The organism is Pseudomonas sp. 1912-s, from assembly GCF_029269205.1.
In the GTDB taxonomy this organism is placed as follows: domain Bacteria; phylum Pseudomonadota; class Gammaproteobacteria; order Pseudomonadales; family Pseudomonadaceae; genus Aquipseudomonas.
Map to the genome: position 1 here is coordinate 56,284 of NZ_JARIXR010000026.1, position 113,472 is coordinate 169,755.

The 113,472-nt window shown below is 59.4% G+C and carries 115 protein-coding genes (1 of these 115 only partly in view); 43 read left to right on the forward strand and 72 right to left on the reverse strand.

The genetic code is table 11. From position 1 onward, the window contains the following. The 3 genes from ubiX to P3C29_RS25615 all read right to left on the reverse strand — a co-directional run. Positions 1–354, reverse strand: the 5' portion of a protein-coding gene (gene ubiX, locus P3C29_RS25605) for a flavin prenyltransferase UbiX (RefSeq protein WP_003219402.1). The gene continues 276 nt to the left of window position 1, outside the view; only the first 354 of its 630 coding nucleotides appear in the window; the start codon lies at positions 352–354; its stop codon lies beyond the left edge, outside the window. Next, positions 351–1,700, reverse strand: a complete 1,350-nt coding sequence (mpl, locus tag P3C29_RS25610; RefSeq protein ID WP_275965795.1) for a UDP-N-acetylmuramate:L-alanyl-gamma-D-glutamyl-meso-diaminopimelate ligase — start codon at positions 1,698–1,700, stop codon at positions 351–353. The genes ubiX and mpl overlap by 4 nt, the downstream gene beginning before the upstream one ends. A gap of 61 nt (positions 1,701–1,761) precedes the next feature. Next, the gene (locus P3C29_RS25615) at positions 1,762–3,666 is read right to left on the reverse strand and encodes a sigma-54-dependent Fis family transcriptional regulator (RefSeq protein ID WP_275965796.1); all 1,905 of its coding nucleotides are present in this window, start codon (positions 3,664–3,666) and stop codon (positions 1,762–1,764) included. A 288-nt stretch (positions 3,667–3,954) separates the two neighbouring features. Between P3C29_RS25615 and P3C29_RS25620 the strand changes: the two genes are divergently transcribed. The 10 genes from P3C29_RS25620 to P3C29_RS25665 all read left to right on the forward strand — a co-directional run bounded on the left by P3C29_RS25620 (position 3,955) and on the right by P3C29_RS25665 (position 14,977). Continuing rightward, complete coding sequence (locus tag P3C29_RS25620; protein WP_010174748.1) at positions 3,955–5,475, forward strand: aldehyde dehydrogenase family protein; 1,521 nt, start codon at positions 3,955–3,957, stop codon at positions 5,473–5,475. A gap of 234 nt (positions 5,476–5,709) precedes the next feature. Continuing rightward, positions 5,710–7,158 carry an ethanolamine permease gene (gene eat / locus P3C29_RS25625; RefSeq protein ID WP_088426931.1) on the forward strand — a complete coding sequence of 483 codons (1,449 nt, stop codon included), beginning with the start codon at positions 5,710–5,712 and terminating at the stop codon, positions 7,156–7,158. Between the two features lie 52 nt (positions 7,159–7,210). Next, complete coding sequence (locus tag P3C29_RS25630; RefSeq protein WP_010174743.1) at positions 7,211–8,605, forward strand: ethanolamine ammonia-lyase subunit EutB; 1,395 nt, start codon at positions 7,211–7,213, stop codon at positions 8,603–8,605. Next, positions 8,602–9,450, forward strand: coding sequence for an ethanolamine ammonia-lyase subunit EutC (eutC, locus tag P3C29_RS25635; RefSeq protein WP_201125458.1), 849 nt, complete (start codon positions 8,602–8,604; stop codon positions 9,448–9,450). Before P3C29_RS25630 ends, eutC begins: the two co-directional genes overlap by 4 nt. 92 nt (positions 9,451–9,542) lie before the next feature. After that, complete coding sequence (locus tag P3C29_RS25640; RefSeq protein ID WP_010174739.1) at positions 9,543–10,001, forward strand: GNAT family N-acetyltransferase; 459 nt, start codon at positions 9,543–9,545, stop codon at positions 9,999–10,001. Between the two features lie 240 nt (positions 10,002–10,241). Further along, positions 10,242–10,898: a DedA family protein gene (locus tag P3C29_RS25645; RefSeq protein WP_010174737.1), complete on the forward strand. Its 657-nt coding sequence runs from the start codon at positions 10,242–10,244 to the stop codon at positions 10,896–10,898. A 6-nt stretch (positions 10,899–10,904) separates the two neighbouring features. Next, the gene (locus tag P3C29_RS25650) at positions 10,905–11,735 is read left to right on the forward strand and encodes a M90 family metallopeptidase (protein ID WP_201125459.1); all 831 of its coding nucleotides are present in this window, start codon (positions 10,905–10,907) and stop codon (positions 11,733–11,735) included. Between the two features lie 93 nt (positions 11,736–11,828). Further along, a complete protein-coding gene (gene ppa / locus P3C29_RS25655; RefSeq protein ID WP_003219382.1) occupies positions 11,829–12,356 on the forward strand; it encodes an inorganic diphosphatase in 528 nt (175 codons plus the stop codon). 214 nt (positions 12,357–12,570) lie between these two features. Then, the gene (locus tag P3C29_RS25660; RefSeq protein WP_081480122.1) at positions 12,571–13,347 is read left to right on the forward strand and encodes an XRE family transcriptional regulator; all 777 of its coding nucleotides are present in this window, start codon (positions 12,571–12,573) and stop codon (positions 13,345–13,347) included. A gap of 508 nt (positions 13,348–13,855) precedes the next feature. After that, positions 13,856–14,977: a Fic family protein gene (locus P3C29_RS25665; protein ID WP_201125460.1), complete on the forward strand. Its 1,122-nt coding sequence runs from the start codon at positions 13,856–13,858 to the stop codon at positions 14,975–14,977. Positions 14,978–15,100: 123 nt separating this feature from the next. Here the strand turns inward: P3C29_RS25665 and P3C29_RS25670 are convergent, their stop codons facing one another. After that, positions 15,101–15,412, reverse strand: coding sequence for a DUF3077 domain-containing protein (locus tag P3C29_RS25670; protein ID WP_275965797.1), 312 nt, complete (start codon positions 15,410–15,412; stop codon positions 15,101–15,103). A gap of 402 nt (positions 15,413–15,814) precedes the next feature. Between P3C29_RS25670 and P3C29_RS25675 the strand changes: the two genes are divergently transcribed. The 16 genes from P3C29_RS25675 (at position 15,815) to P3C29_RS25750 (ending at position 32,937) form a co-directional block, all read left to right on the forward strand. Then, a complete protein-coding gene (locus tag P3C29_RS25675) occupies positions 15,815–16,459 on the forward strand; it encodes an NAD(P)H-dependent oxidoreductase (protein ID WP_275965798.1) in 645 nt (214 codons plus the stop codon). After that, entirely contained in the window at positions 16,398–16,790 is a 393-nt protein-coding gene (locus P3C29_RS25680) for a MerR family transcriptional regulator (RefSeq protein WP_275965799.1), read from the forward strand. Before P3C29_RS25675 ends, P3C29_RS25680 begins: the two co-directional genes overlap by 62 nt. Positions 16,791–16,937: 147 nt before the next feature. Then, positions 16,938–20,237, forward strand: a complete 3,300-nt coding sequence (locus P3C29_RS25685; protein ID WP_275965800.1) for a DUF6531 domain-containing protein — start codon at positions 16,938–16,940, stop codon at positions 20,235–20,237. A gap of 185 nt (positions 20,238–20,422) precedes the next feature. Continuing rightward, on the forward strand, positions 20,423–21,661 hold the full coding sequence (locus tag P3C29_RS25690; RefSeq protein WP_275965824.1) for an RHS repeat-associated core domain-containing protein: 1,239 nt from the start codon (positions 20,423–20,425) through the stop codon (positions 21,659–21,661). A gap of 1 nt (position 21,662) precedes the next feature. Further along, positions 21,663–21,959 carry a hypothetical protein gene (locus P3C29_RS25695; RefSeq protein ID WP_275965801.1) on the forward strand — a complete coding sequence of 99 codons (297 nt, stop codon included), beginning with the start codon at positions 21,663–21,665 and terminating at the stop codon, positions 21,957–21,959. A 900-nt stretch (positions 21,960–22,859) separates the two neighbouring features. Continuing rightward, positions 22,860–23,495 (forward strand): hypothetical protein, encoded by a 636-nt coding sequence (locus P3C29_RS25700; protein WP_275965802.1) that lies wholly within the window; start codon positions 22,860–22,862, stop codon positions 23,493–23,495. Positions 23,496–23,673: 178 nt separating this feature from the next. After that, on the forward strand, positions 23,674–23,802 hold the full coding sequence (locus tag P3C29_RS25705; protein ID WP_275965803.1) for an HNH/endonuclease VII fold putative polymorphic toxin: 129 nt from the start codon (positions 23,674–23,676) through the stop codon (positions 23,800–23,802). Continuing rightward, entirely contained in the window at positions 23,799–24,209 is a 411-nt protein-coding gene (locus tag P3C29_RS25710; protein ID WP_275965804.1) for an Imm50 family immunity protein, read from the forward strand. The genes P3C29_RS25705 and P3C29_RS25710 overlap by 4 nt, the downstream gene beginning before the upstream one ends. A 100-nt stretch (positions 24,210–24,309) precedes the next feature. Continuing rightward, positions 24,310–24,693: a hypothetical protein gene (locus tag P3C29_RS25715; RefSeq protein WP_275965805.1), complete on the forward strand. Its 384-nt coding sequence runs from the start codon at positions 24,310–24,312 to the stop codon at positions 24,691–24,693. Between the two features lie 152 nt (positions 24,694–24,845). Next, on the forward strand, positions 24,846–25,178 hold the full coding sequence (locus P3C29_RS25720) for a hypothetical protein (protein WP_275965806.1): 333 nt from the start codon (positions 24,846–24,848) through the stop codon (positions 25,176–25,178). Positions 25,179–25,521: 343 nt separating this feature from the next. Then, positions 25,522–26,454: a FecR domain-containing protein gene (locus P3C29_RS25725; protein WP_275965807.1), complete on the forward strand. Its 933-nt coding sequence runs from the start codon at positions 25,522–25,524 to the stop codon at positions 26,452–26,454. 89 nt (positions 26,455–26,543) lie between these two features. Next, positions 26,544–27,683, forward strand: a complete 1,140-nt coding sequence (locus tag P3C29_RS25730) for a Fic family protein (protein ID WP_275965825.1) — start codon at positions 26,544–26,546, stop codon at positions 27,681–27,683. 88 nt (positions 27,684–27,771) lie between these two features. Continuing rightward, positions 27,772–28,014, forward strand: coding sequence for an exodeoxyribonuclease VII small subunit (locus P3C29_RS25735; protein WP_010174693.1), 243 nt, complete (start codon positions 27,772–27,774; stop codon positions 28,012–28,014). Beyond that, complete coding sequence (gene ispA, locus P3C29_RS25740; protein ID WP_010174691.1) at positions 28,011–28,898, forward strand: (2E,6E)-farnesyl diphosphate synthase; 888 nt, start codon at positions 28,011–28,013, stop codon at positions 28,896–28,898. The genes P3C29_RS25735 and ispA overlap by 4 nt, the downstream gene beginning before the upstream one ends. Before the next feature lie 110 nt (positions 28,899–29,008). Continuing rightward, the gene (dxs, locus tag P3C29_RS25745; RefSeq protein ID WP_010174689.1) at positions 29,009–30,907 is read left to right on the forward strand and encodes a 1-deoxy-D-xylulose-5-phosphate synthase; all 1,899 of its coding nucleotides are present in this window, start codon (positions 29,009–29,011) and stop codon (positions 30,905–30,907) included. A 134-nt stretch (positions 30,908–31,041) separates the two neighbouring features. Beyond that, complete coding sequence (locus tag P3C29_RS25750; RefSeq protein WP_201125468.1) at positions 31,042–32,937, forward strand: TonB-dependent receptor; 1,896 nt, start codon at positions 31,042–31,044, stop codon at positions 32,935–32,937. Between the two features lie 107 nt (positions 32,938–33,044). Here P3C29_RS25750 and P3C29_RS25755 read toward each other — a convergent pair whose 3' ends face one another. The 10 genes from P3C29_RS25755 to nrdR form a co-directional block, all read right to left on the reverse strand. After that, a complete protein-coding gene (locus P3C29_RS25755) occupies positions 33,045–33,842 on the reverse strand; it encodes a cobalamin-binding protein (protein WP_201125469.1) in 798 nt (265 codons plus the stop codon). Beyond that, positions 33,842–34,261 (reverse strand): nuclear FMR1 interacting 1 family protein, encoded by a 420-nt coding sequence (locus P3C29_RS25760; protein ID WP_201125470.1) that lies wholly within the window; start codon positions 34,259–34,261, stop codon positions 33,842–33,844. Before P3C29_RS25760 ends, P3C29_RS25755 begins: the two co-directional genes overlap by 1 nt. Further along, positions 34,258–34,875, reverse strand: coding sequence for a GTP cyclohydrolase II (gene ribA, locus P3C29_RS25765; RefSeq protein WP_010174681.1), 618 nt, complete (start codon positions 34,873–34,875; stop codon positions 34,258–34,260). Before ribA ends, P3C29_RS25760 begins: the two co-directional genes overlap by 4 nt. Positions 34,876–35,003: 128 nt before the next feature. Next, positions 35,004–35,957, reverse strand: a complete 954-nt coding sequence (gene thiL, locus P3C29_RS25770; RefSeq protein ID WP_275965808.1) for a thiamine-phosphate kinase — start codon at positions 35,955–35,957, stop codon at positions 35,004–35,006. A gap of 18 nt (positions 35,958–35,975) precedes the next feature. Further along, positions 35,976–36,476, reverse strand: coding sequence for a transcription antitermination factor NusB (nusB, locus tag P3C29_RS25775; RefSeq protein ID WP_010174665.1), 501 nt, complete (start codon positions 36,474–36,476; stop codon positions 35,976–35,978). Beyond that, on the reverse strand, positions 36,473–36,949 hold the full coding sequence (ribE, locus tag P3C29_RS25780) for a 6,7-dimethyl-8-ribityllumazine synthase (RefSeq protein ID WP_003209986.1): 477 nt from the start codon (positions 36,947–36,949) through the stop codon (positions 36,473–36,475). Before ribE ends, nusB begins: the two co-directional genes overlap by 4 nt. Before the next feature lie 90 nt (positions 36,950–37,039). Then, on the reverse strand, positions 37,040–38,131 hold the full coding sequence (gene ribBA, locus P3C29_RS25785; RefSeq protein WP_003209987.1) for a bifunctional 3,4-dihydroxy-2-butanone-4-phosphate synthase/GTP cyclohydrolase II: 1,092 nt from the start codon (positions 38,129–38,131) through the stop codon (positions 37,040–37,042). Between the two features lie 16 nt (positions 38,132–38,147). After that, the gene (locus P3C29_RS25790; protein WP_275965809.1) at positions 38,148–38,810 is read right to left on the reverse strand and encodes a riboflavin synthase; all 663 of its coding nucleotides are present in this window, start codon (positions 38,808–38,810) and stop codon (positions 38,148–38,150) included. 34 nt (positions 38,811–38,844) lie between these two features. Continuing rightward, positions 38,845–39,981 carry a bifunctional diaminohydroxyphosphoribosylaminopyrimidine deaminase/5-amino-6-(5-phosphoribosylamino)uracil reductase RibD gene (ribD, locus tag P3C29_RS25795; protein ID WP_275965810.1) on the reverse strand — a complete coding sequence of 379 codons (1,137 nt, stop codon included), beginning with the start codon at positions 39,979–39,981 and terminating at the stop codon, positions 38,845–38,847. Then, positions 39,978–40,448, reverse strand: coding sequence for a transcriptional regulator NrdR (gene nrdR, locus P3C29_RS25800; protein WP_010174661.1), 471 nt, complete (start codon positions 40,446–40,448; stop codon positions 39,978–39,980). The genes ribD and nrdR overlap by 4 nt, the downstream gene beginning before the upstream one ends. A gap of 139 nt (positions 40,449–40,587) precedes the next feature. On the opposite strand from nrdR, the gene P3C29_RS25805 reads away from it, so the two are divergent. The 3 genes from P3C29_RS25805 (at position 40,588) to trxA (ending at position 42,724) form a co-directional block, all read left to right on the forward strand. Continuing rightward, positions 40,588–41,046, forward strand: a complete 459-nt coding sequence (locus P3C29_RS25805; protein ID WP_169386420.1) for a YbaY family lipoprotein — start codon at positions 40,588–40,590, stop codon at positions 41,044–41,046. Further along, on the forward strand, positions 41,043–41,699 hold the full coding sequence (locus P3C29_RS25810; protein ID WP_275965811.1) for a 50S ribosomal protein L11 methyltransferase: 657 nt from the start codon (positions 41,043–41,045) through the stop codon (positions 41,697–41,699). Before P3C29_RS25805 ends, P3C29_RS25810 begins: the two co-directional genes overlap by 4 nt. A gap of 152 nt (positions 41,700–41,851) precedes the next feature. Continuing rightward, entirely contained in the window at positions 41,852–42,724 is an 873-nt protein-coding gene (gene trxA, locus P3C29_RS25815; protein ID WP_010174655.1) for a thioredoxin, read from the forward strand. A 3-nt stretch (positions 42,725–42,727) separates the two neighbouring features. On the opposite strand, the gene P3C29_RS25820 is transcribed toward trxA, so the two are convergent. Continuing rightward, the gene (locus P3C29_RS25820; RefSeq protein WP_275965812.1) at positions 42,728–43,075 is read right to left on the reverse strand and encodes a hypothetical protein; all 348 of its coding nucleotides are present in this window, start codon (positions 43,073–43,075) and stop codon (positions 42,728–42,730) included. Positions 43,076–43,210: 135 nt separating this feature from the next. Here P3C29_RS25820 and P3C29_RS25825 point away from each other — a divergent pair, with 135 nt between their 5' ends. The 5 genes from P3C29_RS25825 (at position 43,211) to P3C29_RS25845 (ending at position 47,278) form a co-directional block, all read left to right on the forward strand. Continuing rightward, positions 43,211–43,822, forward strand: a complete 612-nt coding sequence (locus P3C29_RS25825; protein ID WP_275965813.1) for a DUF2796 domain-containing protein — start codon at positions 43,211–43,213, stop codon at positions 43,820–43,822. 150 nt (positions 43,823–43,972) lie between these two features. Further along, on the forward strand, positions 43,973–44,683 hold the full coding sequence (locus P3C29_RS25830; protein WP_201125476.1) for an ABC transporter ATP-binding protein: 711 nt from the start codon (positions 43,973–43,975) through the stop codon (positions 44,681–44,683). Position 44,684: 1 nt separating this feature from the next. Continuing rightward, positions 44,685–45,950: an ABC transporter permease gene (locus P3C29_RS25835; protein WP_003210004.1), complete on the forward strand. Its 1,266-nt coding sequence runs from the start codon at positions 44,685–44,687 to the stop codon at positions 45,948–45,950. Between the two features lie 11 nt (positions 45,951–45,961). Next, on the forward strand, positions 45,962–46,483 hold the full coding sequence (locus tag P3C29_RS25840) for a DUF3299 domain-containing protein (protein WP_010174646.1): 522 nt from the start codon (positions 45,962–45,964) through the stop codon (positions 46,481–46,483). Between the two features lie 96 nt (positions 46,484–46,579). After that, positions 46,580–47,278, forward strand: coding sequence for an OmpW family outer membrane protein (locus tag P3C29_RS25845; protein ID WP_010174644.1), 699 nt, complete (start codon positions 46,580–46,582; stop codon positions 47,276–47,278). Positions 47,279–47,444: 166 nt separating this feature from the next. Here the strand turns inward: P3C29_RS25845 and P3C29_RS25850 are convergent, their stop codons facing one another. Continuing rightward, a complete protein-coding gene (locus P3C29_RS25850) occupies positions 47,445–48,329 on the reverse strand; it encodes a sugar nucleotide-binding protein (protein WP_010174642.1) in 885 nt (294 codons plus the stop codon). Positions 48,330–48,529: 200 nt separating this feature from the next. On the opposite strand from P3C29_RS25850, the gene P3C29_RS25855 reads away from it, so the two are divergent. Further along, complete coding sequence (locus tag P3C29_RS25855; RefSeq protein WP_275965814.1) at positions 48,530–52,810, forward strand: DEAD/DEAH box helicase; 4,281 nt, start codon at positions 48,530–48,532, stop codon at positions 52,808–52,810. 116 nt (positions 52,811–52,926) lie between these two features. Here the strand turns inward: P3C29_RS25855 and P3C29_RS25860 are convergent, their stop codons facing one another. Continuing rightward, positions 52,927–55,044, reverse strand: a complete 2,118-nt coding sequence (locus tag P3C29_RS25860) for a mechanosensitive ion channel domain-containing protein (RefSeq protein WP_275965815.1) — start codon at positions 55,042–55,044, stop codon at positions 52,927–52,929. Positions 55,045–55,221: 177 nt separating this feature from the next. Here P3C29_RS25860 and P3C29_RS25865 point away from each other — a divergent pair, with 177 nt between their 5' ends. The 4 genes from P3C29_RS25865 (at position 55,222) to P3C29_RS25880 (ending at position 59,667) form a co-directional block, all read left to right on the forward strand. After that, positions 55,222–56,424, forward strand: coding sequence for an MFS transporter (locus tag P3C29_RS25865; protein WP_275965816.1), 1,203 nt, complete (start codon positions 55,222–55,224; stop codon positions 56,422–56,424). A gap of 213 nt (positions 56,425–56,637) precedes the next feature. Next, entirely contained in the window at positions 56,638–57,414 is a 777-nt protein-coding gene (locus P3C29_RS25870) for an endonuclease/exonuclease/phosphatase family protein (protein ID WP_169386428.1), read from the forward strand. Further along, on the forward strand, positions 57,411–58,709 hold the full coding sequence (clsB, locus tag P3C29_RS25875; RefSeq protein ID WP_275965817.1) for a cardiolipin synthase ClsB: 1,299 nt from the start codon (positions 57,411–57,413) through the stop codon (positions 58,707–58,709). The genes P3C29_RS25870 and clsB overlap by 4 nt, the downstream gene beginning before the upstream one ends. Further along, positions 58,687–59,667, forward strand: coding sequence for a lysylphosphatidylglycerol synthase domain-containing protein (locus P3C29_RS25880; protein ID WP_010174630.1), 981 nt, complete (start codon positions 58,687–58,689; stop codon positions 59,665–59,667). The genes clsB and P3C29_RS25880 overlap by 23 nt, the downstream gene beginning before the upstream one ends. On the opposite strand, the gene P3C29_RS25885 is transcribed toward P3C29_RS25880, so the two are convergent. The 3 genes from P3C29_RS25885 to P3C29_RS25895 all read right to left on the reverse strand — a co-directional run bounded on the left by P3C29_RS25885 (position 59,654) and on the right by P3C29_RS25895 (position 62,657). Continuing rightward, on the reverse strand, positions 59,654–60,406 hold the full coding sequence (locus tag P3C29_RS25885; RefSeq protein WP_169386431.1) for an alpha/beta fold hydrolase: 753 nt from the start codon (positions 60,404–60,406) through the stop codon (positions 59,654–59,656). The genes P3C29_RS25880 and P3C29_RS25885 overlap by 14 nt on opposite strands. After that, the gene (locus P3C29_RS25890; RefSeq protein ID WP_275965818.1) at positions 60,396–61,505 is read right to left on the reverse strand and encodes a DUF3182 family protein; all 1,110 of its coding nucleotides are present in this window, start codon (positions 61,503–61,505) and stop codon (positions 60,396–60,398) included. The genes P3C29_RS25885 and P3C29_RS25890 overlap by 11 nt, the downstream gene beginning before the upstream one ends. A gap of 171 nt (positions 61,506–61,676) precedes the next feature. Beyond that, complete coding sequence (locus P3C29_RS25895) at positions 61,677–62,657, reverse strand: helix-turn-helix domain-containing protein (protein WP_275965819.1); 981 nt, start codon at positions 62,655–62,657, stop codon at positions 61,677–61,679. Positions 62,658–62,753: 96 nt separating this feature from the next. Between P3C29_RS25895 and P3C29_RS25900 the strand changes: the two genes are divergently transcribed. Then, the gene (locus P3C29_RS25900) at positions 62,754–63,308 is read left to right on the forward strand and encodes a cysteine hydrolase family protein (protein WP_275965820.1); all 555 of its coding nucleotides are present in this window, start codon (positions 62,754–62,756) and stop codon (positions 63,306–63,308) included. Between the two features lie 36 nt (positions 63,309–63,344). On the opposite strand, the gene P3C29_RS25905 is transcribed toward P3C29_RS25900, so the two are convergent. Genes P3C29_RS25905 through P3C29_RS25935 form a run of 7 tightly spaced genes read right to left on the reverse strand, consistent with a single transcriptional unit; the run spans position 63,345 to position 72,917 of the window. Further along, complete coding sequence (locus P3C29_RS25905) at positions 63,345–64,136, reverse strand: cyclase family protein (RefSeq protein WP_177132414.1); 792 nt, start codon at positions 64,134–64,136, stop codon at positions 63,345–63,347. Beyond that, positions 64,133–65,131 carry a fumarylacetoacetate hydrolase family protein gene (locus P3C29_RS25910; RefSeq protein WP_275965821.1) on the reverse strand — a complete coding sequence of 333 codons (999 nt, stop codon included), beginning with the start codon at positions 65,129–65,131 and terminating at the stop codon, positions 64,133–64,135. Before P3C29_RS25910 ends, P3C29_RS25905 begins: the two co-directional genes overlap by 4 nt. 26 nt (positions 65,132–65,157) lie before the next feature. Continuing rightward, the gene (locus P3C29_RS25915; protein ID WP_010174616.1) at positions 65,158–66,387 is read right to left on the reverse strand and encodes an MFS transporter; all 1,230 of its coding nucleotides are present in this window, start codon (positions 66,385–66,387) and stop codon (positions 65,158–65,160) included. Further along, a complete protein-coding gene (locus P3C29_RS25920) occupies positions 66,384–68,804 on the reverse strand; it encodes an MMPL family transporter (protein WP_275965822.1) in 2,421 nt (806 codons plus the stop codon). Before P3C29_RS25920 ends, P3C29_RS25915 begins: the two co-directional genes overlap by 4 nt. Next, positions 68,801–69,856, reverse strand: coding sequence for a YCF48-related protein (locus P3C29_RS25925; protein WP_275965823.1), 1,056 nt, complete (start codon positions 69,854–69,856; stop codon positions 68,801–68,803). Before P3C29_RS25925 ends, P3C29_RS25920 begins: the two co-directional genes overlap by 4 nt. After that, positions 69,856–71,205 carry a DUF1329 domain-containing protein gene (locus P3C29_RS25930; protein ID WP_169386438.1) on the reverse strand — a complete coding sequence of 450 codons (1,350 nt, stop codon included), beginning with the start codon at positions 71,203–71,205 and terminating at the stop codon, positions 69,856–69,858. Before P3C29_RS25930 ends, P3C29_RS25925 begins: the two co-directional genes overlap by 1 nt. Positions 71,206–71,243: 38 nt before the next feature. Beyond that, positions 71,244–72,917 (reverse strand): DUF1302 domain-containing protein, encoded by a 1,674-nt coding sequence (locus P3C29_RS25935; RefSeq protein WP_242487117.1) that lies wholly within the window; start codon positions 72,915–72,917, stop codon positions 71,244–71,246. A gap of 176 nt (positions 72,918–73,093) precedes the next feature. Here P3C29_RS25935 and P3C29_RS25940 point away from each other — a divergent pair, with 176 nt between their 5' ends. Continuing rightward, positions 73,094–74,035 (forward strand): LysR family transcriptional regulator, encoded by a 942-nt coding sequence (locus P3C29_RS25940; protein ID WP_010174609.1) that lies wholly within the window; start codon positions 73,094–73,096, stop codon positions 74,033–74,035. Here the strand turns inward: P3C29_RS25940 and tam are convergent. Further along, complete coding sequence (tam, locus tag P3C29_RS25945) at positions 74,019–74,780, reverse strand: trans-aconitate 2-methyltransferase (RefSeq protein ID WP_010174608.1); 762 nt, start codon at positions 74,778–74,780, stop codon at positions 74,019–74,021. The two genes, P3C29_RS25940 and tam, sit on opposite strands and share 17 nt — an antisense overlap. A gap of 103 nt (positions 74,781–74,883) precedes the next feature. Between tam and P3C29_RS25950 the strand changes: the two genes are divergently transcribed. Continuing rightward, a complete protein-coding gene (locus P3C29_RS25950; RefSeq protein WP_178120971.1) occupies positions 74,884–75,792 on the forward strand; it encodes a LysR family transcriptional regulator in 909 nt (302 codons plus the stop codon). Positions 75,793–75,882: 90 nt separating this feature from the next. On the opposite strand, the gene P3C29_RS25955 is transcribed toward P3C29_RS25950, so the two are convergent. Together P3C29_RS25955 and P3C29_RS25960 are read right to left on the reverse strand one after the other, a co-directional pair. Then, positions 75,883–76,401, reverse strand: a complete 519-nt coding sequence (locus P3C29_RS25955; RefSeq protein ID WP_003210042.1) for a single-stranded DNA-binding protein — start codon at positions 76,399–76,401, stop codon at positions 75,883–75,885. A gap of 9 nt (positions 76,402–76,410) precedes the next feature. After that, a complete protein-coding gene (locus tag P3C29_RS25960) occupies positions 76,411–77,805 on the reverse strand; it encodes an MFS transporter (RefSeq protein ID WP_010174606.1) in 1,395 nt (464 codons plus the stop codon). 178 nt (positions 77,806–77,983) lie between these two features. Between P3C29_RS25960 and uvrA the strand changes: the two genes are divergently transcribed. Continuing rightward, a complete protein-coding gene (gene uvrA, locus P3C29_RS25965) occupies positions 77,984–80,818 on the forward strand; it encodes an excinuclease ABC subunit UvrA (protein WP_010174605.1) in 2,835 nt (944 codons plus the stop codon). Positions 80,819–80,886: 68 nt separating this feature from the next. On the opposite strand, the gene bfr is transcribed toward uvrA, so the two are convergent. The 42 genes from bfr to secE form a co-directional block, all read right to left on the reverse strand. Then, positions 80,887–81,351, reverse strand: a complete 465-nt coding sequence (gene bfr / locus P3C29_RS25970) for a bacterioferritin (RefSeq protein ID WP_003210048.1) — start codon at positions 81,349–81,351, stop codon at positions 80,887–80,889. A 155-nt stretch (positions 81,352–81,506) separates the two neighbouring features. Further along, positions 81,507–82,955, reverse strand: a complete 1,449-nt coding sequence (locus P3C29_RS25975) for a catalase (protein WP_201125490.1) — start codon at positions 82,953–82,955, stop codon at positions 81,507–81,509. Positions 82,956–83,203: 248 nt separating this feature from the next. Beyond that, positions 83,204–83,590, reverse strand: coding sequence for a 50S ribosomal protein L17 (gene rplQ, locus P3C29_RS25980; RefSeq protein WP_003210053.1), 387 nt, complete (start codon positions 83,588–83,590; stop codon positions 83,204–83,206). Positions 83,591–83,631: 41 nt separating this feature from the next. Continuing rightward, entirely contained in the window at positions 83,632–84,633 is a 1,002-nt protein-coding gene (gene rpoA, locus P3C29_RS25985; protein WP_003176403.1) for a DNA-directed RNA polymerase subunit alpha, read from the reverse strand. Between the two features lie 22 nt (positions 84,634–84,655). Then, positions 84,656–85,276: a 30S ribosomal protein S4 gene (gene rpsD / locus P3C29_RS25990; protein WP_003210056.1), complete on the reverse strand. Its 621-nt coding sequence runs from the start codon at positions 85,274–85,276 to the stop codon at positions 84,656–84,658. A gap of 18 nt (positions 85,277–85,294) precedes the next feature. Further along, positions 85,295–85,684, reverse strand: coding sequence for a 30S ribosomal protein S11 (gene rpsK / locus P3C29_RS25995; RefSeq protein WP_002555466.1), 390 nt, complete (start codon positions 85,682–85,684; stop codon positions 85,295–85,297). 30 nt (positions 85,685–85,714) lie between these two features. Further along, positions 85,715–86,071: a 30S ribosomal protein S13 gene (gene rpsM, locus P3C29_RS26000; protein ID WP_003210063.1), complete on the reverse strand. Its 357-nt coding sequence runs from the start codon at positions 86,069–86,071 to the stop codon at positions 85,715–85,717. Positions 86,072–86,200: 129 nt separating this feature from the next. Next, positions 86,201–86,317, reverse strand: a complete 117-nt coding sequence (rpmJ, locus tag P3C29_RS26005) for a 50S ribosomal protein L36 (RefSeq protein ID WP_002555468.1) — start codon at positions 86,315–86,317, stop codon at positions 86,201–86,203. A 27-nt stretch (positions 86,318–86,344) separates the two neighbouring features. Beyond that, entirely contained in the window at positions 86,345–87,673 is a 1,329-nt protein-coding gene (gene secY / locus P3C29_RS26010; RefSeq protein WP_003210064.1) for a preprotein translocase subunit SecY, read from the reverse strand. After that, the gene (gene rplO, locus P3C29_RS26015) at positions 87,674–88,111 is read right to left on the reverse strand and encodes a 50S ribosomal protein L15 (protein ID WP_003210066.1); all 438 of its coding nucleotides are present in this window, start codon (positions 88,109–88,111) and stop codon (positions 87,674–87,676) included. It lies immediately after the preceding gene. 3 nt (positions 88,112–88,114) lie between these two features. After that, entirely contained in the window at positions 88,115–88,291 is a 177-nt protein-coding gene (rpmD, locus tag P3C29_RS26020) for a 50S ribosomal protein L30 (protein WP_003186033.1), read from the reverse strand. 2 nt (positions 88,292–88,293) lie between these two features. After that, on the reverse strand, positions 88,294–88,794 hold the full coding sequence (gene rpsE, locus P3C29_RS26025; protein ID WP_003186035.1) for a 30S ribosomal protein S5: 501 nt from the start codon (positions 88,792–88,794) through the stop codon (positions 88,294–88,296). A 3-nt stretch (positions 88,795–88,797) separates the two neighbouring features. After that, on the reverse strand, positions 88,798–89,148 hold the full coding sequence (rplR, locus tag P3C29_RS26030) for a 50S ribosomal protein L18 (RefSeq protein ID WP_003186037.1): 351 nt from the start codon (positions 89,146–89,148) through the stop codon (positions 88,798–88,800). 10 nt (positions 89,149–89,158) lie between these two features. Beyond that, positions 89,159–89,692, reverse strand: a complete 534-nt coding sequence (gene rplF / locus P3C29_RS26035) for a 50S ribosomal protein L6 (RefSeq protein ID WP_010174584.1) — start codon at positions 89,690–89,692, stop codon at positions 89,159–89,161. A 12-nt stretch (positions 89,693–89,704) separates the two neighbouring features. Beyond that, positions 89,705–90,097: a 30S ribosomal protein S8 gene (gene rpsH, locus P3C29_RS26040; protein WP_003186040.1), complete on the reverse strand. Its 393-nt coding sequence runs from the start codon at positions 90,095–90,097 to the stop codon at positions 89,705–89,707. A gap of 208 nt (positions 90,098–90,305) precedes the next feature. Then, positions 90,306–90,611: a 30S ribosomal protein S14 gene (gene rpsN / locus P3C29_RS26045; protein WP_003176414.1), complete on the reverse strand. Its 306-nt coding sequence runs from the start codon at positions 90,609–90,611 to the stop codon at positions 90,306–90,308. Positions 90,612–90,624: 13 nt separating this feature from the next. Beyond that, positions 90,625–91,164, reverse strand: a complete 540-nt coding sequence (gene rplE / locus P3C29_RS26050) for a 50S ribosomal protein L5 (RefSeq protein ID WP_003210069.1) — start codon at positions 91,162–91,164, stop codon at positions 90,625–90,627. Between the two features lie 20 nt (positions 91,165–91,184). Beyond that, positions 91,185–91,499, reverse strand: coding sequence for a 50S ribosomal protein L24 (gene rplX / locus P3C29_RS26055; RefSeq protein WP_007896770.1), 315 nt, complete (start codon positions 91,497–91,499; stop codon positions 91,185–91,187). Between the two features lie 11 nt (positions 91,500–91,510). Continuing rightward, positions 91,511–91,879 (reverse strand): 50S ribosomal protein L14, encoded by a 369-nt coding sequence (rplN, locus tag P3C29_RS26060; protein ID WP_002555479.1) that lies wholly within the window; start codon positions 91,877–91,879, stop codon positions 91,511–91,513. Between the two features lie 23 nt (positions 91,880–91,902). Then, positions 91,903–92,169, reverse strand: a complete 267-nt coding sequence (gene rpsQ, locus P3C29_RS26065; RefSeq protein ID WP_003176419.1) for a 30S ribosomal protein S17 — start codon at positions 92,167–92,169, stop codon at positions 91,903–91,905. Between the two features lie 2 nt (positions 92,170–92,171). After that, positions 92,172–92,363, reverse strand: a complete 192-nt coding sequence (gene rpmC, locus P3C29_RS26070; protein ID WP_002555481.1) for a 50S ribosomal protein L29 — start codon at positions 92,361–92,363, stop codon at positions 92,172–92,174. Next, positions 92,363–92,776: a 50S ribosomal protein L16 gene (gene rplP, locus P3C29_RS26075; RefSeq protein ID WP_003210075.1), complete on the reverse strand. Its 414-nt coding sequence runs from the start codon at positions 92,774–92,776 to the stop codon at positions 92,363–92,365. The genes rpmC and rplP overlap by 1 nt, the downstream gene beginning before the upstream one ends. A gap of 12 nt (positions 92,777–92,788) precedes the next feature. Beyond that, positions 92,789–93,475: a 30S ribosomal protein S3 gene (rpsC, locus tag P3C29_RS26080; protein ID WP_003176422.1), complete on the reverse strand. Its 687-nt coding sequence runs from the start codon at positions 93,473–93,475 to the stop codon at positions 92,789–92,791. 13 nt (positions 93,476–93,488) lie between these two features. After that, positions 93,489–93,821 carry a 50S ribosomal protein L22 gene (gene rplV, locus P3C29_RS26085; RefSeq protein ID WP_003210077.1) on the reverse strand — a complete coding sequence of 111 codons (333 nt, stop codon included), beginning with the start codon at positions 93,819–93,821 and terminating at the stop codon, positions 93,489–93,491. A 13-nt stretch (positions 93,822–93,834) separates the two neighbouring features. Next, on the reverse strand, positions 93,835–94,110 hold the full coding sequence (rpsS, locus tag P3C29_RS26090; RefSeq protein ID WP_002555486.1) for a 30S ribosomal protein S19: 276 nt from the start codon (positions 94,108–94,110) through the stop codon (positions 93,835–93,837). Positions 94,111–94,126: 16 nt separating this feature from the next. Continuing rightward, positions 94,127–94,951: a 50S ribosomal protein L2 gene (gene rplB, locus P3C29_RS26095; RefSeq protein WP_003210080.1), complete on the reverse strand. Its 825-nt coding sequence runs from the start codon at positions 94,949–94,951 to the stop codon at positions 94,127–94,129. 14 nt (positions 94,952–94,965) lie between these two features. Further along, positions 94,966–95,265: a 50S ribosomal protein L23 gene (gene rplW / locus P3C29_RS26100; RefSeq protein ID WP_002555488.1), complete on the reverse strand. Its 300-nt coding sequence runs from the start codon at positions 95,263–95,265 to the stop codon at positions 94,966–94,968. Next, a complete protein-coding gene (gene rplD, locus P3C29_RS26105) occupies positions 95,262–95,864 on the reverse strand; it encodes a 50S ribosomal protein L4 (protein WP_003210082.1) in 603 nt (200 codons plus the stop codon). Before rplD ends, rplW begins: the two co-directional genes overlap by 4 nt. A gap of 12 nt (positions 95,865–95,876) precedes the next feature. Next, a complete protein-coding gene (gene rplC, locus P3C29_RS26110) occupies positions 95,877–96,512 on the reverse strand; it encodes a 50S ribosomal protein L3 (protein WP_003194649.1) in 636 nt (211 codons plus the stop codon). Between the two features lie 81 nt (positions 96,513–96,593). Next, positions 96,594–96,905, reverse strand: a complete 312-nt coding sequence (gene rpsJ / locus P3C29_RS26115) for a 30S ribosomal protein S10 (protein WP_003210084.1) — start codon at positions 96,903–96,905, stop codon at positions 96,594–96,596. A 141-nt stretch (positions 96,906–97,046) separates the two neighbouring features. After that, a complete protein-coding gene (gene tuf / locus P3C29_RS26120; protein WP_003210085.1) occupies positions 97,047–98,240 on the reverse strand; it encodes an elongation factor Tu in 1,194 nt (397 codons plus the stop codon). 30 nt (positions 98,241–98,270) lie between these two features. Continuing rightward, the gene (gene fusA / locus P3C29_RS26125; RefSeq protein ID WP_010174505.1) at positions 98,271–100,376 is read right to left on the reverse strand and encodes an elongation factor G; all 2,106 of its coding nucleotides are present in this window, start codon (positions 100,374–100,376) and stop codon (positions 98,271–98,273) included. A gap of 30 nt (positions 100,377–100,406) precedes the next feature. Further along, on the reverse strand, positions 100,407–100,877 hold the full coding sequence (rpsG, locus tag P3C29_RS26130; RefSeq protein ID WP_002555493.1) for a 30S ribosomal protein S7: 471 nt from the start codon (positions 100,875–100,877) through the stop codon (positions 100,407–100,409). Positions 100,878–100,995: 118 nt separating this feature from the next. After that, the gene (gene rpsL, locus P3C29_RS26135) at positions 100,996–101,367 is read right to left on the reverse strand and encodes a 30S ribosomal protein S12 (RefSeq protein ID WP_002555494.1); all 372 of its coding nucleotides are present in this window, start codon (positions 101,365–101,367) and stop codon (positions 100,996–100,998) included. A 216-nt stretch (positions 101,368–101,583) separates the two neighbouring features. Continuing rightward, positions 101,584–105,783 carry a DNA-directed RNA polymerase subunit beta' gene (gene rpoC, locus P3C29_RS26140; protein WP_003210090.1) on the reverse strand — a complete coding sequence of 1,400 codons (4,200 nt, stop codon included), beginning with the start codon at positions 105,781–105,783 and terminating at the stop codon, positions 101,584–101,586. Positions 105,784–105,847: 64 nt separating this feature from the next. Then, the gene (gene rpoB / locus P3C29_RS26145) at positions 105,848–109,921 is read right to left on the reverse strand and encodes a DNA-directed RNA polymerase subunit beta (RefSeq protein ID WP_008436421.1); all 4,074 of its coding nucleotides are present in this window, start codon (positions 109,919–109,921) and stop codon (positions 105,848–105,850) included. Positions 109,922–110,141: 220 nt separating this feature from the next. Next, a complete protein-coding gene (gene rplL / locus P3C29_RS26150; RefSeq protein WP_003210093.1) occupies positions 110,142–110,507 on the reverse strand; it encodes a 50S ribosomal protein L7/L12 in 366 nt (121 codons plus the stop codon). Between the two features lie 78 nt (positions 110,508–110,585). Next, the gene (rplJ, locus tag P3C29_RS26155; protein WP_010174464.1) at positions 110,586–111,086 is read right to left on the reverse strand and encodes a 50S ribosomal protein L10; all 501 of its coding nucleotides are present in this window, start codon (positions 111,084–111,086) and stop codon (positions 110,586–110,588) included. A 198-nt stretch (positions 111,087–111,284) separates the two neighbouring features. Then, a complete protein-coding gene (gene rplA / locus P3C29_RS26160) occupies positions 111,285–111,980 on the reverse strand; it encodes a 50S ribosomal protein L1 (RefSeq protein ID WP_003176434.1) in 696 nt (231 codons plus the stop codon). Then, entirely contained in the window at positions 111,980–112,411 is a 432-nt protein-coding gene (rplK, locus tag P3C29_RS26165) for a 50S ribosomal protein L11 (RefSeq protein ID WP_003210097.1), read from the reverse strand. The genes rplA and rplK overlap by 1 nt, the downstream gene beginning before the upstream one ends. 117 nt (positions 112,412–112,528) lie before the next feature. Next, positions 112,529–113,062 carry a transcription termination/antitermination protein NusG gene (gene nusG / locus P3C29_RS26170; protein ID WP_003176436.1) on the reverse strand — a complete coding sequence of 178 codons (534 nt, stop codon included), beginning with the start codon at positions 113,060–113,062 and terminating at the stop codon, positions 112,529–112,531. 9 nt (positions 113,063–113,071) lie between these two features. Next, on the reverse strand, positions 113,072–113,440 hold the full coding sequence (gene secE / locus P3C29_RS26175; protein WP_010174463.1) for a preprotein translocase subunit SecE: 369 nt from the start codon (positions 113,438–113,440) through the stop codon (positions 113,072–113,074). Positions 113,441–113,472: the final 32 nt, after the last annotated feature.

The window sequence follows — 113,472 nt, forward strand, 5'->3', positions numbered from 1 at the left end:
GTTATTACAGGCGCCCGTGGCAATCGCCGACAGGGTGCCGGTGGAACACGGCACCACCACCATCGCGGCCGGTGCACCGGAGCCCGAAGCCACCGGCGACATCCAGTCTTCCTTGCCATAGACCTTGATCTGCCCCGCCGCCGCACCGGTGTACTCGGTGAGGAAGGCCTGCATCATCTGCACCTTGGGCGGCAACGCGACATCGGTCTCGGTGGCCAGCACCAGTTGCGCGGCCTTGGAGATCAGGAAGTGCACCTCGCGGTCTTCGCGCACCAGGCAGTCCAGCAGGCGCAAGCCATAGGGCGCGCCGGACGCGCCGGTCATCGCCAGGGTGACGCGTTCCGGTCCGCTCATTTCAGCGCCTCGGCGAGTTTGCCGTGCAGGCCGCCGAAGCCGCCGTTGCTCATGATCACCACGTGGGTGCCGGGCTTGGCCTGGTGTTTCACGTGCTCGATGATGCCTTCCAGCGAGTCGCAGCAAATCGACGGTACGGTGCACAGCGCCGCGATAGCGGGCAGGTCCCAGCCCAGGTTGGCCGGTGCATACCAGACCACTTGGTCGGCATCGTTGACGCTTTCCGGCAAACCGTCACGGTGGGCGCCGAGCTTCATGGAGTTGGAGCGTGGCTCGATGATCGCGATCACCTGGGCGTCACCCACGCGCTTGCGCAGGCCATCCAGGGTGGTGGCGATGGCCGTCGGGTGGTGAGCAAAGTCGTCGTAGATGGTAATCCCGTTCACGTCGGCGACCTTTTCCATGCGGCGCTTGACGCTCTTGAACGCGCTCAAGGCGGCAATGCCCATGGACGGCACCACGCCGACATGCCGTGCGGCCGCCAGGGTGACCAAGGCATTGGCGACGTTGTGCTGGCCGGTCATGTCCCACTCGACGACGCCTTGGGCGACACCATCGAACAGGACTTCAAATTTGGAGCCGTCTTCGCTCAGCAGTTTGACCTGCCATTGCCCGCCCGCGCCGGTGGTTTGCACCGGGGTCCAGCAGCCCATCTCGATGACTCGCTGCAAGGCCGGCTCGGTCGTGGGGTGAATCACCAGGCCTTCGCTCGGAATCGTGCGCACCAAGTGGTGGAACTGCCGCTCGATGGCCGGCAGATCGGGGAAGATGTCCGCGTGATCGAACTCCAGGTTGTTCAGGATCGCTGTGCGCGGGCGGTAGTGGACGAACTTGGAGCGTTTGTCGAAGAAGGCGCTGTCGTATTCATCCGCTTCGATGACAAAAAACGGCGTGTCACCGAGGCGAGCCGACACCGAGAAGTTCTGCGGCACACCACCGATCAGGAAGCCAGGGCTCATGCCCGCGTGCTCCAGCACCCAGGCCAGCATGCTGCTGGTGGTGGTCTTGCCGTGGGTACCGGCAACGGCGAGCACCCAACGGCCTTGCAGCACATGGTCGGCCAGCCATTGCGGGCCAGACACGTACGGCAAACCTTTATTCAGTACATATTCGACCGCCGGGTTGCCACGCACCATGGCATTGCCGATCACCACCAGGTCCGGAACCGGGTCGAATTGTGCCGGGTCGTAACCTTGGGTCAGCTCAATGCCCTGGGCCTGCAGTTGCGTGCTCATGGGCGGGTAAACGTTGGCATCGGAGCCAGTAACATGATGGCCCAGCTCTTTGGCCAACACTGCCATTGAACCCATGAAGGTGCCGCAAATACCGAGAATATGAATGTGCATAGTCGACCTCGTAAAACATCGAGGCAGGTTAGCGTAGGGAGGAACAAATCGCACCCTTTAGCTAACGGGCAATCCCGTGTTTGCGCAGCTTTCTATACAGGGTGTTACGGCTGACACCCAGTTGCTCGGCCGTGTGGCTCATATGCCAGCGCTGTTGCTCCAGGGCATTGAGCAGCGCCAGGCGCTCTGCGTCGTCCAGGGGCGAGTCCGAAAGCTCGTCCGCCCTTACGGGCTGCGGGCGCGCCTGGCGAATCACTGCCGGCAAGTCTTCAAGCCCGATACGTCCGTCGTCACACAACGCCGCCAACGTGCGCAATACGGTGCGCAACTGCCGCACATTGCCCGGCCAGGCAAATGCCAACAGTGCCTGGCGCGCGGGACTGTCCAGCAAGACCGACTGATCGCCCGCCTCCTCCGCCAGCAGAAAATCCAGTAACTGCGACTTGTCGCTACGCTCACGCAGCGGTGGCAGGGCGATTTCCAGACCGTTCAGCCGGTAGTACAGGTCCTCGCGAAAGCTGCCGTCCTGTACCCGCTCCAGCAAATTACGGTGGGTGGCGCTGATGATTCTGACGTTCACCGCCTGTGGCTCGCCGCCGATAGGCACTACCAGCCGGTCTTCCAGTACCCTTAACAGCCGGGTTTGCAACGCCAAGGGCATATCGCCGATTTCATCCAGGAACAACGTGCCGCCGTCCGCCTGCTGCAGCTTGCCGCGCATGCCCTCCTTGCGGGCGCCGGTGAAGCTGCCGCCGCGGTAGCCGAACAGCTCGCTCTCGATCAGGCTTTCGGGGATGGCCGCACAGTTCAGCGCAATAAACGCTTTGTCGGCCCTGAGGCTGGCATGGTGCACCGCCTTGGCAAACGCCTCCTTGCCCGAGCCGGTTTCGCCATTGACCAACAACGGCACGTCGCGCTCAAACACACGCAACGCCTTGCGGAAATCGTTTTGCAGCGCCGCGTCCCCCAGGCAAATGCCCGGCAGCCGCGCCCGCTCGGGCATCGGCTGAGGAACCGGCGCCGGCACACTGCGTGGCTGGCCGCGCAACACCGCGAACAACCCACGGCCGTCGCGGGTACGCAGGGGCCAACTGGCGCTGGCATTCGCGCTGGCGCGCCCGAACAACTCATCCAGCGAACAATCGAAAAACGCCTCCACCGGCTGCCCCAACAGCCCGCCACGAATTTGCCCGAGCAAGTTCAATGCACTCTGGTTCACCGCACAGATGCGCCCTTCACCGTCGAATGCCAGTAGCCCTTCGCTGAACAGGCCCACGGATTCGGCCTGCAAATGAAAGCGCAGTAACCAGTGGTTCTCGAAATGCCGCAGGAAGTAACAGCTCTCGATCATCTTCGCCGAGAGATTGACCAGCGCCATGGTGTGGAACTGGCTCTGGCGCGACACGGCTTCCCGGGCCGAGGACACATCCAGCACCGCAAGCAGTTCGCCATGGGGGTCGAACACCGGGCTGGCCGAACAGGTCAGGCCGGTGTGCCGGCCACGGAAGTGCTCATCGCGATGAATCGTCAGGGACTGGCGCTCCACCAGGCAGGTGCCGATGCCGTTGGTGCCTTCGCAGGCCTCGCTCCAGTCGGCACCCAGCCACAGCCCGGCGCGCTCGAAAATCTTGCGCTCGCTGGGCGCGGTAACACAGTTGAGGATCACCCCACGGGCGTCGGTGAGCAGCACCGCATGGCCGGCACCGGAGAGTTGTTGATGCAGGCTGTTCATTTCGCTGCCAGCGATGGTCAGCACTTGTTGCAGGCGTTCGCGGCTTTCCAGCAGGCGGCCATGTTCGAGCACCGTGGGGGCGATGGTCAGCGCGGGGTCGAGGTGATAGTCCTCCAGGCAACGCAGCCAGGAGCGGGCGATGGACGGATCGCTGCCGGGGCCGTGCAACGGATCCTGGCCACGGGTAACGGTCAGGACTTGCTGGGCATGGCGACTGAAATGATCGTTTTGCATGTTCTTATTATTCTCCCTGCGTGAACTACAAACCGCGCGCGAGTGCCCAGCATCCTCCAGCCTCCCGACCATTGCAATCCCGGGCAGACCCACCGGTCACAGGCTGTACCGTTTGTGGCACAAACTGTCACTCGGGCTGTATCAGTCGTGCCACAGCAACGGCTTGCAACAAACCCCAAGTCCTTGATTTACGGGCACTGCAAGGCACTGGCCCAACCTTTGCTCTACGCTTTAACAAGCACAACCGTGCGTCCTCCAATAAACACAAAAAGCCAGGAGATACCCACCATGCGTTACGCACACCCCGGTACTGAAGGCGCTATCGTTTCGTTCAAGGCCAAGTACGGCAACTACATCGGCGGCGAGTTTGTCGCGCCGGTCGATGGCAACTATTTCACCAACACCTCGCCGGTCAACGGCAAGGCCATCGCCGAATTCCCGCGTTCCACTGCCAAGGATATCGACAAGGCCCTGGACGCCGCCCACGCCGCCGCTGACGCCTGGGGCAAGACCTCGGCCCAGGACCGCTCGCTGGTGCTGCTGAAAATCGCCGACCGCATCGAACAGAACCTCGAACTGCTGGCCATCACCGAAACCTGGGACAACGGCAAGGCGGTGCGCGAAACCCTGAACGCCGACATCCCGCTGGCCGCTGACCACTTCCGCTACTTCGCCGGCTGCATTCGCGCCCAGGAAGGCAGCAGCGCGGAAATCAACGAACACACCGCCGCTTACCACTTCCACGAACCACTGGGTGTGGTCGGCCAGATCATCCCGTGGAACTTCCCGCTGCTGATGGCCGCCTGGAAACTCGCGCCCGCCCTGGCCGCCGGTAACTGCGTGGTGCTCAAGCCCGCCGAGCAAACCCCGTTGGGTATCAACGTGCTGATGGAACTGATCGGCGACCTGCTGCCGCCGGGCGTGCTGAACGTGGTACACGGCTACGGCAAAGAAGCCGGCGAAGCCCTGGCCACCAGCAAGCGCATCGCCAAGATCGCCTTCACCGGCTCCACGCCAGTGGGCTCGCACATCATGCATGCGGCCGCCGAGAACATCATTCCGTCCACCGTTGAGTTGGGCGGCAAATCGCCGAACATCTTCTTCGCCGACATCATGAAAGCCGAGCCGCAATTCATCGAGAAGGCCGCCGAAGGCCTGGTGCTGGCGTTCTTCAACCAGGGCGAAGTGTGCACCTGCCCGTCCCGCGCGCTGGTGGAAGAGTCGATCTACGACGACTTCATGAAAGTCGTCATGAAGAAAGTCGAGTCGATCAAACGCGGCGACCCACTGGACACCGACACCATGGTTGGCGCCCAGGCGTCCGAGCAGCAATTCGACAAGATCCTGTCCTACCTCGAAATCGCCAAAGGCGAAGGCGCCGAGCTGCTGACCGGCGGCAAGGTCGAGAAACTGACGGGTGACCTGTCCACCGGCTATTACATCCAGCCGACCCTGCTCAAGGGCACCAACAAAATGCGGGTGTTCCAGGAAGAAATCTTTGGCCCGGTAGTGAGCATCACCACCTTCAAGGACGAAGCCGAAGCCCTGGCGATCGCCAACGACACCGAGTTCGGCCTGGGTGCCGGCCTGTGGACCCGCGACATCAACCGCGCGTACCGCATGGGCCGGGCAATCAAGGCCGGGCGCGTGTGGACCAACTGCTATCACCTGTACCCGGCGCACGCCGCGTTCGGCGGTTACAAGAAATCCGGTGTGGGCCGTGAGACTCACAAGATGATGCTCGATCACTACCAGCAGACCAAAAACCTGCTGGTGAGCTACGACATCAATCCGCTGGGCTTCTTCTAACTGACAACCCGCTCCCACATTTGAAATGCAATAAAAATGTGGGAGCGGGCTTGATGTGGTGAGCGGGCTTGCCCCGCGCCGGGCTGCGAAGCAGCCCCGTCAATCGGTGGTGAACCCGACGGGGGACAGGCCCCCTCATCACAGCAAGCCAGCTCCCACACTTGATCTTCACAAGACCTTGCGACTCATCCGGCTTAAGTAAGCCGGGAAAAACAATAAGAAAGGGATTCCAATATGCCTAGCGAACCGAATGGCGCTCCGGCGTCCGGGTCTTCTGTCGACTTCGAAAAAGTCGGCACCGAATACTTCCAACAACGGGAACTGAAAAAAGGCGCTGCCGGTTGGGTGCTATTAGTTGGTCTCGGGGTTGCCTACGTGATCTCCGGCGACTACGCCGGCTGGAACTTCGGCCTGGCCCAGGGTGGCTGGGGCGGCATGTTCCTCGCCACACTGCTGATGGCCACCATGTACCTGTGCATGTGTTTCTCCCTGGCCGAGCTCTCTTCCATGATTCCTACCGCCGGCGGCGGCTACGGGTTCGCCCGCAGCGCATTCGGCCCCTGGGGCGGGTTCCTCACCGGCACCGCAATCCTGATCGAATATGCGATCGCCCCCGCCGCCATTGCGGTGTTTATCGGCGCCTATTGCGAGTCGCTGTTCGGCATTGGCGGCTGGATGATCTACCTGGCGTTCTACATTATCTTTATCGGCATCCACATTTTCGGCGTGGGTGAAGCGTTGAAGCTGATGTTTGTGATTACTGCCGTCGCCGCGATTGCCTTGGGCGTATTCCTGGTGGCGATGGTGCCGCACTTCAGTGTCGCCAACCTGCTGGATATTCCAGTGACCGAGGCCAAGGGCGCCAGCACTTTCCTGCCCTTCGGTTATGTCGGTGTGTGGGCGGCGATTCCCTATGCGATCTGGTTCTTCCTCGCCGTCGAGGGCGTGCCGCTGGCCGCCGAAGAAACCAAAAACCCCAAGCGTGACCTGCCTCGCGGCCTGATCGGCGCCATTGTGGTGCTGACCAGCTTTGCCCTGCTGATTTTGGTGATCGCCCCGGGCGGTGCCGGTGCCTACGCGCTGATGGCGTCGGGCAATCCGCTGGTGGAAGCCTTGTCCAAGGCCTACGGCGGCTCCACGTGGATGGGCCACTTCGTCAACCTGGTGGGCCTGGCCGGGCTGATCGCGAGTTTCTTCTCGATCATCTACGCCTACTCCCGGCAGATCTTCGCCCTGTCCCGCGCTGGCTACCTGCCGCGCAAGCTGTCGCAGACCAACAAAAGCAAGGCGCCAGTCCTGGCACTGGTCATCCCCGGCATCATCGGCTTTGGCCTGTCGCTGACCGGCCAGGGTGATTTGCTGATCCTGGTGGCCGTGTTCGGCGCGACCATTTCCTACGTGCTGATGATGGCCGCGCACATCACCTTGCGCATCCGCCGCCCCAAAATGGATCGCCCGTACCGCACACCGGGCGGCATCTTCACCTCGGGCGTCGCACTGGTACTGGCCTGCATCGCTGTTGTGGCGGGCTTCCTGGTGGATCCGCGCGTGGTGATTGGCGCCGCGATCATCTATGGAGTATTAATTGCTTACTTTGCTTTCTACAGTCGGCATCACTTGGTAGCAGGCACGCCGGAAGAAGAGTTTGCGGCGATCCAGGCCGCAGAGGCCGCCTTGCACTAAACGCCGTAAACCTCGGTGCGGGCCTCCGCCCGCGCCGACAAGGAGACTCTGTATGGCAAGCTTTTCCCACGCGGTCGGCGCATTGACCTACCGCTTTGACAGCCTCAAGGACGTAATGGCCAAGGCCAGCCCGGCGCGCTCCGGGGATTTCCTGGCGGGCGTTGCGGCACAGAACGACGGTGAGCGGGTCGCCGCGCAAATGGCACTGGCGAATATTCCGTTGAAACACTTTCTTGAAGAAGTGTTGATCCCGTACGAAAGCGACGAAGTCACCCGGCTGATTATCGATACCCACGATAAACCGGCGTTTTCCGTGGTCAGCCACCTGACCGTCGGTGGTTTGCGCGATTGGCTGCTCAGCGACGCTGCCGATGAACACAGCCTGCGCGCCCTGGCGCCCGGGCTGACACCGGAAATGGTGGCTGCCGTGTCGAAGATCATGCGCGTGCAGGACTTGATCCTGGTCTCGCAAAAGATCCGTGTCGTCACACAGTTTCGCGGCACCCTGGGCCTGCGCGGGCGCCTGTCCACCCGCCTGCAACCCAACCACCCCACCGATGAACCGGCGGGCATCGCCGCGAGCATTCTCGACGGCCTGCTCTACGGCAACGGCGACGCGATGATCGGCATCAACCCAGCCACCGACAGCATCGCGTCGATCTGCGCCATGCTGGAAATGCTCGACGCAATCATCCAGCGCTACGAAATCCCGACCCAGGCCTGCGTGCTGACCCACGTCACCACCTCCATCGAGGCCATCAACCGTGGCGTGCCGCTGGACCTGGTGTTCCAGTCGATCGCCGGCACCGAGGCGGCCAACGCCAGTTTCGGTATCAGCCTGAGCGTGCTGCAGGAAGGCTACGACGCGGGCCTGAGCCTGAACCGCGGCACCCTCGGGCAAAACCTGATGTATTTCGAAACCGGCCAGGGCAGCGCCTTGTCGGCCAACGCGCACTTTGGCGTCGACCAGCAAACCTGCGAAACCCGCGCCTATGCGGTGGCCCGGCATTTCAAACCGTTTCTGGTGAACACCGTGGTCGGTTTTATCGGCCCCGAGTACCTGTACAACGGCAAGCAGATCATCCGCGCCGGCCTCGAAGACCACTTCTGCGGCAAGTTGCTGGGCGTGCCGATGGGCTGCGACATCTGCTACACCAACCACGCCGAAGCCGACCAGGACGACATGGACACCCTGCTCACCCTGCTGGGCGTGGCCGGGATCAACTTCATCATGGGCATCCCGGGCTCCGACGACATCATGCTCAACTACCAGACCACTTCATTTCACGACGCACTGTACGCTCGGCAAACATTGGGTTTAAAGCCGGCGCCGGAGTTTGAACAGTGGTTGGCGAAAATGGGCATCTTCACGCAAGCCGACGGCAAGGTGCACTTCGGCAACAGCCTGCCGCCAGCATTTCGCCACGCCTTGGCGCAACTGGGATGAAGAAGGAACCGCCTGTGCACATCGACACCCCGGAAAACAATGTAGACAACCCGTGGCTGGAACTGCGGCGCCTGACTCCGGCGCGGATTGCCTTGGGCCGCACCGGCACCAGTATTCCTACCGGCGCGCAGTTGGACTTCCAGTTCGCCCACGCCCAGGCGCGGGACGCGGTGCACCTGCCGTTTGACCATGCAGGACTGAGCAGCCAACTGGCCGAACGCGGCCGCGACAGCCTGTTGCTGCACAGCGCTGCCATCGACCGTCACAGCTACCTGCAACGCCCGGACCTTGGGCGGCGCCTGAGCGATGAGTCGGCCCAGGCATTGCGGGACTACGCCGAAGCCAACCCGGGCGGCGTCGACCTGGCGGTGGTGGTGGCCGACGGCTTGTCAGCCCTGGCGGTGCATAAACATACGTTGCCGTTTCTTACACGCATGGAGGAACAAACCCACGCTGAAGGCTGGTCGCTGTCACCGGTAATTCTGGTGGAACAGGGCCGCGTCGCCGTCGCGGACGAGGTCGGCCAGTTGCTGGGGGCGAAAATGGTGGTGATCCTGATCGGCGAGCGACCGGGACTCAGTTCGCCGGACAGCCTGGGGCTGTATTTCACCTACAACCCCAAGGTGGGCCTCACCGATGCGTACCGCAACTGCATCTCCAACGTGCGCCTGGAAGGTTTGAGCTACGGCATGGCGGCTCATCGCTTGCTTTACTTGATGCGTGAGGCCTGTCGCCGGCAGTTGTCGGGGGTCAATCTCAAGGATGAAGCGCAGTTGCAGACGCTCGAATCGGATGATCCTGACCTGATGAAAGGCAACTTCCTGCTCAGCGCACCTAAGGACTGATCCCTGCACGATTGCGCTTTTTCTCCGCTTTAGGCAGCATCGAGACACGGCCGCTTGTGTGGTCATACCCCATTTGGAAGTTGAGGCCTGGCATGCGGATAACTCAAGCGACCCTGGAACACCTGGACCTGTTGACCCCGCTTTTCGTCAAATACCGCGAGTTCTACGGCGCGCTGCCCTTCCCCGATTCAAGCCGCGCCTTCCTGGAAAAACGCCTGCGCCGCAAGGAGTCGGTGATCTACCTGGCGCTGGCCGACGATGACGACAAAAAACTGCTCGGTTTTTGCCAGTTGTATCCCAGTTTTTCGTCGCTCTCCCTCAAGCGCGTGTGGATCCTCAACGACATCTATGTGGCCGAAGACGCACGCCGGCAGTTGGTGGCCGACAACCTGATGCGCACTGCGAAGAAGATGGCCAAGGAAACGCACGCCGTGCGCCTGCGTGTTTCCACCAGCAGCGACAACGAGGTGGCGCAGAAAACCTACGAATCCATTGGTTTCAGGGAAGACACCGAGTTCAAAAACTACGTGCTGCCCATCAGCGATGACTGACATCTATTAACCAAACCTCATGCATCTGTTGTGGGAGCCCCCTCCCACACGGACGCTGTGTCTACAATACGATCGATGTCGCGACATTCCCCGCTACAAAACCAACACGCTTTTCACGACTCTATCCGTATAATGCGGACCTTTCAGGGTCGTAAGAAACAAGCCACAACCTTGTAGCCCTTATTACCCGAAGCCTCCGCACAGGCCCGCTGAGCCAGGCCATTCACACAGGTGCCCTCCATGGATTTCAACCCGCTCGACCTTATCCTGCATCTCGACGTGTACCTCGACATGCTGGTGAGAAACTACGGAGTGTGGATCTACGCCATTCTGTTCCTGGTTATCTTTTGCGAAACCGGCCTGGTGGTCATGCCCTTCCTGCCGGGTGACTCCTTGCTGTTTATCGCCGGCGCCATCGCAGCAGGCGGCGGCATGGACCCGATATTGTTGGGCGGCTTGCTGATGCTCGCGGCCATCCTGGGTGACAGCACCAACTACGTGATCGGACGAACGGCCGGGGAACGCTTGTTCAGCAACCCCAACTCGAAAATCTTCCGCCGCGACTACCTGCAGAAAACCCACGACTTCTACGACAAGCACGGCGGCAAAACCGTGACCCTGGCGCGCTTCCTGCCGATCCTGCGGACCTTCGCACCGTTCGTCGCCGGCATCGCCAAGATGCCGTACCCGCGCTTCTTCGGGTTCAGCGTATTCGGCACCATCCTGTGGGTCGGCGGCCTCGTAACCCTGGGCTACTTCTTCGGCAACGTACCGTTCATCAAGAAAAACCTGTCGCTGCTGGTGGTGTTCATCATCCTGCTGTCGCTGGTACCGATGATCATCGGTGTGTTCCGCAGCCGCTTCGGCCGCAGCTCCACCGAAGCCAAGCCGCAGTAACCGGCGATGTGGTCCCTCAGCGCCTGGCGTCGCCGGCGCCTGCTGGCCAAGCACCCGATTGCCGATGAAACCTGGCAGCGGGTGCGCCACCACCTGACCTTTCTCGACGGCATCACCGCAGAAGAAGACCAGTGGCTGCGGGAAGCGTGCGTGCTGTTCCTCGCCGAAAAACACCTCACGGCCCTGCCCGGCGTCGAACTGCACCAGGAACAACGCCTGCTGCTCGCCGCCCAGGCGCAGCTGCCATTGATGAACCTTGGCGACCTCGACTGGTACCAGGGTTTTCACGAGATCGTGCTCTACCCCGACGACTTCCTCAGCCCCCAGCGCCATCGCGACGCCAGCGGCGTGGAACACGAATGGGACGGTGAACACAGCGGCGAAGCCTGGCAACAGGGCCCGGTGATCCTTGCGTGGCCCGGCGTGCTGGCCAGCGGCAACTGGGAAGGCTACAACCTGGTGATCCACGAACTGGCCCACAAGCTGGACATGCTCAACGGCGACGCCAACGGCCTGCCGCCGCTGCACCACGACATGCGCGTGCAGGAATGGGCCAGCGTCATGCAAAGCGCCTTCGACGACCTCAACCGCCAACTTGACCACAACCCCGACGCCGAAACGGCCATCGACCCGTACGCCGCGGAAAACCCGGCCGAGTTCTTTGCCGTCACCAGCGAATATTTCTTCAGCGCCCCGGATTTACTGGCCAGCACTTATCCACAGGTGTACGAGCAACTGAGCCACTTCTACCGCCAGGACCCACTGGCGCGCCTGCACCAGCTGCAGGCCGGCGACGTGCGGTATCAGACGGAACGCCAAGCGCCCTACGACGTCTGACGCATGGCATCGGCGTCAGAATATGCCTATAATCGCCGCCACTTTTAGGCCAATCCGGCCATGTTTCATGGCCAACTACGGGGGCAACGCCCAATGAGCTACAGCAAGATTCCGGCTGGCAAAGACCTGCCGAACGACATCTACGTCGCCATCGAGATTCCGGCCAACCACGCGCCGATCAAATACGAAATCGACAAAGACAGCGACTGCCTGTTCGTTGACCGTTTCATGGCCACCCCGATGTTCTACCCGGCCAACTACGGTTTCATCCCCAACACCCTGGCTGACGACGGTGACCCCCTCGACGTGCTGGTCGTGACCCCTTACCCGGTCACCCCAGGCTCGGTTATCCGCGCACGCCCGGTCGGCATCCTGAACATGACTGACGACGGCGGCGGCGATGCCAAAGTTATCGCAGTACCCCACGACAAGCTGTCCCAGCTGTACGTCGACGTGAAGGAATACACCGACCTGCCGCCACTGCTGCTGGAACAGATCAAACACTTCTTCGAGAACTACAAAGACCTCGAAAAAGGCAAATGGGTGAAGATCGATGGTTGGGGCAACGCAGACGCCGCCCGTGCCGAGATCCTGAAGTCGGTCGCTGCCTACAAAGGCTGATACCGCTACTCGCTCTAAAAAAGCCCCGATTATTCGGGGCTTTTTTTGTGGGAAAAATATAAACACCCGGCTATTTTAATAAACACTTTTACAGCCCATGTTTAACTAGATTAGTTAACTAACAGAATAAGCCTTCAATAAGGAAACACCTACATACGGCAACTCAACGCATGGTTTATTTGATCTGGTTTTACGGCCAGTAAACTCTGCGTTTATGAATACATCAGGTGATCGCTTAAGAGCGCTATTAAGGGAAGTTCATCTTTCCGCTTCCGACTTCGCCAAGAACCGCGATGTTACGCCTCAACACGTAAACAACTGGTTCAAGCGCGGCGTCCCCATGGGCCGTCTCAACGAGTTCGCAGAACTGCTGTGCGTCACCAGCCGCTGGCTGCGCACAGGCGAAGGCCCCAAACATCCACCCGCCAACTTCTTGCTGGAAGGATCCGATGCAGACCACACACACCGTATCGCCCGTGAACAGACCGGCAACTACATAGCCCAGCCGGTCTCAACGCCGGCAAAAATCGACGTGGAGATCCCCCTCCACCCCACCTTCACCTCAACCGAAAACATCCGCCTCTCCCTGCACACCCTTGAAACCATCGGCGTAAACCCGGAGCGGGCACTCGGTGCCTACATGGTCGGCAACAGCATGATCGACATCATCCAGGACGGAAGTACCCTCGCCATCGACTGCGGCCGCAAACAGATTATCGACGGCGAGATTTATGCGGTAGAACACGACGGAATGTTGCGCATCAAATACCTCTACAACCGCCCCGGTGGCGGCCTGCGGATGCGCAGCCACAACAGCGCCGAACATCCGGACGAGTTTTTGACCTACGAACAGCGGCATGAGCAGAACTTTGAAATTCTGGGCTGGGTGTTCTGGTGGGCGACACTGAACAACCGCCGCCCGCCGGTGCCGCTGGATGAGCATTTATTGGGCTACGAAGGCTCTAAATCGGATCCGAAGCTGGGAAATTGAAGGGAATGTGGGTATCATGCGCCGCACATTTGGCAGGGGGTTGGCGTGAAGCCGGTCCGCCCTGCCTGGCGATGCGGAGGAGTTCCCGCTGATGCCCCTATCACCTGGGCGCAAGCCTGGGTGAACGATTTGAAGGCTGGTGAGGTTTACCAAAAATAAGCTGAACCAGTCCCCGAGAAGCCGGCCACAAGCCGGCTTTTTAATGCCTGGAGAAAAGTACTGCACTTATCAAGCATCAGACTCTTTGGGGAACTTGCCAACCGCCCCAACGAGTACTCAAGCACTCTCTTCCATTCGCAGAACCTCCGCCCTATACGTCGCTAAAACCTCTTTTCAAGAACACGTTGGGTGAACGTGTCGCCACCAACGACACAAAAACATATCGTGTCGCAGAAATCAAAATCCAGCGACACGTAAGGCACGCATGTTTACACTGACGCTACGAAAGGGTGCTCTGATGAGCCCTCCTTGCCTTTAGATGGAAACTTCAAAGACCAGGCCCCCATCCATGACCACATCCCACCTTCCCTGGCAGGCTGACAAGCCCTATAACCAGCTTCCCCCCTTGCCTCCGACCACTGAGCTGGAAACCCGTGCAGTGCTCAAACGTTGCATTGAGGCCCGCACAGCCTTGGCCGAGCTGAAGCAGGCGGCGGAGTTGATCCCAAACCAGACAATGCTGATCAACACCATCCCATTGCTGGAAGCCAAGGACAGTTCGGAGATCGAAAGTATTGTCACCACCACGGACTTGCTTTTTCAGCATGCTCAAAATGGAGATAGCCATGCCGATCCAGCGACCAAGGAAGCACTGCGCTACCGCAGAGCTCTGCAAAAAGGTTATCAATCGTTGGCCGAACGCCCGCTCTCCACAGGTACTGCAGTCGAAATCTGCCGCACGCTGAAGGGCGTGAACATGGATATACGTCGGGTGCCAGGTGTCCAGTTAGCCAATGACCGAACCGGAGAGATTATCTATACACCACCGGAAGGCGAAGATCGCTTGCGTGACATGCTCGCCGACTGGGAGCGTTTCCTGCACAACGAGACCGACCTGGATCCACTGGTACGTATGGCAGTAGGTCACTATCAATTCGAAGCCATTCACCCCTTCACCGACGGCAATGGCCGTACCGGGCGAGTGCTCAACACTCTGTACCTGATCCAGGAAGGCCTGCTGAATCTACCGATTCTCTACCTTAGCCGTTACATCATTGCCCATAGGGCCGATTACTACCGCTTGTTGCTAGACGTCACTCGCGAACAAGCCTGGGAGCCCTGGCTGCTGTACATGCTCAGCGCCGTGGAGGAAACAGCACGCTGGACCTGTGCAAAAATTGCCGCTATCCGCAGCCTGTCCGAGCACACCTCTCAGTTTGTTCGTGAGCAGTTGCCGAAAACCTATTCCCGCGAGCTGGTAGACGTCATTTTCGAACAGCCCTACTGCCGTATCAGCAACGTAGTCGACAAACAGATTGCACAGCGTCAAGCGGCCTCCCGCTACCTCAAAGAGCTAGTCGCCATTGACGTTCTACAAGAGGTGCAGGTTGGAAAGGAAAAGCTCTTCATTCATCCCAAACTGATGCAGCTACTCACTCGCGACAGCAATGACTTCAAGCCATACGCCTGAGGGGACCGCTTTAATCCATGGCGATCGTCTGCCGGGATTTCCGCCCCTGAGCCATGATGATGAGCATTTGGTCAGTAGATCGCTGACCAAATGCATCGCAACCTCAGCGTGGGCTTAGGATCCTCACCTCGGCTGCAAACAATCCAGCGCTCGATCCACCACCACCTTCGACATTTCCACCAAATGCATCACCGCCCGCTGCGAACCATTCAACGGCTCGGTCGACGCCTGGGCGGTCGCCACGGCGCAATGCAACAGCTCGGCAGCATGAGCCAGAGCATCTTCGAAACTCAGTTCGTCATCAACGGTAAACGGGTTGAGTGAAGGCTGCGCATCCGGCGCTTTGAGGTAGCGATCAATCACTCGGCGCGAGGCATCAGTATCGCGGAGTAAGGCTTTGTGGAAGGCGGGTGGATCGGGGGTAACTTTGACCATGGTAGAACTCCTAGCAGTGAGTTGAACCACTAACTTCTCGCGACTAAACGATCAGAAGGTGGCAGCTGTACGCAGGTTAGTCGACCGGCCGCTAGGCACCGGCGCACCCGAAGGTGCCCTGCGCACAGCCACCATAAAGTGCAGGCGATAAATACCTGGCTTTGAGATGGCGCTGTGCGCCTAGCGTTGTCCGGGCGACTAAACCCGATCACCGAATATGCAGTGACGGAACGCAGACTAGTCGCGGGATTTTGCTGGCGCAAGCGCTTGGAATTCTCTAGGAAACGTCCTGCAAATGAAAGGGATGAGTCTTCCTGGCCATTCCCAATCACTGCCACTTCTTGACTCTCCCCTTAAGGTCACACCTCACCCTGAAGCACTTACTTTCAGGACTCCACCGCCATGAGCCAACGCTTCCTGGTCATCCTCGGCCATCCTTCGAGCACCAGCTTCTGCTCTGCCCTCACCGACACCTACATCACCCGTGCCAAAACTGCCGGCCACGAAGTACGCGTTCTGCGCCTGGGCGACCTGACGTTCGACCCCATCCTGCACAACGGCTACAGCCAGGTCCAACCTCTGGAGCCCGACCTGCTCAACGCCCAATCCGACATCCTGTGGGCCAATCACCTGACGTTTGTTTTCCCCATCTGGTGGGGCGGTATCCCGGCGTTGATGAAGGGTTTTATCGACCGGGTTTTCCTGTCCGGTTTCGCCTTCAAATACCGCAAGGGCAAGGCCTTCCCCGAGAAACTCCTGAAGGGCCGAACCGCGCATTTGCTGGTGACCCTGGACACGCCGCCGTGGTATTACAGGTGGTTCTACCGCATGCCTGCGCTGCATCAGATGCGCAAGACGACGCTGGCGTTTTGTGGCGTCCAGCCGATCAAGACGTTGCAGTTCGGACCGGTGCTGGGCTCCACGCCAGCGCAGCGCGAACAATGGCTGAAACAGGCCGGTGCACTCTTTGGGAAAAGGACTTTTCATGTACATCGGCAAAGCCGCGCAGTTGTCGGGCACCACGATCAAGGCGATTCGTCACTATGAGGCGATCGGCCTGTTGCCGCTGCCGCAACGGGAAGGCCGTTATCGGATTTACTCCACGCAAAGTGTCGAGCTGCTGACGTTCATCAAGTGCGCCCAGCAGTTGGGTTTCAAGCTCAAGGAGTTGCAGGCGATTCTGGGTGGGCATCACGATGATGGGCTGCCCTGGGAGCTGGCGGACAAGGCGATCGCCAACAAGAAGCAGGAGTTGGTGCGGCAGATCGAGGCGTTGCAGAGGATGCACGGAGGACTGGTCGAGTTTGAGGCCAGTCTCAAGGATGCTCAGGGCCAATGCACCGCACCACTGAAAACGCCACTGGCGTCAATGAGCTGAATCGCAGTTCTACGTAGTGCCGGGCACCAGCTCGGGACGGAAAAAATCTCCCTCCTCGTAAGCCCAATCTGATTTTCCGGACCACTCGTCCAGCCCCTATTTTGCTGTTGCAGACTCCGACGCCTCCCCTTTGCAGAGACGTCACGGATGACTGCTTCTTCGTCCCACATTGCCCATATCGAACACGAACTGGATGGCTTTCATCACAGCCTGGCGGTGTATCGCCAGCAGGTGGGCGCCTGGTATTCGCAGGCACTGGACAAGGTCAGCCATGGGGCAGATTTGCCGTCGTTGCTGGGGATGGATCGAATCATTCGGGTGGGAGATTCGAGCAAATCGGTGAGCATGACCGATGACAATTTCTCGACGGTGGTGCGCTGTGAGGTCGGCGGCGTACTGGAGATCGAGAGCAAGTTCGAGTCGGTGTATGACGTGCCGCTGGGAGGTATTCCGGTTGAGGTGATTGGGCTGGATGACGGCAGCTCTACCGTCGTCATGCTCGATGAACAGGGGAAAGGCTCTCACCCCTGTGTGGCCGGCAAACGCTATCGGGTGCGGGTGCAGGGTGGGGTTTCACAGGAGCAGGTCGAGGCGCTGTTTTCGTCTTACGACGGCTTGACCGCTGACCTGGAAAGCTGGCTTCGCAAGCAATGGGACGGTTTCAGACCGCATTGGGAAAGGTCCACTTCAAGCGCGATTGGCACTGGCGTGCTGGCAGGAAGTTGGGCAGCAATTACTGGCGTGTGGGACGCCATCAAGCAGGTGCAGGAGATCTTCAAGGATCCGGGCAAGCTGTTTGAAAGCCTGGGAGCCAAAGCCAGCGAGCTGATGGAGCTGGCCCGCACTGCGCCAAAGGTGATGGAACAGGCGATGTTGCTGGCCAGTGATGAGGCGGCGCTGTACCTGATGCTGCGCACGGCGATGATTTGGCTGTCGGCGTTGCCACCAAGTGAGATCGCCGGCAGTACCGCCGAGGCGGTGGCCGGGTTTGTGGTGTCGTTGCTGATCGATTTGTTGGTGGCGGCTTTGCTGACGGTTGTTTTGCCGGCGGCGGGTATCGCCTATTTGAGTTCGCGTGCGCTCAGGTATGGCGCTCGGATTGTTGAGGCGGCCATTCGGTTTGTGAAGGGCGTATTCAGCGTCCTTCAGAGCTTTATGGGGGCAGTGGGACGGTACAAGACAGTAGCGGTTCGGGGCGCCGTTGAGGGGATGAAAAAGGGTGGTGTGCAGATGCGCTGGGGGCCGCGTCAGAACACCGTGGTTCGGGAGAAAGCGCATGTCGACGATGCGCCCTCCTCTGCCAAGAACCCCGGCGGCGATGCGGCCGCTCCCGCAGACAAGACCGCAACCAATGGCTGCCCGGTATCGATGGTTACCGGTGAGGAACTGCTGACGCTTACGGATGGATCATTGGAGGGCGTGCTGCCCTTTGCCTGGACGCGGTTGTATCGCAGCAGTGCGGTGGAAGTGGATTGCGGGTTGGGGTTTGGCTGGAGTCATTCGCTGGCTCAGCGGTTGGTGGTTAGCGGTGAAACGGTGGTCTGGACCGATCACGAAAACCGCAGCACCACCTTTCCCCTGCCCTCTGCTACGCGGCCAGCCATCACCAACAGCCTGGCGGAAGCGGCGATTTATCTGGGCGCTTTGCCTGATGAATTGGTACTGGCTCAGGCGTCCCTTTTCTATCACTTCCGCGACGGTGTGCTGACGTCGATCAGCGACGCGTATGACAACCGGCTGCGCATTTCCCGCGATTATTCCGGACGGATTCAGCGGATTGATAACCACGTCGGCCAAGGATTGCTGCTGCGGTATGACCGCCGACATATCGTTGCCGTCGACTATCAGGTGCAGCGGGAGCTGGACTGGGTTACCGAGCAGAACGTTGTTTCCTACAAGTATGACGACGCTTGGMGGTTGGTTGAGGCGACCAAYGCTGTCGGCGAAAGCGAGCGTTATCGGTACGACGAYCAGCAGGTGATTCTGGAGCGGGAACTGGCCGGTGGGGCGAGTTTTTTCTGGGAGTGGGAACGGTCCGGCAAGGCGGCGCGATGCGTCCGGCATTGGGCCAGCTTTTCCCAGATGGACACGCGGTATGTGTGGGATGACAACGGCACGGTCACTGTGCACAACGCCGATGGCAGCCAGGAAGTCTACGTCCACGACCAGCGCGCACGGCTGGTGCAACGGATTGATCCGGACGGTGCCGAGCACTTCAAATCCTACGATGAAAAAGGCCGGCTGACGGTCGAGCAGGATCCGCTGGGGTCGGTGACGGCGTATCAGTACGACGAAGCCGGTCGGTTGATTGCGCTGTTTCCCGGGGACGATGCACCCACATCCTACGAGCATGACAACGGTTTCGTCCGAGTCGTACGCCGTGGTGACGCGGTCTGGAAATACCAGCGTAACGATCAAGGCGATATCACCCGCAAGACCGATCCGGACGGTAACTACACCGAATACACCTACACCAAACACGGCAAGCTCAGCGGCGTCTGGCACCCGGACAACAGCAGCCAACGCTTTATCTGGAACGAGCGTGGCCAGCTCACCGAAGAGAAATTGCCGAATGGCGGTGTGCGGCGCTATCGCTATGACGACCTTGGGCGGCAGGTAGCCTGCGAGGATGAGCACGGTGCGCTGACCCAGTATCAGTGGGACGCCGTAGGTCGTTTGCTGAAGGTGATTCAGCCGGGCGGTGCCACTCGCGAATTCAGCTACAACCCGTACGGAAAAATCACCGCCGAGCGCGACGAACTGGGCCGCGTCACCCGCTACGAATATGCGGACGGCCTACACCTGATCAGCCGCCGCATCAACCCCGACGGCACACAGCTCAAATACCGTTACGACAATGCCCGGTTGTTACTGACCGAGATTGAAAACGAAGTCGGCGAAACCTATCGGCTCGACTACCACGCCAATGGATTGATCCAGCAGGAAACCGGCTTTGATGGGCGCCGCACGGCTTACGTTTACGACCTCGCCGGCCATCTGCTGGAAAAGACCGAATACGGTGACGATGGCAGCCAGCTGGTTACCGGTTATCAGCGAGACAGCGCCGGTCGCCTGGTAAGAAAAACCCTGCCCGACCGCAGCATGGTCGATTACACCTACGATCGCCTCGGCAATCTCCTCAGCGTCGACGACGGTAATTGGCCGCTCCACTACGAATACGACGTGCAAAACCGCCTCACCGCCGAACATCAAGAGTCGATTACACCTACGATCGCCTCGGCAATCTCCTCAGCGTCGACGACGGTAATTGGCCGCTCCACTACGAATACGACGTGCAAAACCGCCTCACCGCCGAACATCAAGGCTGGGGCACCTTGCGCTACCGCTACGATGAATGCGGGCAACTCAACTACCTGCGACTGCCCGACAACAACCGCCTCGCCTTCTACCACGACAAAGGCGGCGACCTCGCCACCGTCGAACTGAATGGCAACCCGCTCACCTCACACCTGTTCAAATCCGGCCGCGAACAACAGCGCCAGCAAGGCCAGCTCCTCAGTCACTACCACTACGACGACCAGGGCCGCCTACACGCCCATGCCATCACCCAGCAGGAACAACGTCACCAGCGCCGCCAATACGACTACGACCAGCGCGGCAACCTGACCCGCATCCTCGACACCCGCAAAGGCCAGCACGACTACCACTACGACCCACTCGACCGCCTGACCCGCGCCAACCACTCGCACGACCTGCAGGAACGCTTCGCCCACGACCCGGCGGGCAACCTGCTAATGCAGGACCGCGTCGGGCCGAGCGTGATCAAAGGCAACCGCCTGCTGATGCAAGGCGATCGTCATTACGACTACGACGCCTTCGGCAACCTCCTGCGCGAACGCCGGGGCCGTGCCCAGCAGTTGGTCACCGAATACCGCTACGACTGTCAGCACCGCCTGATCAGCGTCACCCAACCCGACGGCAGCCAGGCCAGCTATCGCTATGACCCGTTTGGACGGCGCATCGCCAAAACGATAAACGGCCAAACCACTGAGTTTTTCTGGCAAGGCGACATCCTGATTGCCGAGCACAGCGCTGATCATCACCAAAGCTATATCTACGAACCCAACAGCTTTCGCCCGTTAGCACTGCTGAAAGGCTACGGCCCGGAAGCAGCAGAACCCTTCCACTACCAACTCGACCACCTCGGCACGCCACAAGAACTCACCGCCCCCGACGGCGAAATCGTCTGGTCCGCCCACTACCGCGCCTACGGCCAAATCGCGAAGCTGGACGTCAACACCGTCACCAACCCGCTGCGCTTCCAGGGCCAATACTTCGACCCGGAAAGCGGACTGCACTACAACCGCCATCGCTACTACAATCCGGACGTTGGTCGGTATCTGACGCCTGATCCGGTGAAACTGGCGGGTGGGTTAAACGGATACCAGTACGTTCCCAACCCGACGGGGTGGGTGGATCCGCTGGGGCTAAGTACCTGCCCAGGTGGGGATGGGTGCAAACCGGACGCAGGGTTCGGCAATCCAGCAAGCAGTGCAAGCGTCAATCACGGTGCCCCACCTTCGCCAACCGCAGCCGTAAAAAAAGAACAAACTGTCAGGGTTAGGCACTACACGAACAGATACGGATTAACCGGGATAGAACAAGCAGGAGAGATTATCGCCCGCGATAGAAATCGCGTGTACTTGGAACCAGCACGAAATAAGGTCCTAAGTGCTGCCGATGTCCATGACCGCTATCAGGTTGACTTGAGTCGAGGACGAGACTATGTAGAAACAGATGTTCCGAAGCACATGCTGGAGTGGCTGAAAAATCCGCGCTACGGTTCCTTGGAGCTAACTGTCGAAGGCAACCTAAAATTAATCAACCCTAAATTTGTGAAGAGAAAGTAACATGCTGAAACAGAACGAAGAAATAACCTTATCTGGAGAAAATGCTTTAGAAGCGCTAAGAGAGATTGAGTTCATGCTAGTTTCATTACGCAAAATGGGGACACATTATATCGGAAAACCACAAGCCGAATATCAACATGCCACTACCGAATTTATAGACAACTTCAGAATCACTGGTCGACTGGCAAAGGTTCGAAGACTAATCTGCGAAGGCTTTGATACTACTTTGGGAGAAGACGACATGGACGACTTGGAGCGTCATATGCAGGGCCTGGAATTCTGGAAGCCGACCGATTGAAACCAAAGACACAAGTTACAGAGCTATTTACTCGTGAAGCAGGCTTCACTTAGCGAAAAATACTCAGGAGCTTAAATATGGCGAACTTTCCAGTTTCAGATGGCGGGATTGAAAAAATTACTTGCAATAGAAGTAACCTAATGATGGAGTTTGTTGGCTGACAGGAACAACTATGACTTATAAACCTTCATGATTTAATCGCATTTCAGAGTATCGGAGCGGTGGGCTCCGACGTATCGGAAATGTATGAAGCTACTAGTAGTGACCTTGCCAGCGAGGCAAAATCAAGAGATGAACACGAGATAGGAAATAGCTATTGCTTCTCCTCAAGCAGAGGAAATGAGATTGTGCTAACAGTTATAGCTGGAAGTTACAGCACAGAAAGACAACAGACGACAGTGACAAAATAAAAAATAGCTCAAAGCGACAAACCTATTTACGACAAACCTCATACCGCAGCCACTGGAGCCAATAGTCGAGACTTAGACAATTTAGCCACCCAAACATTGAGATGGGCCTGGATGAAATTTTCTGCTGGGGCGAAAACATTAAACCTTCAGCCAAAAACATTGATATTTTTTATACAGTGAACTGCAAAACACATTTAACAGCAGAATTGATAGCAATTGATGAAGACAATGCGCAGCTATAAGTTTCAACGAATACATCGTCCTTATCGAGTTAGACAGTGTACCCAAAGAAAAACCAAGCAATGCCGATTTGATAATAACTCAAATTCACTTCTATTCAACGAGGCTTTAAGTGAAGTCCGACGATAGCCTACACCCTCAAAAACAACTAGCGATCGTGGTCCGCACGTCAATACCGAAGTTATTACAAAAACTTAAAGCAACTCTAACCACTAATCACAACTCACACACATATTTCAAGAGATAATGAATGAACACAGTATTTACATGTGAGGACGGTATCTTTCCTTGGGATCAGGTTGTCCACAGCGACGACAAGGACTTCCTAACAGTCACCTTACTCAATCACGATCTCATAGACGCATGGCCATCTTGGTGTTCGCTTGAGCTGTCACTAAAGGAGATTTGGCCAGCAGTAGTTAAATGGGGTACTCATGGAATAAAGCCGTACAGCAAGACTCAGGAATATCTAGCATTAAAAGAATTCGCAAAAAATGCCGGACCTGAAGACGTTTTTAAAAAAAATGAAATAACGGAAGTATATTCCTACATAAGGCACCTCAACACACCCGCTACGGAAATAGACCCATCAACTCTGGGCGGCACTATGAGCGCAGTACAGCTTATGACACAAAATAATAAAACAGCTGCTCTCTGGAAAAGATTAAGCGCTCTTGATTACATATCAAACACAAATGACTTCAGGTTAATACTAGCCGACCGCTCAATTTTATCCATCCGATTCTTTGACGGAGAGACTTACGGGGCCATTCAGTTAATATGTCATTCAGAACATAAAAAACTCATCCTATCCAAAATAAACGAAATAGAAATAAAAGAAATAACAACAAACGACATTTATGATTATCTGCAGAGCCCTTCATAACTGGAAACTTTATTAAACAAAAACCATACACCTGCGTCTAAGAATCACGGAGCAAACAATGTTAGAGTAAAACAAAAACATAGCACTAACTGAAAATGGAAGCATTGAAGGTACTGTCATAAATTGAGTTCATACTTATTTCTTTGCGCAACATGGGTAGTTTCTATGCGGATAAGCCTTGGGCTCTAGAAGAATACCGAAAAGAAACGACCAAGGCGCACACTTCAACCTACGACCCATAGAAAAACCAAGGAACGGCAAAGTACCCGGCGCGAAGGAACACTACTCTTTCAAGGAGGAAAAATGAAATATTGGAATGAACTAGATGAAAGCATATTTTTCGGTAAGCTTTTTAGCCACCCGATCGAAATTGGCCGAATTTCTCTTTTTTCATTACAAATAGAGAATGATCAGTCCTCGCTAGGCCTGGGATTTGACATACCGGAATTCCCAGACAACTTACCAGGAAAATGGCAAAACAAAGGATTCAACACTTGCAGACTCGGGCTTACCTGCTCTAACGTCAGCGATTTAAAAATCACGAACATTCCAACCAAAGAAATTTTCTCCGTAACTATAGCGAAAGAAAATGGACTTCTTATATTCCAGGCTGCCTCAAAAAAACCCATAATTGAATTCAAAGCACAATTCATATCTCTCTGCGGCCCTTCAGTTTACATAAATGGCCAAGAGGGTGATGGGGTTTTTATTTAACCCCCAGACACACCTAAGGAGGAGGACTAAACTTATATAAAATCAAGCACAGCTACCGAGATTCCTAGCCAGTTTGTACCACTCCTCACTGAAGAAAAATGTGATCATAAAAATAACTAATATTTATTCGGAAGACCAAATTTTGCAGGTGAGCTTCCACTCTGTTTTCGGTAACGGAATAGCTGAATGGTTCGGAAGTCCGCCAGAGATTGGTCAAAAATATAACGTTGAGGTAACTTTTGATGAACTTTTCTTCTGGGGAGAAAATATCGAACCTTCATCCAACAACATTGAACTCTTTTATACAGAAAGCGGCAAAACACACTTAACAGCAAAGTTAATCTCAATCGATGACGACAGATGCGCAGCAATATGCATTAATGGATCCATGATTTTTTTAGAGCTGGACAGGACGCCCGAAAAAAAACCAAGTCACATCAACTTAACAACAACCCAAATTTGCTTCTTTCCAGCAAGCCTTTAACAAGCAAAAAAAAAAACACATAAAGAAAAAACCTATTTACTCAGGCTTTAACTGATCAATACCAACTAACAATCCTCATCATCAGGCAAGCAAATGGGCAGAACGCAAAGCGAATATAATGAAGCCACTCACTTCAAAAAGGAATCGCATAAGTGAAGCTAATATCCGTACCCTTGAGCCAAGAAGCATTGGAGCTTTTGGACGTGGATGCATGCCCTAAAAACAAGCTAGAACAGCTCTACATGAGCGAAACCGAATACCGACAATTAACAAGCTCAGGAATCATCGACAATATAAACTTAAAGCTTGGAAAAATTATTGACGACTATGAGGACGAGAAAATACAAGGAACTAACGAAATAGAAAACACCCTCTCCATCCTAAAGAGCTCAACAATCCCGGAAAATCCTGAGTTATTAATAAAGTTAATAAAGCTCACAAATACGGCTTTGAAAAATAATACCGGGATATTCTTCTTCTTCTGACTCCCTCCGCCCTGATGAACAGCAAGCTTTTCAGGAGCAGCAACGTACGCGCTTCTCCCACCACATCGCCATTAGCCGAGCATCCACCACACCCAACGCAATCGTATCCGTCCCATCAACGACGAATACGACCTTTACCCCATCACTGGCGGCGCTTTCCCTCCATCGCAGGGGCAACCCAACAATCTCTCCGCGCATCTCCACAAAGTGTTTCCACTGGCCCAGCTCCCGCAATTGAGCTACAAGGAGATTACCGCCCGTCTGAATATTGCTCTCCAAGCAAATGGAACAACATTCAAACAACGCCCCACCGCTCCACAACCCCGCAAGCCACCGAGTCCCGATGAACGATCAGCCAACCCCTTCGCCGTCCGAACGTGACCAGCAAGCCCTGGACTGGTTTACCCGCCTGCGTGGGGAAAACGTGACGTTTCAGGAGCTCAATACGTTTGCGCAGTGGCGCGAAGACCCGCTGAATGCCCACGCCTACCAAAACGCGGAAACGCTTTGGCAGTTGCTGGATCGCCCCTCCCGAGCAGCACACAAACCAGATCGCCGTCAGCCGATTTCCCGACGCCAGACCTACGCCACCGCTGCCTGCCTGATACTCGCCGCCAGCGCGATATGGCTGGGCACCCCGCCGATCAGCAGTTGGGGCAGTGACTACACCACCCGCATCGGGCAACAACAGGACATCACCCTGGCCGACGGTTCACACCTGCATCTGGACAGCGACAGCGCGTTCGATATCGACCTCACCTCCGATGAACGCCGGGTAAATCTGCGAAGAGGCCGTGTGTATCTGCAAGTCAGCCACGACAGTCGACCCTTTATTGTGCAAGCCGGCGGCACTCGGATTCGGGCGTTGGGCACCGAGTTTTCCGTCGCGCATAACGACAAGTCGGACGAGGTCATTCTGCTGCTTGGCAGGGTTGAAGTGGCCGCCGCCGGACAACATCAAGTGCTGCAGCCGGGCGAACAGTTGCGCGTGGTGAGCGGGCATGTTCAAGCCCCCCAAGCCGTCGACGCCGAACGCCTGCTGGCCTGGCGAGACGGCCAGCTACGTGTGCGGGACGCACCATTGCGCGAGGTGCTTGAGGAGTTGGTGCGCTATCAAGGCGGCCATGTGATCTGGCTCGACGATAAAGTCGGGCAACGCACCATCAACGCCAGCTTCAACCTGAATCAAGTCGACAGTGCCTTGGACGCCCTGATCAGCAGCCAGCACCTGCGCACCACTGCCCTCACCCACCGGGTGTTGATCGTGCGCGGCTGACTGGACGATGAGCCGAATAGCTTGCACAATCGGCTCACCGAATGAGCCGAATAAGCCTTCTATTCGGCTCACCCACCGAGCACACCGCCATGGATCACCCGAACTGGATCTGGCAACAACCTGACTGGCCGCACTTCCACTGGCAACCGGAGCGCCTCGCACCAGTGTTGCGCGAGTGCACGCAGGCGCAAGGAAAGTTGCTGGGCATGCTCGGTTCGGTCAGCCAGGCGCAGAGTTCGGAGAATGAACTGGATGCCTTGCTGCAAAATATCCTGACGTCCTCGGCAATCGAGGGTGAGCAACTCAACGTCGGCTCGGTACGATCTTCCCTGGCCCGCCGCCTGGGCCTTGAGCAATTGCAGGATGGCTCGGTGAGCCGGCGCAGCGAGGGCCTGGCGGACTTGATGGTGGACGCCACACAACAGTTTGCTCAGCCGTTTACCCTAACCCGTCTATTTAACTGGCATCGATGGTTGTTTCCCGCCGAGGAAGCCCGCTTTTCCACGCACGCCTTGAACGTAGGCGCGCTAAGGGGCGATGAGCCGATGCAGGTTGTGTCGGGACGACTGGACCGACCCACTGTGCATTTCGAGGCGCCACCTCGCCAAGGGCTGGCACAGTCGCTGGAAGATTTCATCGAATGGTTTGAAGCCAGCCGGAATCATGCGGCCCTCGACCCATTGCTGCGCGCAGGCCTCGCGCATTTCTGGTTCGTCACCCTGCATCCCTTCGATGATGGTAACGGTCGTCTGACGCGGGCGATTACTGACCTCGCGCTCGCCCAGGCCGAGAACCAGGCGATCCGCTTCTACGCGATGTCGGCGAGCATCCTTGAAGACCGGGCGGGCTATTACCGCGCACTGGAAACCAGTCAAAAAGCCACGCTGGATGTCACCGGTTGGCTTGAGTGGTTCCTGCAAACCCTGCTTCGTAGCCTGCAGCAGGCCATGGCGCGGATTGACCGGGTGCTGGGCAAAAGTCGCTTCTGGCAACGGCATCGGGACCACGCACTCAGCGCTGAACAGACCAAAGTCTTGAATCGCCTGCTCGACGGCGGCGACAAGGGCTTTGAGCACGGGATCAGCGCCGCCCAGTATCAGGCCGTGGCCAAAGTGTCCAAGGCCACGGCGACTCGACATCTGGCCGATCTTCTGGAAAAAAACTGCCTGGTTCGGTTACCCGGCGGCGGCCGTAGTACCCGTTACCAAATCAACACCCAAGGTGACTGATTTACAAGGCAATCCCGCCCACTCATTTGCCCCAATCCCCCATGTCTGCTAGTGTCGCGCCGGTTTACCGTCTACCGGATTAGCCGCCATGGCCCGCAAAAAAGTTGCACTCGATTTCGAACAATCCCTCGCCGACCTGCAAGCTCTGGTCGAGCGTATGGAGAACGGCGAGTTGTCGCTGGAAGACTCGTTGACCGCATTCGAGCAAGGCATCGGCCTGACCCGCGACTGCCAGAGCGCCCTGGCGCAGGCGGAGCAGAAGGTCCAGGTGTTGCTGGAACGCGACGGGGAGCTGGCCGAAGAACCTTTCGATGCGGAACAGCCTGAATGATCGACGCTTATCAGGCCGGCAGCCAGGCCCGGGTCAATGCTGCGCTGGAACCGCTGTTTGTTGCGCCTACCCCTGAATTGGCCCGCCTGTATGAGGCCATGCGCTATAGCGTGATGAACGGCGGCAAGCGCGTGCGCCCGTTGCTCGCCTACGCGGCCTGCGAGGCACTTGGCGCCCAGGCGGAGGAAGCCAACGGCGCCGCCTGTGCGGTGGAGTTGATTCACGCTTATTCCCTGGTGCACGACGATTTGCCGGCGATGGACGACGACGATCTGCGTCGCGGCCAGCCCACCACCCATAAAGCCTTCGATGAAGCCTGCGCGATTCTCGCCGGTGACGGCCTGCAAAGCCTGGCGTTCAGCGCTCTGCTGGACCCGCGCCTGAGCAGCGTCAACGCCGAGATCCGCCTGCGCATGGTCACCGCGCTCGCCTTGGCGGCAGGCCCGGCCGGGATGGTCGGCGGCCAGGCGATTGACTTGGGTTCGGTCGGCTTGAAGCTCGATCAGCAAGCCCTGGAATACATGCACCGCCACAAGACCGGCGCGCTGATCGAGGCCGCCGTGCACCTCGGCGCCCTCGCCAGTGGCCGTGCCGAAGCGGCGCAACTGGCGGCCTTGCAGACCTACGCGCGGGCCATCGGCCTGGCGTTCCAGGTGCAGGACGATATTCTCGACGTTGAAAGCGATACCGCGACCCTCGGCAAACGCCAGGGTGCCGATATCGCACGTGACAAACCGACTTATCCTTCGCTGCTCGGCCTGGAAGCCGCCAAGGCCTACGCCCTGGAGCTGCGGGACCAGGCACTCGATGCCCTGCGACCTTTCGACGCGGCTGCCGAGCCACTGCGTGACCTGGCGCGGTATATCGTCGAACGTCGCCACTGACAGCACCGGCCTTTTCCACCGCATATCAGCCAAGTTCGGCGCTCTGCGTGGGCAGTTTGCGATGCTTGAGGTAAACTGCCGCCTCTTCTATACCTATAACGATTCGCCTGATGCCCACGACGTTCCAAGAGATTCCCCGCAAGCGCCCGGCCACGCCCCTGCTGGACCGTGCCAACACGCCAGCCGGCCTGCGCCGCCTGGGTGAAGCCGAGCTGGAAACCCTGGCCGATGAGTTGCGCCTGGAATTGCTCTACACGGTCGGCCAGACCGGTGGGCATTTCGGTGCCGGCCTGGGCGTCATCGAGCTGACCATTGCGCTGCATTACGTGTTCGACACCCCGGACGACCGGCTGGTGTGGGACGTGGGTCATCAGGCCTATCCGCACAAGATCCTCACCGGACGCCGCGAGCGCATGGCTACCCTGCGCCAGAAGGACGGCATCGCCGCCTTCCCGCGTCGCTCCGAGAGCGAGTACGACACCTTTGGCGTCGGCCACTCCAGCACCTCCATCAGCGCAGCGCTGGGCATGGCCATTGCCGCCCGCCTGCAGAACAGCGATCGCAAGGCGATTGCGGTGATCGGTGATGGCGCGTTGACCGCCGGCATGGCCTTCGAGGCGCTGAACCATGCGCCGGAAGTGGACGCCAACATGCTGGTGATCCTCAACGACAACGACATGTCGATCTCGCGCAATGTCGGTGGCCTGTCGAATTACCTGGCAAAAATCCTCTCCAGCCGCACTTACGCCAGCATGCGTGAAGGCAGCAAGAAGGTGCTCTCGCGTCTGCCTGGCGCGTGGGAAATTGCCCGTCGTACCGAAGAATATGCCAAGGGCATGCTGGTTCCCGGCACCCTGTTCGAAGAGCTGGGCTGGAACTACATCGGCCCGATCGACGGCCACGACTTGCCGACCCTGATCGCCACCCTGCGCAACATGCGTGACCTCAAGGGCCCGCAGTTCCTGCACATCGTCACCAAGAAAGGCAAAGGCTTCGCCCCGGCGGAAGTCGACCCGATTGGTTACCACGCGATCACCAAGCTTGAGCCGCTGAATGCCCCGGCCGCCGCGCCGAAGAAGCCCAGCGGGCCGAAGTATTCCGGTGTGTTTGGCGAATGGCTGTGCGACATGGCCGCCGCCGACCCGCGCCTGGTGGGCATCACCCCGGCGATGAAGGAAGGTTCCGACCTGGTGGCGTTCAGCGAGCGTTTCCCGCTGCGCTATTTCGACGTAGCCATCGCAGAACAGCACGCGGTGACCTTCGCCGCCGGTATGGCCTGTGAAGGCGCCAAGCCGGTGGTAGCGATCTATTCCACGTTCCTGCAACGCGGCTATGACCAATTGATTCATGACGTCGCGGTGCAAAACCTCGACGTGTTGTTCGCCATCGACCGTGCCGGCCTGGTGGGCGAAGACGGCCCGACCCACGCCGGCAGCTTCGACCTGTCGTACTTGCGTTGCATCCCCGGCATGCTGGTGATGACCCCGAGTGACGAGAACGAACTGCGCAAGATGCTCAGCACCGGCCACCTGTACAACGGCCCGGCGGCTGTGCGTTACCCGCGCGGCAACGGCCCGAATGCGGTGATCGAGAAAGACCTTGAGCCTATCGAAATCGGCAAGGGCATTGTCCGTCGCCAGGGCAGCGGCGTTGCCTTGCTGGTGTTCGGCGTGCAACTGGCCGAAGCCTTGAAAGTGGCCGAGAAGATCGACGCCACCGTGGTGGACATGCGTTTCGTCAAACCGCTGGACGAAGCCCTGGTGCGCGAGATCGCTGGCAGTCATGAGCTGCTGGTGACCGTCGAAGAAAACGCCATCATGGGCGGTGCCGGTGCGGCAGTCAGTGAGTTCCTGGCGCGGGAGAACATCCTCAAGTCGGTGCTGCACCTGGGCTTGCCGGATGTGTATGTCGAGCATGCCAAGCCTGCGCAGATGCTGGCCGAATGCGGGCTGGATGAAGCGGGGATTGAAGCTTCGGTTCGTCAGCGCATGGCACTCTTGAACCTGTAAACAACAATCAAATGTGGGAGCTGGCTTGCCTGCGATAGCATCACCTCGGTGTTACTGACAAACCGAGGTGCCTGCATCGCAGGCAAGCCAGCTCCCACATTGGTTTTGTATTGCCTTAACGCTACGGACAGCCCATGAATCGCCTGCGCTTTGCCCTGCCCCTTCTTCTGCTCCCCGCCACCGACCTGCTCGCCGACAGCTTCGAACGCGACGACGCCCTGAAGCTGCCCGACGTGGTGATCAGCGCCAACCGCCAGGTCCAGGCACGCAACGACAGCAGTGCCGCAAACACCGTCTTCACCCGCGATGACATCGACCGCCTGCAACCCACCAGCGTGAGCGATCTGCTCAGCCGCGTGCCCGGTGTGCAGGTGGCGCAAAGCGGAGGGCGCGGCAGCCAGACGAACGTCTACATCCGCGGCACTTCGACCGCCCAGAGTCTGGTGCTGGTGGACGGCCAGCGCATCAGCAGTTCCACCAGCGGCACCAGCAACCTGCAATACCTGAATATCCAGCAGGTTGAGCGCGTGGAAGTGCTGCGCGGTTCGCGCTCGGTGATCTACGGCAGCGATGCCATTGGCGGGGTGATCCAGATCTTCACCCGGCGCAATACCGAGCCTGGCGTACAACCCCGGCTGCATGTGGGATTCGGCAGCAACCAGACGTGGGAACGCAGCCTCGGCCTGTCCGGCGGCGACGAACAAACCCGCTTCAACCTGGGCGCCAGCCTGGATGACACGGCCGGGATCGATCGCACGCACACCTCTTACCCCAGCGACCGTGACCATGATGCCTATCGCAATCAGGCCATCAGTTTCAGCCTGAGCCATGCCTTCAACGATGACCTCGAAGCAGGCGTGAACGTGCTGGATAACCGCGGCAAAAGCGAATTCGATAGCCCGTTCGGCCGCTTTGATACGACAACCTACCAAAGCTTCCAGCAGCAGCCCTACACCGACTTCACCGTGAGCAGCGTCAGCAGCTATATCGACGCCCGTATCAATGACGTGTGGAAGTCTCGGCTGGAAGCAGGCCACAGCGAAAACCGCGAAAAGACCCTGGACAAGCTCAGCACCGAACGCAGCGTGTTCAACACCTACCGCAATTCGCTGAACTGGCAGAACGACCTGACGCTGAACGACCAGAACAGCCTGATCCTGGGTGGCGACTGGTACGAGGACCAGGTCAACAGCAGCGCCCACCTGAATGAAGACAGTCGCTGGAACCGCGCTGCGTTTATCCAGCACCGCTTCCAGGCGCAATCCTTCTCCACCGAACTGGGCCTGCGCCGCGACGATAACCAGCAATTTGGCGGCCACAACAGTTGGAGCGGCACGTTTACACTGCCGCTGAACCCGGACAATGACCTGTTGCTGAGCTACAGCGAGGGCTTCCGGGCCCCGACGTTCAACGACCTTTACTACCCGGACGACAGCTACGGGATAAACAGCAACCCGAACCTGAAACCCGAAACCTCGAAAAGCTACGAAGTGCAGTGGCGCAGCCAGCTCAGCGACACCAGCCGACTCGAAGCCTCGCTGTACCGCACCGACATTCAGGACGCGATCGTGTTCGCCAGCGGCGGCCCGCAAAACGTCAGCTCAGCACGCATCAACGGCTTCGAAGCGGCGCTCAGGCAAGAGCTGTTCGGTTGGCAAAGCAGCCTGGGCATCGCCCTGATCGACCCACGGGACCGCGACACCGGGCGCACATTGGCGCGTCGAGCAAGGCGCACCGTGAGCCTGGACCTGGATCGCCAATTCGACCGGTTCAGCGTCGGCGCCAGTTGGCAGGCGGTGAGCAGCAGCTACGACGATCCGGCGAACCAGCAACGCCTGGGCGGATATGGCTTGCTCGGTCTACGGAGCAGTTGGGCGGTGAATCACGAAATCACCCTGGAAATGAAGCTCGACAACCTGCTGAACAAGGGCTACAGCCGGGCGCTGTATCAGTATCAAGGCCAGCAATATGGCTATCGGGAAGAAGGCCGTGCGTTGATGTTCGGGGTGACCTGGACGCCAGAACTCTAAGTCGTCTGCACCGGCCTCATCGCGGGCAAGCCCGGCTCCCACATTTGACCGCGTCGCATGAATGAACGCGGTCACATGTGGGAGCTGGCTTGCCTGCGATAGCGGTCTCACAGCCCCGGTGCAATCACCTGACACAACCGCGCCACCGCCTCCAGCATCTGCCCGCTGGGCCGTTCCAGGCCCTTGTCGGGCACCCGCAGCAAGTGCCCGGCAGCCACTGCTGCCACTTGGGGCCAGGCCTTCCAGGCATCCAGCTGTGCTTGATCGCCCGCCAGAATCACCTCGGGATTGCGCTGCAACACGGACTCGATGCTGACCTGCGGCGCCGGCAGCTTGAGATCATCGAACACATTGCGCGCCCCGCACACACCCAACGCATCGCTGATGATCTGCCCGCCGCCCACGGTGTACAGCGGCTGGTTCCACACCTGATAAAACACTCGCAACGGCTCGGCCCGGTGATAGCGCGAGCGCAACTCGGCCAAGCGCTGACGCAACTGCGCGGCCAGTTGCCGGCCGGCGTCAGCCCGCCCGAGTTGCCGGGCAATGGTTTCGACTTGTGAAGTGAGTTGTTCGAGGCTGTGGGGTTCGGCGACAAACACCGGGATGTTCAGGCGTTGAAGCTGTTCACGCTGGGCCGGGCCGACGCTGCCGGGCCACAGCAGGATCAAATCCGGCTTGAGGCTGAGCAGGCGCTCCATGTCCAACTGCCCGTAATTCCCAACCGACGGCACCTTCGCCAACGCCTGTGGCCGCTCGCCGCCATCCAGTACGCCCACCAGCAAATCGGCGGCACCCAGTTCCACGACGATTTCAGACAACGACGGTGCAAGGCTCACAACCCGCTCAACCGCCACAGCCTGGGCCGCGACCACCAGCAGCCACACCGCCAGCCAGGCGCGCATCAACCCAACTGACGCGGGATGCGATAGAGGTAGAACAGCACCAGGGTCGACAGCGCCAGCAGAAACAGCGGCACCGCCTCCAGCCCGACAAACACCGCCAGCGCGCCGACCCAGGCCGGCAGCGCGGCCACCAGCAACGCCACGCGGCGACGGGCCGCGAGGGTGATCCAGGCAGCCGGTTCTTCGGGGGTGTCGAGGGCTTTTTCGGTGGCGATCAGCGCGTGTTTATAGCCATGGAAGTAACGCAGGCTGACAAACATCGAGGCCACGCCGGCAATAAAAAACGGCATCGCCAGCACCGGCAGCAAGGGCTCGGCCTTGCCAAACACCAGGTTGATCACAAACAACGGCGCCAGCGCCAACGCCAGGTATTGCCACCAGTTAAACGACAGTCGCCGCTTGACCTGGCCGCGCGTCACGCCCGGTCGGCCTCGCCCTGGTGCTCGTTGCCCATCATGTGGTCGAGCTTGCTGGCCTTGGTGGCCAGGTAGAGTTTGTTGTGCGGGTTGTGGCCGGTATGCAGCGGCACGCGCTCGGCAACGGTGATACCCATGTCGGTCAAGGCTTTGACCTTGCGTGGGTTGTTGGTCATCAGGCGCAGGGATTTGACCCCCAGGTGCTGAAGCATCGGCAGGCAGATCGCGTAGTCGCGCTGGTCGGCAGCGAAACCCAGGCGCTCGTTGGCTTCGACGGTGTCGGCCCCGCCATCTTGCAGCTCATAAGCGCGGATCTTGTTCAGCAGGCCAATGCCACGGCCTTCCTGACGCAGGTACAACAACACGCCACGGCCTTCGCGGGCGATAGCCTGCAAGGCGGCTTCCAGTTGCGAACCGCAGTCACAGCGCTGGCTGAACAGGGCATCGCCGGTCAGGCATTCGGAGTGCACGCGGCCGAGGACCGGGGCGCCGTCGGCCACATCACCGAGGCTCAGAACAACGTGTTCGCGTCCGGTGGCTTCTTCAAGAAAGCCATTCATGGTGAACGTGGCAAAAGGGGTTGGCAGCTTGGAAGCGGCAACGAAAACGACGGGCACCGTGTGCTCCTGATTTCAGATTTCACAGGGGATAGATTGTAACAGCAGGTTCCTACAGACGCTTAAGCTGAATTGTCGCTGATAAAGATCAATAGGTTCGATTGGCCTTCAGCTTGGTTCTATGCCTTTCAGAAATGTTGATAGCCACGAATGGCTGGCGTGATGTCCTGGCCAGACGCATCCAGCAGGGTAACGCCCTGCCCCGCCTCGACCCGGCCGATCACATGCACTGGCACACCGGCAGCCAACAACGGCGCCAGTTCGGCAGGCGGCAAGGTGAACGCCAGTACGTAGTCGTCCCCCCCGCTCAACGCGGCCACCCGGGCATCCGCCTCGCCGACGAACGCCAGCAAGGCGGCCGACAACGGCAGTTTTTGCTGTTCGATCAACAAGCTGACAGCCGACGCCTTGGCGATATGCCCGCAATCGGCCAAAAGGCCGTCGGAAATATCCATCGCAGACGTGGCCTTGCCCCGCAGCGCCAAGCCCAGCGCCAACTGCGGTTGCGGCGACCAGTAATGGGCCAGCAGTGGCTCGGCGATAGCCGCCTCTGCCGTGCGCTGCCCCAGTACCAGCGGCAATGCGCCCGCTGCGTTACCCAGTTCACCGCCCACACACAGCACGTCGCCAGGCTGCGCGCCGCTGCGGGTCAAGGCCTGGCCCGCCGGCACCCGGCCAAACACGGTCATGGTCAGGCTCAGGGGCCCACGGGTGGTGTCGCCGCCTACCAGGACCACACCGCAACCCTGGGCCATGGCGTTCAAACCCTGGGCATAGCGTTGCAGCCAATCGGCATCAACCGTCGGGGTGGTCAGGGCAAGGGTAAACGCGAGGGGGTTGGCGCCCATGGCTGCCAGATCGCTGACTGCCACGGCCAGCGAGCGCTGGCCGAGCAGAAACGGATCGCAGGGGTCGGCAAAGTGCACGCCGGCCACCAGGGTATCGGTAGAAATCGCCAACTGTTCCCCGGGAGGAACCGCGAGCAAGGCGCAATCGTCGCCAATCCCCAGTGCAATACCTTCGCCGCCCTGCGCACAGGCCGCGGCGGCGAAGTAGTTGCGGATCAGCTCAAACTCGCCCATTGCGTCAGCAAGCGCCGGTTAGCGCTTGTACGCCTTCACTTCGGCTTCACGCAGGCGCGGGGCCAGCTTGTCGAGCACGCCGTTGACGAACTTGTGACCGTCGGTGGAACCGTAGACTTTCGCCAGTTCGATCCCTTCGTTGATCACCACGCGGTACGGTACGTCGACGCGCTTGAGCAACTCCCAGGTGGACAGGCGCAGTACGGCCAGTTCAACCGGGTCCAGCTCTTCGATCGCCAGGTCCAGGCACGGCGTCAGTGCAGCGTCGATCTCTGGCAGGTTGGCCGGAACGCCGTGCAGGATGTCGTGGAAGTAGCTGGCATCGGCCATGCTGAAATCGTTGTCGACGCGAAACTGCGCCTCGATTTCGTTCAGCGAGGTTTTGGCCATGTGGCGCTGGTACAGCGCCTGGGTCGCGAGCTGGCGGGCCGCACGACGCTTTTCGCTTTTCGATGGCTTACCGGCGTCTGCTGGGCGCGGGTCCTGGGGGTTGAACTGATCGCTGTCGTCGCTAATCACTTGGCCTCCAACTGTGCCAGCAGGCTGACCATTTCCAGGGCGGACAGGGCAGCTTCAGCACCTTTGTTACCGGCCTTGGTGCCGGAACGTTCGATGGCTTGCTCGATGGAATCAACGGTCAGCACGCCAAAGGCCACCGGCACGCCGAACTCCATGGACACCTGGGCCAGGCCCTTGGTGCATTCGCCAGCCACGTATTCGAAGTGCGGAGTACCGCCACGAATGACCGCGCCCAGCGCGATGATCGCTGCGTATTCACCCTGCTGTGCAACTTTCTGCGCAACCAGTGGAATTTCGAAGGCGCCAGGAGCGCGGATGATAGTGATGTCGCTTTCGCTCACACCGTGGCGAACCAGGGCATCCACGGCACCGCTTACCAGGCTTTCAACCACGAAGCTGTTGAAGCGGCCAACCACCAGGGCATAGCGGCCTTTGGGGGCGATGAAGGTACCTTCGATGGTCTTCAGGGTCATTCGACAAATCTCTTAAAGAGCCGGGACGCGCTTAGTGCGCGCCCCTCAGTGATATTTGAACCGCGAACAAGGGGCAAACAACGCCGGCCTTTATTCGGAGGGCACGTATTCTACTACTTCCAGGTCGAAACCGGATATGGCATTAAATTTCATTGGCGCACTCATCAGGCGCATTTTGCGCACGCCCAGGTCCCGCAGGATCTGCGAACCGGCTCCGACGATGCTGTAGGTGGTCGGTTTTTTCACCGGCGCGTGGTCGGCGGTTTCACGGATATGCGCCAGCAACACGTCGCCATCCAGCGGATGGCCCAGCAGCAACACCACACCGCTGCCGGCCTCGGACACCGCGGACATCGCGGCCCGCAGGCTCCAGCGCCCGGGTTGCTTGACCATCAGCAGGTCACGCAGCGGGTCCATGTTGTGCACCCGCACCAGGGTCGGCTCTTCAGCGCAGATGGTGCCCAGGGTCAGGGCCATGTGCACGTCGCCTTCCACGGAATCACGATAGGTCACCAGGTTGAACTGGCCCAGTTCGCTGTCCAGCGGCTGCTCGGCAATCCGCTGAACGGTACGTTCGTGGATCATCCGGTAGTGAATCAGGTCGGCAATGGTGCCGATCTTGATGTTGTGCAGCGCGGCAAACTCTTCCAGCTCGGCGCGACGGGACATGGTGCCGTCGTCGTTCATCACTTCGCAGATCACGCCGCTCGGCTCGAAACCGGCCATGCGCGCCAGGTCGCAGGCCGCTTCAGTGTGGCCGGCGCGGGCCAGGGTGCCACCCGGTTGGGCCATCAGCGGGAAGATGTGGCCCGGGCTGACGATATCTTCAGCCTTGGCGTCTTTCGCGGCGGCGGCTTGTACGGTGCGGGCGCGGTCAGCAGCGGAGATGCCGGTGGTGACACCGGTGGTGGCTTCGATGGACACGGTGAACTTGGTGCCAAACCCCGAACCATTGCGCGGCGCCATCAGCGGCAGCTTCAACAGCTCGCAGCGCTCGCGGCTCATCGGCATGCAGATCAGGCCACGGGCGTGCTTGGCCATGAAGTTGATGTGTTCCGGCTGGCAGCACTCGGCGGCCATGATCAGGTCGCCTTCATTCTCGCGGTCTTCGTCATCCATGAGGATGACCATCTTGCCTTGGCGGATGTCTTCAACCAGTTCTTCGATGCTGTTGAGCGCCACGCGGCACCCCCTTGGGTCAGGATTTAAGGTAGCCGTTAGCGGCTAAAAAACTTTCAGTGATGTTACTCCCGGTCGGCTCTGCGGCCTTATCGCCCAACAACAGGCGCTCCAGGTAACGGGCAAGCAAGTCCACTTCCAGGTTCACCCGGCGACCCGGCTGGTACGACGCCATGATGGTTTCGCTCAGGGTATGGGGAATGATGGTCAGTTCAAATTCAGCGCCGTTCACGGCGTTCACGGTCAGGCTGGTGCCGTCGACGGTGATCGAGCCTTTGTGGGCGATGTACTTGGCCAGCTCTTTCGGTGCGCGGATACGGAATTCCACGGCACGCGCGTTTTCGCTGCGGGCGACGACTTCGCCGACCCCGTCAACGTGGCCGCTGACCAGGTGCCCGCCGAGACGGGTGGTCGGGGTCAGGGCTTTTTCCAGGTTCACCGGGCTGCCGCTCTTGAGGTCGTTCATCGCGGTGCAGTCCAGGGTTTCCCGGCTGACATCGGCGGCAAAGCCGTTGCCAGGCAACTCGATGACGGTCAGGCACACACCGCTGACGGCGATGCTGTCGCCCAGTTTGACGTCGCTCAGGTCGAGCTTGCCGGTTTCAACCAGCAGGCGTACGTCGCCGCCTTTTGGGCTCATTGCACGGATGCTGCCGATGGATTCGATAATGCCGGTGAACATGCCGTTCTCCTGAAGACGTGGCGCAGGCCGGGAATTATACGCTCGCTGATGGCACAGGAATGGCAGTGACTCGCCAGTCGTCGCCCACAGCGCGCATTTCAGTGATCTTGAGTTGGGGGGCGTCGGCCAGTTTCTCAAGCGGCCAGTCCAACAAAGGCCGGGCAGCGGAGCCGAGGAACTTGCCGGCGACGAATATCACGTACTCGTCCACCAGGCCTTGCTGGGCGAAGGCGCCTGCCAGACTCGGGCCGGCCTCCACCAACACTTCGTTGACGCCACGGGCGGCCAGGGCCACCAGCGCGGAACGCAGGTCGACCTGGCCGTCGACACCCGGCACCACCAGGCACTCAGGGCCTGTGGGGTACTGGTTGTCCGGCGTCACGCAAGTGATGACCAGCGCAGGACCGGCCTTGAAGAACGGCGCATTCAGCGGCACCCGCAGGCGGCCGTCGATCAACACGCGCAGCGGCGGACGGGACATCGACAGGGCAGTGGTTTCTTCATCCAGGCCGAGCTCGGCGGCGCGCACGGTCAGGCGAGCACCATCGGCCAGCACCGTGTCGGCACCGGTCAGCACCACACTGGCCTGGGCCCGCAAACGCTGTACAGCGGCACGGGCGGCCGGGCCGGTGATCCATTGGCTTTCGCCGTTGGCCATCGCGGTGCGACCGTCCAGGCTCATGGCCAATTTGACCCGCACAAACGGCAGGCCATGTTCCATGCGCTTGAGGAAGCCCGGGTTAAGCGCACGCGCCTCATTCTCCAGCAAGCCGCTGTGAGTCTCGATCCCGGCCTGGGCCAGGCGACGCATGCCACGCCCGGCGACTTCCGGGTTCGGGTCCTGCATCGCCGCGACCACACGGGCCAAACCGGCATTCACCAGCGCATCGGCGCACGGCGGCGTGTGCCCGTGGTGGCTGCACGGTTCAAGGGTCACGTAGGCGGTGGCGCCACGGGCTTTATCGCCCGCTGCCCGCAGGGCGTGGACTTCCGCATGAGGCTCGCCGGTGCGCACGTGCCAGCCTTCGCCGACAATTTGCCCGTCACGCACGATCACACAGCCAACCCGTGGGTTGGGGTGCGTGGTGTACAGGCCCTTGCGCGCCAATTCCAGGGCACGGGCCATGTAATGGGCGTCGAGCACAGCTTGTTCTGCCGAAGGTGGGTTCATTCTTTTACCGGCTCACGGGCCAGGCGGTCGATCTCTTCGCGGAACTCGTTGAGGTCCTGGAAGCGTCGATACACCGAGGCGAAACGGATATAGGCGACTTCGTCGAGCTTTTGCAGCTCGGCCATCACCAGTTCTCCAACCACCAGGGATTTGACTTCGCGCTCGCCGGTAGCCCGCAGCTTGTGCTTGATATGCACCAGCGCCGCTTCCAGCCGCTCGACACTCACCGGGCGTTTTTCCAGGGCGCGCTGCATTCCGGCGCGCAGTTTTTCTTCGTCGAAGGGCTGGCGGCTGCCGTCGGTCTTGATCAGACGTGGCAATACCAGTTCGGCGGTTTCGAAGGTGGTGAAACGTTCACCGCAGCCAGAAGCCAGGCATTCACGCCGGCGACGCACCTGTTCGCCCTCGGCGACCAGACGCGAGTCAATGACCTTGGTGTCGTTGGCACCGCAGAAGGGACAGTGCATGGTGGCAGGCAACAAAAAATGGGAGGGCCATGGTAGCGCATCCCCGTGGCAAGACAAGCCATAGCCTTTACGGTATATAGGCTGACTATTATGTTTCATATTTTTTAAGCCACGGATTTTGTCCTTTCTGGAGCCGTACATGCAGTTACGACCACTTGTTTTGCTCACGTTGCTTGGTTTCCTGGTCGCCTGCAGCAGCCATACCCCAAAACCCGCACCGCCCGCTCCGGCGCCGCAACAAGAGAAAAAATTGCCGGGTGTGGAAGAAGACCTCGGCCCGCTGCCCGCCTACCAGCGTGAAGTCAGCGGCCAATTGAACGGCGTACCGGCCGGGGCTGAAGTCGAATTGGCGCTGCTGGTGATCGACGACCGTTCGCGCCCGCAACAACTGCTCGCCAGCAGCGTGCTGATCGGCAACAACAAGCCGTTGGCGTTCCGCCTGCGCTTCAACCCCGAGGCTTTCCCGGCAGGCGGACGCGTTGAGCTGCGTGGCCGCGCCAGCCAGTCCGGCCAGTTGATCCTGCACCTGCCGCCCGTACGCATCACCCAAGCGATCACCCAGACCACCGGCCCGCTGCAACTCGTTCCCGCACCATGACGCCACCGCTGGACCTGCAACGCGCCCTCAGCGAACTGATCGGCGACGCCCAACTGGTGCCCTGCCCGCTGCCGGGCACCGCGTTGTCGCTGTGGCTGCTGGACGCCGACAACATGGACCGCGCCTTCAGCCCCGAAGAAACCCGACGCATCCTGCATGAGCCGCCGTACTGGAGCTTTTGCTGGGCCAGTGGTTTGGCGCTGGCGCGATACCTGGCGGCCAATCCCGAGTGGGTCGCGGGCAAGCGGGTGCTGGATTTTGGCGCAGGTTCAGGCGTTGCCGGGATTGCTGCGGTAAAGGCCGGAGCGCTGGAAGTGGTGGCATGCGACCTTGATCCGCTGGCATTGGCAGCCTGCCAGGCGAATGCGGAACTCAATGGCGTGACGCTGGGTTACTCCGCAGACTTCTTCGCCGAAGCCGACCGGTTTGATCTGATCCTGGTCGCCGATGTGCTGTACGACCGGGCGAACCTGCCGCTGCTGGACCAGTTCCTCACCCGGGGCCGCGAAGCGCTGGTCGCCGATTCCCGGGTGCGGGACTTCCAACATCCTGACTACCAGCGCCTGGAAATCCTCGACGCCCTGACCCTGCCCGACCTGGCCGAACCGTGGGAGTTTCGCAAAGTGAGCCTGTACCATTCGCGGCGCGCTTGAGAGCATCGCGGGCAAGCCCGCTCCCACATTTGAAATGCATTCCCCTGTGGGAGCTGGTTTGCCTGCGATAGCGATCCTGAGACCGCCCCGCTTTCAGCCAACCCCACCAACCCTTATAGTTGCCCCATCCCCTGCTTTCTTCGAGATACCCCATGAGTGAGCCCACGCCGTACATCTTCGACGCCACCACCGCCACGTTCGACCAGGCGGTGATCCAGAACTCTTTCGAAAAACCCGTGCTGGTGGATTTCTGGGCCGAGTGGTGCGCGCCGTGCAAGGCGTTGATGCCGATGCTCGCGCAGATCGCCGAGAGCTATCAGGGTGAGTTGCTGCTGGCCAAGGTCGATTGCGATGCCGAGCCGGACGTGGTCTCGCGCTTTGGCATTCGCAGCCTGCCGACGGTGGTGCTGTTCAAGGATGGCCAGCCGGTCGACGGGTTTGCCGGTGCGCAACCCGAGTCTGCCGTGCGCGCGATGCTGGAGCCGCACGTGCAAATGCCGCCGCCGGCGGCTGCTGATCCGCTGGAGCAGGCCCAGGCGTTATTTGCCGAAGGCCGTATCACCGATGCCGAAGCCGTGCTGGTCACCCTGCTGGGCGAAGACAACACCAACGCCGCCGCGCTGATTCTGTACGCGCGCTGCCTGGCTGAACGCGGCGAGCTGAATGAAGCGCAAACCGTGCTCGACGCGGTCAAGAGCGATGATCACAAAGCCGCCCTGGCCGGCGCCAAGGCGCAGATCACCTTCCTGCGCCAGGCCGCCGACCTGCCGGACGCCGCAGACCTGAAAGCCCGCCTGGCGCAAAACCCGCAGGATGACGAGGCGGTGTATCAACTGGCCGTGCAGCAACTGGCGCGCCAGCAATACGACGCCGCGCTGGACGGCTTGCTCAAGCTGTTCATCCGCAACCGCAGCTACAGCGAAGGCCTGCCCCACAAGACGCTGTTGCAGGTGTTCGAATTGCTGGGCAACGATCACCCGCTTGTCACGGTTTACCGCCGCAAGCTGTTCGCCGCGCTGTACTGATCCTTACTCGATCCAGCTGTACAGCGGCGTATCCCCGCCGCTGGCCACCTTGACCTTGGCGCTATGGCGCAGGCGCACCAGCAGGCGCTTGCCCGCCGAGGCGCTGCCGGCCAATCCTTCCAGCTGATCGAGCAATTCCAGCCCGTTGAGTTGCCCGGCCTTGCGCAGCAAGTCCTGGGCGGCCTGCCACAAGCTCTCGTCCAGGTTGCCCGCGGCCGGCGCCATCACGGGCTCGGCACTCGGTGCCCTGCTGGTCTGCAACTGCGCGCCCAGCCGGGCCCAGTCGCCGTCGTCCAGCTCCAGGGTCAAGTCCACCGGCAGGTCACCCACGGTTCCACGAATTCTCAACATCGCACTCACTCCCGCACTTTTCTGACAAGCATGCTCCCACGCGTCTTGCGCTACGCCAAGCAGGCGGTCAAACTCGTCGCAAAATTGTTATAAGATCACATAACAAAACTTTCATCTTTGTTCGGGAGCTCCACCATGCGCCGTTTGCTGCTCGCTTTGCCGTTTGCCCTGTTGCCACTGGCCATCGCCCAGGCTGCCGACGAGCACGACCATGACCACGAGCACGGCAGCCTCGGCGCCCACGAACACGGTGTGGGCCGCCTCAACGCAGTGCTCGACGGCCAGGCCCTGGAGCTGGAACTGGACAGCCCGGCGATGAACCTGGTGGGTTTCGAACACCTGGCCACCACGGCTGGCGACAAAGCCAAGGTCGCCGCTGCCCGCAGGCAACTGGAGCAACCGTTGGTGCTGTTCAGCCTGCCCAAGGCCGCCGGCTGTGTGATCAGCACCCAGGAGCTGAACAGCCCGCTGTTTGGCGACAAACCTGAAGCCGACCATGACGACGACGATGACGACCACGCCACCGATGGCAAAGGCGCCGCCGCCCACGAACATCATCACGACCACAGCGAAATCCACGCTCACTACCAGTTCACCTGCGCCACGCCGACCGCGTTGAGCAACCTCGACCTGACCCAGGTGTTCAAGACCTTCCCCGCCACCCAGAAAATTCAGGTACAACTCATTGGCCCAAGCGGCCAGCAGGGTGTGGAAGCGACGGCGCAGGCAGCTACCCTGAAATTCTGAGTTCATGCCCCGGTTAATGTGGGAGCTGGCTTGCCTGCGATGCAAACGCCTCGGTTTTTCTGAAACACCGCGGCGATGCCATCGCAGGCAAGCCAGCTCCCACAGTTGATCAGTGTCATCATTTAAATCGAGCCAGATCACTGATTCCTTATGACCCAAGCACTTATCGAACTGTCTGACCTGGGCTTCAACTGGCCCGGTCACCCACAGTTGCTGGACATCCCGGCGTTTCGCCTGGAGCCGGGCGAAACCCTGTTCCTCAAGGGCCCCAGCGGCAGCGGCAAGACCACCCTGCTGGGCCTGTTGGGCGGTGTGCAAAAGCCCAGTCGCGGCAGTATTCGCCTGCTCGGCCAGGAGCTGACCGAACTCTCGGCCGGCGCCCGCGACCGCTTTCGCGTCGACCACACCGGCTACATCTTCCAGCAGTTCAACCTGCTGCCGTTTCTCTCCGTACGCGAGAACGTCGAGCTGCCCTGCCACTTCTCCAAGCTGCGCGCGCAGCGAGCGATCCAGCGCCACGGCAGTGTCGACCAGGCCGCCGCGATCCTGCTCGCCCACCTGGGCCTGAAGGACAAAAACCTGCTGGAGCGCCGCGCCGACTCGCTGTCCATCGGCCAGCAACAACGAGTGGCCGCCGCCCGCGCGCTGATCGGCCAGCCGGAACTGGTGATCGCCGACGAGCCGACTTCAGCCCTGGACTACGACGCCCGGGAAGCCTTCATCCAGTTGCTGTTCGCCGAATGCCGCGAAGCAGGCGCCAGCCTGTTGTTCGTCAGCCATGACCAGAGCCTGGCGCCGCTGTTCGACCGCAACCTGTCGCTGGCCGAACTCAATCGCGCCGCCACGCCCGTAGAGGTTTGAGATGTATTTGTTTCGTCTAGCCATGGCCAGCCTGGCTAACCGCCGCTTTACCGCGATCCTCACCGCCTTCGCCATCGCCCTGTCGGTGTGCCTGTTGCTGGCGGTGGAGCGGGTACGCACCGAAGCCCGGGCCAGTTTCGCCAGCACCATCAGCGGCACCGACCTGATCGTCGGCGCGCGCTCCGGCTCGGTCAACTTGCTGCTGTATTCGGTGTTCCGCATCGGCAACGCCACCAACAATATTCGCTGGGACAGCTACGAGCACTTCGCCGCCAACCCGCAGGTGAAATGGGCGATCCCGATTTCCCTCGGCGACTCCCACCGCGGCTACCGCGTGATGGGCACCAACGAATCCTATTTCGAACACTACCAGTACGGCCGCCGGCAAAACCTCGAACTCGCCAGCGGTCGCGCCTTCGCCACCGATCCCTTTGAAGTGGTACTCGGCGCCGAAGTGGCCGATGCGCTGCATTACAAACTCGGCGACAAGCTGGTGCTGGCTCACGGCGTGGCGGTGGTCAGCCTGGTCAAGCACGATGACAAGCCATTCACCGTGGTCGGTATTCTCAAGCGCACCGGCACCCCGGTGGACCGCACGCTGCATATCAGCCTCGGCGGCATGGAAGCGATTCACATCGACTGGCACAACGGCGTACCGGCCCAGGGCAAAGGCCGCATCAGCGCCGACCAGGCCCGCAACATGGACCTGACGCCGCAAGCCATCACCGCGTTCATGCTCGGCCTGAACAACAAGATTTCCACCTTTGCCCTGCAACGGGAGATCAACGAATTCCGTGGCGAACCGATGCTGGCGATCCTGCCAGGCGTGGCGCTGCAAGAGCTATGGAGCATGATGGGCACCGCCGAAAAAGCGCTGTTCGTGATCTCGCTGTTCGTGGTGCTGACCGGTTTGATCGGCATGCTCACCGCGATCCTCACCAGCCTCAATGAGCGGCGCCGGGAAATGGCGATCCTGCGGTCGGTGGGCGCGCGGCCCTGGCACATCGCGACTTTGCTGATCTTCGAAGCGTTCGCCCTGGCGTTGTCGGGCGTGATCGCCGGTGTCGGGCTGTTGTACGTGTGCATCGCCGCGTCGCGCGGGTATTTGCAGGCCAACTACGGGCTGGACCTGCCACTGTCGCTGCCCAGCGAATATGAATGGACCTTGCTCGGCGGTATTCTCGTCGCCGCCCTGCTGATGGGCAGCGTGCCGGCCTGGCGCGCCTACCGGCAATCGCTGGCCGACGGCCTGTCGATACGTTTATGAGGAAGCTGTTGATGCGTCGCGTCGTGCTTGCGCTGTTACTGCTGGTGGCCCTGCCCGCCTGGGCTGAAGACCAACCCAAGGACCTGTCGTGGCAGGAGATGATCCCGCCGGACGCGCCACCGGAAATCCCCAACATGAAACCGCTGCACGACTTGTCGGGCATGGCGGATGCGCTGTCGGTGGAGTCTGCGCCGGCCGCCAAGCAAGACCTGCCCAACGCGCCAGTCGTACAAAGCCTGGACGGTAAGCACATCCGCCTGCCGGGCTATATCGTGCCGCTGGAAGTCAGCGAAGAAGGCCGCACCACGGAGTTTCTGCTGGTGCCGTATTTCGGCGCCTGCATCCACGTACCGCCACCGCCGTCGAACCAGATCGTGCACGTGAAAAGCGAGATCGGCGTGAAGCTCGACGAGCTGTATCAACCGTACTGGATCGAAGGCCAGATGCAGGTCAAACCGTCCAGCAGCGAACTGGCGGATGCCGGCTACCAGATGGATGCCGACAAGATCTACGTGTACGAGTTGCAGGAATAACCCGTGATTGCGCTTTCATTGAGCTGAGTCAAAAGCTCGAACGTTACGATCTTTACCATTGGACACAAGCAATTAATAACGTCCTTTGGAGCTCCCATGAACAAGTCCCTGCTCGGCGCGTCGCTTGTCGCGCTCGCCCTCGTCGCCCCCGTTGCCCACGCTCACGAAGCAGGCGACATCCTGATTCGCGCCGGTGCCATCACCGTTAACCCGAAAGCGGACAGCAGCAGTGTCAAGGTTGACCAGGGCCCGCTGGCCGGGACCAACCTGGGCGGCAAGGCGACCATGAGCAGCGACACCCAACTGGGCTTGAACTTCGCCTACATGTTCACCAGCCACTGGGGTATCGAACTGCTGGCAGCCACGCCGTTCGAGCACGATGTGAAGATCAAGAACACCGCGCTGGGCGCCGCCAACGGCAAGCTCGGCTCGCTCAAACACCTGCCGCCGACCCTGAGCGTCGTGTACTACCCGCTGGACAGCAAGTCGGCGTTCCAGCCGTATGTCGGCGCCGGTATCAACTACACCTGGATCTACGACGAACACGTCGGCGGTCGCGCCCAAGAGGCCGGCTTCAGCAACTTCAAGGCTGAAAACTCCTGGGGCTGGGCCGCGCAGATCGGTGCGGACTACATGATCAACGACAAGTGGATGATCAACGCCCAGGCGCGCTACATCGACATCAGCACCAAGGCCACCGTGGACAACAACGCGCTGGGCCAGGGCACTCGGGCCAAGGTCAACGTGGATGTGGACCCGATGGTTTACATGGTGGGTATTGGCTACAAGTTCTAAACACGCTTTAAGCAACGCCGCCTAACGAAATGTGGGAGGGGTTTGTGTGGGAGCTGGCTTGCCTGCGATAGCATCACCTCGGTGTAACTGACAAACCGAGTTGACTGCATCGCGGGCAAGCCCGGCTCCCACACAAACCGCTCCCACATTTTGCTTTGTGTTGTTTTCAGCTATGTCGGTAAAACCGGTCGAGCAATGCCGGCAACCCGGCCCGCCAGGCCCGTGGCTTGATGCCGAAGGTGTGGAGGATTTTCTTGCAGGCCAGCACCGCGTGCTGCGGTTCATCGGCCGCATCCGGGCGCGCGGCGTGGGCCTGGGCGGTCGGCGCTTCCACGGCCAGCGGGTGGAAGTTGCGCGCCTCGGTGAGGATCGCCTGCCCCAGCGCCAGCGGGGTGGTCGCTTCGTGGCCGGCGTAGTGGTAAGTGCCCCACAACGGCGCTGCGCAATCGAGTTGCTTGAGCACCGAGATGATCACCCGCGCGGCATCGTCCACCGGCGTCGGGTTGCCCCGGCGGTCGTCGGCCATCAGCAATTCGTCTGGTTTTTCGGCACGGGCCAGGAAACGCCCGAGGGTGCCGTCGACGCTGTCATCCAGCAGCCAGCCAAAGCGCAACAGCACGTGTTGCGGGCAGGTGGCGCGTACGCTCTGTTCGATGCGCCACAACGCCTGGCCACGCAGGCCTAACGGTACGGGTTCGTCTTTTTCGCTGTAGGCCGTGGCGCGGGAGCCATCGAACACGCGGTAGCTGGACGGTTGCAGCAAGGTGATGCTGTGGTGCTGGCACAGTTCGGCCAGGCGCTCGATGGCGTATTCCTGCGCGGCCAGACGCGTCTCGCTGACCGTCTCCGCCTGAAACCAGTCAAAGTAATAGGCGAGATTGATCAAGGCATCGGGACGGGTGTCGTCGAGCAGTTGCGTGAGGCTCGCGGCATCCCAGCCGTCTTGGGGCGGGCGCGGGGCGAGGAAACCGATGTCTTCCTCCGCGCCGAGGCGAATCAGCGCCTGCCCGAGGGCATTCCCGCCGCCCAGTAACATAAGGCGCATTCGCATAGATTGAGCAGGCCCGGTCTGTTTGGAACGATGGTTATTATCGACAGGCTTGTGAGCCATGCCGTTGGCATTTGCCAGAATCGTTGCATTTTGCGGGTTTGTAGCGCAACCGTCACTTATAAAGTGCGGGGTTGCAGTGTGGTGAGCGGGCTTGCCCCGCGCTGGGCTGCGCAGCGGCCCCAATAAGGTAGGATTGCCCCATGAACCTTCCTGAATCAACGGACACGGTCTTGAACGGTTTCCACCCCGCCGTCAGCACCTGGTTCCGCAGCACGTTCCCGTCGGTGACCGCCGCCCAGGCCCAGGCGTGGCCGCTGATCCGCCAGCGCCGCTCGACCCTGATCGCCGCGCCCACCGGCTCTGGCAAGACCCTCACGGCCTTTCTCGCCGTGCTGGACGACCTTGTGCATCAAGGCCTGGCCAATGGCGGCCAACTGCCAGACCAGACCCTGGTGGTCTACGTCTCGCCACTGAAGGCCTTGTCCAACGACATCCAGATCAACCTGCAAAACCCGCTGGCCGGCATCACCGAGCACCTGCAGCGCCTGGGCCTGCCGCCGCTGGCGATCCGCACCGCCGTGCGTACCGGCGACACCCCGCAGAAAGACCGCGCCCTGATGCGCAAGCACCCGCCGCATATCCTGGTCACCACCCCGGAATCACTCTACGTGCTGCTGGGCTCGGACTCCGGCCGACAGATGCTCGCCAGCATCCGCACGGTGATCGTCGACGAAATCCACGCCATCGCCGCCAGCAAACGCGGCAGCCACCTGGCCCTGACGCTGGAACGCTTGCAGGGCTTGTGCCGCGAGCCACTGACCCGCATCGGCCTGTCGGCCACGCAAAAGCCCATCGAAGCGGTGTCGCGCTTTCTGGTGGGCACCGACCGCCCCTGCGAAATCGTCGACATCGGCCACGCACGCCCACGGGACCTGGATATCGAAGTACCGCCGGTGCCGCTGTCGGCCGTCATGGCCAACGACGTGTGGGATCTGGTCTACGACCGCCTAGCAGAGCTGGCCAGGCAACACCGCACCACGCTGATTTTCGTCAACACCCGGCGCCTGGCCGAGCGCCTGGCCCGGCACTTGAGCGAGCGCCTGGGCAAAACCGCCGTCGCCGCCCACCACGGCAGCCTCGCCAAAGAACTGCGACTGGACGCCGAACAACGGCTCAAGGCCGGCGAGCTGCAAGTGCTGATCGCCACCGCGTCCCTGGAATTGGGGATTGATATCGGTGACGTCGATTTGGTGTGCCAGATCGGCTCGCCCGGCTCGATCAACGGTTTCCTGCAACGCGTCGGACGGTCCGGGCACCAGGTCGGCGGCACGCCCAAAGGCCGGTTGTTCGCCACCACCCGCGACGACCTGATCGAGTGCGCCGCCCTCCTCGACTGCGTGCGCCGGGGCGAACTGGACACCTTGCTGATCCCGGTCGCGCCGCTGGATGTGCTGGCCCAGCAGATCATCGCCGAAGTCAGCTGCCAGGAATGGCAGGAACAGGCCCTGCTCACGCTGATTCGCCGCGCCGCGCCCTACGCCGAGCTGGATGAACGTCATTACCAGGCGCTGCTGCAAATGCTCGCCGAAGGCTACAACGGCCGCCAGGGCATCCGCAGCGCCTACCTGCACCGCGACGCCATCACCCGCACCCTGCGCGGCCGGCGTGGCGCCAAGCTCACCGCCTTGACCAGCGGCGGCACCATCCCCGACAACGCCGACTACAGCGTGCTGCTGGAGCCGCAAAGCCTGAACATCGGCAGCGTCAACGAAGACTTCGCGGTGGAAAGCATCGCCGGGGATATCTTCCAGCTGGGCAACACCTCCTATCGGATCCTGCGGGTAGAAACCGGCAAGGTGCGGGTCGAAGACGCCCATGGCCAGCCACCGACCATTCCGTTCTGGCTCGGTGAAGCGCCGGGGCGCAGTGCGGAGTTATCGTTTGCCGTGGCGCGATTGCAGGGGCAACTCGACGAGTTGCTCGCCGCCACGCCGGGTAACCTGCAACCGGCGCTCGACTGGCTGACCGGCAGCCTCGGATTGAACCTCGCCAGCGCCGAACAACTGGTGGATTACCTGGCGCGGGCGCGGCTGGCATTGAGCGCGTTGCCGTCCCAGGACACGTTGATCATGGAGCGGTTTTTCGACGAGTCCGGCGGCACTCAACTGATCATCCACACGCCGTTCGGCAGTCGCATCAACCGCGCCTGGGGCCTGGCGTTGCGCAAGCGTTTTTGCCGCACCTTCAACTTCGAACTGCAAGCCGCCGCCAGCGAGGATGCGATCGTGTTGTCGCTGTCCACCAGCCACAGCTTTGAGCTGGACGAAGTGTGGCGCTACCTCAACAGCAACACGGCCGAGCACATCCTGATCCAGGCCGTGCTGGATGCGCCGCTGTTCGGTGTGCGCTGGCGCTGGAATGCCGGGGTGGCCCTGGCACTGCCGCGCTATACCGGCGGGCGCAAAGTGGCGCCGCAGATCCAGCGCATGAAGAGTGAAGACTTGATCGCCAGCGTGTTCCCCGACCAGATAGCGTGCCTGGAAAACCTCGCCGGCGAGCGCGAAGTGCCCGAGCATCCGCTGGTGGAGCAAACCCTCGACGACTGCCTGCACGAGGCCATGGACAGCGAAGGCTGGCTGGCCCTGCTGCGGCGCATGGAGCGCGGTGACATCCGCCTGATCAGCCGCGATCTGCCGTCACCCTCGCCCCTGGCGGCAGAGATTCTCAGCGCCCGCCCCTACACCTTTCTCGACGACGCGCCGCTGGAGGAGCGCCGCACCCAGGCCGTGCTCAACCGACGCTGGAGCGACCCGCAAAGCACCGACGACCTCGGCGCGCTGGATGCCGAGGCGATTGCCGGTGTGTGCGAGGAAGCGTGGCCGGCACCCAATGGCCTGGACGAGATGCATGAGGCGTTGATGAGCCTCGCGTGCATCGCTGAATCGGAAGTCACGCTGCAGTGGGCCGAGTGGCTGCACGCCCTGGCTGACGGTGGGCGGGCCAGCCGCTTGCAGATCGGCACCGACCGGGCGATTTGGGTGGCCCTGGAACGCTTGAGTTGCTTGGCCGCGATCTATCCGAATGACCTGCCGTTGTTGCCGGGTTTCGATGAACCCTGGACGTTCGACGAAGCCCTGGTGGAAGTGCTGCGGGCGCGCCTGAGCGGCTTCGGCCCGTTGACCTTGACCCAGATCGCCGCGCCCCTGGCCTTGCCGGTGGCCGACGTGTCCCAGGCACTCGCACGGCTGGAAAGCGAAGGATACGTGCTGCGCGGCCGCTTCAGCCCGGGCGCCAGCGACGAACAATGGTGCGAGCGCCACCTGCTGGCGCGCATTCACCGCTACACGGTCAAGCGCCTGCGCCGGGAAATCGAACCGGTGGCGTTGCAGGATTTCATGCGGTTCCTGTTCGACTGGCAGCACTTGTCAGACGGCACTCGCGGCCAGGGCAGCGCGGTGTTGCCGCAGATCGTCGCGCAGTTCGAAGGCTACGCCGCCGCGACGTCGGCCTGGGACAGCGACTTGCTCAGCGCACGGATCAAGGATTACTCGCCGAGTTGGCTGGACGATTTGTGCCGCAGCGGCAAGGTGGTGTGGACACGCCTGAGCAACAAGGCCGGCGCGACGGCCCTGCGCAGCACGCCGGTGGTGCTGTTGCCCCGCAGCCAGGTGCCGTTGTGGAGTGGGCTGACCGAGGCGCCTGACAGCGCCGAGCTGTCGCCCAAGGCGCAGAAAGTCCATCAGGCGCTGCGGGAAAACGGTGCGCTGTTTTTCGATGAGTTGATCCACGAAGCCCATCTGCTGCGCAGCGAATTGGAAACCGCCTTGCAGGAACTGGTGGGCGCCGGGCTGGCGAACGCCGACAGCTTCGCCGGCCTGCGCGCACTGACTACCCCCGCGAGCAAACGCCAGGCCCGCAGCAGTCGGCGCGGGCGCGGTGCGTTTGTGGGCGGGATGGACGATGCCGGGCGTTGGGCGCTGGTGCGACGGGCACCGGTGGCGGACGGCACCCGACCGGCGTCGCACTCGGCCGAGACACTGGAGCATGTGGCAATGACCTTGCTGCGCCGCTACGGCGTGGTGTTCTGGCGCTTGCTGGAGCGTGAGGCGGATTGGCTGCCCAGCTGGCGTGAATTGCTGCGCACCTTCCATCGGCTGGAAGCCCGGGGCGAGATTCGCGGGGGGCGGTTTGTCAGTGGACTGGCCGGGGAACAGTTTGCGTTGCCGGAAGCGATCCCGCTGCTACGGGAAGTTCGGCGGCGGCCTCATGATGGAAGCTTGATTGCGGTGTGCGGCGCCGATCCGCTGAATCTGGTGGGCACGCTGCTACCGGGGAGCAAGGTGCCGGCATTGAGCGGCAATCGGCTGGTTTACCGGGACGGTTTGCCGGCTGCGGTGGAGATTGCCGGCAAGCAGCTGATGCTATTGGAGTTGGATCAGCAGGAGGCCGAGTTGGTGCGAGAAAAACTGATCAGGCACTGAAGTGTGTGGCGCCTGTGCCGACCTCATCGCGGGCGAGCCCGGCTCCCACATTTGATCGCATTCCAACTGTGGGAGCTGGCTTGCCTGCGATGAGGCCAGTACTGCCACCATAAAAACTATTGGGTGCGCGGCTGCTCCGTCAGCACCACCGACGAAGGCACCTCGTCCTCCGGCTCATCCACCTGCTGCCCCACCCGCTGCGGCAGCATCACCTGCTGTGGATAAGTTTGCGCGAAGTGAACAAAGGCGCAGTTATCCACAAGCTTTTTCAGCCGCTGGTTAAACGCGCGACTCACCGCATATTGCCCGCCCGACACCGTCCGGAACTGCGCCGTCAGCACCACACCGTTGAGGTCCATCTTGTCGACGCCAAACACCTCCAGCGGCCCTTGCAGGTTGTACTTGAGGAACACGTCATCGCGAATCGACTGCCCCGCTTCGCGGATCAACTCCACCGCCTTGTCGACATCGGTGTCGTAGGTGAACTGCACCGAGAAGAACGCATAGGCGAATTGCCGCGACTGGTTGGTAACGGCCTTGATCTGGCCGAATGGCACCGAATGCACAAACCCCTTGCCGTCCCGCAGGCGCAGGGTACGGATGGTCAGGCCCTCGACCGTGCCGGCGTGGCCGGAGTCGAGCACCACCCAGTCACCAATCGACAGGGTGTCTTCGATGATGATGAACAGCCCGGTGATCACGTCCTGCACCAGTTGCTGTGAGCCAAAACCAATCGCCAGGCCGACCACCCCGGCACCCGCCAGCAGCGGTGCAACGTTGATCCCCAGATTCGCCATGGTGGTGATCGCGCAGATCACCACCAGGATGATTTTCACCGCATTGCGCAGCAGCGGCAGGATGGTTTTTACCCGCGTGCTCGGCTGGCGGCTGGAGCGTTTGTTGACCGGCGGTTTCAACGCTTCCTGGATCGCCGTGTCGAGCACCACCCAGAACAACCAGGTCACCAACAGGATCAAACCAATGCTGCTCAGGGAGTCGCTGATGGCCCGGCCCACGGAGTTGCGCTGGGCAAACTCAAACAGCGAGACGCCCCAGATACGCCCGAGGATTTCGATAAAGGCGATGGCCATGACGATGCGCAACAGCGCGTGCAGCAGGCTGAGGAACCGCTCCTTGTAGGCGCTGCTGCGCTGCACCGCCACCGTGCTGCGGGACTGGAACAGGTGCTGCAACACGGTGCTGAGGAATACGGTGCCGATCAGCAAAATCGTGGTGAACAGCGCGCAGCGCAGGGCTTTCTGGCTGTCGTCGCCGGCGCCGATCAGGTTGATCGCCGAGACCAGCACCATCAGCAAAATCGGCCAATACCACAGGCCGGAAAACACCCGCAGGGATTGCTGCACCGCCGGGTGTTTCAAGCGTTGGGCGAGTGGCCGGTTGCGGATCAAATGCGCCACCGGGCGACGCAGGCGAATCACCAGCATGCCGAAAATCACCGAGGCAAACAGCCCGGTGAAGATCGCGACGCTGGCGGTGATATTGCCCCCCAGTTGGCGGGCGATCTGCGGGCTGGTCAATGCGTCGCAGAGGGCGGCGAGGAAGCCGATCAGGAACAGCGGCTTGGGGCAGTAGTCACGAATGATCTGCACGGCCGGGCGCTTGTGGCCGACGTTGAACATGACGATGACGCACAGCAGCATCGAGGTGGAAAAAATACCACTGCTGGTGGCGTAGGCAAAACACAGCGCCAGCGCACGCCCCACGGAAGTGGGCAGGAAGTGGCTGACGTAAAGCGTCAATGGCAGGCAGATCAAGGCCGGGACGGTGTAGGGAATCAGGTAACCCAGCAACGCCTGAAGGCGCTGGCGCGTTGCGATATGCCGCTGCCGGCTCAGGCGTCTGACGATAAACCGCCCGAGCAGCGTCAACGCAGCGAAGGCGCCGATCCACACCCCGGACAACAACAGGAAATCCCCGGCCACGCTCCATGAGGAGCGTTCGGACGGCTGGTTGACCAGCTTGTCTACCTCATCCGCCGCCCGATCAGCCCGCAGGCGCCAGGCGTCTACCAGGTTCTGGTTAAGGTCGAGTTTTTCCTGCACATCATCGATGCTGGAACTGATGGCGCCGAGCAGGCCGCCTTCCACCAACAGTTCCGGCTTGGCCGGGGCGGCAGGCTCCGGAGCCGCGGGGGCGGTGGCCGCCGCTTGCAGCGCGCCATTGCCGCAAAACAGCAGCGCGGCGAGCAGTAGCACAGTCTTTAAATTCAACAAAACACCGGGCTCCTTCAGAAGGGTCTGTAAGGAACTGACGGGTTTGGCGCCCGATCGTTCCCCCGGCGCGCGGATCCGTGCGCGCCAGGCAAATATCAAATGCCAATACCTGTCTTTTTCCGCACAAGCCAACCACCGAGACTGCGCTCCTGATTGAAACCCACCGGAGTTGCAGCCATGCCCATTGCCTTGCTCGCGCTGACCCTCAGCGCTTTTGCCATCGGGACGACCGAGTTCGTCATCGTTGGCCTGTTACCCACCATCGGCGCCGACCTTGGCGTCAGCCTGCCGTCCGCCGGCCTGCTGGTCAGCCTCTACGCCCTGGGCGTGGCCATCGGCGCGCCGGTGCTCACCGCCCTGACCGGCAAAGTGCCACGCAAACTGCTGCTGTTGTCGCTGATGGTGCTGTTCACCCTCGGCAACCTGCTGGCCTGGCAGGCGCCGAGTTATGAATCCCTGGTGCTGGCGCGGATCGTCACCGGCCTGGCCCACGGGGTGTTTTTCTCGATTGGTTCCACCATCGCCACCAGCCTGGTGCCCAAGGAAAAAGCCGCCAGCGCGATTGCCATCATGTTTACCGGCCTGACCGTGGCATTGGTGACCGGTGTGCCGCTGGGGACGTTTATCGGCCAGCACTTCGGCTGGCGCGAAACCTTCCTCGCCGTCTCGGCCCTGGGCTTGATCGCGTTTATCGGCAGCCTGCTCTATGTGCCGAACAACATCGCCCACAGCAAGCCGGCGTCGCTGTTGCAGCAACTGCAAGTGCTGAAACAACCACGCCTGCTGTTGGTGTACGCCATGACAGCGGTTGGTTACGGCGGTTCGTTCATCGCGTTCACCTACCTGGCGCCGATCCTTCAGGAGATCTCCGGTTTCAGCGCCGGCACCGTCAGCCTGGTGCTGCTGGTGTACGGCATCTCGGTGGCCATCGGTAACATCTGGGGCGGCAAACTGGCCGACAAACGCGGCCCGATCAGCGCCCTGAAAATCATCTTCGCCCTGCTCGCCGCCGTGTTGTTCATGCTGACGCTGACGGCCGGCAATCCATGGCTGGCCCTGGCCACCGTGTTGGTGTGGGGCGCGGTCGCCTTCGGCAACGTGCCGGGCTTGCAGGTGTACGTAGTGCGCCAGGCGGAACACCACACGCCGAACGCGGTGGACGTGGCCTCGGGTTTGAACATCGCAGCGTTCAATGTGGGGATCGCCGGTGGCGCGTGGGCCGGCGGCTTGATCGTCGCCCACATGGGCTTGATCCACACCGCGTGGATTGGTGGCTCGGTGGTGTTGGTGGCCCTGGCGCTGACGGCCTGGAGCGGGCGTCTCGACCGGTTGGGGCCGGTGTATGCCGTGAGCTCGACCCGCGTGGTTGGCGGGCACTGATTCCGCAACGATAAAGAACCCAATGTGGGAGCGGGCTTGCTCGCGAAGGCAGTGTGTCAGTCAACAGAGATATCAACTGATCCACCGCCTTCGCGAGCAAGCCCGCTCCCACATTTTGCTGTGTGCCGTCTGTAAGGGCGCCGAAACTTTCTGCCAAATTCCACAGTCATCCAAAAACGGAGGTCACTCGACACCCAACCGACGGGAGCAACCATGACCCACCCGGAGCTGATGCCGACCACACCCATCGAAGCCATCACCCGCTTCAGGGTGCTGACGGTCAACACCCACAAGGGCTTCACCGCGCTCAACCGGCGCTTCATCCTGCCCGAGCTGCGGGAGGCTATTCGCAGCGTGGCCGCCGACGTGGTGTTCCTCCAGGAAATCCACGGCACCCACGAGCGCCATCCCAAGCGCTACAGCAATTGGCCGAGCATGCCGCAGTACGAGTTCCTCGCCGACAGTATCTGGCCGCAATACGCCTACGGTCGCAATGCGGTGTATCCCCATGGCGATCACGGCAATGCGTTGCTGTCGAAATTCCAGATCATCCGCTACGACAACCTCGACATTTCCCAAAGCGGCCACGAAAGCCGCGGGCTGCTGCATTGCGTGCTGCGCCTGCCGGGCAACGTGCAGGAGGTGCATGCGATCTGCGTGCACCTGGGGCTGCGGGAGGTGCATCGCCAACAGCAACTGCGATTGATTGCCCAGCGGATCGCCGAGATACCAGCCGACGCGCCGGTGATTGTCGCCGGTGACTTCAATGACTGGCGCCAGCGGGCCGATCTTGCCCACTGCGGGCTGCGCGAAGTGTTTATCGAAACCCAGGGCAAGCCGGCCCGCACCTTCCCGGCGCGCCTGCCGTTGCTGCCCCTGGACCGCATCTACGTGCGCAACCTCAAGGTGCATCAGCCGCAAGTCCTGACCAGCCGTCCGTGGTCGCATTTGTCGGACCACGCGCCGTTGTCGGTGGAGATCGAGTTATGAACAGCGCGCCGCTGGAGAAGGTGGCGGTGGAACACATCGCGACCGATCAACCGCCCGACGATGCGGCGGCCCGTGACCTGAATTACAGCTGGCAAAGCGGCAACCAGGTTGAGCTGCTGGAGAACGGCGAGGCCTATTTCCCCAAGGTGTTCGAGGCCATGCGCCAGGCCCAACGGGAGATCTTGCTGGAGACTTTTATTCTGTTTGAAGACAAGGTCGGCCATGAGCTTCAGCGCATTTTGATCGAGGCGGCGCAGCGTGGCGTAAAGGTGGTCGCCAGCCTCGACGGATTTGGTTGCGGCGAGCTGAGCCCGGGGTTTCTCGGGGAGCTGAGCCAGGCCGGCGTGACCGTGCAGATGTTCGACCCGGCGAGCAAAACCCTTGGTTTTCGCACCAACTGGTTTCGCCGCCTGCACCGCAAGATTGTGGTGGTGGATGCCAGCGTGGCGTTTATCGGCGGGATCAATTTTTCGGCCGATCACCTGGGAGATTTCGGCCCCGAAGCCAAGCAGGATTACGCCGTGCAGGTGCAAGGCCCGGCGGTGGCCGACCTGCATCATTTCGCCCTCGCACAAAGTGGCCGGCGCGTGCGCAAGCGGCGTGGCTGGCGGCGCGAACAACAGCCATCGCCCTGGGCGGCGGGCGAAGGTGATGGCCGGGTGCGGCTGATTTACCGCGACAACCTGCAACACCGTTCCGACATCGAAGAAGCCTACCTGCACGCCCTGCGCAAAGCCCAGCGGCGGGTGGTGATTGCCAACGCCTACTTCTTCCCCGGCTATCGCCTGCTGCGGGAGATTCGCAATGCAGCGCGGCGCGGTGTGCAGGTGCAATTGATCATGCAGGGCCAGCCGGATGTGCTGCTGGCCAAGCTCGCGGCGCGCATGCTCTATGACTATTTGCTCAAGGAAGGCGTGGTGATCCACGAATATTGCCAACGCCCGCTGCACGGCAAGGTTGCCTTGGTGGATGAAGAATGGAGCACCGTGGGTTCGAGCAATCTCGACCCACTGAGCCTGGCGCTGAACCTTGAGGCCAATGTGCTGATCAGTGATCGCGGGTTCAATCAGCAGTTATTCGAACGCCTGGAATACCTCAGTCAAAACCACTGCAAGACCATGCCGGAAAACCGCACGCCCCGCGGCTGGTTCTGGCGGGTCACGGTGGGTTTTGTGGTGTTCCACGTGCTGCGGCATTTTCCCTCGTGGACCGGCTGGTTGCCGGCCCATAAACCGAGGTTGAAACCCTTCGTTCACCAGGAGCGCCCGGACCATGACCCAAGCCCGCACCGCTGAACAAAGCGCCCACCCCGGCTTTTTAAAGCGCTGGAAAAAGCCGCTGACGGTGGTGTTTTTCCTGGTGCTGATTGTGTTGTTCACCCTGCTCGCCCGGCGTATCGACTGGAGCGAAGTGTTCGACACCCTGGGCGACTTCAAGCTGCGCACCTTGCTCATTGCAGGCGCGCTGACCCTGTGCAGTTTCCTGGTGTACTCGTGCTTCGACCTGATCGGCCGCACCTACATCCGCCAACCCTTGCGCTGGAAGCAGATCTTGCCGGTGGGCATCATCAGCTATGCCTTCAACCTCAACCTGAGTGCCTGGGTCGGTGGCATTGCCATGCGCTACCGCCTGTATTCACGGCTGGGGGTCAGCAGCGGGAATATCGCGAAGATCCTCGGCTTGAGCCTGGCCACCAATTGGTTCGGCTACATGGCGATTGCCGGCGCGGTGTTCAGCAGCGGGCTGGTGACATTGCCGCCGGGGTGGAAGCTCAGCAGTGGCGCGCTGCAAGGGGTGGGCGTGCTGCTGGTACTGGCGAGCCTGGGTTATCTGCTGGCGTGTCGCCTGTCGAAAAAGCGCGCGTGGTCGGTGCGCGGGATTGAAATCAGCCTGCCTTCGCTGCGCATGGCCGTGCTGCAACTGGCACTCGGTGCGCTGAACTGGTCACTGATGGCCGCGGTGATTTTTACCCTGCTGCCCAAGCAACTGGATTACCCGGTGGTGCTCGGGGTGTTGCTGATCAGCAGCATCGCCGGGGTGGTTACACACATCCCGGCGGGGCTTGGGGTGCTGGAGGCGGTGTTTATCGCCCTGCTGCAACACGAAGCCTCCCGCGGCAGTTTGCTCGCGGGATTGATCGCCTACCGCGCGATCTACTTCATCCTGCCGCTGCTGGTGGCCCTGGTGATGTACCTCGCGGTGGAAGCCAAGGCCAAGGCGTTGCGCGTGAAGAAGACGCCTACGACTGGATGATGCTCAAGCGCTCGCCCACCACCATCTCGGTAATCCAGTCCACCAGGATCGAAGTGTAGGCCTGCTGGGAGATCGGGTCACTCAGGGAGTGATCGGCACCATCGATGATCCGGTGGGTCAGCGAGTGTGTCTGCTGGCAGGCGGCGCGGTAACTCATGATGGTGGCGTGGGGCACGTGATCATCGGTTTCGGATTCAACGATCAGCACATCGCCGGTAAACGCTGCGCAGGCATGCAACGCGCGATTGGTTTCGGCGTGCACAAACGTCCCGCGATAATCCATCAGGTCGGCTTTATCGAGGTCGCGTTTGGGCTTGAGCCATTCCTGGTCGCGGTACAGTGCCGGCACCCGCAGCGCCAACCAGCGCACGGGCCTCAACGAGGTAAGGATGGCCGCCAGGTAACCGCCGTAGCTGGTACCGACCACGGCCACCGCCGAGGTGTCGATGGCCGGGTGTGACAGCAGGCGGTCGTAGGCGGCCAGCAGGTCGCGCAGGTTGTCTTCGCGGGTGACGCGGGACAGTGGAATACCGTTACCGGCATGGCCGCGCAGGTCGAAGGTCAGGCACACGCAGCCGAGCCCGGCGATCCCTTTGGCGCGTTCCAGATCACGTTCCTGGCTCCCGCCCCAGCCGTGCACAAACAACACCCCCGGCACTTTCGATTTGGGACTGAGGAAGGTCCCGCTCATCTGTTCGTCGTCGATATCAATGGCAATGGTTTCACTTCTAGCCGTCATAAGATTTGACCGTTACGTACTTGAGAAGAAAGTCGCTGTTTTCCGCCGGGCCCCGGTACACCTCGATCGCGTCAGCCGGCAGTGGCTGGTCGACGTAGGTCTCTACCGACGACACATGAATCGCCTTCAGCCCGGGATTGTTGACGAAGCTTTGCAGCGCCGCGACTTCCGCGCTGCTGGCCCCGCCCATGCGCCAGGATTGCTCCAGCACGCCGCTGCGGCGCTGGCCGTCGCTGTCCAGGCCCTGGGCGATGTCGTAATTGCGCCGCGAGGCATAGAACCCGGGGTAGGCCTCATCTGCCGCGTTATCGAAGGTTTGGGCCTGTTCGATCGCCAGGCGCACGTCATCGGGCAAGTCCAGCCTGAGCAGGTCTTCGTAGTAGCCCTGGACCACCAGCAGGTTAGAACCACCATAGACCTCTTCGCCCTGCCCGTCCCGGGTCAGGTATTGATCACCGCAGTAGCTGATGACGTGATCGCCGATAAAGCTCTGGCCAACACTGTGGGTGACCACATCGTGCAGGTCCTGCTCCAGCACCACGCCCTCGCCGAACAGTTGCGCCGCCTCGGGCCGCGCGAGAATGGCGTCGAATTCATCGAGGCTGCGGATCACTTCCTGGCCGCGACCGGCACACGCATGCACGGGCTTGAGGCGGATCGGCCCGGTGTACAGCAAATGGGTCGCCGCCGGCCGCGCGTCTTCCAGGGCATGCACACTCAAGCCATCCAGCACCACATTGCGGATGCGCTCGGCAAACAGCGGCGACCAGCCTTCAGGCGCCACCGCCTCGTTACTCAGCAAGCCGTGGCTGATGGCCTTGGTGCAAATGAAGTCGTGGTCGACATAACCGCCCCACAAGTCCTCGGGGCCTTTGACGCCCAACTGCCGCGCCTGGGCCGCGCCGACCAGGGTCTGGGTAGGTAACAGGTAGAGATCGCGCCCACTGTGCAGCTCTGGGTTATAGCTGCCGCCGTATTTGAGCCCGAGGATGTGCGCCAGCCAGCGGGCCAGGGCGCGGTTGGTTTCGACTTCGTGCAACGGCGCGTCCGGTCGGATTGAATGCGCCACCACGATTTTCTTGCGATTTGTCGGGGTCATGCGTCCCCCTTGGCTGTGCTGCCATGTGTGTAGGGAAACGGTTGCAGGGATCAAGCCAAGGCGGCGTCTGGTTAAACCCGAGGGTAATCAAACGATTGAGGAAAAAGCGATGGCACTTGGCCTGTTTTATTCTGCACGAAGGGCTCCTGATGTCGCGGCGTTCTGCACGATTCAGCCCTGGGTCTTGGTCGGTGTCACACCAAAACGGCTGCGGTAGTCGCTTGGCGCCAGCCCGGTGATTTTCTTGAAGGTGGCGCGGAAGGCGCCCGGGTCCTGATAGCCCACGGTCCAGGCGATGTGATCAATGGTGCCATTGGTGAACTCGAGCATCTGCCGTGCCTTGCCGACCCGCAGGTGCTGGCAGTATTCAGTGGGTTTCAAACCGGTGGCGGCGCGAAACCGCCGCAGGAAGGTGCGCTCCTCAAGCCCCGCCTCCTGAGCCATGGCCGCCAACGAAACATCCACCGCACCGCTGGCCTGCAGCCAATGTTGCACCTTGAGAATCGCAGCGTCGCCATGGGCGAGGATCGGTGCAAAGTTACTGCCGCACTCACTGGCGCTGTCACTGTGCTCGATCACCAGGAAGCACGCGGTGCTGGCGGCGATGCTCGGGCCGAGCAGGCGGTCAACCAGGCGCAGGCCGAGTTCGGACCAGGCCATCAGCCCGGCGGTGGTGATCAGGTCGCCGTCGTCGACAATGGGTTTGTCGGCTTCCAGGCGAATCGCCGGGTAACGGGCGGCGAAAGACTTGGCCGACGTCCAGTGCGTGGTGGCGCTGCGCCCGTCCAGCAGGCCACTTTCCGCCATCAGGATCGAGCCCACGCACACTCCGCCCAGAATGGTCCCGCGGCGGTGCTGCTGGCGTAGCCAATCCAGCAATTCGGCGGAGGCCTGGCCTTCGGAAAACCCCGCGATCGAGGGCGGAATCAGCAAGGCCGTGAGCGATTGGCCGCTGCCGGGCTGGCTGTCGAACACCCGGGTCGGTGCGTGGCCGGTTTCCGCCTGCCAATGGCTGATGCGCAACGCCGGCAATTGCGCGGACTGATGCTCGGCCGCGATCCGGTTGGCGACAGCGAACAGGTCGGTCAAGCCATGCACGGCGGCCATTTGCGCGCCGCTGTAGATCAGCACGCCAAGTTCGACGATCGCCATTGTCAGTTTTCCCTCTGTTATTGTCGGTGCGGCCAATCCCCAGGCGCCACGCCAGCCACGATACTGGACGCATCAACCATCACAAGGAAACCAAACATGGCCAAGCAAGCGCTCATCCTAATCGATATCCAGAACGACTACTTCCCCCAGGGCAAGTGGCCGCTTGACGGTGTGGACGCAGCAGCAGACAAGGCGCAGCAAGTGCTCCAGGCGTTTCGCCAGGCGGGCGATGCAGTGATTCATGTACGCCACGAGTTCACCTCCGACGATGCGCCCTTCTTCACCCCGGGTTCGGAAGGTGCGCATTTGCACCCCAAGGTTCTGAACCAGGCGGACGAGCCGGTGGTGCTCAAGCATTTCGTCAATGCGTTCCGCGACACCAACCTGCGGGCGTTGCTGGAACAACGCAGCATCACCGAGTTGGTCGTGGTCGGCAGCATGAGCCACATGTGCATCGACGGCGTGGCGCGTGCAGCGGCGGACCTGGGCTACACAGTGACCGTGATCCACGATGCCTGCGCCACGCGGGACCTGGAATTCAACGGCACCACCGTGCCGGCGGCCCAGGTGCATGCGGCGTTCATGTCGTCGCTGGGGTTTGCTTATGCGAGCGTGGTGTCGGCTGAAGCGTATTTGAACGCACAGGGCTAAACCTGAAACCGTGCGGCCTCACTAGGAGGCCGCCGATCAAAGGGTTTCCTCGAAAATCGCTACCGCCCGGACAAAACCGGCAGAGGCGTGTTTGATCTTGTAGGGGAAACACGACACTTCAAAACCGTGGGCCGGCAGCGCGTCCAGGTTGGCCAGCTTTTCCATCTGCCCATAGCCGATATCCCGTCCCGCCTTGTGCCCTTCCCAGATGATCGAGCTGTCACCGCTGGCCGCAAACCGCGCCCGGGTATGGCTGAACGGTGCGTCCCAACTCCAGGCATCGGTGCCCACCACGCGCACCCCGCGCTCCAGCAAATACAAGGTGCCCTCGCGGCCGATCCCCACGCCTGCGTCCAGGTAGCCCGGCTGGCCGAACAAGGCTCCCGCACGGGTATTCACCAGCACGATGTCCAGCGGCTGCAACACATGGCCGATACGCTGCAGCTCAGCCTCGATTTGTGCAGCGCTGACCACATGGCCGTCCGGCAAGTGGCGAAAATCGAGCTTCACGCCCGGGCGCAGGCACCAGTCCAGCGGGATTTCATCAATGCCATAGGCCGGCTTGCCGCCATCGGTGGTCGAGGCGTAATGCCACGGCGCATCCATGTGCGTGCCGCTGTGGGTGGTGATGTTCAGGCGCTCGGCCGCCCAGGCTTCCTGGCCGGGCATGTCGTCGATACACAGGCCCGGAAACATCGCGAGTAGCTCCTGGATACCGCCCTGGTGGTCGACGTACTCGATCTTCGGCAGCAGCGGTGGCGGGTCGGTGTAGGGGTTGTTTTCAAGGGTGACCGACAGGTCCACCAGACGACGTTTGCGTTCAGTCATGAAAGCGCCTCTTGAGTCAGTAAGGTGGAATCCACCAGGCGCTGGTCGATGGCGCCGAATACCGACTCGCCCTCGTTGTCCAGTGCCTCGATGCGAATGCGGTCGCCAAACTGCATGAACCCGGTCAGCGGCTGCCCGTGGTCAATCATCTCGATGGCCCGGCGCTCCGAAATACACGCCGAACCCACCGCGCGGTCGACGTTGGACACGGTACCGGAGCCGATGATGGTGCCGGCACGCAAGCGCCGGGTGCGTGCGGCGTGGGCGATCAGGTCAGCGAAGCTGAAGCTCATCTCGGCGCCATGGGGCGCGCCAAACCAGCCCTGGTTCCAGGTGACGCTCAGGGGCAGGCACACCCGCCCGTTGTGCCAGGCAGCGCCAAGCGCTTGCGGAGTGACGGCCACCGGCGAAAAACTCGACGAGGGCTTGGCCTGGAAAAACCCGAAGCCGGTGCTGACTTCATGCAGCAGGAAGCCCCGCAGGCTGACGTCGTTGACCAACAGCACCAGCCGCACGTACTGCAACGCCTCATCGGCGGGGCAGCCCATCGGCACCTCATCGACGATCACGGCGAATTCGCCCTCGAAATCGATTCCGTGATTCACGTCCGGCAAAGGCACATCGTCGCAAGGCCCGAGGAAATCGTCGCTGGCGCCCTGGTACATCAACGGAATGCGCTCGTCGGCCATGGGCGGCAGGCTGAAGGCTTTTTGCAGCAGGTGCGCGTGGTTGAGAAACGCCGAACCGTCGCACCACTGATAAGCCCGGGGCAATGGCGCTGCGGCGTGTGTGGGGTCAAACGCAAACGATTCGGGCGCTTGCCCCAGGTTAAGCAACTGGTAGTGCCGGCTCAGCACCGGTTCGGCCTCGGCCCAATTCTCCAGCGCCTGTTGCAAGGTCGCAAAAGGCGGAGCGATGACCGCGTGGCGCAGGTCTCGGGAGACCACCACTAACTGGCCGTCGCGATGGCCGTTTTTCAACGTAGCGAGTTTCATCGAGCATTCCTCAGGGAATAAAACGGTTAATGCAGGACCATGTCGTCCGACACTTGAATCGGATCAAGCAGCCGCACGCCGGCCAGCCACGGTGCGATCAGCGAAACCAGGGCCGCCAGCAGCAATCCCCAGCCGACCATGGCCACCGCGCCTACACGCCCATCGGACACACCGGACAACGCCATGACCAATAACGGGCTGGCAAACTGGCCGCCGAAAAAACCCGCGTTGAACAGGCCGGTGCCTTTGCCGCGGTGTTCGAAGCTCAGGGTGGAAAGTGCCCAACTGAGGACCGTGGGCAACGCCAGCCCACCGCCCAGGCCGTTGACCATCACGGCGATGACCGCCGTGCGGTAGTCGACGGCGTTGGCCAGCAGCAAAATGCCGATGCCGGACACCACAAACGCCAGCGCCAGCAGCAAGCCCGGGCCGAACCGGCTCAGGCGCCGGAAGCACAGGGCACCGACAAACACCGCCGAATGGCCCAGGCCGATGGCCATGCCAATGCGCTGCGGCGAATCAATGCCGATGTGTTCCAGCAGGAAACCGGTTTGCACCGGAACAATGAAAAAGCCCAGGGACGCCAGCACGGTCATGCCGCAAATCACCGACAGTGAGCGCCAGGGAAAACCTGTGCTCCGCGCCACCTCGACCGCCGCGCTGGCGCCCCGCAACGATTCGCGCAACGCCAGGTGCATCAACGGCGCAAGCAGCAGGCCCACGATGTACACCGCAAACGGCAGGCGCCAACCGTGCTCGCCGATGATTCCGCCCAGCATGAAAAATGCGGTGGCCGACAGTGAGGTGACGATGGTTTGCCACGAGAGCAATTGCACTCGGTCGCGGCCGTCGAAGTAGTCGCCGATCAGCGCGGTGCAGCAGGTCATGATCGCCGCCTCCGCCAGGCCCAGGCCGGCGCGGCTGAGCAGAATCGCGTCGAGGTTATCCAGCACCAGCGGCAGCGGCCCGCAGATGCCATACAGCAGCATCGCCAGCACCAGCAGGCGCTTGCGCCCGATGCGGTCGGAGAGCCAGCCGGCGAACGGCGAAAACAACGCGATCATCAGCGCCGGCAACGTCAGCACGATGGGCACGATCAGCCCGACGTTGGCGGTGCCGGAAAAGTGTTCGGCGATGCGGGGCAACACCGGGGCAATCAACACCCCACCGAGAATCGGCAGGCAACTGCCGAGCAACAACAACGGGCCTGATCCGCGCGGGCGAGGCGCGGGGGCAGCTTGCGAGGACGGGTTCATGCGGGGTTTCCTATTGTTGTTATCGGGTGTTCAAAAGGTGCATCAGGCAGCAGGAAATGCGCCAGGGCCGGCAGGAACACCAGTGCACCGAGCATGTTCAGCAGGAACATGAAAGCCAGCAGAATGCCCATGTCTGCCTGGAACTTGATCGGTGAAAAACCCCAGGTGGCGACGCCGACTGCCAGGGTTACCCCCGTCAGCATCACCACTTTGCCAGTGAACAGCAGCGCCTGGTAATAGGCTTGGGACAGGCTGTCACCTGCCTTGCGCCGCGCCAGCAAAATGCTCATGACGTACAGCGCGTAGTCCACGCCGATGCCGACGCCCAAGGCGATCACCGGCAAGGTCGCAACCTTGACGCCGATGCCCAGCCACACCATCAGCACCTCGCACAGGATCGAGGTGAGCATCAGCGGCAGGATCACGCAGACCACCGCGGCAAGGGAGCGGAAGGTCAGCAGGCACAGCACGATCACCGCGCCGTAGACCCAGTACAACATGTCGTGATTGGCCTGCTTGACCACGATATTGGTCGCGGCTTCGATGCCCGCATTGCCGGCCGCCAGCAGGAACTTCACGTCGGCGGTGTCATTGGCCTGGGCGAAGGCCTCGATTTCGTTCACCAGCCGCGTCAACGTCACGGCTTTGTGGTCACGCAAGTAGGCGTAGAGCGTGAGGGTGTTGCAACTCTGGTTGAACAGCTCACGCGGTGCCCGCCCGGTGATGGAGTTGAGCAACGCCTGGTTCCGGGTCAGGTCATACCACTTCGGGTTGCCTTCGCTCATGCCCACCAACAGGCTGCGGTTGAGGCTGGCCAGCGACGCCGTGGACTCCACGCCCGGCAGTTGGCGCAAGCGCCACTCCAGTGCATCCACGCGCATCAAGGTGGTGTAGTCGGAGCAGGCGCCGTCAGGTGTGCGCACGATCACCGCGAACACGTCGCTGCTGGCGCCGTAGTGGGCGACCATAAACCCGTTGTCGCGGTTATAGCGCGAGTCGGCCCGCAGCTCCGGGGCGCCGGCGTCGAGATCGCCGACTTGCAGCTGCTGGCTGACCCACCAGCCGCCGCCGGCCAGCAATGCGCTGATCATCAGCGTGCCGGTGGCCCAGCGGCGCTGGGTAAACCGGTCGAGGAACGCCCACAACGGATGCTTGCGCCCATGCCGGTCAGCCTCTTCACTGCGCAGGCTGCGAGCGGCGGCCCGGGCACTGACACCCCAGTAGCTGAGGAGAATCGGCAGCAGGATCAGGTTGGTGAACACCAGCACCGCGACACCCATGCTGGCGATCAATGCCAGGTCCTGGATGACCTTGATGTCGATCAGCATCAACACGCCAAACCCCACCGCGTCACACAGCAAGGCGGTAAGGCCGGCGAGAAACAACCGCCGAAAGGTGAAGCGCGCCGCCACTTGCCGGTGCATGCCGCGCCCGATGTCTTGCATGATGCCGTTCATTTTCTGTGCGCCATGGCTCATGCCGATGGCCAACACCAGGAACGGTACAAGCACCGAATAGGGGTCAAGTTCGAACCCCAGCAACGCCACCAGGCCCAGTTGCCAGACCACCGCAATCAACGAGCAGGCCATCACCAGCAAGGTGCTGCGCAGGCAGCGGGTGAATGCGTAGAGCATCAGCGTGGCGATCAGAATCGCCGCCGCGAAAAACAGCAGCACCTGGCGCAACCCATCGATCAGGTCGCCCACCACCTTGATGAAACCGGTGATGTGAATCGTCAGGCCCTGAGCCTGGAACTCGCTGCGCAGTTGCTCCAGCTGTTGGGACAACGCGCTGTAGTCGAGGGCTTTACCGGTTTGCGCGTCGACGTCCATCAAGGGCACGAAGATCAGGCTGGAGCGGCCGTCCAGGGCGATGGTCTGGCCGATCTCACCGGAGCGCGTGGCATTGCGGCGCACCGTTTCCAGGCTGCTGGCCGAACCGTCGTAGTCATCGGGGATCACCCGGCCGCCTTCCACGCCCTCCTCGGTCACCGCCATCCAGCGCATGTTGGGGGTCCACAGGGATTTCATGAAAGGCCGGTCGACACCCGGCAGCAAAAATACTTTGTCGTTAAGACGGGCCAGCAATTCCAGGTAGTGCGCGTCGTAAATGGTGGTGCCGGGCGCCTCGACGGCGATGCGAACCGCGTTGCCCAACCCGGTGAGTTCCTTTTGGTTGGCCAGGTAATTGGCAAGGTAGGGATGCCCCGTGGGGATCATTTTTTCAAAGCTGGCGTTGAGCCCAAGGCGGGTGCTGGCGGCGCCGAGGCCCAGGGTCAACAGCAGGCACAGCCACAGCACGAGGCTGCGATGGTTGAACAGCGCCCGCTCAATCAGCGAGCCGGAATGGCGGTCGAAGTCCTGGAGACTGTGCTCAGGGCCTCGCTGCAGGTCGAGCGGATTACGAAGATGCGTCATTGCCCGTTCACCTGTTCCAATCGTTTGATGCCGCGCGCGCCCACCACGACCCACTGGCCGTCGCCCGCCTGACTGAGGGAGGCCACCGCGCCAACGGCCGGCAGCCCTTGCTCGCGTAAAGCATCACCCTCGGCGCTGAGTAAAAGGTGGCCACTCTGGTCAGCGAGCATCACACCGGCGCGGGTTGAACGCGCTGCGACCACGCTGCTGTTGAACGGGTTATTCACGGCCTGCCATTGCTGGCCCTGATCGCTACTGCGCCAGACGTTCCCGCGCAATCCCGCCACCAGAACCGAGCCATCGGCTGCCAGGTTCAGGGTAAAAAAGCTGCCGTCGTACGGGCTGGGCAACCGCGTGAAATGCGCGCCACCGTCTGCGGATGTCCACAACGCGCCCTGTTCTCCCGCGACGAAAATCCGTACGCCTTGAACAGCGATCGCGTACAGGTGATTGCCCGCCGGGTTGTCCAGGCGGTCGACCCAGGACTGCCAGCTCACGCCACCGTCTTCGGTATGCAGGATCAGGCCGAAAGCACCCACCACAGTGCCTTGCCGTTCGTTGCTGAAATGCACGGCCAGCCAGGGTTTGTCGGCACCGTCTGCGACAAATCCCTGGGCCACCTTGAGTTGCCGTGCGGAGGCGTCCGGGGCCGCACGCACGGCATCGAGTACGCGTTGGGCGGCGGCGTTGCCGTCCAGTTGGAGCTGCCAGCTTTCGCCACCGTCGACGGTGTGCAGGACCACGCCGGCATGCCCCACTGCCCAGCCTTGCGCGGCCGTGGCAAAGCTGACCGAGGTCAGGCTTGCGCTGGTGGGCACCGGGGCCTGGCGCCAGTGTTGGCCGCCGTCGTCCGAAAGCACGATCAAGCCCTGCTCACCGACGGCCACCAGGCGTGCTCCTGCCTCGGCGATATCGATAAGCACTGCCTGGGTGGGCGCCGCCACCTGCAACGCCGGGCGCTGCAGGACATCACTGACGGGCGCCTCGGCAGCATGGGCTGCCAGGCAAATGCCCAGCACGCCCAGCGCCAGCCATACGGGTTGCCCACGCATCAACGCACACCATCGGCCGCCAGGCCGTCCGGGCTGAAATCACTGTCGGGGAACGGCGCGACCACATCGTTGTGCACGCGTTTTTCGGTGACCACGTTGTGGGCCATCCAGGCACCGGTCTGCAGGTCGTACTGGCCGTACAAACCGCGCACCAGCCCGGGCAATTGCGGCATCAGGTACGGCAGTTGAAAGTAGGTGCGCCACAATTGGTGATTGGCGTCCCAGCTGTCGCCGAGTACGGCCATCCAGGTGTCTTCGTCTACGTAGAAGCGGCGCTTGGGCATGCTGTGGCGTTTGCCGGCGACCAGGTTGCCTTCAATCACCCACACGCGATGCAGTTCCCAGCGCATGTGGTCGGGGTTGAGGAAACGTTCGCCGAGGATCGCGTCGTCCTTGGCCGGTTGCAGGATCTTGTTGCTGTTGTAGGGAATCAGCATTTCCTGCTTGCCGACGATCTTCCAGTCATAGCGGTCGAGCGGTCCGGTGAATACCGAGACCTCGTCAAAGTTGGCCACACCGGAACTGGTGGGCGTGGGCGTGTCGTAAGACGACACCGGCAGTTTGCGCACACGGCGCTGGCCGGCCAGGTAGACCCAGGATTGCGGGCCGCCGTTGGCGTAATCCAGCGGCTCACGGCCCAGCAAGGCTTCACCGGCCCGTTGCGGCGGGCCGAGGTTGACCAGGCGGGTCATCCAGTACACCCCTTTGTATTCGGGTTTACCGTCCTGGAAGTAATACGGCATCTCGCGCTGCGCCTGTACCGTGGCTGACAGAATGCGCTGGCCGCTGGCGGTGATCACGTACACGTTGTAGTCGTTCTTCCAGGCCACGCCGCGCCAGCTCAGGTGATGGTTCCAGATCACTTCGGCGCCGGTGGTCGGGACAGGGAACGGAATGCCGCCACTGGCGCCTTCCAGGGTGTTGCCCTCATGAGTGAGGTGCGCGGCCGTGGCGTTTTTCAGGGTGTTGTCGTAGACCCATTGCGGCGCGGCGGCGGTGCGCCGGCTCGGGTACACGTCGATGCGGTAGGTCGGGTATTTGGCGAACAGCGCTTTTTGCCCGTCGCTGAGTTTGTCGGCGTACTGCGCGACGTTTTGCGGGGTGACCGAGTACAGCGGTTTGTCACTGGCAAAGTAGTCCGGCAGGCGCGGGCCCGGGTTGACGCCAGCCGGCACCTGGGTAAAACCCTTGTCCCACGCGGGAATACTGCCATCGGCATTGCCGGCGCGCTCGGCACCCAACGGGGTGAGCGTGGACTTGAGTTGCTGGGCCTGGGCGTCGGTTGCAGCCCAGCCTGAGGGCGCGACGGCCACCAACAGACCCGCGAGCATCAACGGTTGGAGTTTCATGAAACACACCTCTGTTTATTGTTGTTATGCAGCCACGGTCAAAATGATCGCTGGACGGTAAAGGCGATAAAGTCGCGGTCCTTGAGCGGTTGCCCATAGGTGTTGGCGTTACGGCTATCGAGGAAGTTGTCGCTGCCGCCGATGTAGTGCGTGTAGTTGAGGCCGGCCTTCCAGGTTTGCAGGTACTCAAGCTGCAGGCCGATGCTCACATCACCGCCTTTGTCGCCCACGCCGTTGTTGAATTTGCTGATCACCGACGAGCGCCCTTTCGGGTTGTAGCCCAGGCCGAGCGGCACACTCAGGTCGACGCCGGGGTACACCTGGAAGAAGTTGGGGGTGAAGCTCATGCGCACGCCCCAGGCATCGCGCTCGCTGTTGGGGTCGAGCGCGGCAGCGTTTTTGGTGATGCTGGTGCGCCGGTGCCAGGCCACTTCACCCGCCAGGCTGGCGGAGTCCCAAATGCCGTTGCTGTTGAACGAGTAGAGGCTGGAGAGCTGGGCGTGCAGCGAGTTGCCCACGGCATACAGGGCATGGCTGTCGTTGTCTCCCAAGCCCGTCGGGTTGGCCTGGGACACGCTCACCAGCGGCGTATTGCGCCGTACCGAGACTTCACCGGCAACGTTGGCATCGCCCACCGAGGTGCTGAAGCTGGCGCCAAAAGCGCGAATCCCTTCGGCGTACACCAGTTGGTATTCGCCCAGTTGACCGGTCAACGGGTTGGGCCCGCCGGGATTGGCGCGGGTGTAAACCATCGGGTCTTTGGCGTGGTAGCGGATTGCATAGAGGCCAAAATCGGTGTTCCAGTCTTCAGGCGAAAACCGCAGCGACAGACCGTACTGGCCCTTGTCATCGGCCTTGATGTCCTTGCCGTGGAAGAACGCCAACGGTTGTTGGTTGGGGCCGATCGGGCCACCCACAATCAAGCGCTCACCGCCCTCGCCCACCACATCCGAGGTGGAAAAATAACTGCCCACGGCGGGGATGCGGTTCTCTTCCCACGCAAACTGGTAGTACGCCGCCACCGAGACATTCGGCCGCAACTGGACCTGCCCGGAGAATTGGTTGACCGGGCGAATCAATTCCTTGAACGGCGTATTGGGTACAGAGGTGGCCTTGATGATGTCCACCGGTGCTTGCCCGCCCGCAATGCCGTTGGCCCCGAAGAACAGGCTTTCGCCCCACAGCACGGTGTGCCGGCCCAGGCGGAAACTGGTGGGCAGTTCGCCGAGGTTGCCCTTGCCGAAGACAAACGCATCGAGGATCTCGGCGTCGCTGCCGTGCAGCTTGCGGGTGTCGTCCGTGAAGTGGTCGTAGCTGACTGAGCGCTGATTGGCGGTGGCCGGGGAATCGTTGTCGTTGCTGCCTTCATACACGCTGTCATACCAGCCGGCCGCACTGACGCGGGCGCCGAAGTTGTTATAGCGCGCATCAAATTCGGACAGGATATTCAGCCGGTTGGAGATCAGGCCTTTGTTGAAGTTACGGTCGCTGTCGTCCTGGTTGACCGTGCTGACAAGCTTGCTGTCCCGGTCTTTGACGCGCCAGGCAGCGTTGTACTTGAGGGTGTTGTCCCAACGCAGACGCACGTCTGAATCGCCGGTGTCGATTTCAAATGCACCCGCGTGATGGACCCAGCCCACTGCGGCAAGCGCCGCGGCGAGAGTGGCCCAATGGCAAGGCGGCCGGACGCTGCTCATACGTTCCCGTTTCATCAATACCAACCTCTGACTTGTTATTTTTGTCTTGAAAGGTCTTTTGAGAACCGGCGCTCCTGCCGCTTCTGGAATCGATAATAGGGAGGGCCAAACAATCCGAACAATCGATTATCGGGATGCCATCCATCCAAAAAAAGTGATACAACGCGCCATGCTCATCTGGAGGCACGACCATGCGTTTTCATCACCTGGATTTGAATTTGCTGGTGGTCCTCGACACCCTGCTCACCGAACAGAACATCACGCGCGCCGCGCAGCGCCTGAACGTCAGCCAGTCGGCGGCCAGCGGCTTGCTGGCGCGGTTGCGCGATTATTTTGATGATGAGTTGCTGGTGCAGGTGGGGCGCAAGATGTTGCCGACGCCACTCGCCCAAGGCCTGGCCGAGCCGGTGCGTCGGGTGCTGCTGGATATTCAATCGACGATCGTCAACAAACCCGAATTTGACCCGCTGACCTGCAAGCGCCACTTCAAGCTGATCGCCACCGATTTTGTGACCACGGTCATTCTCGGCCCGCTGACCCAACGCCTGCAGCAACGGGCGCCGCACATCACGCTCGATATCCAGCACGCCTCCGATCACTACAACCAGATGCTGACCCAGGGCGAAGTGGACTTTGTGATCATGCCCGATCAGTACCTGTCGGACCTGCATGCCAAGGAGCTGTTGTTCGAGGATGACTACCAGTGCGTGGTCTGGTCGCAGAACAGCCTGGTGGGCGATCACCTCAGCCTGGAGGAGTACCTGAGCCTGGGGCACATTGCGGTCAACTTCGGCAGTGCCCGCGAACCCAGCTTCAGTGAAAAAATCCTTCAGGGGTATGGCCAGGCGCGCCGGGTCGAGTTGACCACCAGCAGCTTCAACACGGTGCCGCATCTGCTGGTGGGCACCCAACGGGTCGCGGTGATCCCGCGAAGCCTGGCGACCCTGTATGGCGATTTTTTGTCATTGCGCGCGCTGGCGCCGCCCTTTGAACTGCCGTTGCTGCGCGAATTCACCTTGTGGAACAAAGTGCTCGACAGTGACCCGGCGCACCGCTGGATGCGCCACTTGCTTCAGGAAGTGGCGGCGGAATACAGCGAGCGGGTGGCGGGGTTGTTCAACGGGTCGCGATGATGAACAGCCGAGGGAACGGCAGCAGGACGGTGCCATCGGCCAGCGCCGGATAGGCCTGGGTGATCCGCGCCAGGTACTCATCGAGGAAGGCGCTCTTTTCTGAGTCAGTCAGGGGCGCCAGGAACGGACGCAATGCCGACCCCTTGAACCACTCCACCACTGCGGCAGAGCCTGCCAGTGGATGGTGGTACGTGGTGCGCCATACATCCACGGTGGAGCAGTGTTTGCTCAGCAGCTCAAAGTAGTAGCTCGCCGTATGACGTTCGTTGTGTTTCACAGCGCCGATCTTTGCGGCCCATGGACCGTCCGCCGCGATTTCCCGCGCCAGCTTGTGGGCCGGCTCATCAAGGTTGTCGGGCGTCTGCACGGCCAGGGTGCCGCCTTCGGTCAGTTGATTGACCAAGTGCGGATACAACGTGGCGTGATCCGGCAACCATTGCAGTGAAGCATTGGCGAGGATGACGTCGAATTTCTGCGCCGGGTTCCAGGCGCCGATGTCAGCCAATTCGAAGTTCAACGTGGGCAGCCGCTTGCGGGCATCGATCAGCATGTCATCGGAACTGTCCATGCCGGTGACCAATGCCTTCGGAAAACGCTCGGCCAGCACCTCGGTGGAGTTGCCCGGGCCACATCCCAGGTCGACGGCAGTGCGCACATCGCCCTCAGGGATGGCCGCCACCAGATCCCGGACGGGACGGGTGCGCTGTTGTTCAAACATCGAGTATTGCTTGGCTGACCAGGTCATTGCGGCATTCCTTCTTCTGTGAGGAGTGACGACAGCCTAAATCTTGTGATCCATGAGAACAAATGCCAGGATTAACCATCTCCCATACCTCAAAAGTATTCCTATGCTGGAACTCAGGCAGCTCAAGGCCTTCGTCGCGATTGCCGAAGAAGGCTACATCACCCGCGCGGCAGAACGACTGGGCATGCAGCAACCGCCCCTGACGCGCCTGTTGCAAAGCCTGGAAGCCGAATTGGGCGTGGTGCTGATGGAGCGCCTGCCACGGGGCGTGCGCCCGACCACGGCGGGTTTGGCCTTGCTGGAGGAAGCTCGACATATTCTGGCCAGCGTCGACGGCGTGGCCGACATTGTGCGCCGCGCCGCCCGGGGTGAACGCGGGCGGCTGGCCATTGGTTTTACCAGCTCCGCCGCCTTGCACCCGTTTGTGCCCAGCGTATTGCGCCTGTTTCGGGAAACCTTTGTCGGCGTTTCCGTGGTCCTGGAAGAAGCCGGTACCGGCGAACTGTTGGACGCGTTGCTGCATGAAAAACTCGATGCGGCGTTCATCCGCTCGCCGCTGAGCGGGACACAAGCGTTGCAGGATGAGCCGATTCTGGTGGAGCCAATGTTGCTGGCGCTGCCCACTGATCATCCGCTGGCGATCGACCCGTCGACCCCGCTGCCGTTGGCGGCATTGGCGACGGAGGCATTTGTACTGTATCGGCGTAGGGTGGGGTTGGGGTTGTATGACGCAATTCTGGTGGCGTGCCGCGAGGCGGGGTTCAGCCCGCAGGTGGTGCAGGAGGCGCCGCGCATGACGGCGACGTTGAGCCTGGTGGCTGCCGGACTTGGGGTTTCGATTGTGCCCGCCTCCATGCAGCGCTTGCGGGGTGACGGGATTGTGTATCGCGAGCTTTCGGAGTGCCGGAGCCTGGTGGCGCCGTTGCACCTGGCGACCCGGGTGGGTGATACGTCGTCGGTACTGGAAAGGTTTCGGGAGTTGGTAGTGAACGCCGCGTCTACCGACGTATAGCAGGTCGGCGGGCACGAAACGAAAAACCCCCGAGGCCAAGGCCGTCGGGGGTTTTCAGGTGTTACGCGACAGTTCGGGTCTCAAGCGACCTTAGAACGGAATATCGTCATCAAAGCTGTCGAAGTCGGCTGCCGGCTGAGGCGCTGCCTGCTGTGGCGCTGGACGCGACTCACGCTGTGGCTGCTGGGTTGGCTGCGGACGCGACTGCTGCTGTGGACGCGGTGCCGAGTTGGACATGCCACCCTGGCCCTGTTGGTCGCCCTGTGGACGGCCGCCCAGCAGCTGCATGGTGCCTTGCATGTCGACCACGATTTCAGTGGTGTAACGCTTGATGCCGTCTTTTTCCCACTCGCGGGTCTGCAGTTTGCCTTCGATATAGACCTGCGAACCTTTGCGCAGGTATTCACCGGCGATCTCAGCAACCTTGCCGAACATCGACACACGGTGCCATTCGGTTTTCTCGACCTTCTGGCCGGTTTGCTTGTCGGTCCACTGCTCGCTGGTCGCCAGACTCAGGTTGGTCACGGCGTTACCGTTCGGCAGGTAGCGAACTTCGGGATCCTGGCCGCATGTACCGACCAATATGACTTTGTTAACCCCACGGGCCATAACGTTCTCCTAGGCTGGGCGCGCTGTCGGCACTGGGTTGACCAGTTGCTCGAGCGTCGCGCGATCCAATAATTCGGTGTCCAATTTGATGTAAATGGCCGCCTCTTCAGCAACCACGACTGCATCTGTTACCCCAACGACGGCCTTCAGGCGCTCTACCAGACCGGCTTCACGAATCGCTTCGGGCGATAACGGCAGACGCAGGCTTGTGACGTATGGGGGTTCGCGCATGGTAACAGCAAAGGCCAGCCAAAGTGCAGCCAGCCCGGCGCATCCAAGGAACACAACCGACAAACCGCCATGCTGGAACATCCAGCCGCCCATGATCCCGCCCAGTGCAGAACCGAGGAACTGGCTGGTGGAATACACGCCCATCGCCGTGCCTTTGCCGCCGGCCGGTGAAACCTTGCTGATCAGCGAAGGCAATGAAGCCTCCAGCAGGTTGAACGCGGTGAAGAACACCACCGTGCCGATCACCAGCGCCCGCAGGCTGTCGCCGAACTGCCAGAAGAATAGCTCAGTGAGCATCAATGTCGCGACGGCGCCCAGCAGAACTCGTTTCATTTTGCGTTTCTTCTCGCCGTAGATGATGAACGGGATCATGGCGAAGAATGAAATCAGCAGCGCAGTCAGGTAGACCCACCAGTGCTGCTCCTTGGGCAGCCCGGCTTTTTGCACCAGGGCCAGGGGCAAGGCGACGAAGCTGCACATCAGCATCGCGTGTAATACGAAGATACCCAAATCCAGGCGGAGCAGGTCCGGGTGCTTGAGCGTGGGCAGCAGCGCCTGTTTCGCCACGCCGGATTCACGGTGCTGCAACGGCCCGGTGGAACGCGGCACCATGAAGGCGACGATCACGATGCCGAACAACGCCATGCCACCGGTGGCCAGGAACAGGCCGTGCAAGCCGAACGCGCGGGTCAGCAGCGGGCCAACCACCATCGCCACGGCGAACGAAAGACCGATGGTCATGCCGATCATGGCCATGGCCTTGGTGCGGTGTTGTTCGCGGGTCAGGTCGGAAAGCAGTGCCATGACGGCGGCGGAAATCGCCCCCGCGCCTTGCAGGACACGCCCGGCGATCACGCCCCAGATCGAGTCGGCATTGGCGGCGAGCACGCTGCCCAGGGCGAAGACGATCAGCCCCAGGTAGATCACCGGCCGGCGGCCGATGCGGTCGGAAATGATCCCGAACGGAATCTGAAACAGCGCCTGGGTCAGGCCATAGGCGCCAATCGCCAGGCCGATCAGGGCCGGGGTCGCTCCTGCGAGATCCATTCCATAGGTCGCCAGCACCGGCAACACCATAAACATGCCAAGCATACGGAAGGCGAACACCAGGGCCAGACCGCTTGCTGCGCGGGTCTCGCTGCCACTCATGCGTTCGCTGTGGGGATCGTGCATGGAAAAACCTCGTGTGAACCGGCGGCGATTCTACCAGTCCCATCGATTGAGAGGGTATATGCGGCGCTTTGCCGCGCAGCTTTCATGTAAGGCTGCACCCGGCACTTTGACAGTGTATATTCATCCAGTCTTTAGCCGTATACTCCTGCATTATTTACGCCCGCCGTGCGAGGCCATCTTGGACAAGATCCTGATTCGTGGGGCTCGAACCCACAACCTGAAGAACATCGACCTGACCCTGCCACGGGACAAACTGATCGTCATCACCGGCTTGTCCGGGTCCGGCAAGTCGTCCCTGGCGTTTGACACGCTGTACGCCGAAGGCCAGCGCCGCTACGTGGAATCCCTGTCGGCCTATGCCCGCCAGTTCCTGTCGATGATGGAAAAGCCCGACGTCGACACCATTGAAGGCCTGTCGCCAGCGATCTCCATCGAACAGAAATCGACGTCCCACAACCCGCGCTCTACCGTGGGCACCATCACCGAGATCTACGACTACCTGCGCCTGCTGTATGCCCGCGTGGGTATTCCCCGCTGCCCGGACCACGACATTCCCCTGGAAGCCCAGACCGTCAGCCAGATGGTCGACCTGGTGCTGGCCCAGCCGGAAGGCGCCAAGCTGATGCTGCTGGCACCGGTGATTCGCGAGCGCAAGGGTGAACACCTTTCCGTCTTTGAAGAGCTGCGTGCCCAAGGTTTCGTGCGGGCCCGGATCAACGGCAAGCTCTACGAGCTGGACGAAGCGCCGAAGCTGGATAAACAGAAGAAGCACTCGATTGATGTGGTGGTCGACCGGTTCAAGGTGCGTGCCGACTTGCAGCAGCGCCTGGCGGAATCGTTCGAGACCGCGTTGAAGCTGGCGGACGGCATCGCCCTGGTGGCGCCGATGGACGACGAACCCGGCGAAGAAATCATCTTCTCCGCGCGCTTCGCCTGCCCGATCTGCGGCCACGCCATCAGCGAGCTGGAACCGAAACTGTTTTCCTTCAACAACCCGGCCGGCGCTTGCCCGACCTGTGATGGCCTGGGGGTTAAGCAATTCTTCGACATCAAGCGCCTGGTCAACGGTGACCTCACGCTGGCGGAAGGCGCGATACGCGGCTGGGACAGGCGTAACGTCTATTACTTCCAGATGCTGGGTTCGCTGGCGTCGCACTACAAGTTCAGCCTCGAAGTGCCCTTCAACGAGCTGACGGCCGAACATCAGAAATTCATCCTGCATGGCAGCGGTTCGCAGAACGTCGACTTCAAGTACCTGAACGACCGTGGCGATATCGTCAAACGCTCCCACCCGTTCGAAGGCATCGTGCCGAACCTGGAGCGCCGTTACCGCGAGACCGAGTCGGCCAGCGTGCGCGAGGAACTGGCCAAGTTCCTGAGCACCCAGCCGTGCCCGGATTGCCGTGGCACCCGCCTGCGCCGTGAAGCGCGGCATGTATGGGTCGGTGAGAAAACCCTGCCGGCGGTGACCAACCTGCCGATTGGCGATGCCTGCGAATACTTCGGCACGCTGAAGTTGACCGGCCGCCGCGGTGAGATTGCCGACAAGATCCTCAAGGAGATCCGCGAACGGCTGCAGTTCCTGGTTAACGTAGGCCTGGACTATCTGTCGCTGGACCGCAGCGCCGACACGCTTTCCGGTGGTGAAGCACAGCGGATTCGCCTGGCCAGCCAGATTGGCGCCGGCCTGGTAGGCGTGCTGTACATTCTTGATGAGCCGTCAATTGGCCTGCATCAACGGGACAACGATCGTCTGCTGGGTACTCTGAAGCACCTGCGGGACATCGGTAACACGGTGATCGTCGTCGAGCACGATGAAGATGCCATTCGTCTTGCGGACTACGTGGTAGATATCGGCCCGGGTGCCGGTGTGCACGGTGGGCATATTGTTGCCGAGGGCACGCCTGCCGAAGTGATGGCGCATCCTGATTCGTTGACCGGTAAATACCTGTCTGGCCGCGTGAAGATCGCCGTGCCGGCCAAACGTACGCCGCGCAACAAGAAGATGGCACTGCACCTCAAGGGCGCGCGTGGCAACAACTTGCGCAATGTTGATCTGGAAATTCCGCTGGGTCTGCTGACCTGTGTGACCGGTGTATCCGGTTCGGGCAAGTCGACACTGATCAACAACACGCTGTTTCCATTGAGCGCCACAGCGCTGAACGGTGCGACCACCCTGGAAGCCGCCGCTCACGACAGCATCAAAGGCCTTGAGCATCTGGACAAGGTGGTCGATATCGACCAAAGCCCGATTGGGCGTACGCCGCGCTCCAACCCGGCGACCTACACCGGGCTGTTCACGCCGATTCGCGAGCTGTTCGCCGGTGTGCCGGAGTCGCGCTCCCGTGGCTACGGGCCTGGGCGGTTCTCGTTCAACGTCAAGGGCGGGCGCTGCGAGGCGTGCCAGGGCGATGGCTTGATCAAGGTGGAGATGCACTTCCTGCCGGACATCTACGTGCCCTGCGACGTGTGCAAGAGCAAGCGCTACAACCGCGAAACCCTGGAGATCAAGTACAAGGGCAAAAGCATCCACGAAACCCTCGAGATGACGATCGAGGAAGCCCGGGTGTTCTTTGATGCGGTACCGGCTCTGGCGCGCAAGCTGCAGACACTGATGGATGTCGGCCTGTCGTACATCAAGCTGGGTCAGTCGGCGACCACGTTGTCGGGTGGCGAGGCGCAGCGGGTCAAGCTGTCTCGCGAGCTGTCCAAGCGTGATACCGGCAAAACCCTGTATATCCTCGATGAGCCGACCACGGGCCTGCACTTTGCCGATATTCAGCAACTGCTGGACGTGCTGCACCGTTTGCGCGACCACGGCAACACGGTGGTGGTGATCGAGCACAACCTGGACGTGATCAAGACCGCCGACTGGCTGGTGGACCTTGGGCCGGAAGGCGGCTCCAAAGGTGGGCAAATCATTGCGGTCGGCACACCGGAGCAAGTGTCTGAGATGAAGCAATCTCACACCGGCTTCTACCTCAAGCCTCTGTTGGCCCGCGACAAGGACTGATTATTCAGGCCCACGAAAAAGCCCCTGTCACCGTGTAAGTGACAGGGGCTTTTTTGTAGCCGGGAGAATCAGAACTGCGATTGCAGGTAGTTCTCCAGGCCAATCAACTTGATCAGGCCCAACTGCTTTTCCAGCCAGTAAGTGTGATCTTCTTCGGTGTCATTCAACTGCACCCGCAGGATTTCCCGCGTGACGTAGTCGTTGTGCTGCTCGCAGAGCTCAATGCCCTTGCAGAGCGCGGCACGGACCTTGTACTCAAGGCGCAAGTCGCTGGCGAGCATCTCAGGCACCGTGGTGCCGGTGTCCAGGTCGTCGGGACGCATACGTGGCGTGCCTTCGAGCATCAGGATACGGCGCATCAGTGCGTCGGCGTGCTGTGCCTCTTCTTCCATTTCATGGTTGATACGCTCGTAGAGCTCAGTAAAGCCCCAGTCTTCGTACATCCGCGAGTGAATGAAATATTGGTCACGAGCAGCCAGTTCGCCCGTCAGCAACGTGTTGAGGTAATCGATTACGTCGGGGTGACCTTGCATCGCCCTACATCTCCCTGCTTGAAAGTCTGTAGTTTGAACCATGATGACCCGGAGGTCACGGGACCAACGGCAGAAAAGTGAAGATTTCCGGTGAAAAGTAGCTGAAATAACGCAAAAACCGCCCAAATGAGGGCGGTTCTGCTTATCGTTTAGAGTTAGTTAAGCGATACACCCAGTGCAGATGCGATCCCTTCTCCATAAGCAGGATCTGCCTTGAAGAAGTACTGCAACTGGCGCTGAACCACGTCGCTGGAAACACCCGCCATGGCGCCGGCGATGTTGTTGATCAGCAGGGCTTTCTGCTCATCGTTCATCAGGCGGAACAGCGCACCCGCGTGGCTGTAGTAGTCGGTGTCTTCGCGGTGATCGTAACGGTCTGCCGCGCCGTTCAGGGCCAACGCCGGCTCGGCATACTGCGGAGCCTGCTTCGGTGCATCGGCGTAGCTGTTTGGCTCGTAGTTGGGAGCCGCGCCGCCATTGCTGCCAAATGCCATCGAACCATCGCGCTGGTAGCTGTTAACCGGGCTGCGTGGCGCGTTCACCGGCAGGTGCTGGTGGTTGGTGCCTACACGGTAGCGGTGGGCATCCGCGTAAGCGAACACACGACCTTGCAGCATACGGTCTGGCGACAAGCCAACACCTGGGACCATGTTGCTTGGACCGAACGCAGCTTGCTCAACTTCAGCAAAGTAGTTCTGCGGGTTGCGGTTCAGTTCCAGTTCACCGACTTCGATCAGCGGGAACTCTTTCTGCGACCAGGTTTTGGTCACGTCGAACGGGTTTTCGTAGTGAGCGTTGGCCTGGGCTTCAGTCATGATCTGGATGCACACGCGCCATTTCGGGAAATCACCGCGTTCGATTGCCCCAAACAGGTCACGTTGGGCGTAATCAGGGTCGGTACCCGCCAGGCGTGCGGCGTCAGCAGGCGCCAGATTTTTGATGCCTTGCTTGGTCTTGTAGTGCCACTTCACCCAGTGACGCTCACCGCGGGCGTTGATCAGGCTGTAGGTGTGGCTGCCAAAGCCGTGCATGTGACGGTAGCCGTCGGGGATGCCACGGTCCGAAAACAGGATAGTGACCTGATGCAGCGCCTCAGGGGAATGCGACCAGAAGTCCCACATCATCTGTGCACTTTTCAGGTTGCTTTGCGGCAGGCGCTTTTGGGTGTGGATGAAGTCCGGGAATTTAAGTGGATCACGGATGAAGAACACCGGGGTGTTGTTGCCCACGATGTCCCAGTTGCCTTCTTCGGTGTAAAACTTCAAGGCGAAACCACGCGGGTCGCGCTCGGTATCAGCCGAGCCGCGCTCGCCACCTACGGTAGAGAAACGCAGGAACGTCGGCGTTTGTTTGCCCACGGCCTCAAACAGCTTGGCACTGGTGTACTGAGTAATGTCTTGGGTGACGGTGAAAGTACCGTAAGCACCCGAACCTTTTGCGTGGACACGACGCTCAGGGATGTTTTCACGGTTGAAGTGGGCGAGCTTCTCGATCAGGTGAAAATCGTCGAGCAGCAATGGACCGCGCGGGCCGGCGGAGCGGGAGTTCTGGTTATCGGCAACGGGAGCACCGCTGGCGGTAGTAAGGGTTTTATTCTGGCTCATGCTCAATCTTCCTCAGGTCAGACTCGAAACTGCCGGCTAATCGGCTTGGAGGGAGTATTGACCAGGAAGGTGACACCTTCAAATTCATTAAATCATGAGCTTCGATAGAATTTAACTAACGAACTATCCAAGCGGATAGCTAAAAGCGACTTAATGAGTCGAATGCGCTGTTGCTGAGGTGCTTCCAGTTTTACAGCGCGCACAAAAAACCGGGCACTGGGCCCGGTTCTTCGTTACAGACTGACGTCTTACTCAGCGGATACAGCTTCACCGCCAACTGGACGATCGATCAGCTCAACGTACGCCATAGGCGCGTTGTCACCAGCGCGGAAACCGCACTTGAGGATGCGCAGGTAGCCACCCTCACGGGTAGCGTAACGCTTGCCCAGGTCGTTGAAGAGCTTACCAACGATAGCTTTCGAACGAGTACGGTCGAAAGCCAGACGGCGGTTAGCCAGGCTGTCTGTCTTGGCCAAAGTAATCAGCGGCTCAGCAACGCGACGCAGTTCTTTAGCTTTCGGCAGTGTAGTTTTGATCAGCTCGTGCTCGAACAGCGACACCGCCATGTTCTGGAACATAGCCTTACGGTGCGAGCTGGTACGGCTCAGGTGACGACCACTTTTACGATGACGCATGGTTCATTCCTTACCAAACTCACGTTCGGTGATTACGACGATCAGGCAGTCGCCTTGTCGTCCTTCTTAAGACTTGCAGGCGGCCAGTTGTCGAGGCGCATGCCGAGGGACAGACCGCGGGAGGCCAGAACGTCCTTGATTTCAGTCAAGGATTTCTTGCCCAGGTTCGGAGTCTTCAACAGTTCTACTTCGGTGCGCTGAATCAGATCGCCGATGTAGTAAATGTTTTCCGCCTTAAGGCAGTTAGCCGAACGTACAGTCAGTTCCAGATCGTCAACCGGGCGAAGCAGGATCGGATCGATCTCGTCTTCCTGCTCGATTACCACTGGTTCGCTGTCACCCTTGAGGTCGACGAACGCAGCCAACTGCTGTTGCAGAATGGTTGCAGCGCGGCGGATAGCCTCTTCAGGATCCAGAGTACCGTTGGTTTCCAGATCAATAACCAGCTTGTCCAGGTTAGTACGCTGTTCGACACGGGCGTTTTCCACCACGTATGCGATACGGCGAACCGGGCTGAACGAAGAGTCAAGCTGCAAGCGACCAATGCTGCGGCTTTCGTCTTCATCGCTCTGACGCGAGTCGGCCGGTTCATAACCACGACCACGAGCTACGGTGAGCTTCATGTTCAAGGCGCCGTTAGACGCCAGGTTAGCGATTACGTGATCGGGATTAACGATCTCGACATCATGATCCAGCTGAATATCGGCAGCGGTAACCACCCCCGAACCCTTCTTCGACAAGGTCAGCGTAACTTCGTCACGGCCGTGCAGCTTGATAGCCAGACCTTTAAGGTTCAACAGGATTTCAATTACGTCTTCCTGTACACCTTCGATGGCGCTGTACTCGTGGAGCACACCGTCAATCTCGGCCTCGACTACTGCACAGCCGGGCATTGAGGACAACAGGATGCGGCGCAGCGCGTTGCCCAGGGTGTGGCCAAAACCACGCTCGAGAGGCTCGAGAGTGATCTTGGCGCGGGTTGGACTGACAACCTGCACATCAATGTGACGGGGTGTCAGGAACTCATTTACCGAAATCTGCATGGATGCACCTATTTTCTAGCCCTTACTTGGAGTAGAGCTCGACAATCAGGCTTTCGTTGATGTCGGCGGACAGATCACTGCGAGCAGGAACGTTCTTGAAAACGCCCGACTTCTTCTCAGTGTCTACTTCTACCCATTCTACGCGGCCACGTTGGGCACACAGATCGAGAGCTTGGACAATGCGAAGTTGATTTTTTGCTTTCTCGCGAATCGCGACCACGTCACCAGCACGAACCTGGTACGACGGGACGTTAACGGTTTGGCCGTTTACGCTGACGGATTTGTGCGATACCAGCTGACGGGATTCGGCACGAGTCGAACCAAAGCCCATACGGTATACAACGTTGTCCAGACGGCATTCGAGCAGTTGCAGCAGGTTTTCACCGGTTGCACCTTTCTTGCCAGCAGCTTCTTTGTAGTAGCCGCTGAACTGACGCTCGAGAACGCCGTAGATACGACGGACCTTCTGCTTTTCACGCAGTTGGGTGCCGTAATCGGACTGGCGACCGCGGCGTTGGCCGTGGATACCAGGTGCTGCTTCAATGTTGCACTTCGATTCGATCGCGCGCACGCCGCTCTTCAGAAAGAGATCGGTGCCTTCACGACGAGCGAGTTTGCATTTTGGACCAATGTAACGAGCCATTCTTTACAATCTCCTGGATTACACGCGGCGCTTCTTCGGCGGACGGCACCCGTTGTGCGGGATTGGCGTCACGTCGGTGATGCTGGCGATCTTATAGCCACAGCCGTTCAATGCACGGACAGCAGACTCACGACCTGGACCTGGACCTTTGACGTTAACGTCGAGGTTTTTCAGGCCATATTCCAGCGCAGCTTGACCAGCACGTTCAGCAGCTACTTGAGCAGCAAACGGGGTGGACTTGCGGGAACCGCGGAAACCCGAACCACCGGAGGTAGCCCAAGAAAGCGCGTTACCTTGACGGTCGGTGATGGTCACGATTGTGTTGTTAAAAGATGCATGGATGTGGGCGATGCCATCAACCACTGTCTTTTTAACTTTTTTACGAGGACGAGCAGCAGGTTTTGCCATGATTAATTTCCTGTCGATTCGCGTGGGCGATTACTTGCGGATCGGCTTACGCGGACCTTTACGGGTACGCGCGTTAGTCTTGGTACGCTGACCGCGTACTGGAAGACCACGACGATGACGCAGACCACGGTAGCAACCGAGGTCCATCAAACGCTTGATTTTCATGTTGATTTCGCGACGCAGGTCACCTTCAGTGGTGAACTTCGCCACTTCGCCACGCAACAGCTCAATCTGCTCGTCGCTCAGATCTTTGATCTTTGCGGCTGGGTTTACCCCAGTATCTGCACAAATTTTCTGCGCAGTAGTGCGACCAACACCATAGATGTAGGTCAGCGAGATAACAGTGTGCTTGTTATCTGGAATGTTAACGCCTGCAATACGGGCCATTCAGTGGGACTCCAATTGACAGCTACCTACGCCCCGGAAGCCAAGAAATAGGGCGCGAGATAATATCGCTGTAATAACAAATAATCAACCCGGCAGCGCACTAGCTGCCGGGCTTCAAGCGGATCACACTCAGCCTTGGCGCTGTTTGTGACGCGGTTCCGCGCTGCAAATTACTCGAACAACACCTTCGCGGCGAATAATCTTGCAGTTACGGCACAGCTTTTTCACCGATGCACGAACTTTCATCACCAACTCCTCGAACCTTATGGGTACTCAGCGCAACATGCCGCTGCCGTAACCCTTCAGGTTGGCTTTCTTCATCAGGGATTCGTACTGGTGCGAAACGAGGTGCGATTGTACTTGGGACATGAAGTCCATCACAACCACGACGACGATCAGCAACGAGGTCCCGCCAAGGTAGAACGGAACGTTTGCTGCAACCACCAGGAACTGGGGCAACAAGCACACGGCCGTCATATATAGAGCACCGAACATGGTCAAGCGAGTCAAAACGCCATCAATGTAGCGCGCCGACTGCTCACCTGGACGAATGCCCGGAATAAAGGCACCGGACTTCTTCAGGTTTTCCGCTACGTCTTTCGGATTGAACATCAACGCCGTATAGAAGAAGCAGAAGAAAATAATCCCTGCACTAAACAGCAGAATATTCAACGGCTGACCAGGAGCGATCGACTGCGAGATGTCCTGCAACCAGCCCATACCTTCAGACTGACCGAACCAGGCACCCAACGAAGCCGGAAACAGCAAAATGCTGCTCGCGAAAATGGCAGGAATAACCCCGGCCATGTTCACTTTCAGCGGCAAGTGGCTGGTCTGCGCGGCAAAGACCTTGCGGCCCTGCTGACGCTTGGCGTAGTGAACAGCAATACGACGCTGGCCACGCTCAATGAACACCACAAAACCGATAATCGCTACTGCCAACAAACCGATGGCAACCAGGGCGAAGATGTTGATATCACCCTGACGTGCAGACTCGAAAGACTGCCCAATCGCTCTCGGAAGACCGGCAACGATACCTGCGAAAATCAACATCGAGATACCGTTACCAACACCACGCTCAGTAATCTGCTCACCCAGCCACATCATGAACATCGCACCAGCCACAAAAGTGGATACCGCGACGAAATGGAAGCCAAAGTCACCAGTGAACGCAACACCCTGCCCGGCCAGGCCAACGGACATGCCGATAGCCTGGACCAGGGCGAGGATGACAGTGCCGTAGCGGGTGTACTGGCTTATCTTGCGACGGCCAGCTTCACCTTCCTTCTTCAACTGCTCCAACTGCGGGCTAACGGCGGTCATCAGCTGCATGATGATCGATGCCGAGATGTACGGCATGATCCCCAATGCAAAGATGCTCATCCGTTCCAGCGCGCCGCCGGAAAACATGTTGAACAAGCTAAGAATGGTCCCCTCATTCTGTCGAAACAGGTCTGCGAGTCGGTCCGGGTTGATACCTGGAACCGGGATGTGTGCGCCTATTCGGTAGACGATAATCGCCAGGAACAGAAAACGCAGACGAGCCCAAAGTTCAGACATACCGCCTTTGCCGAGCGCTGAGAGAGCACCTTGCTTAGCCATTTATTCCTCGAACTTGCCGCCAGCTGCTTCGATAGCCGAACGCGCACCTTTGGTGGCGCCGATTCCCTTGCCGATAGTGACAGCGCGAGTCACTTCACCGGACAGCATGATTTTCACACGCTGTACGTTGACGTTGATCACGTTGGCATCTTTCAGGGTCTGCACGGTAACGATGTCGCCTTCCACTTTGGCCAGCTCGGACAGACGCACTTCTGCGCGGTCCATGGCTTTCAGGGAAACGAAACCGAACTTCGGCAGGCGACGATGCAGCGGCTGTTGACCGCCTTCAAAGCCTGGAGCGATGGTGCCACCGGAGCGGGAGGACTGACCTTTGTGGCCACGGCCACCGGTCTTGCCCAAACCACTACCGATACCACGGCCCGGACGATGCTTTTCGCGACGGGAACCCGGCGCTGGACTCAGATCATTGAGTTTCATCGATTAACCCTCGACACGCAGCATGTAGTAAGCCTTGTTGATCATCCCGCGATTCTCGGGAGTATCAAGTACTTCTACAGTGTGACCGATGCGACGCAGACCCAAACCCTTAACGCACAATTTGTGGTTAGGGATGCGGCCGGTCATGCTTTTGATCAGCGTTACTTTAACGGTAGCCATGATCAGAAGATCTCCTTGACGCTTTTGCCACGCTTGGCGGCAATGGATTCAGGAGACTGCATTGCTTTCAAACCCTTGAAAGTGGCGTGAACCACGTTTACCGGGTTAGTCGAGCCGTAGCATTTGGCCAGAACGTTCTGAACGCCAGCAACTTCGAGGACAGCACGCATAGCGCCGCCAGCGATGATACCGGTACCTTCAGAAGCAGGCTGCATGTACACCTTCGAAGCGCCATGAGCGGACTTCATTGCGTACTGCAGAGTGGTGCCGTTCAGATCAACTTGGATCATGTTGCGACGAGCAGCTTCCATTGCCTTCTGGATCGCAGCAGGCACTTCACGTGACTTGCCACGGCCGAAGCCAACGCGCCCTTTACCATCACCCACCACGGTCAACGCGGTGAAAGTGAAGATACGGCCGCCTTTAACGGTTTTGGCTACGCGGTTAACTTGAACCAGCTTCTCAATGTAGCCTTCGTCGCGCTTTTGGTCGTTATTTGACATAACTTAGAACTCCAGCCCAGCTTCACGAGCAGCATCAGCCAGCGCTTTCACGCGACCGTGGTACTTGAAGCCAGAGCGGTCGAAAGCCACTTGCGAGACGCCAGCGGCCTTAGCACGCGTAGCGACCAGCTGGCCAACCTTAGTGGCCGCGTCGATGTTGCCAGTGGCACCATCACGCAGTTCTTTATCCAAAGTCGAGGCGCTTGCCAGGACTTTGTTGCCGTCGGCCGAGATGACCTGGGCGTAGATGTGCTGCGACGAGCGGAACACGCAGAGACGCACGACTTCGAGTTCGTGCATTTTCAGGCGTGCTTTGCGAGCGCGACGCAGTCGAGTAACTTTTTTGTCGGTCATTTGCTATGCCCTACTTCTTCTTGGCTTCTTTACGACGGACGACTTCGTCCGCGTAGCGCACACCTTTGCCTTTGTACGGCTCTGGTGGACGGAAGTCGCGGATCTCAGCGGCCACCTGACCTACCAGCTGCTTATCGATACCCTTGATCAGGATGTCGGTTTGGCTAGGGGTCTCAGCGGTGATGCCTTCCGGCAGTTCGTAATCCACTGGGTGCGAGAAGCCAAGGGCCAGGTTCAGAACCGTGCCTTTTGCTTGCGCTTTGTAACCAACACCGACCAGCTGGAGCTTACGCTCGAAGCCTTGGCTTACGCCTTGGACCATGTTGTTTACCAACGCACGAGTGGTACCGGCCATTGCGCGAGTTTGTTGATCGCCATTGCGAGCAGCAAAACGCAGCTCACCAGCTTCTTCAACGACCTCAACGGACGAATGGATGTTCAGTTCCAGAGTGCCCTTGGCACCCTTCACCGAAAGCTGGCCACCTGCGAATTTGACTTCGACACCGGCTGGCAGCTTAACGGGGTTCTTAGCGACGCGTGACATGCTTATCCCCCCTTAGAACACTGTGCAAAGAACTTCGCCGCCGACACCGGCAGCGCGCGCAGCACGATCCGTCATCACACCTTTGTTGGTGGAGACGATAGACACACCGAGACCGCCACGAACTTTTGGCAGATCATCGACGGACTTGTACTGACGCAGGCCTGGACGGCTAACGCGCTTCACTTCCTCGATGACCGGACGGCCTTCGAAGTACTTCAGCTCGATGGACAGCAGTGGCTTGATTTCGCTGCTGATCTGATAACCCGCAATGTAGCCTTCGTCTTTCAGGACTTTGGCAACAGCAACCTTCAACGTGGAAGATGGCATGCTTACGACGGACTTTTCAGCCATCTGGGCATTACGGATACGAGTTAGCATGTCCGCTAACGGGTCCTGCATACTCATGGGCTAGACGCTCCTAATACAAAAAAATTAGCCTTGCGGCTACATATGTCACCGAGAATCTCCGAGCATAAAACACACGGGCTCAGGCGAGCCGCGTATTTTAGACACACTCCGGAAATGAAACAAGCCCCAAAAGGGGCTTGTTCCAGATTCTAGGCCACCGGTGGTCAGTATCTTACGATCCTGACCACTGCGACTTCGAAAGTACTTACCAGCTGGCTTTAACCAGACCTGGTACGTCACCACGCATTGCCGCTTCACGCAGTTTGTTACGGCCGAGGCCGAACTTGCGGTAAACGCCGTGTGGACGACCGGTCAGGCGGCAGCGGTTACGCATGCGCGAAGCGCTTGCGTCACGTGGCTGCTTCTGCAGAGCAACTGTAGCTTCCCAACGCGCTTCTGGACTTGCGTTCAGATCAACGATGATTGCTTTCAGTGCTGCACGCTTCTTGGCGTACTTGGCAACCGTGAGCTGACGCTTCAGCTCGCGGTTTTTCATGCTCATCTTGGCCATGGTCCTACTCCAATCAGTTGCGGAACGGGAATTTGAACGCACGCAGCAGAGCGCGGCCTTCATCATCGTTCTTGGCAGTGGTGGTCAGGGTGATGTCCAGACCGCGGAGAGCATCGATCTTGTCGTAGTCGATTTCCGGGAAGATGATCTGCTCTTTAACGCCCATGCTGTAGTTACCACGACCATCGAAGGACTTGGCATTCAGGCCGCGGAAGTCGCGGACCCGAGGCAGGGAGATCGACAGCAGACGATCCAGGAATTCGTACATACGCTCACGGCGCAGAGTCACTTTGACGCCGATCGGCCAACCTTCACGGACTTTAAAGCCAGCGATGGATTTGCGAGCGTAGGTCACAACGACTTTTTGGCCGGTGATCTTTTCCAGGTCAGCAACAGCGTGCTCGATGACTTTTTTGTCGCCGATCGCTTCGCCCAGACCCATGTTCAGGGTGATTTTGGTAACGCGCGGAACTTCCATCACGTTCGAAAGCTTAAGTTCTTCCTTAAGTTTCGGTGCGATTTCCTTCCGGTAAATCTCTTTTAGTCGTGCCATGGTCTTCTACCTAGCAGTGTTCAAGCATCAACCGCTTTTTGGGTCGACTTGAAGACACGAATTTTCTTACCGTCTTCTACTTTGAAACCAACGCGGTCAGCCTTGTTGGTTTCGCCGTTGAAGATGGCGACGTTAGAAGCGTGCAGTGGCGCTTCTTTCTCGACGATACCGCCTTGTACGCCCGACATCGGGTTAGGCTTGGTATGACGCTTGACCAGGTTCAGACCACCAACGACCAGACGGTCATCAGCAAGAACCTTCAGCACCTTACCGCGCTTACCTTTGTCTTTGCCGGCGATCACGATGATCTCGTCGTCACGACGAATCTTTTGCATGTCGGATCTCCTTACAGCACTTCTGGGGCGAGCGAGACGATCTTCATGAACTTCTCAGTACGAAGTTCACGGGTCACTGGCCCAAAGATACGGGTGCCGATCGGCTCTTGCTTGTTGTTCAGAAGAACAGCAGCGTTGCCATCAAAGCGGATAATGGAGCCATCTGCACGGCGTACGCCGTGACGAGTGCGGACTACAACAGCAGTCATCACTTGGCCTTTTTTCACTTTACCGCGAGGAATTGCTTCCTTCACGGTAACTTTGATGATGTCACCGATACCAGCGTAACGACGATGGGAGCCACCCAGCACCTTGATGCACATAACGCGGCGTGCGCCGCTGTTATCGGCCACATCGAGCATGGATTGAGTCTGAATCATATAATTTCTCCGACCCCTAGTCCTTAGACTTCCACAGCGCGTTCGAGAACATCAACCAGGGCCCAAGACTTGGTCTTGGCCAACGGACGAGTTTCACGAATAGTGACTTTGTCGCCGATGTGGCACTGGTTGGTTTCGTCGTGCGCGTGCAGCTTAGTCGAACGCTTAACGTATTTACCGTAGATCGGGTGCTTAACGCGACGCTCGATCAAAACGGTGATGGTTTTGTCCATCTTGTCGCTGACAACACGGCCAGTCAGCGTACGGACAGTCTTTTCGGCTTCAGCCATGATCACTTACCTGCCTGCTGGTTGAGCACAGTCTTCACGCGAGCGATGTCACGCTTAACTTGCGAGAGCAGATGAGACTGCCCCAACTGGCCAGTTGCTTTCTGCATACGCAGATTGAACTGGTCGCGCAGCAGGCCGAGCAGTTGCTCGTTCAGCTGCTGTGCGGATTTTTCACGAAGTTCATTCGCTTTCATCACATCACCGTCCGTTTAACAAAGGAGGTGGCGAGCGGCAGCTTTGCAGCAGCCAGGGCGAAAGCCTCACGCGCCAGCTCTTCAGTAACACCCTCGATTTCATACAGGACTTTGCCTGGCTGAATCTGGGCAACCCAATATTCCACGTTACCCTTACCTTTACCCATCCGAACTTCGAGGGGCTTTTTGGAGATAGGCTTGTCCGGGAATACACGGATCCAGATCTTGCCGCCACGTTTAACGTGACGGGTCAGAGCACGACGCGCTGACTCGATCTGACGAGCGGTGAGACGACCACGAGCTACAGACTTCAGCGCATACTCGCCGAAGCTGACTTTGCTACCGCGCTGAGCCAGACCACGGTTGTGGCCTGTCATCTGCTTGCGGAACTTCGTACGCTTTGGTTGCAACATTTGGCGTACCCCTTACTTAGCAGCTTTTTTACGAGGCGCTGGTGCTTGTGGTTTCAGTTCTTCTTGGCGACCACCAATTACTTCGCCTTTGAAGATCCAAACCTTTACACCGATCACACCGTAAGTGGTGTGAGCTTCGTAGTTGGCATAGTCGATGTCGGCACGCAGGGTGTGCAGTGGCACACGACCTTCGCGATACCATTCAGTACGTGCGATTTCAGCACCGCCGAGACGACCGCTCACTTGGATTTTGATGCCTTTGGCACCAATGCGCATGGCGTTCTGTACTGCGCGCTTCATAGCGCGACGGAACATTACACGACGCTCCAGCTGCTGAGCTACGCTCTGCGCAACCAGCATACCGTCGAGCTCCGGCTTGCGGATCTCTTCGATATTGATGTGCACAGGCACACCCATTTGCTTGGTCAGGTCCTGACGCAGTTTCTCAACATCTTCACCTTTCTTCCCGATAACGATACCTGGACGAGCGGTGTGGATGGTGATACGTGCAGTTTGAGCAGGACGATGGATATCGATACGGCTCACGGACGCGCTTTTTAGTTTGTCTTGGAGATACTCACGCACCTTCAGATCAGCGAACAAGTAGTCCGCATAAGTCCGACCGTCTGCGTACCAGACGGAGGTGTGCTCCTTGACGATTCCCAGGCGAATGCCAATGGGATGTACTTTCTGACCCATCTCTTCGACTCCGTTACTTGTCAGCAACCTTGACAGTGATATGGCAAGACCGCTTGACGATGCGATCAGCTCGGCCTTTGGCACGAGGCATGATGCGCTTCAGCGAACGCCCTTCGTTGACGAAAACGGTGCTGACCTTCAGGTCATCAACGTCTGCGCCTTCGTTGTGCTCGGCGTTGGCTACGGCCGACTCCAGCACTTTCTTGATGATCTCGGCGGCTTTCTTACTGCTGAAAGCCAACAGGTTGAGCGCTTCGCCCACCTTCTTCCCGCGGATCTGGTCGGCGACCAAGCGGGCTTTCTGGGCGGAGATTCGAGCGCCCGACAACTTAGCGGCTACTTCCATCGTTCCTTACCCCTTAACGCTTGGCTTTCTTGTCTGCCACGTGCCCACGATATGTGCGGGTACCGGCAAACTCGCCTAGTTTGTGGCCGACCATGTCTTCGTTCACGAGAACTGGAACATGTTGACGACCGTTATGCACTGCAATGGTCAAACCGACCATTTGTGGCAGGATCATCGAACGACGCGACCAGGTTTTCACCGGTTTGCGATCGTTCTTTTCCGCCGCCACTTCGATCTTCTTCAGTAGGTGAAGATCAATAAAAGGACCTTTTTTCAGAGAACGTGGCACTGTCGTATCCCTCTATTTACTTGCGACGACGGACGATCATTTTGTCGGTACGCTTATTACCACGAGTCTTCGCGCCCTTAGTCGGGAAGCCCCATGGCGATACCGGATGACGACCACCAGAGGTACGACCTTCACCACCACCGTGTGGGTGGTCAACCGGGTTCATGGCAACACCACGAACGGTTGGGCGAACGCCACGCCAGCGTTTGGCACCAGCTTTACCCAGCGAACGCAGGCTGTGCTCGGAGTTCGAGACTTCGCCCAGGGTCGCACGGCACTCAGCCAGTACTTTACGCATTTCACCAGAGCGCAGACGCAGGGTCACGTAGACACCTTCACGAGCGATCAGCTGAGCCGAAGCACCAGCGGAACGAGCGATTTGCGCGCCTTTACCCGGCTTCAATTCGATGCCGTGTACGGTGCTACCAACTGGAATGTTGCGCAGTTGCAGAGCGTTGCCCGGCTTGATCGGTGCCAAAGCACCTGCGATCAGCTGGTCACCAGCACTCACGCCTTTAGGGGCGATGATGTAGCGACGCTCGCCATCTGCGTACAGCAGCAGAGCAATGTGAGCAGTACGGTTTGGATCGTATTCGATACGCTCGACAGTGGCAGCGATGCCATCTTTGTCGTTGCGACGGAAGTCGACCAGACGATAATGCTGCTTATGGCCACCACCGATGTGACGAGTGGTAATACGACCATTGTTGTTACGACCACCAGTCTTCGATTTCTTCTCGAGCAGCGGTGCGTGAGGAGCGCCTTTATGCAGCTCCTGGTTGACCACCTTGACCACAAAACGGCGGCCAGGGGAAGTCGGTTTGCATTTAACGATTGCCATGATGCACCCCTTCCTTACTCAGCACTGCTGCTGAAATCGAGATCTTGGCCTGGCTGAAGGGAGATAACTGCCTTCTTCCAGTCATTACGCTTGCCCAGACCGCGAGCAGTGCGCTTGCTCTTACCCAGAACATTCAGGGTAGTAACACGCTCTACTTTCACGCTGAACAGGCTTTCGACGGCCTTCTTGATTTCCAGCTTGGTTGCGTCAGTTGCAACCTTGAAAACGAACTGGCCTTTCTTGTCAGCCAGAACCGTAGCCTTTTCGGAAACGTGCGGGCCAAGCAGAACTTTAAATACGCGTTCCTGGTTCATCCCAGCAGCTCCTCGAATTTCTTCACGGCCGACACGGTGATCAACACCTTGTCGTATGCGATCAGACTAACTGGATCGGAACCTTGCACGTCACGTACATCAACGTGTGGCAGGTTGCGAGCAGCCAGGTACAGGTTCTGATCAACAGCTTCAGACACGATCAGGACGTCAGTCAGGCCCATGCCGTTCAGCTTGTTCAGCAGATCTTTGGTTTTCGGCGCTTCAACAGCGAAGTCCTGAACCACGACCAGACGATCAGTACGCACGAGTTCAGCAAGGATGGAGCGCAGTGCTGCGCGATACATCTTCTTGTTGAGCTTCTGGGTGTGATCCTGTGGACGTGCTGCGAAAGTGGTACCGCCGCCACGCCAGATTGGGCTACGGATAGTACCGGCACGAGCGCGGCCAGTACCTTTCTGACGCCAAGGGCGCTTACCGCCACCACGAACGTCGGAACGGGTCTTTTGCTGCTTGCTACCTTGACGGCCGCCGGCCATGTAGGCCACGACTGCTTGGTGAACCAGCGTCTCGTTGAATTCGCCGCCAAATGTCAGTTCGGAAACTTCGATCGCTTGAGCGTCATTTACATTTAATTGCATGTCAGCTTCCCCTTAACCGCGAGCCTTGGCCGCTGGACGTACAACCAGGTTGCCGCCAGTAGCGCCAGGAACAGCACCCTTGACCAACAACAGATTGCGTTCAGCGTCGACGCGCACTACTTCGAGGGACTGCACGGTCACGCGCTCAGCGCCCATATGACCGGACATTTTTTTGCCCTTGAATACACGACCAGGAGTCTGGCACTGGCCAATAGAGCCCGGGACGCGGTGGGAAACGGAGTTACCGTGAGTGTTGTCTTGGCCACGGAAATTCCAACGCTTGATCGTACCCTGGAAGCCTTTACCCTTGGACTGACCGGTTACATCAACCAGTTGACCAGCGGCGAAGATTTCAGCGTTGATCAGATCGCCAGCCTGGTAGTCGCCGTCTTCAAGACGGAACTCCATAACAGTGCGACCAGCTGCAACGTTTGCTTTAGCGAAGTGACCTGCTTGAGCAGCAGTCACGCGCGAAGCACGACGCTCGCCGACAGTGACTTGCACTGCACGATAGCCATCGGTTTCTTCAGTTTTAAACTGGGTGACGCGATTCGGTTCGATCTCAATGACCGTGACCGGAATGGAGACACCTTCTTCGGTGAAAATACGGGTCATACCGCATTTACGACCGACTACACCAATAGTCATGTTGTAAACCTCATGAGTGTACGGGGCTTTCACCCGCTATGGCCGCCCATTTCAGAGCGTTACACGACTAAGACCCAAGTCTTAGCCGAGGCTGATCTGTACTTCCACACCGGCCGCCAGATCAAGCTTCATAAGTGCATCAACGGTTTTATCCGTTGGCAGGACGATGTCCAGCACGCGCTTATGAGTACGGATCTCGTACTGGTCACGCGCGTCTTTGTTGACGTGCGGGGAGACCAGAACGGTGAACCGCTCTTTACGGGTAGGCAGTGGAATTGGACCACGCACTTGAGCACCAGTACGTTTCGCGGTTTCCACGATTTCCTGGGTGGATTGGTCGATCAGTTTGTGGTCAAAAGCCTTCAACCTGATACGAATTTGCTGATTTGCCATTGGATTTCAGACTCCGGCTGCTATTCCCAGCGAGCGCAACACGCCCGTTAAAAGGAGGCGCAATTCTATAGACGCCCCATATGGGTGTCAACTCAATAAAAAAGCCCCCGCTGAGCGGGGGCTTTTTCAAGTCATCACTTATTAAGCGATGATTTTGGCTACGACGCCAGCGCCGACGGTACGACCGCCTTCACGGATAGCGAAACGCAGACCATCTTCCATTGCGATGGTTTTGATCAGGGTGACAACCATTTTGATGTTGTCGCCTGGCATTACCATTTCAACGCCTTCCGGCAGTTCGCAGTTACCGGTCACGTCAGTGGTCCGGAAGTAGAACTGTGGACGGTAGCCTTTGAAGAACGGAGTGTGACGGCCGCCTTCTTCTTTGCTCAACACGTACACTTCAGCTTCGAAGGTAGTGTGCGGCTTAACCGAACCTGGCTTGACCAGAACCTGGCCACGCTCAACGTCGTCACGCTTGGTACCACGCAGCAGAACGCCGCAGTTCTCGCCTGCACGACCTTCGTCGAGCAGTTTACGGAACATTTCAACACCGGTGCAGGTGGTGACGGTAGTGTCACGCAGACCAACGATTTCCAGTGGATCTTGAACCTTAACGATACCGCGCTCGATACGACCAGTCACAACAGTACCGCGACCGGAGATCGAGAATACGTCTTCGATTGGCATCAGGAACGGCTTGTCGATAACACGAACTGGGTCTGGGATGTAGCTGTCCAGAGTCTCAACCAGTTTACGAACGGCAGTGGTGCCCATTTCGTTGTCGTCAAGACCGTCCAGAGCCATACGAGCAGAACCGATGATGATCGGAGTGTCGTCGCCCGGGAAGTCGTAAGTGCTCAGCAGATCGCGCACTTCCATCTCAACCAGTTCCAGCAGCTCAGCGTCGTCTACCAGGTCAGCCTTGTTCAGGAAAACCACGATGTACGGAACGCCTACCTGACGGGACAGCAGGATGTGTTCACGGGTTTGCGGCATCGGACCATCAGCGGCCGAGCAAACCAGGATCGCGCCGTCCATCTGGGCAGCACCGGTGATCATGTTCTTCACGTAGTCAGCGTGACCTGGGCAGTCAACGTGAGCGTAGTGACGGATCAGCGAGTTGTATTCAACGTGCGCGGTGTTGATGGTGATACCACGAGCTTTTTCTTCTGGTGCGCTGTCGATCTTGTCGAAGTCAACACGAGCCGAACCGAAAACTTCGGAGCAGACGCGAGTCAGAGCAGCGGTCAGAGTGGTTTTACCGTGGTCAACGTGGCCGATAGTGCCAACGTTTACGTGCGGTAGGGAACGATCAAATTTTTCTTTAGCCACGACAATTAACTCCTTGCCTAAAGGACTGAATCAGCCTTGTTTTTTGGATACAGTTTCAGCGATGTGCGCCGGAGCTGTGTTGTATTTTTTGAATTCCATAGAGTAGCTTGCGCGACCCTGAGACATGGAACGAACGTCGGTCGCATAACCGAACATCTCGCCCAACGGAACCTCGGCACGAATCACTTTGCCGGAAACCGTATCTTCCATACCCAAGATCATGCCGCGACGACGGTTAAGGTCGCCCATCACGTCACCCATGTAGTCTTCAGGCGTAACGACTTCTACTGCCATGATTGGCTCAAGCAACTCACCACCGCCCTTCTGGGCCAGTTGCTTGGTAGCCATGGAAGCAGCCACCTTAAACGCCATCTCGTTGGAGTCGACGTCGTGGTAAGAACCGTCAAAAACGGTCGCCTTCAGGCCGATGAGCGGATAGCCGGCAACAACACCGTTCTTCATCTGCTCTTCGATACCCTTCTGGATAGCCGGGATGTATTCCTTAGGAACAACACCGCCCACTACTTCGTTCACGAATTGCAGACCTTCCTGACCTTCATCAGCAGGAGCAAAACGGATCCAGCAATGGCCGAACTGGCCACGACCGCCGGATTGACGAACGAATTTGCCTTCGATTTCGCAGTTCTTCGTGATGCGCTCACGATAGGAAACCTGAGGCTTACCGATGTTGGCTTCGACGTTGAACTCACGGCGCATCCGGTCAACCAGGATGTCCAGGTGAAGCTCGCCCATGCCGGAGATGATCGTTTGACCAGTCTCTTCATCAGTCTTGACGCGGAAAGATGGATCTTCCTGAGCAAGTTTGCCCAGAGCGATACCCATTTTTTCCTGGTCATCCTTGGTCTTAGGCTCAACGGCAACCGAAATAACCGGCTCCGGGAAGTCCATGCGAACCAGGATGATTGGCTTGTCAGCGTTGCACAAGGTTTCACCAGTGGTGACGTCCTTCATGCCGATCAGGGCCGCGATGTCACCAGCGCGCACTTCCTTGATCTCTTCGCGGGCGTTTGCGTGCATTTGCACCATACGACCCACGCGCTCTTTCTTGCCTTTAACCGAGTTGATCACGCCGTCGCCGGAGTTCAACACGCCCGAGTAAACGCGGACGAAGGTCAAGGTACCCACGAATGGGTCAGTGGCAATTTTAAATGCCAGAGCGGAGAACGGTTCTGCGTCGTCTGCGTGACGCTCCAGCTCGATAGTCTCGTCATCCGGGTCAGTACCCTTGATGGCAGGAATATCCACTGGTGCTGGCAGGTAGTCGATCACAGCATCGAGAACCAGGGGAACGCCCTTGTTCTTGAACGAGGAACCGCAAACAGCCAAGACGATCTCACCAGCGATAGTACGCTGACGCAGAGCGGCCTTGATTTCCGCGTTGGTGAGCTCTTCACCTTCGAGGTACTTGTTCATCAGCTCTTCGCTGGCTTCGGCCGCAGCTTCAACCATGTTGTTGCGCCACTCGTCAGCCAATTCCTGCAGTTCAGCAGGGATAGCTTCGCGACGAGGAACCATACCCTTGTCAGCATCGTTCCAGTAAACAGCTTCCATGGTCAGCAGATCGATCTGCCCCTGGAAGTTGTCTTCGGAACCGATAGCCAACTGGATTGGCACTGGGGTGTGACCCAGACGCTGCTTGATCTGACCGATCACGCGCAGGAAGTTTGCACCAGCACGGTCCATCTTGTTTACGTAAACAAGACGTGGAACGCCGTATTTGTTGGCTTGACGCCATACGGTTTCCGACTGAGGCTCAACACCCGAGGTACCGCAGAACACAACGACAGCGCCGTCGAGTACGCGCAGGGAACGTTCAACTTCAATGGTGAAGTCTACGTGGCCCGGGGTATCGATTACGTTGAAGCGGTGCTCATCCTTGTACTGCTTCTCGGAACCTTTCCAGAAGGCGGTAATAGCAGCAGAAGTAATGGTAATACCACGCTCCTGCTCCTGAACCATCCAGTCTGTGGTCGCGGCGCCGTCATGCACCTCGCCCATCTTGTGACTTTTGCCGGTGTAAAACAGTACGCGCTCGGTGGTGGTGGTTTTACCAGCATCCACGTGAGCAACGATACCGATGTTACGGTAGCGGCTAATCGGAGTAGTACGAGCCATAAAGCCCTCGCAAAATTAGTGAAGCTAGAATTAGAAGCGGTAGTGCGAGAAAGCTTTGTTAGCTTCAGCCATACGGTGCACGTCTTCACGCTTCTTAACAGCAGCACCTTTACCTTCAGCAGCGTCCAACAGTTCGCCAGCCAAACGCAGGGCCATAGACTTCTCGCCGCGCTTGCGGGCGAAGTCTACCAACCAGCGCATTGCCAAAGCGTTACGACGGGACGGGCGAACTTCAACCGGAACCTGGTAAGTAGCACCGCCTACACGGCGCGACTTCACTTCGACCAGCGGAGCGATGGCGTCGAGAGCTTTCTCGAAGATTTCCAGGGGGTCGCTGTTCTTGCGTTCTTTAACCTTTTCCAGCGCGCCATAAACGATACGCTCGGCAACGGCTTTCTTGCCGCTTTCCATCACGTGGTTCATGAACTTGGCCAGAATTTGGCTTCCGTATTTTGGATCGTCAAGCACTTCGCGCTTGGCTGCTACGCGTCTTCTTGGCATGGATAAGCCCTCAAACGGTCTTCAGGTTCGCTCGGAATTAGTGCCCTTTCGGGACGCCTCCGACCTTACTCTTATCGACTCAGAAAATAAGATGATTCAGTTTTACAAAAAGCCGCTACTACTTAGGCTTCTTGGTACCGTACTTCGAACGACCCTGGTTACGACCTTTAACGCCGGAAGTATCCAAGGAGCCGCGTACGGTGTGGTAACGAACACCTGGCAAGTCTTTTACACGACCGCCGCGGATCAGTACCACGCTGTGTTCTTGCAGGTTGTGGCCTTCACCGCCGATGTACGAGGAAACCTCGAAACCGTTGGTCAGGCGCACACGGCATACTTTACGCAGTGCCGAGTTAGGTTTTTTCGGCGTAGTGGTATACACGCGAGTGCATACGCCACGACGTTGCGGGCAGTTCTGCAGCGCAGGCACGTCGGATTTCTCGACGATACGCTTACGCGGCTGACGTACCAGCTGGTTGATAGTTGCCATCTACTAGCTCCACTGTTGTCTTGCGACGCTATTGTCTTGCAAGAAAAGCAAAATGGCAGGAACGAATTCCCGCCAAATTTAGGGGTACAAGAGTCTAAAGAGGATCTTGTCCCCAGTCAAGGCAAGGCCCCGACCTCCCCTTCCATCGAACCGGGACAAATCTGTCTCGATCCGACGAACGGGGCTGCCAGGGCCCGGCCTTATTTACCGCAGAACTCAGTTACCGCTTGAGTTCAGCGCTTCGGTCAGTGCAGCTTCCACTTCACTGGCGCTTACGCGCAGCGGCTTGTCGAGTTCACGGCGACGCTTACGCTCGCTGTGGTAGGCCAAGCCGGTACCGGCCGGGATCAGACGACCCACAACCACGTTTTCTTTCAGGCCGCGCAGGTAATCGCGCTTGCCGGTTACCGCTGCTTCGGTCAGTACACGCGTGGTCTCCTGGAAGGAGGCCGCCGAGATGAACGACTCAGTGGACAACGACGCCTTGGTGATACCCAGCAACACACGAGTGAACTTGGAAACGAATTTCTCGTCGTTCGCCAGGCGCTCGTTCTCTACCAGCACGTGAGTCAGTTCCATCTGGTCGCCCTTGATGAAACTCGAATCGCCGGATTCAGCGATTTCAACTTTACGCAGCATCTGACGCAGGATGGTCTCGATGTGCTTATCGTTGATCTTCACGCCTTGCAGACGATAAACGTCCTGGATCTCGTTAACGATGTACTTGGCCAGCGCACTCACACCCAGCAGACGCAGGATGTCGTGTGGATCGCTCGGGCCGTCGGAGATAACTTCGCCGCGGTTTACCTGTTCACCTTCGAAGACGTTCAGGTGACGCCACTTCGGAATCAGCTCTTCGTACGGATCGCTACCGTCGTTCGGCGTAATGACCAGACGGCGCTTGCCTTTGGTCTCTTTACCGAACGCGATGGTGCCGCTGACTTCAGCCAGAATCGACGCTTCTTTCGGACGACGAGCTTCGAACAAGTCGGCAACACGCGGCAGACCACCGGTGATGTCACGGGTTTTCGAAGTTTCTTGCGGGATACGAGCGATAACATCACCGATCGCGATCTTCGCACCATCCGCAACACCGACCAGGGCGTTGGCTGGCAGGAAGTACTGAGCGATAACGTCAGTGCCTGGCAGCAACAGATCCTTGCCGTTGTCATCAACCATCTTCACGGCAGGACGGATATCTTTGCCCGCAGCTGGACGGTCTTTGGCGTCGAGTACTTCAATGTTGGTCATACCGGTCAATTCGTCAGTCTGACGCTTGATCGTGATGCCTTCTTCCATGCCCACGTAGGTCACGGTACCTTTCATTTCGGTAACGATTGGGTGAGTGTGCGGATCCCACTTGGCCACGATTGCGCCAGCGTCGACCTTGTCACCTTCTTTAACCGAAATCACGGCACCGTACGGCAGCTTGTAGCGCTCACGCTCACGACCGTAGTCATCAGCGATTGCCAGCTCACCGGAACGGGACACAGCAACCAGGTGGCCATCCACTCGCTCAACGTGCTTCAGGTTGTGCAGACGGACAGTACCGCCATTCTTCACCTGAACGCTGTCGGCTGCGGAGGTCCGGCTTGCCGCACCACCGATGTGGAACGTACGCATGGTCAGCTGGGTACCCGGCTCACCGATGGACTGGGCAGCGATAACGCCGACCGCTTCACCGATGTTCACCTGGTGACCACGAGCCAAGTCACGGCCGTAGCACTTGGCGCAAATGCCGTAGCGGGTTTCGCAGCTGATCGGCGAGCGAACAATCACTTCGTCGATGCTGTTGAGCTCGATGAACTCGACCCACTTCTCGTCTACCAGGGTGCCGGCAGGAACAATGACTTCCTCGGTACCTGGCTTGAATACGTCACGGGCGATTACTCGACCCAGTACGCGCTCACCCAACGGCTCTACAACGTCGCCGCCTTCGATGTGCGGAGTCATCAGCAGACCGTGTTCGGTACCGCAGTCAACTTCAGTCACAACCAAGTCTTGCGCAACGTCTACCAGACGACGAGTCAGGTAACCGGAGTTAGCGGTTTTCAACGCGGTATCCGCCAGACCTTTACGAGCACCGTGAGTCGAGATGAAGTACTGAAGTACGCTCAAACCTTCACGGAAGTTCGCAGTAATCGGCGTTTCGATGATGGAACCGTCCGGCTTGGCCATCAGGCCACGCATACCGGCGAGCTGACGGATCTGCGCAGCAGAACCCCGTGCGCCCGAGTCCGCCATCATGTACATCGAGTTGAACGACTCTTGATCGACTTCCACGCCATGACGGTCGATAACGCGCTCTTTCGAGAGGTTCGACATCATCGCCTTCGACACTTCGTCGTTGGCCTTGGACCAAAGGTCGATCACTTTGTTGTACTTCTCGCCCTGGGTTACCAGGCCGGAGGCGTACTGGCTTTCGATCTCTTTCACTTCATCGGTAGCAGCACCGATGATGGCGGCTTTCTCGTCCGGGATAACGAAGTCGTTAACACCGATGGAAACGCCGGAAATGGTCGAATAAGCAAAACCGGTGTACATCAACTGGTCAGCGAAGATAACGGTCTCTTTCAAACCAACCACGCGGTAGCACTGGTTGATCAGCTTGGAGATCGCCTTTTTCTTCATTGGCTGGTTGACCACGTCGTACGACAGGCCAGGTGGAACAACCTGGAACAACAGCGCACGGCCGACAGTGGTGTCGACGATACGGGTGTTCTTGACGCTGCCACCATCACGATCGTTGATGGTTTCGTGGATGCGGACTTTAACCTTGGCGTGCAGTGCGGCTTCGCCGGCACGGAACACACGGTCAACTTCCTGCAGATCCGCGAACACACGACCTTCGCCCTTGGCGTTGATCGCTTCACGAGTCATGTAGTACAGACCCAATACAACGTCCTGCGACGGAACGATGATTGGCTCACCGTTGGCTGGCGACAGAATGTTGTTGGTCGACATCATCAACGCACGCGCTTCCAACTGGGCTTCCAGTGTCAGCGGTACGTGCACGGCCATTTGGTCGCCGTCGAAGTCGGCGTTGTACGCAGCACAGACCAGAGGGTGCAGCTGGATAGCCTTACCTTCGATCAGTACCGGTTCAAACGCCTGGATACCCAGACGGTGAAGGGTCGGTGCACGGTTGAGGAGAACCGGGTGTTCACGGATCACTTCAGCGAGAACGTCCCAAACCTCTGGCAGTTCGCGCTCGACCATCTTCTTGGCGGCCTTGATGGTGGTCGCGAGACCACGCATTTCCAGCTTGCCGAAAATGAACGGCTTGAACAGCTCGAGAGCCATCTTCTTCGGCAGACCGCACTGGTGCAGACGCAGGGTCGGGCCTACGGTAATTACCGAACGACCGGAGTAGTCAACACGCTTACCGAGCAAGTTCTGACGGAAACGACCTTGCTTACCCTTGATCATGTCAGCCAGGGATTTCAGAGGACGCTTGTTCGAGCCGGTGATAGCGCGGCCACGACGACCGTTGTCGAGCAGAGCATCGACAGCTTCTTGCAACATACGCTTTTCGTTGCGCACGATGATGTCCGGAGCAGACAGATCGAGCAGACGCTTCAAGCGGTTGTTACGGTTGATCACCCGGCGGTACAGGTCGTTGAGGTCGGAAGTCGCGAAGCGACCGCCATCCAACGGTACCAGCGGACGCAGGTCTGGCGGCAGAACCGGCAGAACGGTCAGCACCATCCACTCTGGCAAGTTGCCGGAACCCTGGAAGGCTTCCATCAACTTCAGACGCTTGGACAGTTTCTTGATCTTGGTTTCGGAGTTGGTTTGCGGAATTTCTTCACGCAGACGACCAATCTCGTGTTCCAGGTCGATAGCGTGCAACAGTTCACGGACAGCTTCGGCACCCATGCGGGCATCGAAATCGTCGCCGAACTCTTCCAGCGCTTCGAAGTACTGCTCGTCGTTCAGCAGCTGACCTTTTTCAAGGGTGGTCATGCCTGGGTCGATAACGACATAGCTCTCGAAGTAGAGAACGCGCTCGATATCACGCAGGGTCATGTCCATCAGCAAGCCGATACGGGACGGCAGCGATTTCAGGAACCAGATGTGGGCAACCGGCGAAGCCAGTTCGATGTGCGCCATACGCTCACGACGAACCTTGGCCAGTGCAACTTCAACGCCGCACTTCTCGCAGATCACACCACGGTGCTTCAAGCGCTTGTACTTACCGCACAGGCACTCGTAATCCTTTACCGGGCCAAAGATCTTGGCGCAGAACAGGCCGTCACGTTCTGGTTTGAACGTACGGTAGTTGATGGTTTCCGGCTTTTTAACTTCACCGAACGACCACGAACGGATCATCTCAGGCGATGCCAATCCAATACGGATGGCGTCGAACTCTTCGACTTGACCCTGGTTTTTCAGCAAATTCAGTAGGTCTTTCAAGGCCTTTCCTCCTGGCGGAGCAGAGAGCGGGCTAAACAGCCCCGCTCTCGATTCGCGTCACGTGTTATTCGGTTTCCAGATCGATATCGATGCCGAGGGAACGAATTTCTTTGATCAACACGTTGAAGGACTCGGGCATGCCCGGCTCCATACGGTGATCGCCGTCCACGATGTTTTTGTACATCTTGGTCCGACCGTTCACATCGTCCGACTTCACTGTGAGCATTTCTTGCAGAGTGTATGCAGCACCGTATGCTTCCAGTGCCCAGACCTCCATCTCCCCGAAACGCTGACCACCGAACTGAGCCTTACCACCCAGCGGCTGCTGGGTAACCAGGCTGTACGAACCGGTAGAACGAGCGTGCATCTTGTCGTCTACCAAGTGGTTCAGCTTCAGCATGTACATGTAGCCAACAGTAACCGGGCGCTCAAACTTGTTGCCGGTACGGCCGTCGAACAGCTGCATCTGGCCGCTTTCCGGCAGGTCTGCCAGTTTCAGCATGGCCTTGATTTCGCTTTCCTTGGCACCGTCGAACACCGGGGTAGCCATTGGAACGCCGCCGCGCAGGTTCTTCGCCAGATCCAGGATTTCCTGGTCGGAGAAGGTGTCCAGCTCTTCGTTGCGACCGCCGATCTCGTTGTAGATCTCGTGCAGGAACTTGCGCAGGTCAGCAACCTTGCGCTGCTCTTCGATCATACGGTTGATCTTCTCGCCCAGACCTTTGGCCGCGAGGCCCAGGTGGGTTTCAAGGATCTGACCAACGTTCATACGCGAAGGTACGCCCAACGGGTTGAGGACGACGTCGACCGGGGTGCCATTGGCATCGTGCGGCATGTCTTCAACCGGCATGATCACGGAGACCACACCTTTGTTACCGTGACGACCGGCCATCTTGTCGCCCGGCTGGATGCGGCGACGGATTGCCAGGTAAACCTTGACGATTTTCAGCACGCCTGGAGCCAGGTCATCGCCCTGCTGCAGTTTGCGCTTCTTGTCTTCGAACTTGTCGTCCAGCAGACGGCGACGATCAACGATGTAGGCCTGAGCCTTCTCGAGCTGCTCGTTCAGAGCATCTTCAGCCATGCGCAGTTTGAACCACTGGCCGTGCTCAAGACCGTCGAGTACTTCGTCGGTGATGTCCTGACCTTTCTTCAGACCTGCGCCGCCTTCAGCCTTGTGGCCTACCAGGGCGGAACGCAGACGTTCGAAGGTCGCGCCTTCAACGATACGGAACTCTTCGTTCAGGTCCTTGCGGATCTCGTCGAGTTGAGTCTTCTCGATGGACAGTGCACGAGCATCACGCTCAACGCCGTCACGGGTGAAGACCTGTACGTCGATGACAGTACCCTTGGTACCGGTAGGTACACGCAGGGAGGTGTCTTTAACGTCGCTGGCTTTTTCGCCGAAGATGGCACGCAACAGCTTCTCTTCCGGAGTCAGTTGGGTCTCGCCTTTCGGAGTGACCTTACCTACCAGAATGTCGCCTGCGCCAACTTCAGCACCTACGTAAACGATACCGGCTTCGTCCAGCTTGTTCAGTGCAGCTTCACCCACGTTCGGGATGTCTGCAGTGATTTCCTCTGGCCCAAGCTTGGTGTCACGTGCCACACAGGTCAGTTCCTGAATGTGGATCGTGGTGAAGCGATCTTCCTGAACCACACGCTCGGACAGGCAGATGGAGTCTTCGAAGTTGTAACCGTTCCAGGCCATGAACGCGATGCGCATGTTCTGACCCAGTGCCAGCTCACCCATATCGGTGGACGGACCGTCTGCCATGATGTCGCTGCGCTGAACCCGATCACCCTTGCTCACCAGCGGACGCTGGTTGATGCAGGTGTTCTGGTTGGAGCGGGTGTATTTGGTCAGGTTGTAGATGTCGACACCGGCTTCGCCAGTTTCAACTTCGTCATCGGCAACACGAACCACGATACGGCTGGCATCAACGGAGTCGATCACGCCGCCACGACGAGCCACGACGCAAACGCCGGAGTCACGGGCTACGTTACGCTCCATGCCGGTACCTACCAGCGGCTTGTCAGCACGCAGGGTGGGTACAGCTTGACGCTGCATGTTGGAACCCATCAACGCACGGTTGGCGTCATCGTGTTCCAGGAACGGGATCAGCGACGCTGCAACCGAAACTACCTGCTTCGGCGATACGTCCATCAAGGTGACGTCTTCCGGCGCCTTGACGGTGAACTCGTTCAAGTGACGAACAGCTACCAGCTCGTCGATCAGCATTTTCTTGTCGTTCATCGTGGCCGAAGCCTGAGCGATCACGTGATCAGCTTCTTCGATGGCGGACAGGAACACGATCTCATCGGTGACCAGTGCGTCTTTCACCACACGGTACGGGCTCTCGAGGAAGCCGTACTGGTTGGTGCGCGCATAAGCAGCCAGGGAGTTGATCAGGCCGATGTTCGGACCTTCCGGCGTTTCAATCGGGCATACACGACCGTAGTGAGTCGGGTGTACGTCACGAACTTCAAAGCCTGCACGCTCACGGGTCAGACCGCCCGGGCCCAGCGCGGAAACACGGCGCTTGTGGGTGATCTCGGAGAGCGGGTTGTTCTGGTCCATGAACTGCGAGAGCTGGCTGGAGCCAAAGAACTCTTTCACCGCTGCAGCCACTGGCTTGGCGTTGATCAGGTCTTGCGGCATCAGGCCTTCGCTTTCGGCCATCGACAGACGCTCTTTGACCGCACGCTCAACACGTACCAGGCCAACGCGGAACTGGTTCTCGGCCATTTCGCCTACGCAGCGAACACGACGGTTACCCAGGTGGTCGATGTCATCGACGATGCCTTTACCGTTACGGATGTCGACCAGGGTCTTCAGTACCGCGACGATGTCTTCCTTGCACAACACGCCCGAACCTTCGATCTCGGTACGACCGATACGGCGGTTGAACTTCATCCGACCGACCGCAGACAGGTCATAGCGCTCAGGGCTGAAGAACAGGTTGTTGAACAGGGTCTCGGCAGCGTCTTTGGTTGGTGGCTCGCCAGGACGCATCATGCGATAGATCTCGACCAGCGCTTCCAATTGGTTGCTGGTGGAGTCGATCTTCAGGGTGTCGGAGACGAACGGACCGCAGTCGATGTCGTTGGTGTACAGGGTCTCGATGCGAACAACCTGGGACTTGGCGATTTTCGCCAGGATCTCGGTGTTCAGCTCGGTGTTGCATTCAGCCAGGATTTCGCCGGTGGCCGGGTGCACGATGACCTTGGCGGTGGTGCGACCCAGGACGTAGTCCAGAGGCACTTCCAACGTCTTGATACCGGCTTTTTCGATCTGGTTGATGTGGCGCGCGGTAATACGGCGGCCGGCTTCAACGATGACCTTGCCCTTGTCGTCCTGGATGTCCAGAACGGCAATCTCACCACGCAGGCGCTGAGGCACCAGTTCCAGGCTGAGGGTTTCGCCGCTCAGGTGGAATACGTTAGTAGTGTAGAAGGCATCCAGCACTTGCTCAGTGGTATAGCCGAGCGCGCGCAGCAGTACCGAGGCCGGCAGCTTGCGACGACGGTCGATACGCACGAACACGCAGTCTTTCGGGTCGAACTCGAAGTCCAACCACGAACCACGGTACGGAATGATCCGCGCGGAGTACAGGAGCTTGCCGGAGCTGTGCGTCTTGCCGCGGTCGTGGTCGAAGAACACGCCCGGGGAACGGTGCAGCTGGGAAACGATAACGCGCTCGGTACCGTTGATAACGAAGGTACCGTTCTCAGTCATCAGGGGAATTTCACCCATGTAGACTTCTTGCTCTTTGATGTCCTTGATCGCTTTGTTCGACGACTCTTTGTCGAAGATGATCAGACGGACTTTTACCCGCAAAGGTACGGCGTACGTAACACCGCGCAACACGCATTCTTTGACATCAAATGCCGGTTCGCCCAGGCGATAACCGACGTACTCCAGCGCAGCATTGCCGGAGTAGCTGATGATCGGGAAAACGGATTTGAAGGCCGCATGCAGGCCCACGTCGCGGAACTGATCTTTGGTCGCTCCCGCCTGCAAGAATTCACGATACGAATCCAGCTGGATAGCCAGAAGGTACGGGACATCCATGACGTCCGGCAACTTGCTAAAGTCCTTGCGGATACGTTTTTTCTCAGTATATGAGTAAGCCATCAGCGTTCCCCAGCTTGGTCACCTGCTTGTTTGGCCCCTCCCGACGGGAGCAGCCAGAAAATCTTGCAAACCCCATGGTTTGCGCCACCGCATCGGGTGGTTACAGCGCGTTAGAGGCGACGACCGAGTCGATTGCCAATAACGGAAAAAGGCCGGTGGCAAGAGCCACCAGCCATCAGCCTTCAGCTTAACGCTTGGGCTGGAGACGCAAGGTCGATGCTTACTTCAGCTCGACTTTAGCGCCTGCTTCTTCCAGCACTGCTTTAGCTTTGTCAGCTGCGTCTTTCGACACTGCTTCCAGAACCTGGGCAGGGGCGCCGTCAACTACTGCCTTGGCTTCTTTCAGGCCCAGACCGGTCAGTTCACGTACTGCCTTGATCACGTTTACTTTCTTCTCGCCAGCTTCCAGCAGCATGACGTTGAATTCGGTTTGCTCTTCAGCAGCAACAGCAGCAACAGCTGGGCCAGCAGAAGCAGCGGCAGCGGAAACACCGAATTTTTCTTCGAAAGCTTTGATCAGCTCAACAACCTGCAGAACCGACATTTCAGCTACGGCGTTGAGGATATCGTCTTGGGAGATAGACATTGCTGTAATTCCTGAATTGGGGGACGGCCTACGCGGCCATCGAAATAAACAAAAATACGCGAGAGGAGATGCTCAGCCTTAGGCTGCGGCAGCTTCTTTTTGCTCGCGAACTGCGGCCAGAGTACGAGCCAACTTGCTGGTAGCGCCTTGAATCACGCTCATCAGCTGAGAAATAGCTTCGTTACGGGTCGGCAGTGTTGCCAGTACGTCGATTTGGTTAGCTGCGAGGAACTTGCCCTCGAACGCAGCTGCCTTGATCTCGAACTTATCCTGACTCTTGGCGAATTCTTTGAACAAACGGGCAGCAGCGCCTGGATGTTCTTTGGAGAACGCGATCAGAGTCGGGCCGGTGAACACGTCGTTGAGGACACTGTATTCAGTGTCAGCAACAGCGCGCTTGAGCAGGGTGTTACGTACAACACGCACGTATACGCCAGCTTCACGAGCCTCTTTACGGAGTCCGGTCATAGCGCCTACTGTCACACCACGGGCATCAGCCACGACAGCGGACAGAGCAGCTTTGGCAGCCTCGTTGACTTCAGCGACGATGGCCTTCTTGTCTTCGAGATTAATTGCCACGGGTTTAACTCCTGCTTGTTACCGTTTCATCTGGCCTAGGCCGGATGTCGTTTTGGTGTCTGATTCGGTAAGGAACCGGGAGCACCATCTGCGTAGGCTTGTGGTTTAAGACTTGCGTCGCCTACGGTCTTGGATAGCCCCCGCCAGGCAGGGACCCCAATTTTTCAACTGGCACAATTACTTGCGCCAATTTGTGTCTTATACGTCCAGCGAGCCTTGGTCGATGACCAGACCTGGGCCCATAGTGGTGCTCAGGGTAACGCGCTTGACGTAGATACCTTTCGAGGAAGCCGGCTTGATACGCTTCAGATCAGCGATCAGGGCTTCAACGTTTTCCTTCAGCTTGACGGCATCAAAGCCGACTTTGCCAACGGAGGTGTGAATGATGCCGTTTTTGTCGGTGCGATAACGAACCTGACCAGCCTTGGCGTTTTTAACCGCGGTAGCTACGTCTGGAGTTACGGTGCCGACTTTAGGGTTAGGCATCAGACCACGTGGACCGAGGATCTGACCCAACTGACCTACAACGCGCATTGCATCCGGGGAAGCAATTACGACGTCATAGTTCAGGTCGCCGCCTTTCATTTCGGCAGCCAGGTCGTCCATGCCAACGCGATCAGCGCCGGCGGCCAGAGCAGCTTCAGCTGCTGGGCCTTGGGTGAAGACAGCTACACGTACAGTCTTGCCAGTACCGTGTGGCAGCACAGTAGCGCTACGAACGACCTGGTCGGATTTACGTGGGTCAACACCCAGGTTTACAGCAACGTCAACAGACTCGCTGAACTTGACAGTCGACAGCTCGGTCAGCAAAGCAGCAGCGTCTACAAAGTTGTAGGACTTGCCCGCTTCGATTTTGCCGGCGATAGCCTTTTGGCGCTTGGTCAGCTTAGCCATTACACACCCTCCACGTTAAGGCCCATGCTACGAGCAGAACCGGCGATGGTACGCACGGCTGCATCCATATCAGCTGCAGTCAGATCCGCGTTTTTGGTTTTCGCGATTTCTTCCAGCTGAGCACGGGTCACAGTGCCAACCTTAACGGTGTTAGGACGAGCGGAACCGCTAGTCAGACCAGCAGCTTTCTTCAACAGAACCGAAGCCGGGGTCGACTTGGTTTCGAAGGTGAAGCTACGGTCGCTGTATACAGTGATGATCACTGGAGTCGGCAGACCTGGCTCAATACCCTGAGTACGGGCGTTGAAGGCCTTGCAGAATTCCATGATGTTCACGCCGTGCTGACCCAGAGCTGGACCAACAGGTGGGCTTGGGTTGGCCTGAGCGGCCTTCACTTGCAGCTTGATGTAAGCGGTAATCTTCTTGGCCATGAGGCACTCCAATTACGGGTTCGAACGCCTCGAAAGGCTCCCCGGTTACTTGCGCGTTTATCCCAGTGACGACAAAACCCCACAGCCTAAGGCTGCGGGGTTGGGATGCTTGCTCAGCTAGACTTTTTCGACCTGGCTGAACTCTAGCTCTACCGGAGTAGAGCGACCGAAAATGAGCACTGCCACTTGGATCCGGCTCTTTTCGTAGTTAACTTCTTCGACAGTACCGTTAAAATCTGCAAACGGACCGTCAGTGACACGAACAACCTCACCCGGCTCGAACAACGTCTTCGGCTTGGGTTTGTCGCTACCATCAGCAACACGACGCAGAATCGCTTCTGCTTCTTTGTCGGTGATCGGAGCAGGCTTATCAGCGGTACCGCCGATGAAACCCATGACGCGAGGAGTGTCCTTGACCAAGTGCCAAGTACCCTCATTCATGTCCATTTGAACCAGCACATAGCCAGGGAAGAATTTGCGCTCGCTTTTGCGTTTCTGGCCATTACGCATTTCAACCACTTCTTCAGTGGGAACCAGAATTTCGCCGAAGCCATCTTCCATGCCTGCCAGCTTTACGCGCTCTAGCAAAGAGCGCATGACATGCTTCTCGTAACCCGAGTAAGCATGCACAACGTACCAACGCTTAGCCACGGGACACCCTTAGCCAACAATCAAGGAAACAAGCCAGCCGAGCAGGGAATCAAGCCCCCACAACAGCAACGCCATAACCAGAACAACAGCCACCACAATCAACGTGGTCTGCGTGGTTTCTTGGCGAGTCGGCCAAACGACTTTACGGATCTCGGTACGAGCTTCCTTTACCAGGACCGCAAACGACTTGCCTTTTGCAGTCTGCAGGCCAACAAAGGCAGCGACAGCAGCAAGGGCGAGCAATGCGAGGACACGGTACAGGATCGGCGACGCAGAGTAGTACTGGTTGCCAACAACGCCCACGACCACAATAGCGACTACTACCAGCCACTTGAGCAGATCGAAGCGAGAGCCTTGAGCTTCAGCCTTAGGAGTCATCTATGAAGATCCTGTGAAAAGAAAGCCAGACA

Bases quoted from the DNA above. Each gene is read 5' to 3' on its own strand.
- mpl (WP_275965795.1), bottom strand. From the start codon at position 1,700: ATGCACATTCATATTCTCGGTATTTGCGGCACCTTCATGGGTTCAATG.
- P3C29_RS25615 (WP_275965796.1), bottom strand. From the start codon at position 3,666: ATGCAAAACGATCATTTCAGTCGCCATGCCCAGCAAGTCCTGACCGTT.
- P3C29_RS25620 (WP_010174748.1), top strand. From the start codon at position 3,955: ATGCGTTACGCACACCCCGGTACTGAAGGCGCTATCGTTTCGTTCAAG.
- eat (WP_088426931.1), top strand. From the start codon at position 5,710: ATGCCTAGCGAACCGAATGGCGCTCCGGCGTCCGGGTCTTCTGTCGAC.
- P3C29_RS25630 (WP_010174743.1), top strand. From the start codon at position 7,211: ATGGCAAGCTTTTCCCACGCGGTCGGCGCATTGACCTACCGCTTTGAC.
- eutC (WP_201125458.1), top strand. From the start codon at position 8,602: ATGAAGAAGGAACCGCCTGTGCACATCGACACCCCGGAAAACAATGTA.
- P3C29_RS25640 (WP_010174739.1), top strand. From the start codon at position 9,543: ATGCGGATAACTCAAGCGACCCTGGAACACCTGGACCTGTTGACCCCG.
- P3C29_RS25645 (WP_010174737.1), top strand. From the start codon at position 10,242: ATGGATTTCAACCCGCTCGACCTTATCCTGCATCTCGACGTGTACCTC.
- P3C29_RS25650 (WP_201125459.1), top strand. From the start codon at position 10,905: ATGTGGTCCCTCAGCGCCTGGCGTCGCCGGCGCCTGCTGGCCAAGCAC.
- ppa (WP_003219382.1), top strand. From the start codon at position 11,829: ATGAGCTACAGCAAGATTCCGGCTGGCAAAGACCTGCCGAACGACATC.
- P3C29_RS25660 (WP_081480122.1), top strand. From the start codon at position 12,571: ATGAATACATCAGGTGATCGCTTAAGAGCGCTATTAAGGGAAGTTCAT.
- P3C29_RS25665 (WP_201125460.1), top strand. From the start codon at position 13,856: ATGACCACATCCCACCTTCCCTGGCAGGCTGACAAGCCCTATAACCAG.
- P3C29_RS25670 (WP_275965797.1), bottom strand. From the start codon at position 15,412: ATGGTCAAAGTTACCCCCGATCCACCCGCCTTCCACAAAGCCTTACTC.
- P3C29_RS25675 (WP_275965798.1), top strand. From the start codon at position 15,815: ATGAGCCAACGCTTCCTGGTCATCCTCGGCCATCCTTCGAGCACCAGC.
- P3C29_RS25680 (WP_275965799.1), top strand. From the start codon at position 16,398: ATGTACATCGGCAAAGCCGCGCAGTTGTCGGGCACCACGATCAAGGCG.
- P3C29_RS25695 (WP_275965801.1), top strand. From the start codon at position 21,663: ATGCTGAAACAGAACGAAGAAATAACCTTATCTGGAGAAAATGCTTTA.
- P3C29_RS25700 (WP_275965802.1), top strand. From the start codon at position 22,860: ATGAACACAGTATTTACATGTGAGGACGGTATCTTTCCTTGGGATCAG.
- P3C29_RS25710 (WP_275965804.1), top strand. From the start codon at position 23,799: ATGAAATATTGGAATGAACTAGATGAAAGCATATTTTTCGGTAAGCTT.
- P3C29_RS25725 (WP_275965807.1), top strand. From the start codon at position 25,522: ATGAACGATCAGCCAACCCCTTCGCCGTCCGAACGTGACCAGCAAGCC.
- P3C29_RS25730 (WP_275965825.1), top strand. From the start codon at position 26,544: ATGGATCACCCGAACTGGATCTGGCAACAACCTGACTGGCCGCACTTC.
- P3C29_RS25735 (WP_010174693.1), top strand. From the start codon at position 27,772: ATGGCCCGCAAAAAAGTTGCACTCGATTTCGAACAATCCCTCGCCGAC.
- ispA (WP_010174691.1), top strand. From the start codon at position 28,011: ATGATCGACGCTTATCAGGCCGGCAGCCAGGCCCGGGTCAATGCTGCG.
- dxs (WP_010174689.1), top strand. From the start codon at position 29,009: ATGCCCACGACGTTCCAAGAGATTCCCCGCAAGCGCCCGGCCACGCCC.
- P3C29_RS25750 (WP_201125468.1), top strand. From the start codon at position 31,042: ATGAATCGCCTGCGCTTTGCCCTGCCCCTTCTTCTGCTCCCCGCCACC.
- P3C29_RS25755 (WP_201125469.1), bottom strand. From the start codon at position 33,842: ATGCGCGCCTGGCTGGCGGTGTGGCTGCTGGTGGTCGCGGCCCAGGCT.
- thiL (WP_275965808.1), bottom strand. From the start codon at position 35,957: ATGGGCGAGTTTGAGCTGATCCGCAACTACTTCGCCGCCGCGGCCTGT.
- ribE (WP_003209986.1), bottom strand. From the start codon at position 36,949: ATGACCCTGAAGACCATCGAAGGTACCTTCATCGCCCCCAAAGGCCGC.
- P3C29_RS25790 (WP_275965809.1), bottom strand. From the start codon at position 38,810: ATGTTCACCGGCATTATCGAATCCATCGGCAGCATCCGTGCAATGAGC.
- ribD (WP_275965810.1), bottom strand. From the start codon at position 39,981: ATGAACCCACCTTCGGCAGAACAAGCTGTGCTCGACGCCCATTACATG.
- nrdR (WP_010174661.1), bottom strand. From the start codon at position 40,448: ATGCACTGTCCCTTCTGCGGTGCCAACGACACCAAGGTCATTGACTCG.
- P3C29_RS25805 (WP_169386420.1), top strand. From the start codon at position 40,588: ATGCAGTTACGACCACTTGTTTTGCTCACGTTGCTTGGTTTCCTGGTC.
- P3C29_RS25810 (WP_275965811.1), top strand. From the start codon at position 41,043: ATGACGCCACCGCTGGACCTGCAACGCGCCCTCAGCGAACTGATCGGC.
- trxA (WP_010174655.1), top strand. From the start codon at position 41,852: ATGAGTGAGCCCACGCCGTACATCTTCGACGCCACCACCGCCACGTTC.
- P3C29_RS25820 (WP_275965812.1), bottom strand. From the start codon at position 43,075: ATGTTGAGAATTCGTGGAACCGTGGGTGACCTGCCGGTGGACTTGACC.
- P3C29_RS25825 (WP_275965813.1), top strand. From the start codon at position 43,211: ATGCGCCGTTTGCTGCTCGCTTTGCCGTTTGCCCTGTTGCCACTGGCC.
- P3C29_RS25830 (WP_201125476.1), top strand. From the start codon at position 43,973: ATGACCCAAGCACTTATCGAACTGTCTGACCTGGGCTTCAACTGGCCC.
- P3C29_RS25835 (WP_003210004.1), top strand. From the start codon at position 44,685: ATGTATTTGTTTCGTCTAGCCATGGCCAGCCTGGCTAACCGCCGCTTT.
- P3C29_RS25840 (WP_010174646.1), top strand. From the start codon at position 45,962: ATGCGTCGCGTCGTGCTTGCGCTGTTACTGCTGGTGGCCCTGCCCGCC.
- P3C29_RS25845 (WP_010174644.1), top strand. From the start codon at position 46,580: ATGAACAAGTCCCTGCTCGGCGCGTCGCTTGTCGCGCTCGCCCTCGTC.
- P3C29_RS25850 (WP_010174642.1), bottom strand. From the start codon at position 48,329: ATGCGAATGCGCCTTATGTTACTGGGCGGCGGGAATGCCCTCGGGCAG.
- P3C29_RS25855 (WP_275965814.1), top strand. From the start codon at position 48,530: ATGAACCTTCCTGAATCAACGGACACGGTCTTGAACGGTTTCCACCCC.
- P3C29_RS25865 (WP_275965816.1), top strand. From the start codon at position 55,222: ATGCCCATTGCCTTGCTCGCGCTGACCCTCAGCGCTTTTGCCATCGGG.
- P3C29_RS25870 (WP_169386428.1), top strand. From the start codon at position 56,638: ATGACCCACCCGGAGCTGATGCCGACCACACCCATCGAAGCCATCACC.
- clsB (WP_275965817.1), top strand. From the start codon at position 57,411: ATGAACAGCGCGCCGCTGGAGAAGGTGGCGGTGGAACACATCGCGACC.
- P3C29_RS25880 (WP_010174630.1), top strand. From the start codon at position 58,687: ATGACCCAAGCCCGCACCGCTGAACAAAGCGCCCACCCCGGCTTTTTA.
- P3C29_RS25885 (WP_169386431.1), bottom strand. From the start codon at position 60,406: ATGACGGCTAGAAGTGAAACCATTGCCATTGATATCGACGACGAACAG.
- P3C29_RS25890 (WP_275965818.1), bottom strand. From the start codon at position 61,505: ATGACCCCGACAAATCGCAAGAAAATCGTGGTGGCGCATTCAATCCGA.
- P3C29_RS25895 (WP_275965819.1), bottom strand. From the start codon at position 62,657: ATGGCGATCGTCGAACTTGGCGTGCTGATCTACAGCGGCGCGCAAATG.
- P3C29_RS25900 (WP_275965820.1), top strand. From the start codon at position 62,754: ATGGCCAAGCAAGCGCTCATCCTAATCGATATCCAGAACGACTACTTC.
- P3C29_RS25905 (WP_177132414.1), bottom strand. From the start codon at position 64,136: ATGACTGAACGCAAACGTCGTCTGGTGGACCTGTCGGTCACCCTTGAA.
- P3C29_RS25910 (WP_275965821.1), bottom strand. From the start codon at position 65,131: ATGAAACTCGCTACGTTGAAAAACGGCCATCGCGACGGCCAGTTAGTG.
- P3C29_RS25915 (WP_010174616.1), bottom strand. From the start codon at position 66,387: ATGAACCCGTCCTCGCAAGCTGCCCCCGCGCCTCGCCCGCGCGGATCA.
- P3C29_RS25920 (WP_275965822.1), bottom strand. From the start codon at position 68,804: ATGACGCATCTTCGTAATCCGCTCGACCTGCAGCGAGGCCCTGAGCAC.
- P3C29_RS25925 (WP_275965823.1), bottom strand. From the start codon at position 69,856: ATGCGTGGGCAACCCGTATGGCTGGCGCTGGGCGTGCTGGGCATTTGC.
- P3C29_RS25930 (WP_169386438.1), bottom strand. From the start codon at position 71,205: ATGAAACTCCAACCGTTGATGCTCGCGGGTCTGTTGGTGGCCGTCGCG.
- P3C29_RS25935 (WP_242487117.1), bottom strand. From the start codon at position 72,917: ATGAAACGGGAACGTATGAGCAGCGTCCGGCCGCCTTGCCATTGGGCC.
- P3C29_RS25940 (WP_010174609.1), top strand. From the start codon at position 73,094: ATGCGTTTTCATCACCTGGATTTGAATTTGCTGGTGGTCCTCGACACC.
- tam (WP_010174608.1), bottom strand. From the start codon at position 74,780: ATGACCTGGTCAGCCAAGCAATACTCGATGTTTGAACAACAGCGCACC.
- P3C29_RS25950 (WP_178120971.1), top strand. From the start codon at position 74,884: ATGCTGGAACTCAGGCAGCTCAAGGCCTTCGTCGCGATTGCCGAAGAA.
- P3C29_RS25955 (WP_003210042.1), bottom strand. From the start codon at position 76,401: ATGGCCCGTGGGGTTAACAAAGTCATATTGGTCGGTACATGCGGCCAG.
- P3C29_RS25960 (WP_010174606.1), bottom strand. From the start codon at position 77,805: ATGCACGATCCCCACAGCGAACGCATGAGTGGCAGCGAGACCCGCGCA.
- bfr (WP_003210048.1), bottom strand. From the start codon at position 81,351: ATGCAAGGTCACCCCGACGTAATCGATTACCTCAACACGTTGCTGACG.
- P3C29_RS25975 (WP_201125490.1), bottom strand. From the start codon at position 82,955: ATGAGCCAGAATAAAACCCTTACTACCGCCAGCGGTGCTCCCGTTGCC.
- rplQ (WP_003210053.1), bottom strand. From the start codon at position 83,590: ATGCGTCATCGTAAAAGTGGTCGTCACCTGAGCCGTACCAGCTCGCAC.
- rpoA (WP_003176403.1), bottom strand. From the start codon at position 84,633: ATGCAGATTTCGGTAAATGAGTTCCTGACACCCCGTCACATTGATGTG.
- rpsD (WP_003210056.1), bottom strand. From the start codon at position 85,276: ATGGCTCGTTACATTGGTCCAAAATGCAAACTCGCTCGTCGTGAAGGC.
- rpsK (WP_002555466.1), bottom strand. From the start codon at position 85,684: ATGGCAAAACCTGCTGCTCGTCCTCGTAAAAAAGTTAAAAAGACAGTG.
- rpsM (WP_003210063.1), bottom strand. From the start codon at position 86,071: ATGGCCCGTATTGCAGGCGTTAACATTCCAGATAACAAGCACACTGTT.
- rpmJ (WP_002555468.1), bottom strand. From the start codon at position 86,317: ATGAAAGTTCGTGCATCGGTGAAAAAGCTGTGCCGTAACTGCAAGATT.
- secY (WP_003210064.1), bottom strand. From the start codon at position 87,673: ATGGCTAAGCAAGGTGCTCTCTCAGCGCTCGGCAAAGGCGGTATGTCT.
- rplO (WP_003210066.1), bottom strand. From the start codon at position 88,111: ATGAAACTCAATGATCTGAGTCCAGCGCCGGGTTCCCGTCGCGAAAAG.
- rpmD (WP_003186033.1), bottom strand. From the start codon at position 88,291: ATGGCTACCGTTAAAGTAACGCTGATCAAAAGCATGACCGGCCGCATC.
- rpsE (WP_003186035.1), bottom strand. From the start codon at position 88,794: ATGTCAAATAACGACCAAAAGCGCGACGAAGGCTACATTGAGAAGCTG.
- rplR (WP_003186037.1), bottom strand. From the start codon at position 89,148: ATGACCGACAAAAAAGTTACTCGACTGCGTCGCGCTCGCAAAGCACGC.
- rplF (WP_010174584.1), bottom strand. From the start codon at position 89,692: ATGTCACGCGTCGCTAAGAACCCCGTTAAGCTGCCAGCCGGTGTCGAA.
- rpsH (WP_003186040.1), bottom strand. From the start codon at position 90,097: ATGAGTATGCAGGACCCGTTAGCGGACATGCTAACTCGTATCCGTAAT.
- rpsN (WP_003176414.1), bottom strand. From the start codon at position 90,611: ATGGCCAAGATGAGCATGAAAAACCGCGAGCTGAAGCGTCAGCTCACG.
- rplE (WP_003210069.1), bottom strand. From the start codon at position 91,164: ATGGCACGACTAAAAGAGATTTACCGGAAGGAAATCGCACCGAAACTT.
- rplX (WP_007896770.1), bottom strand. From the start codon at position 91,499: ATGCAAAAGATTCGTCGTGACGACGAGATCATCGTGATCGCCGGCAAA.
- rplN (WP_002555479.1), bottom strand. From the start codon at position 91,879: ATGATTCAGACTCAATCCATGCTCGATGTGGCCGATAACAGCGGCGCA.
- rpsQ (WP_003176419.1), bottom strand. From the start codon at position 92,169: ATGGCTGAAGCCGAAAAGACTGTCCGTACGCTGACTGGCCGTGTTGTC.
- rpmC (WP_002555481.1), bottom strand. From the start codon at position 92,363: ATGAAAGCGAATGAACTTCGTGAAAAATCCGCACAGCAGCTGAACGAG.
- rplP (WP_003210075.1), bottom strand. From the start codon at position 92,776: ATGTTGCAACCAAAGCGTACGAAGTTCCGCAAGCAGATGACAGGCCAC.
- rpsC (WP_003176422.1), bottom strand. From the start codon at position 93,475: ATGGGTCAGAAAGTACATCCCATTGGCATTCGCCTGGGAATCGTCAAG.
- rplV (WP_003210077.1), bottom strand. From the start codon at position 93,821: ATGGAAGTAGCCGCTAAGTTGTCGGGCGCTCGAATCTCCGCCCAGAAA.
- rplB (WP_003210080.1), bottom strand. From the start codon at position 94,951: ATGGCAATCGTTAAATGCAAACCGACTTCCCCTGGCCGCCGTTTTGTG.
- rplW (WP_002555488.1), bottom strand. From the start codon at position 95,265: ATGAACCAGGAACGCGTATTTAAAGTTCTGCTTGGCCCGCACGTTTCC.
- rplD (WP_003210082.1), bottom strand. From the start codon at position 95,864: ATGCAATTAAATGTAAATGACGCTCAAGCGATCGAAGTTTCCGAACTG.
- rplC (WP_003194649.1), bottom strand. From the start codon at position 96,512: ATGACTATTGGTGTAGTCGGTCGTAAATGCGGTATGACCCGTATTTTC.
- rpsJ (WP_003210084.1), bottom strand. From the start codon at position 96,905: ATGGCAAATCAGCAAATTCGTATCAGGTTGAAGGCTTTTGACCACAAA.
- fusA (WP_010174505.1), bottom strand. From the start codon at position 100,376: ATGGCTCGTACTACTCCGATTAGCCGCTACCGTAACATCGGTATCGTT.
- rpsG (WP_002555493.1), bottom strand. From the start codon at position 100,877: ATGCCAAGAAGACGCGTAGCAGCCAAGCGCGAAGTGCTTGACGATCCA.
- rpsL (WP_002555494.1), bottom strand. From the start codon at position 101,367: ATGGCAACTATCAACCAGCTGGTACGTCAGCCGCGTAAGCGTATCGTC.
- rpoB (WP_008436421.1), bottom strand. From the start codon at position 109,921: ATGGCTTACTCATATACTGAGAAAAAACGTATCCGCAAGGACTTTAGC.
- rplL (WP_003210093.1), bottom strand. From the start codon at position 110,507: ATGTCTATCTCCCAAGACGATATCCTCAACGCCGTAGCTGAAATGTCG.
- rplA (WP_003176434.1), bottom strand. From the start codon at position 111,980: ATGGCTAAGCTGACCAAGCGCCAAAAGGCTATCGCCGGCAAAATCGAA.
- rplK (WP_003210097.1), bottom strand. From the start codon at position 112,411: ATGGCCAAGAAGATTACCGCTTACATCAAGCTGCAAGTGAAGGCCGCT.
- secE (WP_010174463.1), bottom strand. From the start codon at position 113,440: ATGACTCCTAAGGCTGAAGCTCAAGGCTCTCGCTTCGATCTGCTCAAG.